This window comes from Arthrobacter sp. 05T442, assembly GCF_056395945.1.
Genome location: NZ_JBFTKM010000001.1, coordinates 56666 through 168438 on the forward strand (window position 1 = coordinate 56666; position 111773 = coordinate 168438).

The following is a 111773-nucleotide window of genomic DNA, read 5'->3' on the forward strand; positions in this document are numbered from 1 at the left end:
TTGTGCCCGGACGTGCCGGATTGTTCCCAGACGGCCCTCCCGGACAAAACGCTGGGCCAGCGCCAGCGCTGGTGTGCGGCGGTAGCTGAACCCGCACATGGAGAACACGCCCCGTCCGACAGCCGTTTCAGCGACCGTCGTCATACGCTCCGCCTCCGCCACGGAATTGGCCAGCGGTTTTTCGCACAAGACGTGTTTGCCGGCCTCGAGGGCCGCGATTGCGATCTCGGCGTGTGTGTTGCCGGGGGTGCAGATGTCGATCAGATCAATGTCATCGCGTTCGATCAGTCGGCGCCAGTCCGTCTCCGTGGACGCCCAGCCTAGCTTGGCCGCTGCCGCCCGGACGGCCTCCTCGTTGCGGCCAGCGACCGCCGTGAGCTGGGGTTCCATCGGCAGATCGAAGAACCGGGGCGCGGTCCGCCAGGCGTGGGAGTGGGCGCCGCCCATGAAGGCGTAGCCGATCATGCCGACCCGTAAAGGCTTTCCCGTGGTCATTGTGTTTCCTTTCGTTGGCCTGGGCCCGGTTACTTGCTGAAGCCTGCCGTCAGCCCGCTAAGGAGTTGGCGGCGTGCCACGACATAGATCACCAGCAGCGGGAGGGTGGCGAGCACCACAGAGGCCAGGACGGCGGGGATATTGACGCTGAATTCCCCTTGGAAGGTCCACAGGGACAAAGGCAGCACCCGGGTGGATGGGCTTTGGGTCAGGATGAGCGGGAAGAGGAAGCCGTTCCAGACTCCTAGCGCGTTGTAGACACCGACAGTCACGACCGCTGGCCGGGTCATCGGCAGCGCCAACCGCCACATCATCGCCCATTCGGAGCAGCCGTCCAAGCGCATCGACTCGAACAGTTCGTTGGGTACATCGCGCATGAAATTGGAGAGGATAAGGACCGAAATCGGGATGGCAAAGGCGATCGAGGGGAGCATGAGCGCCAGCAATGTGTCGTAGAGGTGTGCCCTGGTGATCATCCAATAGATCGGGATGATCGTGGCGTGCAGCGGAACTGCGAGTCCGAGGAGAAACAAGGTGTTGGTCCAGCCCAGGAACCTGCTCTTGCCCCTGACAATGGCATAGGCCGCCATGAATGAGACCAGGAGTGCCGGCACAACGCTGCCGAGTGTGACGATCAGGCTGTTGGTGAAGTACTTGACGAAGTCGTTTTCCAGCACGAGCTGGTAGTTATCCAATGTCGGCTCGGTTGGCGGCAGCATCGGGTTCGAGGTGAAGAAGCCGGCCTGGTTTTTCAGGCTGGTCACCACGACGTAGTAGATAGGCACGATGATGACGGCCAGCCATGTCCACCCGCCCAGGGCACCAAGGAGGTTGGGGCGAAGGCGGCCCGGCCCCTTCTGTCGGCGGCTCTTCAGCCGACGCGTCGTGCTGCCGTCCGCGTGGGTCGCGGGCCGGGTGGGAAGCTGGGTTGTGGAAGCCATCAGGCACCTTCCAATTGACTGTCGTTTCGGTTCTTTCCGCCCAGGCGCTGCAGGATCAGGGCCAGTGCGAGGCCGATCACGACGAGGATTACGCCGAGGGCGCTGGCGGCGCCCATATCGTTGGCCTTGAAGCCGGTCAGGTACATGTGAAGGGGCAGGAGGCGTGTCGCATAACCCGGTCCTCCTCCTGTGAGGACGAAGACGAGATCAAAGTAGGCCAGGGAGCCGACGACCATGAGGGTGGAGGATGTGATGATGGTGTACTTCAGTTGCGGCAGCGTGATGCTGAAGAACTGCTGCACGCGTCCCGCACCATCGATCTGTGCGGCTTCGTAGAGTGAAGCTGGAATCTGGCGAACCCCACCTTGGTAGATCAGGGTGTGGAACGGAACAAACTGCCACGCGATCACGAAGACAACCACGAAGAGCACGAGGTCCGAATTGCCCAGCCAGTCCTGGGTGAGGATGGGCAGGCCCAGGCCCGGGCCCAGACCGAAGTTGGGATCCAACAGGGCCTTGAAGGCAATTGCGACCGCCGCGGAGGAAAGCAGCAGCGGCACAAAATACAAGACCGCGAGAGCCGCACGGTATTTCTGTCCGGCGGAGGTGAAGACTCCGAGCAGCAAGCTGATGGGCGCCTGGACGACGAAGGAGAAGGCCATAATCTTCGCCGTCACCATGAGGGCATTACCCGTGATCGGATCGGTCAGAACCGTGGTCCAGCTTGAGAAGCCGTCAAGCTTGATTTCGCCAAGACCATCCCATTTCGTGAAACTTAGAAAGAGCACTCCGAGCAGCGGGATGATCGCAAAGACAAGGAAGAAGATGAGGGCTGGGGCGGCCAGCCACCCCGACGGGCCCTTTTCGAGGGCCCGTCGGGAAGACCCGGTTGAGGCAGACACTGGCTATTTTCCGATCGTTGCGTTCATGGTTGTTACAAACTGATCCGGGCTGATTTTCTTCAGGAAGATCTGGTCCAGGTTTGACAGCATCGCGTCGCCCTGGGCGGGGCTAAGCGCCTGGTCCCAGGAGAGAGTGAAGCTCGGAGCGTTCTTGGCCATGCCGTAGACATAGGTCAGGAAGTCCTTGTCCGGAGACGCTGCCAGCTTGCTCTCGATGCCGGTGGTCACCGGGACGGCGCCGGAGTCGACCAGGGCCTGGGTATCGGCGTCGGTGAACATCCCGCTCTTGACGTAGTCCAGGGCAGCCTTCTTCTGGCTGTCGGTGGCCTTGGAAGAGATGGACCAGAAGTTGGAGGGGTTGCCCACTACGTTCGCGGGGTCCCCCTTGCCACCGGAGACCGACGGGAACGTGGTGAAGCCGAGCTTGCCGCTCTTGACGAAGTCCGGAGCGTCCTTCTTCATGCCCTGATAGATCCATCCGCCCTGCAGCACCATGGCGGCCTTGCCCGTGTACAGAAGGGCCTGGTCTGCGTTGCTGTCTGCTGCGATGGACGAGAATCCGTTAATGAATCCCCCCGCGTCCACCAGGTCCTGGATCTTGGTCAAAGCGTCCGCAACTGCCGGATCTGACCACGCGTTGGGCTTGTTCGCGGCGATGTTCGCGAACACTTCCGGACCGCCGATGCGTTCGACGAGGTACTCAAGCCACATCAGATCCGGCCACTTGGACTGCCCGCCGAGGGAGAACGGTGCCACACCGGCCGCCTTGAATTTGGGTACCAGAGCCATCAGCTCCTCCCAGGTCTTTGGGGGCTGGGCGCCGATCTTGTCAAACACGTCCTTGTTGAAATACAGGACCACAGGCTGGACGTTGTTGTTGGGCAGGGCGTACGTCGTGCCGTTTATCTGGCCGTTCTTTAGGATGGACGGCAGGTAGCGGTTCTGGACATCAGGATTCTGCTTTATAAATTCGGAGAGGTCGGCCACCTGGCCGGCGTCCACGTAGGACTTCAGCACCCCGCCGCCCCAGCCGTAGATGAACGTCGGACCCTGGCCCGCGCCAACAGCAGTGCGGACCTTGGTCTTGTAGGCATCGTTCGCGAAGAAGTCGATCTTGATGGTCTCATCAGGATGCGCCGCATTCCAGGCATCCACCGACTTCTGCATCACCGGCTGGTTGCCGCCGGTCAGACCCCACATGCTGGCCGAGTCCGCGCTCACGGCCTGTCCACCCGGGCCGCTGGAGCCGCACGCCGCGAGGGAGATCGACAGAGCGGCGGCGGAGAGGGTCATCACGGCTGAACGCAGTTTTCGATTAATCATTGGCATTCCATTCATCCATCGGGCTCGACGCTGAGTGCCCGGCTCTGTGTTTGGCAGTCCCGCCCCCGTACAAGGCCGCACTGCCAGTGAACTGGTCGGCTAAAAGTAAGAACCAAAGTTTCGAAAGATTTCGCTAAAACTTGCGGTCCGTGACACAAAGCTAACGGCGCACCGGATGGGCCGTCAAGGGATTCTAGTGACGGGATTCACAAATTTATGTCGAGTGGGATTGACGAGGCCTGCTGGGACCTGCAAACTAGGGTTATCGAAATATTTCGAAAAGCTTAGGGAAACGAATGTCCACCGATGAACACCAGCAGAAGATGACGCTGGCCGCTGTCGCCCGTGAGGCTGGCGTTTCAGCGCCGACAGTCTCAAAAGTCATCAATGGACGGGATGACGTCTCGGCAGACACCCGCGCCAAAGTAATGGCCGTCCTCGCACGGACAGGGTACAAATCGCCGCTGCAGCAGCGCAGGAACCTGGCGGCGCGGCAGGCTGTGGAAGTTGTCTTCGATTCGCTGAACTCGGCGTACGCCGTTGAGGTGCTCAATGGCGTCCTGGAGTACGCGGCCGAATCCGACATTGAAGTTCTGCTGAACGTGACGAGCAAGCAGGGCGCCTCGACCCTGACGTCGGAGCAGCGTGCCCAGCGGATTATCGATGAAGGGCGTTGCGGCATGATCGTGGTGACCTCGGCGTTCGGCGCTGCCCAGCTGGATGCCTTTCATCGCCGGGGCATTCCCGTAGTGGTCATCGATCCGCTCAATCCGCCCCCGGGAGACGTAGTCAGCGTTGGAACAACCAACTGGGCAGGCGGCAAGGATGCGACATCACACCTGCTTGAGCTTGGCCATCGAAGGATTGCCTATCTCGGGGGCCCGGATGCCGCGGAATGCAATCAGGCGCGACTTCATGGGTACATGGCCGCACTGAGGGCTGAAGGCGTCCCAGTCGACGACCGGTACATCATCTCAGGCCCATTTCGGTCTGACCACGGCGCCAACGGCATGAAGACGCTGCTCCAGTTCGAACAGCGGCCGACTGCCATCTTTGCAGCCAGCGACAGCATTGCTCTGGGTGTCCTCGCTGAGGCGCGCAGGCAACATATCCGTATTCCCGAGGAAATGAGCCTGGTTGGATTTGATGGCACCTATCAGGCCGAGGAGTCAGTGCCTGCTCTCACCTCGGTCACGCAGCCATTGCAGGAGATGGGCCGGGCCGCCCTTCGATTCGTTCTTCGCCAGATGCGCGGGGAGGTGCTGGATTCCCGCAGGGTGGAGCTTGTCACACGCCTCGTAGTCCGCGAATCCACGGCTCCGCCGCAGGAGAATCCCGGCGGGGAGCAAGGCGCACCCGCCGTGCCGGCTGCAGCGGACCTCAAGCCGCTGATTGGGGCGTGAATCAACCGTCCTGGACTGATTCGTCTCCGATTCAGGCCGCAGGGCGGTCGGCCGCGTCACCCGGGCAGCGGGCGCCCCGCTCCCGCTGCCCGTCAGCCCCTGCGGGTCCGGTTCAGCGCGGCCCGCAGCCGGGCATTATCCGCCTCGAGTTCTAGCACCTTGGCCACTCCTGCCAGGTTCAGACCCTCATCCAGCAGTGCGCTGATCCGCCGCAGTACCGCCAGATCCGCATCGCTGTACTGCCGTGTGCCCCCCGCCGTGCGGTCCGGGGTGAGCAGCCCTTTCCGTTCATAGAGCCGGATGTTCTGCTGGCCAGTGCCCACCAGTTGTGCCACGACGGAGATGGCGTACACGCCAACCTCCAACTTACGGTCCGCCATGTGCCTCCTCCCGGTCCGGACCATCCACGTCCGGACCATGCGCGTCCGGACAAATCAGCCCTTGCAGTAGTTTCCCACTGGTGCTATAAAAAATCTATACCCACCAACACAGATAATCGGTTGGTGGGACATGGGAAAATTGTAGGCAGACCCGCACTGAAGGAGTGGGAAATGATGTTGATGCGTACGGACCCTTTCCGTGACTTTGACCGGCTGGCCCAGCAGGTTTTCGGAACGCCGGCCCGGCCGGCGGCCATGCCGATGGACGCGTGGCAGGAGGACGGCGAGTTTGTCGTCGCTTTCGACCTGCCGGGGGTCAACGTGGATTCAATCCAGCTCGATATTGAGCGCAACGTCCTGACCGTTCGGGCTGAACGGCGGGACCCGATGCAACCCAATGTCGAGCTGGTCGCGTCGGAACGCCCGCGCGGCGTTTTCAGCCGCCAGCTCATCCTCGGCGACACCCTGGACACGGAAAAGGTCAAGGCACACTACGCCGACGGCGTCCTGACACTCCGCATCCCGGTGGCGGAGCAAGCGAAGCCGCGCAAGATTGAAATCACCCACACACAGGACAAGATGCAGGAAATCGGAAAGTAGCTGCGTCGGGCAGCGGGTGCCTGTGCCCGCTGCCCGGCGCACCCCGTGACCTGCTCTTGCTCCGCCGGACACACGGAGTTGGACCATGAATCCGGACCCCCGCGGCTACTACGCGGCACTGCATGTCGCGCCGGACGCGACGCAACAGGAGATCAGCCGGGCCTTTCGGTCGATCATGCGCCTGCTGCATCCCGACGTCGGGGGTTCCGACGGCGGGGATGCTCGCGACGTGCGCGGCATCCTGGACGCTTACGCGGTGCTCCGGAACCCGACGAGCCGGGCGGATTACGACCGCCCGGAAAGCCATGCGCCCGCGCGGGGGAGCACCGGGCAGGAATCCCGGGACATTCCGGTGCGCCAGGCCCGCCACCGGGAGCCGCTGCTGCGTGTTTCCCCGGTCCGCTGGGAACGGGGACCATGGCGGGGCTGAGCTGAGGCGGGGCCTCCGCGCCGGGGCCTCCGGTAGAAAAGACTGCATGGGAAGGAGATCGGCCATGAACGCATGGCGCCGTTACGATTCGCACCTGATGCCGGCGTTCCACGAACGCTTCGAGGAACGGTGGGGCGAGGGTGCAGCACCGTTCCTGGACCCGGAGGCACACGAAGCCCCGCTTCCCCGGGCGCAGTGGATCAATATCGACACTGGTGCGGCGCTGGCGGTAGTCCCGATCTGGGCGGCCGATGACAGCCAGCACCGTTCGTTCGGCGTGTTTTATCTTCCGCCGGCCGGGGACATCTGGGTGCTGCGCCCGGGCTTCACGGAATACCTGGAACCCTTGGCCGGAGGGACGGAACCGCTGGCGATGCTGCGGAACGACGCCTTCAAGAAGGCCGTTGCGCATGCCAAGGAGTTCCTCTTCGGGCCCGAAACCACGGAGTTCTGAAATTCGCCGGGGTTCCGAAGTTCATCCGGGGTCCGGGTCCCCGGCCGGGTCCACGCCGGCGGAGACGGATCAGTTGTTGGCGGCAGCGTAGAGGTTCAGGCTGGCGGAGAACACGATCCAGGACAGGTAGGGCAGCATGAGCAGTCCCGCGGTCCTGCTGACAGGACCGAACCGGACCACTGCGGCGGCCGCTGCCGCGGCATGTGCGGCGATGACCAGGAACGCCAGCCAGAGGGCGGCCGCTCCAAGCATTGGGTACATGCCGAAAAACAGCGGGGCCCAGGCCAGGTTCAGGACCAGCAGCAGGCCGTACGTCCTCATGGCGTCCCTGCCCGGTCCGGTGCGTTTCCGCCACACCAGCCACGCAGCCACGGCCATGGCGGTGTAGAGCACCATCCAGACCGATCCGAAGGCCCAGCCCGGCGGGGTCCAGGACGCCTTGTCCGCCGCCGCGTACCACCCGTTGGCGTTGTTGATAATGGCCAGGGAGGCGATGAATGACACTCCCTGGGACACGGCCAGGAAACCGAGAAGTGCCGCAATCTGCCGGCCCGGACCCGGCCTGTCCGGCGGCGGGTGGAGGGCGGGCGTTTCTTCAAATTTCACGGGCACGGATCAACCTTGGTCACTGGCTCCGCATCCGTCAAACCGGCGCTCGTGGCGCACGATGCCGGGCGGGCCTAAAATCAGTCAATCACCACCAGCGCAACTACATAGGGGTTCCCGTCCATGACTGCTTCTGCCAAAGAGTTGGCCGCCATGCTTCCGCCCAAGTTCACCCTCGGCGTCGCAACCGCTGCCTTCCAGATCGAAGGTGCCCTTGACGAGGACGGGCGCGGCCCGTCCGGGTGGGATGTCTTCGCCGCCAAACCGGGCGCGATCGTGGACGGCCACAGCCCCGCCGTGGCATGCGACCATTACCACCGGATGCCCGAAGACGTGGCGCTGATGAAGGAACTGGGCGTCGATTCGTACCGGTTCTCACTGTCCTGGTCCCGCATCCAGCCGGGCGGCACCGGCCCGGTCAACCCGGCGGGACTGGACTTCTACGACCGGCTCATCGACCTGCTGCTGGCCAACGGGATTTCCCCGATGGCCACCCTTTACCACTGGGAAACGCCCCTGCCCCTGGACGAGGCAGGCGGCTGGATGAACCGGGATACGGCCTACCGGCTCGGCGAGTTCGCAGCGATTGCCGCCGCTGCCTACGGCGACCGGGTGGCCCGCTGGGTCACCGTCAACGAACCGGCTACCGTCACCACGAACGGCTATGTCCTGGGCGTCCACGCCCCGGGCGAATCCCTCATGCTCAAGGCCCTGCCGAGCGTCCACCACCAGCTGCTGGGCCACGGACTGGCGGTCCAGGCGCTGCGGGCAGCCAACGTCCCTGGCGGCGTCGGTATCACCAACGTCTATTCCCCGATGGTGCCGGCCTCCGCGAATCCCCTGGACAAGCTCAGCGCAGGGCTCATGGACGTGGCCCAGAACCGCCTGTATGCAGACCCGGTACTCCTCGGCAAGTACCCCGATGTCATCCGTGCAGCCACATTCTTCTCGTCCTTCAGCCCGTCCAGCGAGGACCTGGAGCTGATCTCCCAGCCCCTGGACTTCTACGGCATGAACTACTACATGCCCACGCGCGTGGCCTCCGGCCCCGGCGAGGGTGCCGTGCCGGAGGGCATGGCCGAGGCGATGGGCGATGACTTGAGCGGCACCCCCGGTGCACCGTTCCACATTGCTGCCTTCCCCGACACCGAGACCACTGCCTACGGCTGGCCCATCAAGCCGGACTACATGACCGTGGCGCTTGCCGAAATGGCCGAACGGTACCCGGACCTGCCGCCGGTCTACATTACGGAAGGCGGGGCGAGCTTCGAGGACCTGGAGATCCGGGACGCGGCGGCGGACCGGCTCATCATCCCGGACGAGCGCCGCGTGCAGTACCTGGCGGACCACATCGCGAGCGCCGTCGAAGCGACTTCGCCAGGCGGCGCCGCCGAGTCAATCGACCTCCGCGGCTATTACATATGGTCCCTGATGGACAATTTCGAGTGGTCCGCAGGCTACAAGCAGCAGTTCGGTCTCTTGCACGTGGACCGCGACACCATGGTCCGCACGCCGAAGGCGTCCTACTACTGGTTCCAGGAACTGCTGGCGGCCCGGAACAATGCGGCACCCCAAGCCGCCGGCGCCCCGGCCCCCGGCGCCGGAGAACCAAAGGAAGCCGCCGGCGTCGAACGCCCCCACCCGGTTGGCTGATCCCTTACGCTCCGGCTGAGGGCCGGGCTCAAAGAATATTCAGGTCCTGCAGGCCTTTCGCCATCCCGGCGCCGTCCGGCGAGTATATCCAGGGAACCGTGGAGTTGGAGTGGTCGCCGGTATCGGAATGGCCGCCGGCCAGGACGGCCTCACTCGTGGACAGCTGCCGGATGCCGATCGCGGCTACCCGGTCTCCGTGCGCCCGCGCGAAGTCCGAATAGATCTGCTCATCGTGCTGGCCGTTGTCCCCAAAGAGCAGCCAGCGCATTTTGGGGAACTCCTTGGCCAGCAGGTCCAGGTTCCGGCGCTTGTGCTCCTGCCCGCTGCGGAACCAGCGGTCGTGGGTAAGGCCCCAGTCGGTGAGCAGCAACGCGCCCGAGGGGTACAGGTTCCGGGCAATGAACCGGGCCAGGGTGGGGGCGGCGTTCCACGGTCCGGTGGACAGATAGATCACCGGGGCTTCCGGGTGCCGCACCATCAGCCGGTCCATGAGGACGGCCATGCCGGGCGTGGCCATCCGGGCACGCTCGTTGAGCACGAACGTGTTCCATAGGGCCAGGAACGGCCGCGGCAGCGCCGTGACCATGATCGTGTCGTCAATATCCGAGACGATGCCGAGTTCGGTGTCCGGGGAAATCACGAAGATCCTGGCCGAGACGGGTTCTGTCCCCTCGGCCCGCAGGACCGCGGTGTGCCAGCCCGGGGCCAGCGACACGGGCACCACCGTGTCCACCAGACCGCCGCGGTCCGCGTGCACGCGGGTCGTGTAGCCGCCGATTTCGATGTCCACGGCCGTGAATTGGATCGGGACGCTTGTGAAGGCACGCCAGCCACGGAAATTCTGGTTGCCGTTCTGGGCCGCCTGATCAGTCTTGCTGCCGGGAACGGGTCTGCTCGTGAGGACCACCCGTGCGAGCACCCGCACCCATCCCGTGGAACCGTAGCCCTGGTAGGCGATGGTCTGCGGGATGAAGTGCCAGCGGCGGGCCGCTTTGAGGCGCAGGCCGTTGACGCTGTCCGAGACCCAGTGGGCGAGGTGGAAAACCCTGTTGCCGGACAAGGGTTGCTGCTGCGGGGGTTGCTGCGAGGCCAATTCCATGCCTCCACTCTCCCACAGCGCCGCGCCCGGACGCGGACTGCGGGCAGCGAATTGGCCAGCTCAGGCGCCGCCTTACGGGCCGTCCCCAAGCAAGCTGCGCAGCGTGGCGGCGTTGCGCACGGCGTTGCCGCCGCCGTCGTTGTTGAAATAGGCAAAGACGTCCTTCCCGGCGGCCTCCCACTCGCGGATCCGGTCCGCCCACCAGCGCAGGTCCTCGTCCGGATATGAGCCGCCGTACAGGCGGCCCGGGTCCGGCCCGTGCAGCCGGACGTAGACGAACGGCGCCGTCGCGCGCAGGATACACGGGAGCCCGGCGCCGCTCATGACGCAGTACGCCGCGCCGTGCCGCTCCAGCAGGGAGAACACCTTGGGATCCTCCCAGCTGGGGTGGCGGAACTCCACGCTGACGCTGATCCACTCCGGCAGCGCGGCCAGGAAGTAGTCCAGCCGGGCGTCATCACGGGCGAAGCCGGGAGGCAGCTGGACCAGCAGCACGCCGCGTTTGTCGCCGAGCTCGTGCCAGCACCTGACAATCCGTTCCACCCAGGCCTCAGGGGCGTAAAGCTTCTTGGCGTGGGTCAGCCCGCGCGGGGCCTTGACGGACAGCAGGAACCCTGCCGGCAGGCGGCGGCGCCACCCGGCGAAGCTCGACTCCCGGGGCCAGTGGTAGAAACTCGCGTTGAGCTCCACGGTGCGGAAACGGGCCGCATAGTGTTCCAGGCGGTCCCGTGCCGGAAGCCCCTGCGGGTACAGCACGTTTTCCCAGTGGTCGTAGCTCCAGCCGCTCGTTCCAATGTGGTGGGTCCCAAGGAGGGAAGTCCCGACGTCGGGCGCCATGTCGGCCGTCCCGTCTCCTGCGCCCGCCGGTGCCGGCCTAGACTTCCCCGGCCCAGTCCTGCGCGTGCGGGGCGAACGCCTCTTCCCAGCGCTGCCGCTCGTGCTCCGGCAGCGGGCCGCGCGCGACGGCGGCCGCCGCGGCATCGAGGTTGGCGGTCTTCGATGTGCCGACGATCGCTGTGCTGACACCGGGGGCGAACGCCGAGAACCGCAGGGCCGTCCCCTGCCAGTCATCGGCTTCGGGCTCCAGGCCCATCTCCCGCAGGCGCAGCCAGTAAGTCTCGCCATACACCCCGGCCGGCCGGTCACTGTGGCGCCAGGGCGCATTGGCCAACGGGCGCTTGGCGACCACTCCCAGGCCGCTCCGGGCCGCGGCGGGGAGCACTTCACGAAGTGACCGCTGGTCCGCCAGGTTCACGGACGACTGTACGGCCCCGAACACCCCGGCCCCGGCTGCCCAGGCAAGCGCGTCGTTCTCCCCGCTGTAGCCGGGCACCCGGACCTTTCCGGCCTCCACGCAGGCCAGGAGCGCCTGGATGGCGTCGCCCTGTTGCAGCACCGCGAGGGGGCACGAATGCAGGAAAACGACGTCTAGAACGTCCGTGCCCAACTTCGCCAGGGCCTCGTCCACGCCGCCGGTCACGGCGGCAGCGCTCCAGTCCGCAGCGCCCTCGACGCCGTAGCCGACCTTCGTGGACAGCACGACGCCGCCGCGGTTCGCGGGGATCCAGCTGCCGATCCGTTCCTCGGACAACCCGTAGCCCCGGGCCGTGTCGATGAAATTGATGCCCAGTTCCAGGGCCCGGTCCAGGAGCGCATGCGCCTCGCGCTCCGTCACGCCGTCGTACCCGATGTGCCCCGCGCCGAAGCCGAGGGCCGAGACCTGCAGGGGTGAGTCTCCTGCGCGTGTCGTTCCGAAGTTCCGTTTAAGCATGGTTGGATCCTAGCCCTGCGGGCCGGGCGGCCCGCAACTCCGGGCCGGTCCTGAAAACTCGTCCGCAGCCGTGGGGTGTGGCACTGTAAGTGTCATGGCACGCATCGAGGATTACGCAATGGTCGGCGATCTGCACACCGCCGCCCTTATCAGCACCGAAGGCTCCATCGACTGGCTGTGCCTGCCCCGGTTCGACTCACCCGCGTGCTTCAGCGCGCTGCTCGACACACCCAAGGCCGGCCGCTGGCTCCTGGCGCCGGCAAGCGGCGGCGAATGCACGCGGCGGCACTACCGGCAGGACACGCTCATCCTGGAAACGGAATGGGAGACGCCCGACGGCACGGTCAGGATCATCGACTTCATGCCGCCCCGCGACTCTGTGGCGGACATCGTGCGGATCGTTGAGGGTGTCCGCGGCACAGTGCGGATGCGCGGGGAGTTGACGCTGCGGTTCGACTACGGCCACATCGTGCCGTGGGTCCGCCATGACGAGCACGGGATCCATGCGATCGCCGGACCGGACGCCGCCTACCTCGTGACCGAGGCTCCGCTGCGCGGCGAGCGTATGCATACGGTCAGCGACTTCACGGTGACCGCGGGGGAACGGGTGCCGTTCGTGCTGACGTGGAGCCCCAGCCATCTCGGCCGCCCCCGCACGGTGGATCCGGAAGCGGTCCTGGTGTCCACCGAGGCTTTCTGGAAGAACTGGTCGGTCAAGTGCAAGATCAAGGGCCCCTACCGTGACGCCGTGAAGCGGTCCCTCATCACCTTGAAGGCGCTGACCTTCGCCCCGACCGGCGGCATCGTCGCTGCGGTGACAACCTCCCTGCCGGAGGAGATCGGCGGCACCCGGAACTGGGACTACCGCTTCTGCTGGCTCCGGGACGCCACCCTCACCCTCCAAGCGCTCCTTGCCGTGGGCTATACGGAGGAAGCCGGTGCATGGCGCGACTGGCTGCTCCGGGCGGTCGCCGGAGACCCCGCGGACCTGCAGATCATGTACGGACTCCACGGCGAACGCCGGCTGCCGGAGATGGAACTTCCCTGGCTTGGGGGCTATGAAGATTCCGCCCCAGTGCGGACAGGGAACGGCGCGGCGGGGCAGCTGCAGCTCGACGTCTGGGGCGAAGTGCTCGACTGCCTGTCCCTGACGCGGAATTCCCTCCTGAAGCACACCGACGACGCCTGGGACGTCCAGGTGGCCCTGATGGAACACCTTGAGACCGCATGGCGCCGCCCGGACAACGGGCTGTGGGAAATGCGCGGCCCGCAGCGGCACTTCACGCACTCCAAGGTGATGGCCTGGGTCGCCGCAGACCGCATGGTCAAGGGCGTCAGGGACTTCGGCCTGACCGGTCCCGCAGACCGGTGGGAGGAACTGCGCGACACCATCCACGCTGAGGTCATGGCCAACGGCTTCGACGCCGAACGCAACACCTTCGTGCAGTCGTACGGGCGGCCGGAGCTGGACGCGAGCCTTCTGCTCATCCCGCGGGTGGGATTCCTGCCGCCTGATGATCCGCGCGTCATTGGAACCATCGACGCCGTCCAGGCCGAACTGACGCACGACGGATTCCTCCTCCGCTACAAGCCGGCGGAAAGCGACGACGGGCTTCCCGGCGAGGAGGGCGTCTTCCTGGCCTGCTCGTTTTGGCTGGTGGAGGCCCTGTTGGGGGCGGGCCGGCGCCACGAGGCCAGGGAACTCTTCGAGCGCCTGCTGGCGCTGCGCAACGACGTCGGGCTCCTCAGCGAAGAATGGGGCGTCGACACAGGACGGCAGCTGGGCAACACGCCGCAGGCGTTCAGCCACTTCGCGCTCGTGCTCAGCGCCCTGGGGCTGCATGAAGACGGCGTGCACCGCAGCGACACCCCGCTGACGACTTCGGCCATTGAAGAGGTGGCCGCGCCGGCGGACCCTGCACCGGCGGCCTTCGGGAACCCGTAGCACGGCCGGCGCCGGAGGTTCCGCAGAGCCCGGGGCTTTGTCGAGACAAAGCCCGTAAGTACACTTACTAATATCCCAACGTGGGGTGATGGGCAGAAGGAGTGTGCAGATGGCTGGGTATTTCGAGCTCGTGGACGCGCCCGACGGCGGATACCGCATCCGGATGATGGACGGAACGGGCAACCTGATGGCGGTTTCAGTCACGTTCGCCACCAAAAAGGCGGCCGTGGCCGGAGTCGCGCTGGCCCGGGAGATCGCCGGAACGGGCCTCATCCGGGACCGTAGTTCCGACGGCCAGGCCGCAACGATCGGTTCCGTGCCCAGGGTGATGAGACGGACCGTTGTCGGCGCAGGACGCGGGCCCTCCGTCACTGGCGGTTCGCTTGCAGCAGGACGGAGGGCCCGTGCCAACCACTGATCCTGCCGCCAACCCTCCTGCCGGCCGGCACAAAGCCGCCGTCCTCTTCGACGTCGACGGGACGTTGGTCGATTCCACCTACCTGCACACTCTCGCCTGGTGGCGGGCCTTCCGGCAGGCCGGCCACGACATTCCGATGGCCAGCATCCACCGCTCGATCGGCATGGGCGGGGACAAGATCCTTGCCGCCCTGCTGCCCTCGGGCCGGGACCTCTCCGGGGACGACGCCATCTTGTCCGCCCAGTCGGCCGTGTTCGCCACCTTCTGGTCGGCACTGCGCCCCCTCGACGGGGCCAGGGATTTGCTGGCTGAGTGCCACGGGCGGGGCCTCGCCGTGGCCCTGGCATCGTCGGCCCGGGGCCGGGACCTTGAAATTCTCAGGTCCACGATCGGGGCGGACGACTACGTTCACGCAGCCACGAGTTCCAGCGACGCCGAGGAGAGCAAGCCCGCGCCGGATATCCTCGTCGCTGCCCTGGCGGCCGTCGGCGTGCAGGCCGGCGATGCCGTCTACGTCGGCGACGCCGTCTGGGACATCTACGCCGCCGGGGCGCTTGGCATCCCGGCCATCGGACTCACGTGCGGGGGGACCAGCGAAGCGGAACTACGCGAAGCCGGCGCCGTCGAAGTCTACGAGAGCCCGCGCGCGCTGCTGGAGAATCTCAGCGACAGCGCGATCGGACGGCTCCTCACGGGAACTTCTTCCACGCCTTGAGAAAGTCCGCCTCGGATTCGGCCGCCAGCTGCTCTTCCTTGGCGTGCAGCCGTCCGTAGGTGAAACCGGCCTCCGCGCCGCCCGGCGAGCGCCTGCCGAGCTCGCTCAGTAAGGCGCGGGCAACCACACTGTCCTGGTGCAGGCCAAGGACGGTTTGAATCCGGCGCGCAGCCGAAGCTGCACGTTTGGCCCGTTTGCCGGCATTTCCCCCGAGCGTTGCGGCGAACTCGGAGGCGTAGCGCAGACGCTTGGCGGCCTTGCGGATCTCGTGCAGGCTGGTGTCCCGGGGAACGGTGCCGGCCTGCGTGTGAAGCGCCTGCACGGCGCGCCTGAGGCGCGCTTCATCCTTGGCGACCAGCTTTCTGCTGGTTTTGCGCGGGGGCCGGGACGCTTTCGCCGACAGGGCTCCAGCCGCGAGCAGCTCCGAGAGGCCGGCCAGCAGCTGGGCGTACCTTTCGCTCTCAAGGGCAGCCAGGACGCCCTCAAGTCCAGCAGCGGCGGACGCCTCGAGCTCCTCGTCGATCCGTGCAGCGGCCGGGCCGAAGACCAGGTCCTCGGGCTCGGCCGCGAGCAGCTCCTGGAGCCGGGCCTGGACCACCCCGGGATCCCGGGCTGCGCCGAGCACCCCGGAGAGCCACTTCAGCTCGGACCGCACGCCCTCGCCGGCGCCGTCCACGAACAAGGTTCGGCCAGTGGCCAGCAAAGACCTGAGGCGGCGGCCCGAAATCCGCATCTGGTGGATGGACTCCGCCTGGCCGGCACGGACGCCCGGGGCGTGGCGGCGCAGCTCGCCGAGCTGTTCCCCGAGATAGGCCAGCAGGACGGTGCCGGCGGTGGTCGCCATGCTTCACTCTACTTCGCACAGCCCGGCAATTGTGGGGAGCAGGGGGTTCCGGAATGGCAGCAGTTTGCTGTGCCACTGCTGGTCAAACGCCTATAGTCGGACGATGGAACAACGCGTATTGGGAAAGACCGGCCGGAACGTTTCAGTTGTCGGGCTCGGCACGTGGCAGCTGGGGGCGGACTGGGGCGAGGTGGACCAGTCCCAGGCGCAGGCTGTCCTGGCCGCGTCGGCCGATGCCGGCGTGACCTTCTTTGACACGGCGGACGTCTACGGCGACGGCCGCAGCGAGCAGGCGATCGGTGCCTTCCTGGCCGGGCGCCCGGACCTGGACGTCACGGTCGCCACCAAGATGGGCCGCCGGGTGGAGCAGCGCCCGGAGAACTACACCCTTGCCAATTTCCGCCAGTGGGTGGACCGTTCACGGCGGAACCTGCGCACCGACCGCCTGGACCTGGTGCAGCTGCACTGCCCGCCAACCGCCGTCTACAGCAGCGCCGAGGTCTACGACGCGCTGGACACACTCGTGGCCGAGGACGCTATCCGGAACTACGGCGTGAGTGTCGAGCGCACCGACGAGGCCCTCGAAGCGATCCGGCACCCCGGCACGGCGACCGTCCAGCTCATCCTCAATGCGTTCCGGCTGAAACCGCTGGATGAGGTGCTCCCGGCGGCCAGGGCAGCCGGCGTCGGCATCATCGCCCGGGTGCCGCTCGCCTCGGGGCTCCTGTCCGGCAAGTATTCCGGGGACACGTCCTTCGCCCCGAACGACCACCGCAACTACAACAGGACGGGTGCGGCGTTCGACGTCGGGGAGACGTTCTCCGGCGTGGACTTTGGACAGGGACTGCAGGCAGCGGCGGAGTTCGGCCGCCTCGTGCCGGAGGGAGCCACACCCGCCCAGGCCGCCATCGCCTGGATCGCCGCCCAGGACGGCGTCAGCTCCGTCATTCCCGGCGCCCGCAGCGCGGACCAGGCGCGCGCCAATGCCGCGGCCGCGCAGGTTCGAATCGATGCCGAGTTCAAGGCCGGCGTGCAGGACATCTACGACCGCTACTTCCGGCCCACGATCCACCCCCGCTGGTAGCCCAGAGAGCACGGGTTCCGGCGCCGGGCCGCTAGAGCGGCAGCAGACCGGCGAGGTCGGCGCGCAGGCCGGAGGCGGCCACCCGGCCGGCGGCGACGGCGTCGGTCCACCGCAGCTGTCCGCTGACCATCGACAGCCAGGTGTCGGCGTCGCACTCAATAACGTTCGGGGGAGTGCCGCGCGTGTGCCGCGGGCCTTCCACGCATTGCGTTACGCCAAAGGGCGGGACACGGACCTCCACCGAGTTGCCGGGTGCCCGTGCGGTGACTTCCTCCAGCGAGTAGCGCACCGCCGTCGCGAGCGTGCTGCGGGAGAGGGGGGAAGCGCCGGCGCCGGCGTCCGGCGCCGGGATGGCCGCCGCCAGCCACGCGGCCAGCGCGGCGCGGCCTTCGTCGATGGCGATGCGGCGGCGGGCGACAGCCACGGACTAGTCCAGCAGGGCCGAGACGGCGCGGCCGAGGCGGATCTTGCCCACAGGGCGGCCCCCGCCCAGGACGGGATCGACGACTTTCTCCAGCACGCTGGACACTTCCGGGATCTCGACGGCGCCGGAGGCAGCAAGGAGGGTCAGCCCGATCAGCGTGGTGGCCCGGATGTTGCCGTCAAGGATCTTGATGGCGACGGAGACGCCCTGCGGCGTGGCCATCACCAGGACGCCTTCGGCGCCGACCTTGGCCAGGATGCCGAGCTCGTCCATGACAATCGTGTTGGCCTGCCCGCGTCCCTGGACGGCCCAGGGGTAGTCCAGCATGGACGTCGCGATCGTGGCGGCGCGCGCATTGGAGTTCTTGTCCCCGGGGGCCTTGGCCAGCTTCGAGAACGCCCGTGCCAGGCCGGTCAGCGACACGGCGGCGACGGGGGCGCCGCAGCCGTCGATGCCCAGGTGGGCGATGCGTTCGCCGCAGTACTCCTCGATGACGGTGCGGACGCGCTGCTGCAACGGGTGGTTGGGCTCAAGGTAGCTGTGGGTGTCCCAGCCGTTTTCCGTGCACGCCCAGAGGAACGCGGCGTGCTTGCCGGAGCAGTTGAACGCAAGCCGGGACTTGCCCCGCTCAGTCTGGACCAGCCAGTTCCTGGCCGTCTCGTCCTCGGGCCACGCGCCCGGGCACTGCAGCTGGTCTTCCTTGACCCCGGCCGCCTTCAGCATGCCCTCCACGACGTCCATGTGGTCGAGCGAGCCGACGTGGCTGCCGCAGGCGATCGCCACCTGGGCCCCGCGCAACGGGACGCCGGACTGCATGGAGGCGAGGGCCTGCAGCGGCTTGAGGGTCGACCGGGCAAAAATCGGGGTGTTGATGTCACCCAGTTCGGTCACGACAGTGCCGTCCGCGGCCAGCACGACAGCCGAGCCGATGTGGCGGGATTCGACAAAGCCGCTGCGTTCAACGACTGCCAGTTCGACGGCGGACTCGACTGTGAAGGTGGCATGCGGGTTCAGGGGCATGTAGCAAGTCTAAGGTGCCCGGTGGGGATACCCCGGTTATTCCACGGTCACCATGACGGACTGCCAGCCGGAGGCGCCGTCGGGCACGGGATCCGCCCGCTTGTCCGTCTGCAGCTCACCGGTGCCGTCGGTGGCACGGGCCTTGATGTAGTGCGGGCCCGGGGTGGCATCCCAGTCAAGGGACCACTGCCGCCAGGTCACGACGGATGCTTCGTCGGAGAGGACCGCCTCCATCCACGGGCCGTTGTCGATCTGGACCTCGACCTTGGTGATGCCGCGGGTCTGGGCCCAGGCGGTGCCGCCGAGGGCCACCCGCCCGGCGGGCACTTTGGCGAAGGATTTGGGGACCTCGACCCTGGCCATGGTTTTGATCGGGCCGCGCTCGGACCAGCCGCGCTGCGTCCAGTACGCCTTGTTGTCGGCGAAGCGGGTGACTTCGAGATCCACCACCCATTTGGTGGCCGAGACGAAGCCGTAAAGCCCGGGAACCACCATGCGCACCGGGTAGCCGTGTTCCAGGGGAAGGGCCTCGCCGTTCATGCCGATCGCCAGCATGGCGTCCCGGTCATCCTGCAGGACCTCCAGCGGGGTGGAGGCGCTGAAGCCGTCCACCGAAGTGGAGAGGACCATGTCGGCGCCCTGCTTGGGCCGGGCCATTTTGAGCACGTCGCGGATGGGCATGCCCAGCCACTTGGCGTTGCCGGCCAGGTTTCCGCCGACGGGGTTGGAGACGCACGTCAGGGACACATGGGACTCGATCAGTTTCGCATCAAGCAGGTCCTGGAAACTGAGCCGCACTTCCTGCTCCACGAGGCCGTGGACACGCAGCTCCCACTCCTGGGCGTTGATCTCCGGCACGCTGAGGGCCGTGTCGATGCGGTAGAAATCCTTGTTCGGGGTGAGCCATGGCGTGACACCGGGAGTCCTGGACTGCACGCCAGCGGGAACAGCAGCGGCAGGCTTCGCCGGTGCCGGCAGCTTCAGGGATTCCCGGGCCTGGGCCACGTTGCTGCGGGCCGCGCTGAGCAGCCGTCCGCCCGTGGCGGTGATGACCGACGCCGCGGCGGTGATGCCCGTGGCGGCGAAGAAGGCACGGCGGCTGGTGGCCGGGCGTTCGGTCTCCTTGGCGGCGACGTCGGCGGCCATGTCCGGCCACGCCCGCATCCGCCACAGGCGCGTGATGAGCAGCCGCAACACGATGAGGCCGGCCACGGTGCCGATCAGGGACGGAATGGCATCCACGGGCTTCACGCTGGCCCGCGTCACCACGCTGGCGACGATGACGGCGCCCATGACGAGCACCCCGGCCACGCCCAGGGCCCACTTGCGGTAGGCCACCACACCCAGCACGCACGCCAGGATCAGGATCGTCAGCCCCATACCGACGAACAGTGCCGCCTTGTCGTTGGTTCCGAACGTGGTGACCGCGAAGTCCTTCATCCACGGCGGCGTGAAATCGATGAAGGTCGATCCCAGGGCGATCAGCGGTGTCGCCCGCGCTGTGAAGAACGCGCCGACCAGTTCCGCGACGGACAATACGACGGCGGCGGCGGCCACACCGGCCACCGCGGCCAGGGCGGTAGCGCCTGAGAACCGCTGCGTGGGCTTCTTGCTGGGCTTCTTCATACAGGCTGTTCGTAGCGGCACGGCCCGCGGATTGTCCTGGGAGTGGACATGCTCACCGGGCCTCGGGGGACATGTCCAGCCCTGGGCCCAAAGAAGGGGCATGCTGGCATTATGTCCAGTGGCCGCGTCCGGGACTGGGCATGTCCCGGTGGTTGCGTAGCGGTTCCAGAGTGGACATGTCCAACCTTGGGCCTAGGGAACGGGCATGTCCGGGCACAAGATTGGGCATGTCCAGCCCTGGGCCCAAGGAATGGGCATGGTGGCATCATGTCCAGTGGCCGCGTCCGGGACTGGGCATGTCCCGCTGGATTGCATGGGACTGGGCATGTCCAGCGGCAGTCACAGCTTAGGAGCCTTCGGGGTCCACCACGTACCCTTGGAGACTGTGAAGGTACTTGTCATCGGCCCCGGCGGCCGCGAACACGCCATTGTCCGATCCCTGCTTGCAGACCCCAACGTGTCCGAGGTCCATGCGGCCCCGGGCAACGCCGGCATCAGCAAGCTGGTCCCCACACACGCCATTGACGCGAACGACCCGGGCGCGGTTGCCGCACTGGCCAGCAGGCTGACGGCGGACCTCGTGGTGGTCGGCCCCGAGGCGCCCCTCGCCGCCGGAGTGGCCGACGCCGTCCGCGCCGCCGGCATCCCGGTCTTTGGACCCAGCATGGCCGCGGCGCAGCTGGAAGCATCCAAGGCCTTCGCCAAGGAAGTCATGGCCGAGGCCGGCGTGCCCACGGCAATGGCCCGGGTCGCGAGCAACGCCGAGGAAGCCGCCGACGCCCTCGATACCTTCGGCGCACCCTATGTCGTGAAGGACGACGGCCTCGCCGCGGGCAAGGGCGTCGTGGTCACCAACGACCGGGACGAGGCCCTCGCCCACGCCCAGAGCTGCTTCGACACCGGCGGCACGGTGGTGATCGAGGAGTTCCTCGATGGTCCCGAGGTCTCTGTGTTCGTGCTCTGCGACGGCCGCAACACCGTGGCACTGTCCCCGGCGCAGGACTTCAAGCGCATCTTCGACAACGACGAGGGCCCCAACACCGGCGGCATGGGTGCCTACACGCCGCTGGAATGGGCGCCCGAAGGCCTCGTCCAGGAAGTCATCGACCGCGTGGCCCAGCCCACGGTCAACCAGATGGCCCACCGCGGCACGCCGTTCGTGGGCGTGCTGTTCGTCGGCCTGGCCCTGACCTCCCGCGGCACGCGTGTCATCGAATTCAACGTCCGCTTCGGCGACCCTGAAACCCAGGCCGTCCTGGCCCGGCTCAAGACCCCCCTGGGCGGGCTGCTGATGGCAGCCGCCAAGGGCGAACTGGACAAGGTGCAGCCGCTGCGCTGGTCCAAGGACACCGCAGTCGCCGTCGTCGTCGCCGCGGAGAACTACCCCGGCACGCCCCGCACCGGGGACCGTATCCGCGGGCTCAAGAAGGTCGAGGCGCTCGAGGGCGTCCACGTCATCCACGCGGGCACGAAGCTCGACGCCGAGGGCAAGGTGGTGTCCGCCGGCGGCCGTGTCCTCGCCGTCGTCGCCCTGGGGACCGACCTGGTGGAGGCCCGCGAACGGGCGTACGACGGCGTCGAGCTGGTCCAGCTGGACGGCTGCCAGTTCCGCACCGACATCGGACGCAAGGCGGCGCGGGGCCAGATCCGTGTGGCGGCCCCCGGGACCCCTGCCGCGTCGAAAGCGAAGGCATGACCGTGACCGAATCTCCATCATCGACGCCGGAAACCGCCACCCCGAAGGGCGGGCTGGACACCGCGACCCTGGACCTGCCCGGCTGGAGGCACGTCTACTCCGGCAAGGTCCGTGACCTGTACGTTCCGGTGGATGAGTCCATCACGGCGCGCTTCGGCCGCGAATGCGTCCTGGTGGTCGCGAGTGACCGCATCAGCGCCTACGACCACGTGCTGGCCACTGAGATCCCGGACAAGGGACGCATCCTGACCCAGCTGAGCCTCTGGTGGTTCGAGCAGCTCGGGGTCGAGCACCACGTGCTCGCGTCGACGGTCGGCAGCGGCGTCCCGGCCGCCGTCGAGGGCCGGGCAATGATCTGCAAGAAACTGGACATGTTCCCGGTGGAATGCATCGCCCGCGGCTACCTCACCGGGTCCGGCCTCCTGGAGTACAGGCAGTCCCGCACTGTGTGCAGCATTCCGCTGCCGGAGGGCCTGGTGGACGGGTCCCGTCTCGCCGAGGCCATCTTCACCCCGTCGGCCAAGGCCGAGGTGGGCGAGCACGATGAAAACATCACCTACGGCGCCGTCGTGGACCTGGTGGGCGAGGACATCGCCGCCAGACTGCGCGAGCTCACCCTGGCGATCTACACGAAGGCCGAGGACATCGCCCGCGGCCGCGGCATCATCCTCGCCGACACGAAGGTGGAGTTCGGCTTTGACGCCGCCACGGGCCTCATCACGCTGGGGGACGAGGTGCTGACCCCGGACTCCTCACGTTTTTGGGATGCCGCCACCTATGAGCCAGGCAAGGCCCAGCCCTCCTATGACAAGCAGTACGTCCGTGACTGGCTGACCTCGGCCGAGTCCGGCTGGGACAAAGCGTCGGACGCGCCGCCGCCGGCGCTTCCGGCCGACGTCGTGGTGCGCACCCGCAGCCGCTACGTGGAAGCCTACGAGAAGCTCACGGGCCGGGCGTTCGCCTAGCCTGCCGGGTACCTGCCGGTGTCGTCGCGGCAGCCTATGCTTCCGCCGAGGCTGCGGCCTCGGCGCGCCGCTGCGCCAGACGGATTTCCAGCACCGCGTCCATGGCTTGCTGGACCCGGTCCGAGGCTCCCGCCGCGCTGAATTCCTTCTGGGCTTCTTCGAGGTAGACGAGCGCCTCGGCGGATTCCCCGGCGGCCTTGAGGGCCTTGCCCAGCAGCAGCGAGACCTCCCCGGCCGTATGCCGGGCGAGTGACTCCCGTTCGGCGTGGATCTCGCGCAGTTTTTGCACGGCTGCGACGATGTCCCCGGTGAGGTAGAGCCATCGGGCCCGGATGAACGCCACTTCCAGCTGGTCCGTTTTGTTGCCGCCCACGATTGAGAGCGCCAGCTCGGCGCGTTCGATCGAGGACAGGGTTTCCGGTTCCACAATCCCCGAGGAGAGCCGGACAGCCGCGGAGGCCTTGTTGAACCGGGCCCAGAGGTCGATGTCGTTGGCGGGCGAGAGCAGCCTGGCGGCACGCTCGTGATACTTGATGCCCTCGGGGTAGTCGTGGCGCATGAAGGCCACGTTGCCGATAACCCAGGCGACCTCGCCGGCGAGCTGGGACATGGAGTGGTCGTCCATCTGCTCGTTCATGGCCTGGCAGTATTCCCAGGCCTCATCGAGCCGGCCGCTCTCGGCCAAGGCGCCGATCAGTGACCGCAGCGCGCCGATGATCATGGTGGAGCCCTTGGGCAGCTGGGCGCAGAGCCTCACAGCTTCCTGCGCGTTCTCCACGGCTGCGGTCAGCTGTCCCTGTCCCTGGGACGCGGCAGCGAGCATCTGCCGGGCCCTGACGCCGAGGCCGGCCGATTCGGCGGCCATGGGGTGGTCCAGGAGGTGCTGGATCACGTCCTTGCATTCTTGCCACAGTCCCTGTTTGATCAGGCATTCGGCCTGCATGTAGGTCATGTTCCACCACGCGCTCGTGTTTTTCGCTTCCAGGGCGATCTTGGCGGCGGCGGCGGCGTGGGCGGCGGCCACCGGGTAATCCCGGAGGTCCCAGGCCTGGCGGGCGTACAGCCCTGCGAGCACGTACTCGGCGTCGCTGACGGACACGGGCTGGCTCCAGGCCTCCAAAGCCTTGGGGGCAAGCTCAAGCCGACGGGCGAGCTCCTCAATAACATCGGCGGTGGGTTCGCGGCGCCCGGTTTCCAGCAGCGAGATGTAGCTGGGGGAGTACAGGTCGCGGCCCAGCTCCGCCTGCGTCAGGCCGCGCTCAAGCCGTTCCGCCCGGAGCTTCTCCCCAAATCCGTTTCCCACGGATACCTCCTAATTCCGGACATTCTTTGTACTAAATGCTTGACAGTCTCTGTGGAAAACATTTTACAATGTATGTCAACAAGGGTAGTGCTGACTTGGTAAGGACCCCGACTCATAGTGAGGAACTCTATGTTGAAGAAGATTGCAGCCGGCGCCGTGCTTGCGGGCGCGCTGGCATTCTCCGCTGCGGCCCCGGCCGTCCTGTCCGCCGCGTCCACCACCGAGAATTCAGGCGTTGCCGCCGTCGGCAATTGGCCCGATCCCATGTCCGTGCCTCAGGCTGTAGGGAACTGGCCCGATCCGATGGTCTACTCCACCAACGTCGGCAACTGGCCTGATCCCATGTAACAGGCCCTGTTGTCACAGGCCGCAGGCCAGTGCTTCGCAGCCCCCGGACACGGTGTTCCGGGGCTGTTTTGTGCCCGGACATCGGTCCCGGGGTGACAAGGGCGCACCCCGGGCGGGCCCCGGCGCGCCAGGGATCGGGCATAAAAAGAGGGCCTTCCGAGTGGAAGGCCCTCTTTTGATTGGTCGGGATGACAGGATTTGAACCTGCGACCTCGTCGTCCCGAACGACGCGCGCTACCAAGCTGCGCCACATCCCGATCCGCTGCAAAAGCAACTTCACAAGAGTATCCGATGGGAGCCCCGGATGTGAAATCGGGGTCCGGGCCATGCGGCGGACTGCCGGGCCGGATCAGACCAGGGAGTCCTTCCAAGCTCCGTGCAACTGCGCGAAGCGTCCGCCGCCGCCGATCAGCTGCGCCGGGGTCCCGTCCTCGACGATGCGCCCGTCATGGACCACCAGGACACGGTCGGCAGTCTCCACCGTGGAGAGCCGGTGCGCGATGATCAGCGCCGTCCGCCCGGCGTCGGCCCCGCGACCACGTACGCCGCGCAGGAGTTTCGACAGCCCGGTCTGGACCAGGCGCTCGGACGGGATATCGAGCGAGGAGGTCGCCTCGTCCAGGATCAGGACGGCCGGCCGGGCCAGGAATGCCCGGGCAAAACTGATCAGCTGGCGCTGTCCCGCGGAGACGCGGCCGCCGCGCTTGTTAACGTCGGTGTCGTAGCCGTCCGGCAGTTCCGTGATGAACCCGTGGGCGCCCACCGCCTTGGCCGCGTCCTCGATCTCCCCGCGGGAGGCTTCCGGCCGGCCCAGGGCGATATTGTCCGCCACCGAGCCGCTGAACAGGAAGGCTTCCTGCGTGACCATGACGACGTTCCTGCGCAGGTCTTCGGTCGTGAGCTGGCGCAGGTCCACGCCGTCCAGCGTGAGCGACCCGGAGGAGACATCGTAGAAGCGGGCAATCAGTTTCGCCAGCGTGGACTTGCCGGCCCCGGTCTGCCCCACGAGGGCGACGGTCTGGCCGGCGGGGATGTGGAGGTCCATTTTCGGAATGATGACGGGGCCGTCGCCGTAGCGGAATTCGACGCCGGCGAAATCGACGGTTCCTTGCGCGTCGGCCAGGGCCACGGGGGACTTCGGCGGCCGGACCGTGGGCACTTCCTCCAGCAGGCCGGAGACCTTCTCGAGGGCCGCCTGGGCGCTCTGGAAGGAGTTGTAGAACATGGCCATCTGGTCCACCGGCTGGAAGAAGCGCTTGGTGGACAGAATCAGGGCCAGGAGCACGCCCACCGCCAGCCCGCCGCTGAGGACCCGGAAACCGCCCAGGAGCAGCACGACGGCGACGCAGACGTTGCCGATCAGCACCAGGCCGGGCTGGAAGATGCCGTTGAGGTTGATGGAACGGACCGTTGCGGTGCGGTAGTCCTCGGAAAGCTCGGCGTAGCGGGCGGCGTTCTCGCGCTCCTTCCGGAAGGCTTTCACGGCGCGGATGCCCGTCATGGTCTCCACGAAGTGCACGATCAGGCGGGCCGAGACGACGCGGGATTGCCGGAAGGCAATCTGGGAGTGCTTTTGGTACCAGCGGGACAGGAAATACATCGGCACGCCCGCGGCCAGGACCAGCAGTCCGCTGCGCCAGTCCAGGGCGAACACCGTGATGGCCGTGAATGCCATGAACAGCATCCCGGAGGCCAGCGAGCTCACGCCCGAGTCCAGGAGTTCGCGCAAGGCCTCCAGGTCCGAGGTCTGCCGGGCGATGATGCGGCCGGAGGTGTATCTCTCGTGGAATTCCAGGCTCAGCCGCTGGGTGTGCCGGAACACGCGGACGCGCAGGTCCAGGAGCATCGACTGGCTGAGCCGGGCGGTCGACGTGACGTACAGCGCGGTCAGGCCGGCCGTGGCGACGGCCGCCGCGAGATAGGCGGCGCCGGCGAGGACCAGCGGAAGGTTGTCGCCGGCGCGCAGGGCCGGCAGGGCGTGGTCGATCCCGAAAGCGATCAGCGCCGGGCCGGCCACGCGGGCGGCCTGGGACAGCACCACAGCGGCAATCGTCAGCCAGAAGCGCCCCCGGACAGGGCGGATCAGGGAGCCCAGGAGGGCCAGCGACCGCCGCTGGACGGCCTTGCTCTCACCCTTTGTGAGGTGGGCGTTGTCCTCATTGGCGGTGCCGAACGTTGCGCTGCTCATCGGGAAATCTCCTCGGACTGGTCCTCGAGGGCTGACAGTTCTGAATCCAGGTCCCGCGGTTCCGGATCCAGGCTGGCAATCACGTGCCGGTAATGGCTGTTCTCCGCCAGCAGCCGGGTGTGGGTCCCGACGGCGGTGATCCTGCCGCCCTCAAGAAGCGCCACCCGATCGGCAAGGGCCACAGTGGACGGCCGGTGGGCGACGATCAGCGTGGTGGTGTCCGTGAGGACCTCCCGCAACCGGGCCTCGACCCGCTCTTCGGTATTGACGTCCAGCGCCGACAGCGGGTCGTCGAGGACCAGTATCTTCGGCCGCGCGGCGATGGCACGGGCCAGGGCGATGCGCTGCCGCTGCCCGCCGGAAAGGCTGAGGCCTTCCTCGCCGATCAGGGTGTCCAGTCCCTCGGGCAGGGAGTAGGCGAAGTGCGCCTGGGCGACGTCGAGTGCTTCCTCCAGGGCCGCCTCGCGGCGCTCCGCCGAGCTGTTTTCGGGGAGGCCAAGGAGGACGTTGTCGCGCACCGAACTCGAAAACAGGGTCGTGTCCTCGAAAGCCACAGCGACCACGGTGCGCAGCTCCTCGACGCGGAATTCGCGCAGGTCCACCCCGTCGATCGTGATGGACCCGTCGGAGACGTCATAGAGCCTCGGGACAAGCTGGAGCAGGGCGCTTTTGCCGCTGCCTGTGGTGCCCACGAGGGCCATGGTCTCGCCCGGTGTGATGTCCAGGGAGATGTCTTTGAGGAGCGGCCTGTCCGGGGCGTCCTCGAAGGCGAACGTGGCATTCCGGAAGCTGAGGGCGCCCTTGAGCTCGGAGGGCCGGCGCGGGGTCTCCGGACTGGTGATGGTGTTCTCCGCGTCCATGACCTCGAAGTGCCGGTCAATGGCGGTCTTGGCAGTGAGGGCCATGGCCAGCAGCATGCCGCAGAACTCGACAGGGGCGGCGATCACGGCCGCCGTGGCGAAGAACGCCACGAGGGCACCGATGCTGAGCTCGCCGCGGGAGGCGAGGAGGACGCCGACGACCAGCGCAGTGCCGAGGGCGAGCTCGGGCAGGAGCGTGACGACGAGGCTGAAGGTGGCGAGGTGTTTGGCCTTGGCGATCTCGGTCTGCCGGAGCTCCTCGGCCTGCTCGTTGAAGTTCGCGAGGGCCTCGCGGCTGCGTCCGAAGGCCTTCAGCACCCGGATGCCATGGACCGATTCCTCGACGGTGGTGGCGAGATCGCCGGCCTGGTCCTGGCTGCGGCGGGCCACTTTGCTAAAGCGCGTCCTGAACCGGAAGCCGTAAATCATGATGGGCACGGCCGCGGCCAGGAAGATCAGGGCCAGCTGCCAGCTCATCGAGAACATCACAACGACGCCGATCACCACCGTGAGCGTCGTGACGACGAGCATGATGGCGCCGAACGCCATCCAGCGCCGGAGGAAGTTCAGGTCCGTCATGGCGCGGGAGAGCAGCTGCCCGGAGCCCCAGCGGTCATGGAACGAGACCGTGAGGTCCTGAAGGTGGCCGTACAGGGAGACGCGCATCCGGGTTTCCACGGTGGTGGCCGGGTTGATGACGAACTGGCGGCGCAGGGCCACAAGGCCGGCCTCCGCGATGCCCAGGCCGAGGACAACGAGCGAGGCTGTCCACAGCGCGTCCGTGCTTCCGCCCGGCTTGAGGGAGTCGTTAATGAGCACGCGCAGTACCTGGGGGATGGCCAGGGCCACCACGCTGGCCGTCAATGCGCAGAGCAGACCCATGACGAGCCGCGGAATGATCGGCCTGACGTGGGGGTAGAGGCGGCTGATGGATGTGAAAAACGGAGTCTGCTTGGCCATGCCTGCTTCTTAAAACGCGCGTGCGAGATCTAGAACCGCTAGATGTAGTTTCCTGTAGCAACTACCCTAGGCCATGACGTGAGCCGATTCACACCGTATCTTGCGGCCCGTGGATCTCGCCCAGTGATTACGTTCCGTAATGCACATCCGGCCGGCCGCGCCCGCCGGGGGACATGCTCAGTCTTGGGTTCGGAGGTTGGGCATGTCCCCCCGCCCGGGACTCCGCCGGGGGACATGTCCAGTCCTGGGTTCGGGGGTTGGGCATGGTGCCATTATGTCCATCGTTGCCGCCCAGGGGAGGGCATGTCCCCCGGGGACGGGGCACAGGGGGAGGGCATGCCCGCTGAAGGATGCGGGAGCGGTACAGGCTCAGGCGCGGGAAGTGAGGGTCAGCAGCACGGCCTCGGGCTTGCAGGCGATGCGGACCGGCGCGAAGCGGGAGGTACCGATACCGCCGGAGACGTTGACCGGCGTCGTGCGTCCGTTGCTTTCCCAGTCGTTGAGGCCCTTGGCCCGCCAGGTGGGGAGATCACAGTTGGCAACGAGGGCGCCGTAGCCGGGAACGCAGATCTGGCCGCCGTGGGTGTGGCCGGCCAGCAGGAGGTCGGCTCCGTCTTCAGTGAAGTGATCGAGCACGCGCTGGTAGGGCGCATGCGCGACGGCGACCCTCAGGTGCGGATCGGAGTCCCTGCCCTTCGTGCCACGGGGCCAGCCGGCGTACCGTTCCAGGCCCAGATGCGGGTCATCCACCCCGGAGAAATCAAAACGCATGCCCTTGAGCACGAGCGACTGGCAACGGTTGGTCAGATCCACCCAGCCGCCCATGCCAAAGCCGGAACGCAGCCGCGGCCAGTCCAACTCCCGGTTCTTCCGCTGCGAGGACGGGTCCAGGAAGCGCGAGGACGGGCCCAGGAGATATGCGGCAGGGTTCTTGAAGATGGGCGCGACGTAGTCGTTGGAGCCGGGCACAAACACGCCGGGGAACTCCATCAGGGGACGCAGCGCCGCCAGCAGGGGATCGATGGCCTTGGCGTGGCTGAGGTTGTCGCCGGTGTTCACCACAAGGTCCGGCGTCAGGGCCGCCAGTGACTCGAGCCACGCGGCCTTCCGGCGCTGGCCCGGCACGAAGTGGATGTCCGAGAGGTGCAGCACCCGGAACGGGCCGAATCCAGCGGGCAGAATGGGCAGCGTTTCCTCCCGGAGGACGAACTGGTTCTTCTCCCACAGTCCGTACCCGGTGACGGCGGCCCCCGCTGCGGTCCCGAGCGCGGCGGTCACGGCGAAGCCGCGCCCGATGCTACGGACGCGGCTGGCCACGGAACTTCCCTGGCTCATCGGCTACGGCTGCTTGCCGGGGGGCGTGGGGTTACCGTTGCCAGGCTGGGCGCCCTGCGTCGCCGGCGCCGTGGCGGGCGCACTTGCCGGGGCGCTTGCCGGGGCGGAATTCTGTGTTGACGGGACACTCTGGCGCGGCGGGGCGACCGGCCCGGTGACCATGTTCGACGGCGGGGCCGGGAACGGGTTGGTGCCATACGCCGGCGCGACCTGGGACATGTAGTTCGAGAACTGCGGTCCGGCGATCATGTAGCCGTCGATGCCCTTGTAGAACTTGCCGTTGATGGTCAGGTTCTGGCCGGCCCGGTGCTGGCCGTTCAGGGGATCGCCAAACCACGTGGCGGTCGCAAGGCCGGAAGTGTAGCCCGCGACCCAGGTGGAGCTGTTGTTGTCGTTGGTGCCGGTCTTGGCGGCGACGGGGAACGTGGTCCGGGTGGAGATCCGGGGCTGGATGAGCGAGCCCGATCCTCGGTTGAGGACTTCCTGCATGGCGTAGGCGACGCCGTGGGCCACCTCGGGCTTAATGGCGTCCCGGCAGCTGACGGACTGGGCCGGCAGCTGGGCGCCGGCAGGGTCGGTCACCGACTCGATGGCGATCGGATCGCAGTACTTGCCGTCATCGGCGAACGCGGCGAACGCGCTGGCCATGGTCAGCGGCGCAGTCTGGGTGGAACCGATGAGGTTACCGAGCGTGGTCATCGGGACCTTGGGATTGGGGTCTCCGTTCGACGGGTTTCCCGCATGGACGCCCAGTGAGTCCACGACTTTCTGAATGCCGCACAGGTCCAGCTGGGCCGCCGAGGCAAAGGTGATGGTGTTGATGGAGTTCGCCAGGCCGTCCAGGACGGACATGTACTTGTAGTGTTCCCCATCGGCGTTCTGCAGGTCATGGCTCTGGTTGGTGTCGTCATACCAGCCGACGGTCGGCGCAGGGCACGTGTTCTTCCAGGGGAAGTTCTGCGGGTAGCGCCGGACCGCGCCGTTGAGCAGGGTGTTCATGGTCTTGCCCTCATTGAGCCACTCCGCGAAGGTGAACGGTTTCATCGTGGAGCCCGGCTGGAACCCGCCGAGGCCGTTGAGGTCGTTGCCCTTGGAGTCCTGCACATCGACATTGAAGTTCTGGGTCTGGTCAAACTTGCCGTCGGTGGGGAACCAGACGGTGTTCTGAGCCATGGAGATGATCTTGCCGCTGCCCGGCTGGACGGACACCAGCGAGGCTCCCCACTTGTCCGGGTTCGCGCCGGCAGAGGCGTCGACCTGGGTCTGTGCCACGGCCTGGGCCTTGGGATCCAGGGTGGTCTTGATAGTCAGGCCGCCGCGGAAGATCTTACGTTCACGCTCGGCTGCGTCGGCGCCGTAGGCCGGGTTGTTCAGCAGCAGGTGCAGGACGTAGTCGCAGAAGTACGGTGCCGTCGTCGCGTAGGCGCAGCCCTGGTGCGGCTGGTTGACCTTGGTCACCACCGGCGTCGCCACGGCGGCGTCGTAGTCGGTCTGGTTGATCTTGCCCTGGGTCAGCATGGACTTGAGCACCAGATCGCGTCGGACCTTGGCGTTGTCCGGGTGGGCGATCGGGTCATAGAAGGACGGGCTGTTCACGACGCCGGCCAGCAGTGCGGCCTGGGGGAGGGTCAGGTCCTTGGCGGTGGTGCTGAAGAAGAACTTGGAAGCGGCTTCGATGCCGTAGGCGTCACGGTTGAAGAAGACGATGTTGAGGTAGCCCTCGAGGATCTGGTCCTTCGTGAATTTCTTCTCCAGGGCGATGGCGAGTTTCATCTCACGGAGCTTGTCGCCGACACCTTTGTTGACGCCGTTCAGCAGGACCTGGTCGCCCTTGCCCTCGGATTCAAGGGAGGAGTTGATGACGTTGTTGACGTACTGCTGCGTGATGGTCGACGCGCCCTGCTTCTGGCCGCGGGCGGTGCTGACCAGGGCGCGCAGGATGCCGGTGGTGTCCACACCGCCGTGCTCGTAGAACCGGTTGTCCTCGATGGCGATGATCGCGTTCTTGATGTTCGGGGACATCTGGTCCAGCGATACCCGCGTGCGGTTTTCCGCATAGAGGTTGGCGATGACGCTGCCGTCCGACGCGAGGACGGTGGTCGACTGGCTGGGCGGGTCCACCTTCAGTTCGGCCGGGAGGGTGTCAAAGAATTGAATCGACCCGCTAGCTGCGCTGCCGGAAACAGCGGCCGCGGGGACAAGGAGCCCCGCCACCAGGACGCCACAAATGGCGCTCACGCCCAGGAAAAGAAGGAGCTTTCCGAGGGTGGTGGCCGTGTCGAATAAAGGGTTCTTACCAGTCGCCATGTTTTCCACTTTACCGGCAAGGACTAGGCTTTATGTCATGACCAAATGGGAGTACGCCACGATTCCGCTCATCATCCATGCTACAAAGCAGATCCTTGACCAGTGGGGCGAGGACGGCTGGGAGCTTGTCCAGGTTGTCCCGGGCCCTGACGGAAACGGCCTGGTTGCCTATTTGAAGCGGGAGAAGCAGTAGCCATGAGCACCCCAGCGCCGGCCACCCCGGCAAGCCCCGGAAACACCGCCGGCAGCACGGCTGAGGCGGCAAACGCCGTCGACGGCGCGGGCGCGTCGTCCGCCGTCGAACAACGCCTTGCCGAGCTCGGGCTGACACTGCCGGAGGTGGCCGCACCGGTGGCTGCGTACGTACCGGCCGTGATTTCCGGCAACCACGTCTACACCTCAGGGCAACTGCCGTTCATCGACGGCAAGCTCGAGGCCACCGGCAAGGTCTCCACCGGCACGGAGGGCGCCTCGGACGAATACACGGTGTCCCCGGAAGCGGCCAAGCACTACGCAGCAGTCTGCGCTGTCAACGCGCTGGCTGCCGTCAAGAGTGTCATCGGCGACCTCGACCGCATCACCAGGATCGTCAAGGTGGTCGGATTTGTCTCTTCCGATCCCTCCTTCACCGGCCAGCCCGGGGTCATCAACGGCGCCTCAGAGCTTCTGGGCAAGGTCCTTGGCGACGCCGGCCAGCACGCGCGTTCCGCCGTTGGCGTATCAGTCCTGCCGCTCGACTCTCCTGTTGAAGTCGAACTGATCGCCGAATTCGCTTAGGGCCGGTCAGTTCCTTGCCTCACTTAGCCCGTCGCCTGTTCGTCCTTCCCCCCGATCTCGAAGGGGCAGCACGCAGTTGGCTCGAACACGGCGAGCGGACGCCTCGGGCCGTCCGTTTCGCTTCCTCTGTCGTACTCCTGCGTGACTCCCCCACAGGTCTGGAAACCTGGCTTGGATACCGGCCAGGGTCCTCGCCGCTGGGCGTGGTGGCTTTCCCCGGAGGGTCGCTGGAGCCATCCGACGACGACGCCGTCGCCTGGCTTGGCCCCTCGCCCCAGCACTGGGCCGAGCAGATGGGGACGGCCGACGTCGGGCTGGTGCGCCGCCACATTGTGGGCGCCATCCGTGAGCTGTTCGAAGAGACCGGCATCCTGCTGGCCGGCCCGGACCTGTCCACCACCGTGGAGGGCACCTCCAGTGCCGAGTGGATGCGTGCACGCGAGGCCGTGGCCGACCAGGAGAAGTCCTTCACCGATGTGCTCGCCAAGCGGGGTCTCTCGGTGCGGACGGACTTGCTTAAGCCGCTGGTGAATTGGATCAGCCCTGATTTCGCGCACCGCCGGTTCAATACGCGGTACTTCGCTGCCACCCTACCGGTCAACCAGCAGCCCACGCTCCTGGCCAGCAAGGGGGTCTGGGGGCGCTGGGTGTGCGTCCGGAAGCTCATTGAGGGCCGCGAGACCACGGTCCTGGGCGATGAGGTGGGCCAGGAGAACACCGTCGGCCGGCCCCTGGGTCAGCTCCTGGTGCCGGGCTCGGAGATCATGCTCGAGAAGATGGCCGCGGCCAACGGCTGCATCGCCTACCTCAGCTACAAACGCAAAGCCCACGTCTACCAGCCCAAGCTCGTCGAGGAGGACGGCAGACTGATGCTGGAGGTCGAGGCGGCGAAGACTGTCGCCGGCGAACCCCAGCGGGAGCGCTGACGCAGGTCCCGGCCGGTGGACATGCTCTTCGCTCACCCCGCCGCCGCGCGGGACATGCTCACTCCTGGCCCGGGCCATTGGACATAGTGGCATCATGTCCACGCCCCGCCGCCAAGATGGGACATGCCCTGTACTGGGCAGCATTGGTGGATCTTGGGCAGCACCGATGGACATGTTCCCCGCTCGCCCCGCCGCCCCGCGGGACATGCTCACTCCTGGCCCGGGCCATTGGACATGTTGGCATCATGTCCACGCCCCGCCGCGAAGATGGGACATGTCCCGGAGGGCGCTCCCGCCAGGAATGAGCATGTCCCCGGAAGGGCATCGGCAGGCTTAACCAGCGAAAGCCGGCTCCGTTTCCACGGGGTCGGCTTTCGCTTGTGCTGCGGAAAGCTTAGCGGGAGCGCTGGCGCAGTCGCTGCATGTCGAGAATGACGACGGCGCGGGCCTCCAGGCGCAGCCAGCCGCGCTGGACGAACTCGGCGAGGGCCTTGTTGACGGTTTCCCGGGAGGCGCCGACCAGCTGGGCCAGCTCTTCCTGGGTGAGTTCGTGGGCGACCAGCACGCCGTCGGTCGCCGGACGGCCGAAGCGGTCGGCCAGATCCAGCAGTGCCTTGGCCACGCGGCCGGGCACGTCGGAGAAGACGAGGTCGGAGAGCGAATCGTTGGTCCGGCGCAGGCGGCGTGCCAAGGCCTGCAGCAGCTGGGCGGACACCTCCGGGCGGGTCCGGAGCAGGGCGTTGAGGCTCTCGTTCCTGAGTCCGGCCAGTCGGGTTTCGGAAACCGCTGTCGCCGTGGCCGTGCGCGGGCTCGGATCGAAGAGCGCCATTTCACCGAAGAGCTCGCCCGGGCCCAGGATGGCGAGCAGCGATTCGCGGCCGTCCGGAGACGTGCGGCCGAGCTTCACCTTTCCGGAGACGATGAAGTACAGCTGGTCACCCTGGTCGCCTTCCCGGAATACCGAGGCTCCGCGTGAGAGATCCACCTCCGTCAGTTCGTCCGTCAGCAGACGGAACGCCTCGTCGTCGAGCGTGGCGAAAAGGGGTGCGCGGCGCAATACCTCGATATCCATGAAATCTCCTGACTAACTGTGTCGGCTGGGGCGCTTCAGCCATTGTTTCAGAATTTTGGCGCGTCTGTGACGTAGTTGGCACCGAAACGCGGGCGGGCGCCCGAAGGGAGGGCTCCAGCGGGCCCCGGACGCCCCGTACGGGCAGCCGCGTCCCGGGGTGGTCGGCAAACTGTCAGCCTGCGCCGATAGAATTGCCCCGTAACTGTCTGTGAGGAGCACCGGTGTTCGGCTTGACCATTTTGGACCTGGCGTTGATTGTGACGCTCCTGTCCTACCTGATTCACGGCCTGCGCAACGGCTTCCTGGTGACGGTCGGAGGCCTGGCCGGGTTCGCGGCGGGAGCGGTGGCGGCGTTCGTTTCAGTGCCGGTCGTCAGCGGCCTCGTGGAGGACAGTGGATGGCGGCTGACGGCGATTGTCGCCACGGCTGTCCTGCTAATGATCCTGGGGCACGGTCTCGGCACCATGATCGGGCGGAACATCCGCAAAGTGGTGCGGATCAGCCCCCTGCGCGCGGCGGACCGCGTGGCCGGCGGAGGCGTCAACGTGGTGGTGTCCGCCCTCGTCATGTCGATGTTGGCGTTCAGCATCGGGTCCCTGGGCGTTCCCCTCGTGTCCCAGCAGCTCGCCGAGTCCAAGGTGATCCGGTTCATCGACGGCATGACCCCGACGCCGGTCAAGAGTTCCATGGCACAGTTGCGGTCCGCCGTGATCGGCGAAGGTATACCGACTCTCCTTGACGGCTTCGGCCAGGGTCAGCCCGTCGCCGTTCCGGATGCCAGCACGGACACCCCCGCGCTGAACAAGGCCGCCGCTTCCGTGCTGAAGATCGCCGGAACGGCCTACCAGTGCGGCCAGAACCAGACCGGAACCGGCTTCGTTGTGTCGCCCGGCCGCGTCGTGACCAACGCCCATGTCGTCGCCGGCGTGGCGGAACCGGTGGTGGAAACACCCGGCGGGGGCGCCCTCCCCGGGCGGATCGTCTATTTCGACACCAAACATGACCTCGCCGTCCTGGCGGTGGACGGCTTGGGCACCGCGCCGCTTCAGCTCAGTTCGGACCTTCCGGCCGGCAGCCCGGCCGCGTTCGCGGGGTACCCCCACGGCGGTCCGTTCCAGTCCAAACCGGCCACCGTCCAGGACATCGCCACGGTCCTGGTCCCTGACATCTACGGGAACAATCCGGCGCCTGAAGATGTATACCGGCTCGCCGCTGACGTGCAGCCGGGCAACTCCGGAGGTCCCTTGCTGACCACCGACGGGCAAGTGGCCGGCCTGATCTTTGCCAAGGCAACCACCGAGCCCTCGCTGGGGTTCGCCATCACCATGGCCGATCTCGGCCCCGTCGCAGCCCAAGCGCCGGGTCTGGGCAGCGCCGTCTCCTCGGGGCAGTGCATCAAGAAATAGGCAACAAGCAATAGGGCCGCCAGCGCCCCCAGGGCCGCCACGGCGGCGGCCCTGGGCCCGCCGCCGCGGCAGCTACGCGGGCGCGCCCTGCCGCCGCCCCGCAGGACCCGCGGGGGACATGCTCAGTCGCTGGAAGCGTGCAGTCCGGCGAGGTACTCGACAGCGAAGCGGTAGCCCATGATCCCGGCCCCGGCGATCACGGCTTTGCTGATGTCCGACAGATAGGAGTGGTGCCGGAACGGCTCCCGGGCATGGACATTGGTGATGTGGACTTCGACAGTGGGCACCTCCACGGCGGAGATCGCGTCGCGGATGGCCACCGAGGTGTGCGTGTAGGCCCCTGCGTTAAGCACAATCCCGACCGCCTTTCCCCGTGCTGCATGGATGGCGTCCACGAGTGCTCCCTCATGGTTGGACTGGAAGCACTCGACGTCCAGGCCGTTGGCTGCACCGGCGTCTTTGGCGAGCTGTTCGACGTCGGCCAGCGTCGATGTCCCGTACTTCTCGGGCTCGCGGGTGCCGAGCAGGTTCAGGTTGGGGCCGTTGAGGACCAGGATGGTGCCGCGGCCGGCGTCGGTGGCGGGGGTGGCTTCAGTCATGCCTGCAAATCTATCGCTTACCGCCGCCCGCTGCCCGCTTCTTTACGCGGCGCTCCCGCGTCGTCGGCCCCGGGAAGTCTGGTCAGGTGACAGGGGGGTGCCTAGACTTTAAGGACCAACGTGCGGAGCTCCCGTACTGGCCAGCTCGCGCGGAAAGCCCGATCTGGGAGCGTCATCACGCGCAGCATCCTCCATTCAGGAAAGAACATCCGCCGGGCCGCCGTAGCCCTGCTAGCCCTGGCGGCGTTCTCCATCCCGGCGCCCGTCGCCGCCGCGTCCCGGGCCGACGCCGGTCACCGGCACTCGGTGATAGTCCTCCCCGGCGCCACCGGAACGGAAGGCATCGCCGCGGGGGAGGGCAGCACCTTCTTCGCGGGGGACCGGCTCAACGGGGACATCTACCGCGGAGACATCCGCGAAGGCACAGCCAAACGCTTCATCCATGCACCGGATGGCAGGGCCGCCCTCGGCATGAAGGTCGATGTCGCCGACAACCTGCTGTTCGTGGCGGGAGGCGCCACCGGCCAGGCCTACGTCTACAGCCTTGAGACGAAGAAGACCGTGAAGGCCTACCAGCTTGCCGGGGCAGGCACGAGCTTCATCAACGACGTAACCCTGACCAGCGAAGGGGCCTGGTTCACCAACTCGCAGGCCGGCGAACTCTACTTCGTCCCGGTGAACCACCACGGGAACCCGGGCGCTGCGGAGACGCTCGTCCTGAAAGGCCCAGCCGGCGGGCTTGAACAGGGGTTCAACCTTAACGGGATCGCGGCCGTGCGGGACGGGCATACCCTGATCGTCGCCCACACGGCGCGGGGCGCCCTCTACACCGTCAACCTGAAAACCGGATCCAGTGAGTTGATCGCCCTCACCGACCGCTCCGGCGGCGCCCTCACCGTGCCCAATGTGGACGGCATCCTCGTCCGGGGCGACACCCTCTGGGCAGTCCAGAACGTATCCAACCAGGTGAGCCGCATCCAGCTGGACCGTTCCCTGGTATCAGGCGTGGTCCGCGAGGTCATCACGAGTCCGCACTTCGATGTCCCGACGACGGCGGCGCTCTTTGACGACACGCTCGCCCTGGCGAACTCCAAGTTCACGTCGCCCGCTGCCACCACCTTCGAAGCCGTCCTCGTCGACGCCGGCTCGCGGCACTGAACTCGCGGCGCCGATTAAATGGACCCGCGGAAAGGCCGGGCAGTCGACTGACGGCGCTGCCCGCACGCGGGCAGCGCCGTCGCCGGCGCCTCATTCAAGGCTGCCCCTTTCCAATATGTCTACTTGCGGAGCGAGTGTGCGATCTGGGCCATGACGGTGTTGTCGGCCAGGGTTGTGGCGTCGCCGACCTCGCGGCCTTCCGCGACGTCCTTGAGCAGGCGCCGCATGATCTTGCCGGACCGGGTCTTGGGCAGTTCCGGCACCACGAGGATGGTCTTGGGCTTGGCGATCGGCCCGATCTCCTTGCTCACGTGGTTGCGGAGTTCCTGGATGATTGCGTCGCCGGAGTCCACGGCATCACCGCGCAGGATCACGAACGCGACGACCGACTGGCCCGTGGTCTCGTCCGCGGCGCCCACGACGGCGGCCTCGGCCACGGCCGGGTGGGACACCAACGCGGATTCGATCTCCGCGGTGGAGAGGCGGTGGCCGGAAATGTTCATCACGTCATCGACCCGGCCCAGCAGCCAGATGTCACCGTCCTCGTCCTTCTTCGCGCCGTCGCCTGCGAAGTACATGGTCTCGAAGCGGGACCAGTAGGTCTCCTTGAACCGCTCTGGGTCGCCCCAGATGCCGCGCAGCATGGCGGGCCACGGCTCGCGGATCACGAGGTAGCCGCCGGATCCGTTGGGGACGGACTCGCCGAGTTCGTCGACCACGTCCACGGCGATGCCGGGCAGCGGAACCTGGGCTGAGCCGGGCTTCGTGGCTGTCACCCCGGGCAACGGCGCGATCATCTGTGCCCCGGTTTCGGTTTGCCACCAGGTGTCCACGATCGGTGCAGGGGTGTCCTTCCGGCCGCCGTCGGCCCCGATGACCTCCCGGTACCACATCCACGCCTCAGGGTTGATGGGTTCGCCCACCGAGCCCAGGACGCGGAGCGAGGAGAGGTCCGACTTGGCCGGGATCTCCTTGCCCCATTTCATGAAAGTGCGGATGGCGGTGGGGGCGGTGTAGAGGATGGAAACCTTGTACTTCTCCACGATCTCCCACCAGCGGCCCTGGTGCGGGGAGTCCGGCGTCCCCTCGTACATGACCTGGGTGGCCCCGTTGATGAGCGGAGCGTAGGCGACGTAGGAGTGTCCGGTGATCCAGCCGACGTCGGCCGTGCACCAGTAGACGTCCGTCTCCGGGTGGAGGTCGAAGACCGCCTTGTGCGTGTACGCGCCCTGGGCCAGGTAGCCGCCGGTGGTGTGCAGGATGCCCTTGGGCTTGCCCGTGGTGCCGGAGGTGTAGAGGATGAAGAGCGGGTGCTCGGAGTCGTGACCGACGGCCGTGTGCTCGGCGGAGGCGCGGTCCACGGTATCCGACCACCAGTGGTCGCGGCCCTCGTGCCAGTCGACGTCCTGGCCGTTGCGCTTGACTACGACGACGTTCTGGACGGTGTGCCCGTCACCATCTCCCTCGTGCGCCAGGGCCTCATCGACGGCCGTCTTCAGGGCGCTGGGCTTGCCGCGGCGGTAGGTGCCGTCGGCGGTGACGACGAGTTTGGCCTCGGCGTCGTCAATCCGGGAGCGCAGCGCCTCGGCGGAGAAGCCGCCGAAAACCACCGAGTGGATGGCGCCGATCCGGGCACAGGCCAGCAAGGTGATGACGGCCTCGGGAATCATGGGCAGGTACACGGCCACCCGGTCGCCCTTGGCGACGCCGAGCGACTCGAAGGCGTTGGCGGCCTTCTTGACCTCCTCGGTGAGCTGCGCATAGGTGTACGTGCGGGTGTCGCCCGGTTCGCCCTCGAAGTAGATGGCGACCCGGTCCCCGTGGCCGTCCTCCACGTGGCGGTCCAAGGCGTTGTACGCGGCGTTGATTTCACCGCCGACAAACCATTTGGCGAAGGGCGGGTTGGACCAGTCCAGGGTCAGGGTGAAGTCCTTGCTCCAGCTCAGCAGCTCGCGGGCCTGTCTGGCCCAAAAGGCGGGACGGTCGGCGTCGGCCTCCGCATAGTCAGCGGCGGTGGCAACGGCGTTCGCTGCGAACTCGGGGGAGGGCGCGAACCGGCGGTTCTCGTGCGCCAGGTTTTCGAACGCATCGCCCAGGCGGGGCGAAGTTGTAGCAGGGGCAGCGGAAGGCGCCGCGCCGGAAGCCTGCGTGGTGGTGGAGCCGGGAGTCTGCTGGGACATGGTGAACCTCATCATTCATCGATCCGTGCTGCGCGGGATCGCCGGATGTCCACTGGTGCGGGCCGCAGGTGCGGCGCCGGGCAGCGGCTGATCGCGGCGGTCCGCAAAAAGCTGTTCCGCAATACACACTAATACCTGGGTCCGACGGAACGTGTGCCCCGTCACAAACGCAGCCGCGAGCGGTGCTTGTTAAGCGCCGAGTGGTGCCGGGAACGCTACTTCGGGCCTATCTGGCGGCGGACGGCCCGCACCCCGGGCCTCCCAGCCCGGCCAGGCACTGAACCCACTGATTCCACCGTTCTGGCAAGCGGAATACGGATGGGCCGGCATCGACGCCGATGCGTACAGCGCCTGGGAACAGCAATGCAGCCCGGAGGCCTACGTCCGGCGCCGCAAGAGCGCGGCTGAGTCACCGGAGCCGCGGAGCCTGCTGGCGCCGGCCACGGCCTGGCGGGGCGGGCTGGATACCGTGATCGTCCTGCCGTACGAGGGGTACTTTGCGTGGCGCGTCACGGCACGGCATCTCGCCGGCTCCGCCTCGACCGCAACGATCCGGCCAGCTGCAGCAGGGCCTTGGGAACCGCCGGGGGCCCGCTTCCTGGCGGCGGTTCATGAGAAGCCTGCCGAAAGCGTGATTTGCCGCGGCCGCGCACGGCTTGTCAGCTAGTGATCGGCCAAGCACTTGGCTAGGCTGAGATGAAGTTGTGACATCCGATGGAGGCAGGCGGGACCGCTGGCGGTCCGCGCTCTGCGTGCCGTTAGACGGCGCTGTCCAGGGCGCCGCCATGCTAAGGAGAACAGAATGAACGAGCAAGAAAACGGGCAGCTCCAGTCGCCCGCCCGCAATCAGGGCGACACGGGCCAAGCCAGGCAGGCAGGCTTCGGAGACCCGCCCCGCTTCACGGCGGACAAGAAGACCCGGAAGAAGAACGAGGCCGTCCTCGGGCCTTTCACCATCCGGGACCTAACCGTTTTCGGCTCCACGCTGATTCTCTTTGTCGCCTCGCTCATTCCGATGTTTGCGTTCGGATACAACCTCTGGAACCTGGGCAGCCTCTTCTTCCTGGGCCTGGGGATCGTGCTGCCGCTGATCGTGTCCGCCTTGTTTGTGGCACGCCGGGTCAGCCCCGGAACGCGGATCCGGATTGGGTCCTTGTCAATCGACCAGTTCGGGTCGGTCGTGGCGTCTTTCGCGGTCGCTTTCTTCTTCCTTGCCGTTGCCGGCGCGTTCGTGCCGAGTCTGCTGGTTGGGCTCATAGGCGCGCTTGGACTCTTCGCAGCCACCGTGCTGGCGCGTCTGATCCCCTACTTCGCCGGCGACTTCCTGGGCCGCGGGGAAACCCCTGCCCATGTGGTGGCCCGTGAGGCAGCCATACCGGTGCGGAAGCCCCAGGCCCCGAAGCCGCCGAAGGAGCCCAAGGAGGCCGGGGCAGCCAAGGAAACCGGTGCCGGACCGGTCGCTGGCTGGGCCAAACGCATGACGCCGGGTGGCCGGTCAGCTGCCCCGCAGGCGGCCCCGCACAGTTATGAGACCTTCGGTGCGGCATCGGGCGAGGCTGTTCCGGCCGCACCCGTCGCCGGAGCGGCCCCCGCACCGGCCGCTGCGCCCGCCGCCGCGCCGGCCCCGGTCGTGCCAGCAGCGCGCGCGAATGCTGCGCCGGAGCCTGCCTCCAGCGCCCCGGAAACCCAAGTCTCCGGCGTAGTGCCGGCGGCTGTGACGCCGGCCCCGTCTGCCGCCGAACAGACCCGGGCTGCCGGCGTCCTCGCGCCTGCCGATTCTGCGCCGACGGTTCCGGCCGCGGCGGAAGAAACCCAGGCCGCCGAAGTGCCGGTGGCCTCCACGAGCGCCCCGACCACGGTCAACCCCCAGGTCCGCCCGCAGGAGCGGATCGGTGCAACCGTCGACCCGGCCAGCCGGCCCATGGAAGACGACGTCCAGCCCGTGCACGAGGCGTTCTGGTTCGCCGTCGCGCAGCCCCGCACCGCCGTCGACGAGCACACCGGGGCCCCGGCGTTCGTCATTGAACCCGGCGGCTGGGTGTTGGCCCTCGAGGACCGCGGCAACGAGTTCCTGGTCCAGCACACCGACGGCCGGGTGGGCCTGCTGCGCGACCTCAGCAACATCGAACGCGGTTAGCCGGAGCCCCGGTGGCCAGCGAAACCGGGAGCGGCCAGCCCGGCAGCCCGCGGACCTCAGGGGAATCCCTGCTGGCGCTCAAACGCCGGGCCCGCAGAATCAACAAGGCCCTCGGGGAGCAGTATCCGTACGCGCACGCGGAGCTGGATTTCCGCAGCCCGTTCGAGCTCGTGGTGGCCACGGTGCTCTCGGCCCAGACCACGGACGTGCTGGTCAACCAGATCACGCCCCTGCTCTTTGCCCGGTATCCGGACGCGCGGAGCATGGCCGAGGCGGACCCGGCCGAGCTCGAAGCCATCATCAAGCCCACCGGCTTCTTCCGTGCCAAGGCCAGGAACCTGCTGGCGCTGTGCATCAGGCTCGTTGACGAGTACGACGGCGTGGTGCCCGGCCGGCTGCAGGACCTGGTGACGTTGCCCGGCGTCGGGCGGAAGACGGCGAACGTTGTGCTGGGCAACGCGTTCGGCATCCCGGGCATCACGGTGGACACCCATTTCGGCCGTCTGGCCAGGCGCTTCGGGTGGACGGAATCGGATGATCCGGTGCGGATCGAGTCCGACGTCGCCGAGTTGTTCGAGCCGAGGGACTGGACCATGCTCTCGCACCGCGTGGTGTTCCACGGCCGGAGGGTCTGCCACTCGCGAAAACCGGCGTGCGGCGCCTGCGCGGTGGCGAACTGGTGCCCGAGCTACGGGGCCGGGGAAACGGATCCGGAGAAGGCCAAGAAGCTGCTGAAATATGAACTGGCCCCGGGCCAGGAAGAACTGCTGGCGAAGCTCATGGCGGAAACCCACCGGGCCGCCGAAATCCGGATGGAATCGCAGAGGAAGCCTCGATGACCGTCCGCCAGGAACTGATCGACCTCGTTGCCGCCGTGGCGGAGGGCACGGCACCCCCGCCGGATCCGCGCTGGCGCGAGCTCGTCGTTGAGCCCGGTGAACGCGTCCGCCGTGCTGCCGTCCTGATGCTGTTCGGTGCGCTGGATAACGTCCCGGCGACTTCCGTCAAGCTTCTGGCCCCCGCGGATCTTGACGTCCTCCTGTTACAGCGTGCCCAGACCCTGGACGACCACCCCGGACAGGTCGCCTTCCCTGGCGGCGGCATCGATCCGGGCGAATCCGTGATCGGGGCGGCCCTACGCGAGGCGGAAGAGGAAACCGGGCTCGACCCCGCCGGCGTGGACGTGCTCGGCGTCATGCCGGAGCTTGCCCTGCCCCGCGGGAACTTCCTCGTCACCCCGGTCCTGGCCTGGTGGGCCGCCCAGTCACCCGTCCGTGTGGTTGACTACGGTGAATCGGCCCAGGTCTTCCGCGTCCCGGTGCGGGACCTGCTGGATCCGGACAACCGGGTCATGGCCACAGTGAACCGTGCCGGCCAGACATTCCAAAGCCCCGCCTTCACCGTCAACGGCGTCGTCGTGTGGGGCTTTACCGGGATGATCCTGAACCAGCTCTTTGAGCAGCTGGGCTGGGCGGTTCCGTGGGACCGCTCGCGGCTCTACGGGATCGATGCCTAAGCCGGATCGATGCCTAAGCCGGGCGTCACTGTACCGGGGGTCCCTGTAACGGCCCTGTCGGTCACGGGCCTGCGGTCAGGCAGGTAGCCGGACGCCAGCTTTGCTGTTGCCGGTGAACGCGGGTGCGGCGCCGGGCTGGCCTTACCTGCTGTGGCCGGAACGGTCCACAACCAGGCCCGTCGCGGCGTTCTCGCGCACGGCCGTGATGCCGGCCGCCGCGCCCTTGATGGTCTTGAACAGCGGCGAAACGGCCACTACCGTCCCGTCTGCCGCCGTAAGCCTGAAGAAATAAGCTTTCTCTCCCGCTTCAGCGATTTCAAAAATGCCAGCCAAACCGTTGCCTCCCCAATTTCCTTGCGTCGTTGCAAATGACCGGCAGTAACGATGGGATTTCTTACCGGCCATTCGAGACTAACCGGGGGGACGGACAGTGCACAACGCTACCGACGGGTACGTTACAGCGGGTGACTGTGCCCGCCTACTTGGCCTTGTCATAGGAGTCCACCACGGCCATGCTCACGGGAAACTCCACAGGGATCCTGCCGAACAGCAGCTCTTTGGCGGCATTCGCAGCGTCCTCAATCGCACGGATGCACTCCTCCACGGCCCCCTCCGGGCAGTGGACCATCACTTCGTCATGCAGGAAGAACACGAGTTCCCCGCCCGGGACGCCGACGGAGCGCATGGCGCGCAGCCGCCGTCGTAGTTCCGCGAGCCAGCAGGCGGCCCAGTCGGCGGCGGAGCCCTGCACCACGAAGTTCCGGGTGAACCTGCCGCGGGAGCGGGCCGCCGAATCGGCCCTGCGCTGCTCTTCCGCGGTGGTGGAGTGCTGGCTCTGCAGCCAGCGCTCCGACGGCGGCGGGCTGCTGCGGCCCAGGCGTGAGGTGACCGTCTTGCCGGCTTCGCCCTCGCGGGCCGCCTCTTCCACGAATCCTACGGCCCGCGGGTAGGTGCGCGTCAGCTGCGGCATCAGCCGGCCGGACTCGCCGGTGGTCGCACCGTAGATCGCCCCGAGCAGCGCCACCTTGGCCTTGGCCCGGTCGCCGCCGAAACCCTGCGCAGCGATGCCGGCATAGAGGTCCTTGTCCCGGGCGGCCTCCGCCATTTTGGAATCCTGGGCCAGGGCCACCAGCACCCGCGGCTCCAGCTGGGAGGCGTCCGCGACGATCAGCTTGTACCCCGGGTCAGCATGGACGGCGCCGCGGATCTGGCGCGGGATCTGGAGAGCCCCGCCTCCGCGGGAGGCCCAACGGCCCGAAACCACCCCGCCCACGACGTACTCCGGCTGGAACCGGCCGCTCTTGACCCAGGCATCCAGCCATGCCCAGCCGTTGGCAGCGTGCAACCGGGCGAGTTTCTTGTAGGCCAGGAGCGGCTCGATCGCGGGGTGGGTCGCTTCCTTCAATTCCCATTGCCGGGTGGTCTTGACCTCGATGCCGTTCCGGTGCAGGGCGCGCATGAGCTCCTGCTGGGAGTCGGGGTTCAGCGACGGGGAATTCAGCAGCCGGCGCAGCTCCGTGGTGAGCGCCTCAAGCTTGGCGGGACGGTGGCCGGGTTGCGGGCGCGGGCCGAGGTAGTCCGCCAGGATCCGTTCGTGCAGTTCCTCCTGCCACGGCACTCCGGTGTGCTGCATCTCGGCGGCGATCATGGCGCCGGCTGATTCGGCTGCCAGCAGGAGCTGCAGGCGCCGCCGGCGATTGTCGCCGAGGAGTCCGGCGCCGCCCGCGCCGCCCGCGCCGGCCCCGCCCGCGCCGGCGAGCTTCAGCGCTTCCTGCTGGGCCGCGTATTCGGCACGGAGGTCTTCGGGCGAATGACGGGGCGCGGCGCGGAGGCCCGGATCGTCGAACAGTGCGCCCTGATCCGCCGGCGGAGGCGGGGGCTGCAGGGCACGGGGCAGGGGCTGCAGGTCATCGTCCTGGGTCAGCTTTTCCGCGTTTCTGGCATACGCGGTATGGGCCGTGAACTCCGAATGGGCCAGGATAGCCCCGCAAAGAGCGAGGTCGTAGCAGCGTTCAAGCTCCACGCCGGCGCCGAGCAGCGCGGGATACCAGTCCTGGGTGCGGTGCCAGATCCAGCGCGGGCGCTGTTTTTCGAGTTCGCGCACGACGCCGGCCAGGCCGCCCGGGCTGATGATGCGCGGTTCCGGTTTGGCCGGGTTCGGGGAGCCGTCCATCGTGAGCTCCTGGAGGGCTGCCCCGTCAGCGTGGGCGGCGAGCAGCAGGTACATAGGGTCAATTCTGCCTTGCAGTTGGGCGTGGCGGGTGCCGCGTCGAACTTCCGCGGCTTGTCCACATAGGGCACGACGGCGGTTCCCCCGCGATCCGTGCGGCTGCATAGTGGCACCATGAGCAGGCACCAGGGACAGGGTTCGGGGCCAAGGCCGCCACGGGACGCCGGGGCGTGGATCCCCGCTGCATCCGGGGAGACGCTGCTGGTCACCGGGATCAACCTCCTCCGTGCCGAGGTGGAACGTATCGTCGCCGCGGCCGGGGGCCACCTGCGGGCGGTCCAGGACGTCGGAGAGGCCGCACCGTTCTGGGACCCGGCCGAGGCCGTGCTGGTGGGAAGCGACATCCGGGAGCTGCCGATGCGCAGGGGGCGCCCGGTTGTACTGGTCGGCCTGACCGGGGACGGGGACAGCCTGTGGCACCTGGCCGCCGCCATCGGTGCGGACCTGGTGGCAGTGCTGCCCGACGCCGGGTCCTGGCTGGCGGAATACCTCAGCCGGTCCCGCGCGCCTGAAGCAGTCGGCCTCGTCCTGGGCATCACCGGTGGCTGCGGCGGCGCAGGAGCCACGACGGCGGCCATCTGGATCGCCCAGGCGGCCGCCGGGCTCGGCGCGAAGGTGCTCCTGATCGATGGCGATCCCTCCGGCGGCGGGCTGGAACTGGCCTTGGCCGCCGAGGATTACCCCGGGCTGCGCTGGCCCGATCTCGCCGATGTGAGCGGGAGCATCGACCCCGTCCAGCTCACCGAGGCGCTGCCGATGGCCGGCGGATTCTCCTTCCTGTCCTGGCCGGGCAGCCGGAACCGGGCCCCCGGGGCCAGCGCCGCCACCGCGGCGGGGGTTCTCGACGCCGCCCGCCGGGGTTGCGAGCTGGTGGTCCTGGACATCGGGCGCGAGGCATTGCGGGCCTTCGCGTGGGAATGCGACCGGATCATCATCGTCGCACCCGCACAGCTGCGCGCGGCAGTCGCATCGGCCCTGCTGCTGCAGGAGCTTCCTGCCGTCGAAACCGGCCTCGTGGTCCGGGGGAGGCCATCGGGCACCCTGGACGCGCCCCGGATCGCTGAATCCGTCGGGCTGCCCCTGCTCGGGATCATGCCGGAAATCAGGGGCGTCCCCGCCGCAACGGAACTCGGGCGGCTTCTGGAAACCGGGCGGCAGCGCAGTGTCCGGCGGTTCGCCGCCGGGATCCTCGACCTGGGCGAGGAAGATCTGTGATGAGCACACATTCCGCGCTTGGGCTTCCGGACCGGGACCCCGGCACCCCGCGTTCCCGGGGATTCCGGGCGCCGGATTCGGTGGATGCGGGGCTGCTGGAGTCCGTACGGGAGTCCGTCATGGCCGACGAGGGGCCGGTGACTCCATCACGGGTTGCCGCCGCGGTCCAGGCCAGCGGGAGGCTGCTGGGCACCGCCGGTGCCCTGGCCGCCGTCGAGACCATCAGCGCGGAGCTGAACGGACTGGGCCCCCTGCAGAGGCTCGCGCGCGACCCGGCGGTAACGGACATCTTCGTCAACGGTCCGGAGTCGGTCTGGCTGGACCGAGGCCACGGCGCGGAACGGGCTCCGGTTGCCTTTTCGGGGGAGCCGCAGATCCGCGCCCTCGCGGTGCGGCTGGTGACAGCGGGCGGCCGCCGCCTGGATGATGGTTCCCCCTGTGTCGACGTCAGGCTCGACGGCGGTTACCGGGTGCACGCAGTGCTGCCGCCGATTTCTACGGCCGGGACGCTGTTGAGCATCCGCATCCGGCGGCCGAGCGTCTTCTCCCTGGACGAGCTGCGGCGGGCCGGGATGTTCGGGCCCCTTGTCCAGGCCGTGCTCGAGCAAATGGTGGAACGCCGGCTGAACTTCCTGATCAGCGGGGCTACCGGCTCGGGGAAGACGACACTCCTGTCCACGCTGCTGGGGTTATGCCACCCGGGGGAAAGGCTGGTCCTGATCGAGGACGCGGCGGAATTGAACCCCGCCCACCCGCACGTCGTCTCGCTTGAGTCCCGGCACGGGAACCTCGAGGGCGGCGGTGCGGTGGACCTCGGCGAACTGGTGCGTCAGGCCCTTCGGATGCGGCCCGATCGCCTCCTGGTGGGCGAATGCCGGGGAGCGGAAGTCCGGGAGCTCCTGTCCGCGATGAATACCGGCCACACCGGAGGAGGGGGAACGATTCACGCCAACGCCGCGGCCGCCGTGCCCGCCCGGCTGACCGCCCTGGGCGCGCTCGCAGGAATGGGCGTGGATGCCGTGCGCCTGCAGGCGGCCAGCGCCCTCGACGCCGTCGTCCACCTGGCCCGCACCGGTCACGGGCGGGAAGTCGCGAGCGTCGGCGTCATGGAGGACGGCGATAGGGGCCTGGGCGTCACCGCTGCGCTGTCCGTCGTCGAAGGTGGCGTCGGCTTCGGGCCGGCGTGGCCGCAGCTGGCGGCCCGGCTCGGCATCGATCCCTCGTGTCCGGACGGAACGTCCGCGGCAGGCAGCCAGCCCTCCGATTCCTCACGGCCGTCCCCAACGGGCGGTGACGGCCCGGCCCGGCCGCCGCTGTGACGGCAGGGGTCATCGTCCTGCTGGCGCTCGCTGTGTGCCTGGCGCTCCTGCCGTCAGGCGCCCCCGCTGGCCGGGCCCGCAAGGCACTCCCTGGCCCTCATGCGCGGAGCTCGCCGGTCCCTGCGCCGCACGCCGCCCGGAGGGTGCTCAGTGCCGTCCGGTTCGGCCGGCCATCCGGAGGCGCGGCTGACCCGGGGACTGTCCCGATGACGGAGGTGGTCCAGCAAATCGCTGCTCTGCTGAAAGGAGGACGCACCACCGCCAGGCTGTGGGATGAGTTGTGGGTGTTGTACGCCGGCGGTGCCTCGCAAGGCCGCGCCTGGGACGATGACGCCGGGACCGGCACGGGACGGGCACAGCGGCAGGGGCCCGGACGCGGTCACGGGGGCGGCCCGTCGCTGGCCCCGGAGTCCCGCATCATTCTCGCGGCCGTCCGGGCGGCAACCCTGGGGGGATCGCCGGCGGGCGGTGCTATCCGAGGGGCGGCGCTGGCAGTCGGAACCGGCAGGGACCGGGGGAAGAGCGCTGGCAGGGGCGCGGGTGCCGACGAACAGAGAGTGTGGGGCGACCTCGCCGCGTGTTTCGACATTGCCGAGGCCAGTGGCTGCCCCCTCGCAGACGTGCTGACGCGCTTCGCCGCGCAGCTTGAATCCGACGACGACGCCGAAGCCGTCCGCCAGACCGCTCTGGCCGGCCCCAGGGCCACGGTCCGTTTGCTGACATGGCTGCCGCTGTTCGGATTGGGCCTGGGCCTGCTGTTGGGCATTGATCCGTTGAAGATCCTGCTGGGGACTCCGTTCGGAGTCGCGGCGCTTGCGGCGGGTCTGATCCTGACCACAGCCGGGCGTATCTGGTCCTCACGGCTGGTTCGGGCGGCAGCAGGGGCGCCGCCGTGACCCCGGAACTGGCGGGCATAATGGTCGCAGCCAGCCTCGCCGGCGCGGCCGCCCTGGCGCTCGCCGATCGCGTCCGGGCGCGCCAAAGACTCGGACGGACGGTCCCCGCCGGGATGGGCCGGGCCGGCCTGCACCCGGCAGGGGAGGGCTCTGCACTGCACGGCCGGGGCAGGTTGCCCGGACTTCGGGACACCGCCATGATGCTGGAATTGATCGGCGCCATGCTGGACGCGGGGGCCGGGCTGGGACGATCCTTGGAGCTCGTAGCCGCTCAGGCCTCACCCGAGCTCGGCCGTCAACTTCGGCCCGTCGTGTCCGCACTCGCCATCGGCGCGGACTGGGACACCGCGTGGCGCAGTTCCGAAGTCCGGCCGCCGCAGATCCTGGCCCTCCGGGATGCCCTGTCCTTCGCCGCCCTCACGGGCGCACCATCGGCTGCGATCCTGTACGCGCAGGCGGCCAGGATCCGGCGAGAACGGTTCAGAGGCGCCGAAAAACAGGCCGCGGCACTGGGCGTGAAGCTTGTGGTGCCGTTAGGCCTGTGTTCCCTGCCGGCCTTCGTCTGCCTCGGCGTCGTGCCCGTATTGCTGGCCATGCTGCCAGCGTGAGACGGCTGCCGCGGGGGCGAAAGCGCCGACTGAAGCGTGCGGCGCATCCCCAAGGTTTACTCAAGCTGGTTGGGGTTATTGTGCCCGTAGGCATCATCGCCGTTGGAGCAATTTCGTTGGGGGCCGCGGTTTGGCAGCCCGGAGCCACTACAGAGTCGCAACTCGGCGGTGGCGTCCTGGACTAGAACTGGCCTAAGGCGCGGGTTTCTCTCATGCAACGCCGATGTTGGAGGACCGATCGATGAACCGGGTGTTTGGAGTTTGCCTCGCTGGCATCCTGGCGCTGGCGCTTCGCGGTCTCACGGTGTCAACGTCCGGCACCGCCTCGGCTGCGGCCTTGGCCTGCGAGAGCAGCACGGCGGCGCCAGTGGATCCCTATCCGGGTGCGACGGCGGTCGCGAGCAGCTTCGAATCGGGCTCCCTCTCGGGCTTCCAAGTCTTCACCGCAGGGACCGGAACCGCCGATGTCTCCCTGGGGCCGTCGCACTCACACGCGTGCGCCGCATTCCTGCACACCACCACCGACGTGGGCTCCATCGCGAAAATGTCCGTTGGCCTGGCGGCCGGGGCGACGGAGGTTTATGCGGACGGCTGGTTCAATATCGCCGCCGAAGGCATCGCAGGAAACAACGTCCCCTACTTCCGCATCTTCTCCGGAGGCACGCGGATAATCGATGTCCTCCGGCAAAACGTCACCCGCGATCTCGTTCTCCGCGTCTCGTCCCCAACGGGATACGTCTATGCGCCGCTGGTGGCGAACGTAGGGCTGCGCACCTGGCACCATTTGGTGATGCACGTTGTCCCCGGCGGTCCGTCAACCGGCGTGCAGATCTGGTGGGACGGGAAATCGATCTATGCCAACGACGCCGTCAATATCATCGCGACGACGGCGGACAAGGTGCAGCTCGGGTCCGAACATGACCAGCAGATGGGCGACATTTACGTCGACGACGTGATCATCAACAGCCGCTCCGCAGCCCCGTCACCGATACCCGGATCCCTCCCACCGCCTACCCTGGATCCTTCGAGATGGCTGAATGACCTTACTGGTGACGCCACGGGAGATCTGACGGCGTGGAAGTCCAGCGGCGATCCATGGCTCTACCGGAACGATGCGGTCGGGGACCGGGCCGCGCGGGCTGACAGGGGCCCCGTCCGGACCAGGACGACCGCCAACCTGCCCGCCGAGAACCCGACTCTGAAGACATAGTTCGCTGCCAGGGTGGGCCGAGTGTGATCGAATCGCGGTGCAGGGGCGCTGCCTCGCGGGCAGGCATGTCTTCGAATCTGTGTCCAGATCCCGGGCCAATGCTCCAATGCGGCCGGCTTGCCGACTCCTCCTCCACAACTTCGTGCCGGAGGAGTTTTCCACTTGGAGGCAATGAACCCTTACCGGCGTGGGCTGTGGCCGCGAGATTGGGAGAAGCCGGTGATTGTGCCGGAGTCTTCTGAGAGGAATGCCCATGTCCATCCATCGCAGCACTGAAACCCGTCCGGCTCCGACTGACCCACCGATCGCGGAAGTGTACGAAATCTATCCGGGTGCCCGTCAGGAGACGCCCTTGCCGACCCGCCCGGTGCCGGTGTACCCCATCCATATCCGTCCCCGCCGACGGTTCCGGGCAAGGAGGGCGGGCTCCGAGACCGGGATGGCAACGGCAGAATATGCGATCGCCACGCTCGCCGCGGTGGGGTTCGCGGGTGCCCTCGTTTTCATCATGCGCAGCGATGAGGTCCGCGGGTTCCTGCTGAACCTGATCCGTACGGCACTCGCCCTGCCATGAGCTGCGGGTGGCAGGCTTGGGGGAGTGCCCGGCCCGGGGCATTCCGCCCCATTCCGGATTTTCGCGGATGCAGTGCCGCCATGGAACGGTCTGCCGGAGCCGGCGGCGGACGCGGACAGGGCAGGGACCAGCCGTCCGGACGGCAGGACTCGCGGGATGCGCACCCTCTACCTGCTGCGGAGCACCTCCCTGGAGGGTTGTGCACGCGCCGCGCGTCATGCCGCGGTGCCGTCACTGCTGAGTTCGCTGTGGCGCTGCCCGCGGTCATGCTGCTGCTGGCCCTGCTGCTGGCAGGCTCCGCCGCCGGGGTGGCACAGCTCCGCCTCGAGGAAGCCGCCCGCGGAGGCGCCAGGGCACTGGCGCGAGGAGCGGATGGTGTTGAAGTCGCCGGGATAGTCCACCGGCTCGCCGGAGACTTCGCGGAGTCGGCCGTTGCCTCCGACGGCGAGTGGCTCAGCGTCACGGTCTCCGGCCGGATCCCTGGTGCTATCGGCGCGCTCATTCCGTGGGCCCTCACGGCGCGTACCTGGGCCCGCGGCGAAGCTCCTGAAGCCGCTGGTGTGACCTTGGTGTTCGAGGCCGCGCGCTGCCAGGCCGTGCGGCGGAGCGAGTCAACGTGACCCGGGGTGCCCGCCCGCACGGACCGCGGTACTTGCACCAGCATGGGCCGGGCCAGGGAGAGCGCGGGTCGGGGACCGTGTTGGCACTGGGTCTGGGGCTCGTCGTCATCATGGCGACGGCCTTGATGCTGCTCCTGGCGCAGGCTGCCGTGGCGGCCTCGAGGGCTGCAGCCGCGGCTGATCTCGCGGCGCTTGCGGCAGCGGATGCGGTCCGGGGAGTCACCGCGGGCGAGCCGTGCGCCGTCGCCCGGGATGTAGCCCTCCGGAACAATGCCAGAGTCCTTAGCTGTTTGGAGGGCGCCGGCGAGACCGTGCAAGTCCGCATCGAGCTCAGCACAAGATCAATTCTGGGGGCGGCGAGCGGGTTGGCCAGAGCCGGACCGCCGCCTGGACCGGACAACGGGCCCGCGCCCTGACCGCGGCTCCTGAAAGCCCTTCCGACAGTGCCGGCACACCGGGCGCACGGGCCGGTTCCGTGGTCGAGTCAGGCCCGGAGCGGACGCGCGGAAGTGCCGGTCGGAGCTGCCTCGCCAGCGGTCGGAACCCCTTCGTCGGCCGCCGCCCCGGCAGGAGCTCCCTGGTCCGCCGCCCCGGCAGGAGCTCCCTGGTCCGCCGCCGACTCGTGGAGATGTCCGGAATGCATCCGATCAGTCGAACCCTTCAGCAGCACATCGATCAGGATGACGGCCGCGTCCTTGTCCAAGGGGTTGTTCTTGTTGCCGCACTTGGGCGACTGCACGCAGGAAGGACAGCCGGACTCGCATTCACAGGCCTTGATGGCGTCGCGTGTGGCGGCGAGCCACACCCTGGCTTTGTCGTAGCCGCGTTCGGCGAAGCCGGCGCCTCCGGGATGGCCGTCGTACACGAAGATGGTGGGCACGCCGGTGTCGGCGTGGATGGCTGTGGACACCCCGCCGATGTCCCACCGGTCGCTTGATGCCACCAGGGGCAGGAGGCCGATGGCTGCGTGTTCGGCGGCGTGGAGGGCCCCGGGGAATTGAGCTTCGATGAGCCCGGCAGCGGTCAGCGATCGGTTGTCGACGACAAACCAGACGGCCTTCGTGAACAGGTCCCGGGCGCCCAGTTCCAGCGGCTCTTCCCCCAGAATCTCGTTCGAAATCAGTGCCTTGCGCTGGAAGGAGACCACCTGGGTCGTTACTTTCACATCCCCAAAATGCACGGCCACGTCACCCCACTGCGTGGTGCGCTGCGTTTCAAGCACCTCGATCTGGGTCACGTCCCGGGCCGTCGTGTAGTAGTCCGGGTTGGCCCGGCGGACCATCACGCAGTGGTCGTCCTCGTTCAAATCCTCCACGACGTAGCTCTCACCCTGATGGACGTAGACGGCACCCGTGTGGGCCTGGTAGTGCGTCTGCGGGGAATCCATGGTGCCGAGCAGGGAGCCGGTGTCGGCATCCACGATGCTTACCGGCCCGCCGCCGTCCGCGCGCAGGTTCACCATCGCCGCGGCGCTCTGCGGGTGGGTCCAGAACCATCCGGCCGGCCGCTTGCGGAGATAACCCTGTCCCACCAGCCGGTCGAGCAGTTTCTCGGCCGTTCCGCCGAAGAGCGCCAGTTCGGCGTACCCCAGGGGCAGTTCGGCGGCGGCGGCGCACAGGTGCGGTCCCAGGACGTAGGGGTTGGAAGGATCGAAGACCGTGGCTTCCACCGAGACATCGAAAATCGCCTCCGGGTGGTTCACCAGGTAGGTGTCGAGGGGGTCGTCGCTCGCCACGAAGGCGGCGATCGCATCCTGTCCGGCCCGGCCCGCGCGTCCGATTTGTTGGAACAGCGACGCGCGGGTGCCCGGCCAGCCGGCCACGAGCACGGCGTCGAGCCCGGAAATGTCGATGCCGAGCTCGAGGGCGGAGGTGCTGGAGACGCCCAGCAGCTCACCGGAGCGCAGGGACTTTTCCAGTGCCCGTCGTTCCTCCGGCAGGTAGCCCGAGCGGTAGGCGGCCACCCGTTGCGGGAGGCTTGGATCCACCTCGTCGAGGAGGCGTTTGGTGATGGAGGCAATAGTTTCCGCACCACGCCGGGATTTGATGAAGGCGATGGTCCTGATCCGGGAGGACACCAGATTGGCCAGCAGGTCCGCGGTCTCGGCGACGGCGGTCCGCCGCTCCTTGGCGCCGTTCTCGCCGCGGAGCTCGGTCAGGGCCGGCTCCCAGAACGCGACCGTGGTGGAGCCGTGCGGCGAGCAGTCCTCGGACACAGCCCGGACGGGGGCCCCGATGAGCCGGCCGAACGATGTCCCGGGTTCGGACGCGGTCGCGGACGCCGCGATGAACACGGGGCCGGAGCCGTCGGGGCTGTAGTAGGCGCAGATACGGCGCAGCCGGCGCATGAGGTTTGCCACATGGGATCCGAAGACGCCTCGGTAGCTGTGGGCCTCGTCCACGATCACGTAGCGCAGCCGGCGGAAGAACCGTGCCCACCAGGCGTGGTTGGGCAGGATCCCGAAGTGCAGCATGTCCGGGTTGGCGAGGATGAAGTTGGCGTGGTCCCGGATCCAGCGACGGGATGCCGGGTCGGTGTCGCCGTCGTAGGTTTCGGCCCGGACGGTGGGGAGCGTCAGCGCCCGGATCGCGGCCAGCTGGTCCGCGGCCAAGGCTTTGGTGGGGGACAGGTAGAGGGTCACGGCGCCGTCGTCGTGGATCTTGCCCGGATCGGCCAGGACCCGGAGTTCGGAGCGGTGGATCGCGTCGAGTGCAGGCAGCTGGTAGGCCAGTGATTTCCCGGAGGCGGTGCCTGTGGCGATGACCACGTGCTCGCCGGCGTGGGCGAGCTCGGCCGCCTGGATCTGGTGGCGGTAGGGCTCGTGGATGCCCAAAGACCCATAGGCGTTCACCAGGTCCGGGTGGGCCCAGGCCGGCCACGGGGCATGGACGGCCTGGCGCGCGGGGATGGTGCGCACATGACGCAGCTGTTCCGGGTCCGGGCCGCGGCCCAGCAACGGAATCAGGGATTCATGCGGGTTCACTCATTCATTGTTCCACCCGGGCTCAAATCGTCCGGGCAGACGGCACCAACGGCGGATCAGCTGACCGACAGATCCGCGCCTTCATTCGAGGCCGAGAGCATCAGGACGTGGCACACCGTACGCCAGCCCAGGTGCGAGTAGAGTTTCTGGCCGTCCAGTGAGGCAAGCAGCAGCCCCGAGTCGACGTCGTGCTCGAATGCCTTGGCAGCGAGTGCCTTCATGATGAAGCTGCCCAACCCGCGGCGCTGGTATGCGGGGTCCGTGACGATTTTGTCGAAGATCGCTGTGTGGCCCACCACGAAGACCTGCCCGCTCGCGGCGATTTTCTCGCCCGCGTGCACGACTGCATGGTGGACGCCGTTGTCTTTGGACGTGTCCAGTTTCAGATCGTCGTCGGAAAGCCAGGGATCCTCCGAGTCCTGGGTTTCCATGTCCACGATCATCATGGTCTGGGAGGCGGATGTGACATTGAGCCCGTGCTTTGGCGCCAGGGAGATGTACCGGGCGGCATCATTCGTGAGGATCGTGAGGATCCTGGCCGGCACTTCAGCCGTCTTCGCCGCCAGGTCCGCGAACTCGGAATCGTTAGGATCAAAGGCGAAAAATTCCCATTCACGGGTGGTATCCGCACGCAGCGCCGCAGGGAAACGACCCTCCCTGCGCGTCTCATAACCCCGGCAGCCGGCCCAACCGGCCACCCAGACTTCCAGCAGGTGGGTGGTGTCTTCAACCATGGCGTCAAGACTCATGTGATGAGCGTATTCCAGCGTCGCCGCGAGCAACAGTGGCCGGGTCGGGTAACAGTGGTTGCTTACCCAATTGTGATTCTCGCCCGAGCCCGGGCGGCGCCCGAACCCCGGCCGGCCCACCGCGCCCGGGCGCCGCCCGGGCGTCGATGACCGGGCGCCGGCGCCCGGTCCCCGACCCACCAAGTACCCTTAAATACGTGGCTTTGAACAGGATTGTGCTCTTTTACGGCTTTACCCCGCTTGCGGACCCCGACGCCGTCAGGCTCTGGCAGCGCGCGCTTTGCGAAAAACTCGGGCTGACCGGCCGTATCATCATCTCCAAGGACGGCATCAACGCCACCGTCGGGGGAGAGCTGAACGCCGTCAAGCAGTACGTCAAGACGACGCGCGAATACAAGGGCTTCCACGGCATTGACGTGAAGTGGTCGGACGGCGGCGCGGAAGACTTCCCCAGGCTGAGCGTGAAGGTGCGGGACGAAATCGTGTCCTTCGGTGCTCCGGGTGAACTGAAAGTGGACGAAAGCGGCGTCGTTGGCGGCGGAAAACACCTCAAGCCCGAGGACCTCCACCGGCTGGTGGAGGCCGGGAAAGAATCGGGCGACGAAGTGGTGTTCTTCGACGGACGCAACGGCTTCGAGGCCCGGATCGGCAAGTTCAAGGACGCAATCGTCCCCGACGTCGCCACCACGCACGACTTCATCAAGGAGCTCGACTCCGGTAAATACGATTCGCTCAAGGACAAACCGGTCGTCACCTACTGCACCGGCGGTATCCGTTGCGAGGTGCTCTCCAGCCTCATGGTGAACCGTGGATTCAAAGAGGTCTACCAGCTCGCCGGCGGCATCGTCCGCTACGGTGAGGCTTTCAAGGACCAGGGCCTGTGGGAGGGCTCGCTGTACGTGTTCGACAAGCGGATGCACCTCGAATTCAGTGAGGACGCCAAAACCATCGGTGCCTGCGTCCGGTGTGCGGCGCCTACCAGCAAGTTTGAAAACTGCTCCAACCCGAGCTGCCGCACGCTTACGCTCTACTGCGCCGAATGCGCCGCGAGCCCGGAAACCCTGCGCTGCCCGGAGGGCTGCACGGCCTGACCGCCGCCCTGACGCGCGGCCCAGCGCCGGCTGACCGCCGCCCTCAAAGCCGGACCACGCGGTACGCGAAGTTTGCTGCAGCCCGCCCCATCACCTCGACGGTCAGCACCGCGTCCGCGGACAGATGGACCACGCTCACCCTTGACGTGCCGCACCGCAGGCTCAGGTCCACCAGCGCGGCCTCGCCGTTGCGGACCGTGAATGACACCCGGTCCGTGCTCCGGCAGGCCAGGGTCAGGGCGTAGTTGCCGCCCGGCAATTGGGTGGTGGTCTCGCTTCGTGTGACGCCGGCATCTACTGTGCCGAAGCCCTTATGGAAAACCTGGCCCTGGGCCTCGGGCAGGACGTCGTCCACCCAGTCATCCAGCGCATCTCCGGACACGGGCTGGTTGGTCCGGGGATCCTGCGGCAGTGCCGCGCTCGTGGACGGAGGAGGCGACGCGGAGGGTGTTGCATCGTCCCAGTGGTCGCCGCTGTATTCGTATTCGCAGCCGGAGAGGGCGGGCCCGAGAAGGAGCACCGCTGAGAGCACGACGCCGGCTGCCGCGGCGCGCTGTCGCGGCACCGTCGTTGCCGGCACGATGGGCATATCCTGACTTTAGGCCCGCCCCAGACTAAAGGCCATATGCCCTGGCTCCGCCGCGGCGGCCTTATCTGGCGCCCTAGTGTCCGGGGCCGGCGGGGACGATCCTGAAGCCCGCTACGGCCCCGTTCCCGGGGCGCGAGCCTCCACCGTTGTACCTCATGACGCCCGCCTCCACCGGCCCCGCCTCGAGTTCCACAGTCTGCTGCGTGGCGGCCGCACAGTCGAAGGTGAGCTCGAGGTGGGCGCCGCCGTTCCTGCCGTCCTGCCTGAGGAACAGCTGCGCGTCCGGAGCGCCCACGCAGGCGACCGTCACGGTGTATGGTCCCGCGTCTGCGGCGCGTACCGAGCTGTTGAATCCCCCGGCGCTGCCGGCTCCCCCAATGGTGCCCGTGCGGCCGAGCAGCATCGTCTCAGGCACGGCGCCGAGGAGCCGCTCAAGTTCCGCGGTGTTCGTGGCCTCGCGGGCATCCAGTGTGGGGTCCCGCGTCGGGAGCGGGGCCCGGGCCGGCGCGGTCCGGGTGGCCTGGACCGTGGCGCCGGATGGGGGCGCATCGACGTCGTCCGCATACTCACACCCGGCCAGGACAGCAGCCGCGGCAGCCACAGCCAGCAGCAACGCCCAGCGGCGAACGCACTGCGTACCCCCATTTGCTGACATGCCCCGAGCCTAGTGTCGTTCCCCATCGGCGCAAGTCACAGCCCCCGGAACAGGCCGGGCCGGCCGCTAAGGAGAAGGAACCAGCTGGTAGGCGTAAATGAGCGGGGCGTCCACGCTGGAGGCGCTGACCTCCAGTTTGCCGGCCTCGGGGACCTTGATGTTCGCGGTTTCGCGGCTGCTGTTGCAGGCCGCCCCTGCTTCGGTCAGCCGTTTGCCGCCGAGGGTGACGGCGAAGAAGGCTTTGCCACCGCCGTCGCAGCTGATCGTCAGGACGTAGTTCCCTGCAGGAACGCTGGACGCGTCCTTGACGATCGGATCCCGCGTGAGGATCTTTCCCGCGTCTTCCAGGACGATTCCGCCGGCCGACGGCAGCGCCGTGGCTTTCCATGCCGGGACGTCGGCGGATTCGATGGAACCGGCGGGAGAACATGCGCTCGCGCCCAGCAGCACGGCGGCGGCAGCCGCACCGGCGAGCCTCCGCCGGAACATCCGGGAACCCGGCGGGCAGGGGGAAAGGAAAACCATGCCCCCAACTTACCGCGTTGGAGCCCGGCCCCGGGCAGCCCACAACGCCAGCCCCGGCCGGCCCCGGGCCGCCCAGCCCTGCCCAGCCCCGGGCCGGCTCTGGTCCTGCCGGCGGCAGCCCGGGGCCGGCTCTGGTCCAGCCCCGCCCGGCCCCGGGCCGCCTCTGGTCCTGCCGGCGGCGTCCCCAGCCTGTCCTTGACCTTGACGCTGCGTCAACCTTTAAGGTCGAGATGTAGGGCCCGCAGGAGCAGGTACCAACGCGAAGGGAACGAGGCATCATGGATTGGTCCGTGCAACAGATCGCGAAAATCGCAGGCACTACCAGCCGGACCTTGCGTCATTACGACGACATCGGGCTGCTCAAGCCGAGCCGCACCGGGGACAACGGTTACCGCTACTACGACCAGGCCGCACTCGTCCGGCTGCAGCGGATTCTGCTGTTGCGCACTCTGGGGCTTGGGCTGGCGGCCGTAGCCCAGGTACTCGGCCGGGAGCCGGATGCCGCGACGGCGCTGGTACGCCATCTTCAGTGGCTGGAGCAGGAACAGGACCGGCTGGCACGGCAGATCGCCTCGGTCCGGCGAACCATTAAAACGATGCAAGAAGGAGGAGAGATCATGGCAGAGAAAATGTTTGACGGCTTTGACCACACCCAGCACAAGGACGAGGTGGAAGGACGGTGGGGCGAGGACGCCTACGCGACAGGGGACGCCTGGTGGCGGGGCATGGATGCCGCCGCGAAGGAAGCATGGACGGCGCGATCCCGGCAGCTGGGTAGCGACTGGAGCGCTGCGGCTGGATCCGGCGCACCGGCAGGCGGGGCCGAGGCGCAGGAGCTGGCCAGACACCACGTCGAATGGCTCACGGGCATCCCGGGCACGCCGGCGGCATCCCCGGGCGGCGACATCAAGGGATACGTGACGGGCCTCGGCGAGATGTACGTGGCAGACCCCCGCTTCAGCGCGAACTACGGCGGGACGGCCGGGGCAGCCTTCGTCCGTGACGCCCTGCGGATCTATGCGGAGAACCACCTCTGAGCCCCCGGGACTAAACTTGTCCGGTGACTTCCTCAGCGCAGGCCCCCTCAACGCCGTTCACCGCCGGCAACACCCCCGATGCTCCGCGGAGTGACCTTCCCGGGCTGCTCGCGGCGCTGGCAAACGACCTCCAGGCGATCGGCTACACGGTCGACGGCGTCGCGGCCTTCCTGGGCGCGGCCGCGCACTCGGCTCTCAGCCGGGACCAGCTCATCCCCGCACTGATCGTCACGGAGTCTGCCACCCGGGGGGAGCCGACGACGGCGGCGCTCGCCGCCGTCGTGCGCCTGTGGCTGCTGGCCGAGCCGCAAAGCCCGGAAACTCTCGACGCCGCCCTGCCGGGCGTCCGCACGGAGGGGCTGCGGGAACTCGGACTCGTGGAGCCGGCTGCGGAAGGACGGGTCCAGGCAAAGGTGGACCTGCGGCCGTACGGGTGGGACGGAACCCCCGGGGAAGGCGCTGCCAGCGGCGGTGGGGCGGACCTCTGGGTGGCCAGCGACCTCGCGGCCCATCAGCGGCCAGGCGTCCTCCGGAACGACCACGTGCTGGGGATCGGGCAGGCCTCCACGACCCTGGTCCAGGTCACCGCCCGCCGCCATGCCACCCGCGCCCTGGACCTCGGCACCGGCTGCGGCATCCAGACCTTCCACCTCCTGCACCACGCCGATCATGTAACCGCCACGGACATCTCCGTGCGCGCCCTCGCGTTCACTCGCTTCAACCTCGTGCTGAACGCTGCGGCGCTTGAGGTGGATCCGGCCGATCTCGAAAGCCGCGTCAGCCTCCGGCTGGGCTCCCTGCTGGAACCGGTGGCGGGTGAGGAGTTCGACCTCGTGGTCTCCAACCCGCCGTTCGTCATCACGCCCCGCCGCCTCGGCGAGGGCGCCGCGGACCGGTTCACTTACCGCGATGGCGGCCTCCCGGGGGATGACATCGTCGCCACGCTGGTCCGGACCCTGCCGTCGGTCCTCGCCCCCGGCGGAACGGCCCAGCTCCTGGGCAACTGGGAAATCGCCGCCGGCACACCCTGGGCCAAACGCCCGCAAAGCTGGGCCCGTCCGGACACGGACGTGTGGATCATCCAGCGCGAGCAGGTGGGGCCGGAACAGTACGCCGAGACGTGGCTTCAGGACGCCTCCGAATCCCGCGACCGCCGGCTCTACCAGGACTCCTATGCGGCGTACCTGGACGACTTCGCGTCCCGAAACGTGGAGGGCATCGGCTTCGGCATGATCTGGCTGCGCCGGCCGGCGGCGGGCAAGGGGCCGGTGATCTCCCGCTTCGAGGAAATCACCTATCCGATCGAGCAGCCCGTCGGGCCGCACCTGGGCGCAGCCGTGGAGCGTGCCGACTGGCTGGCCGCCAACGAGGTGGAGACGGCCCACCTGCTGGTGGCCGATGACGTCACCGAGGAGCGGCACCAGCGTCCCGGGGCCGAACACCCCGGCGTGATCCTGCTGCGCCAGGGTGCCGGGCTGCGACGCACCAACCTGCTGAGCACCGAGCTGGCCGGCTTTGTCTCAGCGTGCGACGGCGACCTCTCCGCCGGGCAGATCGTCGGCGCCCTCGAAGCACTCCTGGGCGGCTACGAAGGCTTCGACGCCGAGATCTTCCGCAGCGGCCTCCTCGCCGAAGTGGGGAACCTGGTCCGCGACGGTTTCCTCCTGCCCGCCTGACGCCGGCACGCCTGACGCCGGCCGCTCAGTGCCGGGAACCGCACCCTCTTTCCCAAAGCGGGGCAGCACGTAGGCGGCCGCCGCGAGGGCCACCAGGACCCCCGCTGTGCCCGTGATGAGGAAGCTCAGGCGCACCGGAACCAGCGCTCCCATCAAACCGCCCAGGGCCAGCGCGGCGATCGAAACAGCGCGGGTCAGTCCGCCGATGATGGCCATTGCCTGGCCGCGGCCGCTCTCCGGAATCCGCAGGATCGCGATCGCGCCGAAGCAGGCGTTCAGCACGCCGCACGCCGCCCCCATCGCGGTGTAGGCCACAAACAGCAGTTCCACGGTAGGAACCAGCGCCATCATCGCCAGGAAGGCCGAGGTCAACGTCATGGACGCCAGGAGCGCCCGCAGACGTGCCGGCGGGGTTTTGATCCGGCCGGCCCCGGCGGCTCCCACAGCCATGCCGAGGCCAAACGCGGCCGCGAGCAGCCCGTACTGCGTTTCCGTGGCGCCAAGCTCCCCGCGTGCCAGGAAGACCTCGAGGACATTGGTGGCTTCGCCGGCGACGATGAAAAACAGCGCGCCGAGGACCAGGGCCCACACCAGCCTGTCCCGGCGGATCAGGCGGAGTCCGTCCAGCAGGGCAGGCTTTTCCCTGCCGGCGCGCTCGGCGGCCAAACCGCGCCGGGTGCGGATCAGCAGGGCGCCGACGCCCATCGCCAGGTAGCAGACGCTGGCGACCGTGAACACGAGGGGGGACCCGCCCCAGCCGCTGAGGAGTCCACCCGCAGCGGGACCGGCCATGCCAGCGATCATGATGGTGGCCTGCATGGTGCCCATGGCGCGGGGAGTGCGGTCCTCGCCCACGATCCGGGGCAGCAGGGCCTGCCAGGTCGGGCCGGCCACGGCCTGGGCTGCGTCCAGCAGGAACGTCATGGCAAAGAGGACGGGAAGGTGGTTCTGCACGTACTGCATGCCGAGCCCCATGACGGCCACGGCGGCGGCGCTGACCACGGACGACGCCGTCGCGAGAGTGCGGGAATCCCTCGTGTCCGCGAGCCGGCCGGCCCAGGGGGCCAGCAGCACGAGCGGCAGCGCCGAGCAGGCCAGGTAGGCGGCCACGAGCCATGGTCCGGCAGCGGCGTTCCCGCTGCCGGCGGCCGGGTTTTGCAGATGCAGCATGACACTCACCACAACAGCGCCCATGCCGGCGGTGGCCACAAACCGGGCGCCACTGGCCAGCAGGAAGTCGCGGTTGCGCCAGACGGACCGCGGTGCCCGGGAGTCACCCGGCAATTTATGAAGTGTTTGTTTCATAACAGGGAAACTACTCCGCCCGCGGATCAGGTGTCAAGCATTTCTTTCATAGTTTGGCGGTGCTCGGTAGACTGGTGGGGTGAATGCAGAAACCCCAACGGCGGAGTCCCCGGTACCGCCGGCCGCCAAGCGCCGGCCGCGTCCGGAAAAGAAAGTGGAAATCACCGACCCGAAGGCAATCCGGGCCCTGGCCCACGCCGCGCGGCTGGAAGTCATTTCCGAGCTGTATTCCACCCAGGTGAGCCGCACGGCCACCGAGCTCGCTGCCCAGACCGGCCTGACGCCCAGCGCGATGAGCTATCACCTGCGTGCCCTGCAGAAGTGGGGCATCGTGGTGCCGGCCGCCACCGCCGGCGACGCCCGTGAACGGCGCTGGCAGGCCGCCGGCACCGACTTCAGCATCAACTCCGGCGGGGGAGTGGCCAGCCCTGAGTTCGCTGTCCTGGACCTGGAACTGGATGCCTACCGCCGCCGGGTCAACGCCTACGCCAGGGTCCGGGACGGGCGGCGCCAGCGCGGCGAGCCCGCGGATGGCCCCTCCTCCGTGGTGCTGGCCAGCAACCTGCTGTACCTGACGCCGGCCCAGCGGGCGGAGCTGAACAACAGGCTCTTCGACCTCCTCAAGGATTACGAGCTCGAGGACCCGGACCACATTCCGGAGGGCACCCAGCGGATGGCGACCATGTGGTCGATGATTCCGGATGACCGCGGACCCGCCACCGCGAAAGGCCCCGCGGACACCGCGGGGAGCCCCGCCGGCACTCGCTGAAACAGGCCGTCACGACGTCGGGAGGGGCCTGTTCATGACGCGCGGAAGTCGCGTCGGGGAGCCCCGCTTTTCCACACGGATGCGCGGGATCCCGCAAAATATGGTGAACTAGGCGGGTATGGGCGCATCTGCCCGAGCCACCTTTTTCTGTAGGAGCACCGTGCCAAGCAAGGCCAAAACCGGCAAGAAACTCGTGATCGTAGAGTCTCCAGCCAAGAGCAAGACCATCGCCAAGTACCTCGGCGAGGGCTTCATTGTGGAGGCCTCCATCGGTCACATCCGGGACCTCCCGCAGCCCTCGGAACTGCCCGCGGATCTGAAGAAGACCTCGGTGGGCAAGTTCGCCGTCGATATTGAAAACGACTTCAAGCCCTATTACGTGGTGTCGCCGGACAAGAAGAAGAAGGTGACCGAGCTCAAGGCTGCGCTCAAGGATGCCGACGCCCTCTATCTCGCAACTGATGGGGACCGCGAGGGCGAGGCCATCGCGTGGCACCTGCTGGAAGTGCTCAAGCCCAAGGTCCCGGTCTACCGGATGACGTTCGGTGAAATCACCAAGGAAGCCATCCACCGCGCCATGGACAACCTGCGCGATGTGGACCAGGACCTGGTCGACGCACAGGAAACCCGCCGCGTGCTGGACCGGCTTTACGGCTATGAGATTTCCCCGGTGCTGTGGCGCAAGGTGGCGCGCGGCCTGTCCGCCGGCCGTGTGCAGTCCGTGGTGACCCGCATGGTGGTGGACCGGGAACGTGAGCGCATGGCGTTCAAGGCCGCCTCCTACTGGGACCTGACCGGCCAGTTCGGCGCAGGCTCGGCGTCCTTCAAGGCGAAACTCGCCTCCGTTGACGGCGCCAAGGTCGCCAGCGGCCGGGACTTCAACGACAGCGGCGAGCTCACCTCCCGCACCGTCATACACCTGAACGAGGAACTCGCCACGTCCCTCGCCGCGGGCCTGCAGGGCGCCGATTTCCGTGTCCGGTCCGTCGACACCAAGCCCTACACCCGCCGTCCGGCTGCGCCGTTCACCACCTCCACCCTGCAGCAGGAGGCCGGCCGCAAGCTGCGCTTCTCCTCGAAGAGCACCATGCAGGTGGCCCAGCGCCTCTACGAAAACGGCTACATCACCTATATGCGTACGGACTCGTCCGCGCTGAGCAACGAGGCCGTCACGGCTGCCCGGCGCCAGGCATCCGAGCTGTACGGCCCGGAGTACGTGCCGGCCTCACCGCGCGTCTACAGCGGCAAGGCAGCCAACGCGCAGGAGGCCCACGAGGCCGTCCGCCCCGCCGGTGACTCCTTCCGCACCCCGGCGCAGGTGGCCAAACAGCTCTCCGGCGACGAATTCCGGCTCTACGAGCTCATCTGGAAGCGCACGGTCGCCTCCCAGATGGCCGACGCCAAGGGCTCCACCGCCACGATCCGCCTCGGCGCTGTGACTGCGGGTCCGGGCGAGAGCCGCGACGCCGAATTCTCCGCCTCCGGCACCGTCATCACCTTCCCCGGCTTCCTGGCCGCCTATGAAGAGGGCAAGGACGAAAGCCGCGGGGACGATGACTCCGAGGAAGCACGCCGGCTGCCGAACGTGGCCAAGGACGACGCCCTGACCGCCTCCGAGATCGTCGCCGTCGGGCACGAGACGTCCCCGCCGCCGCGTTTCACGGAAGCCTCGCTGACGGCGGAACTGGAAAAGAAGGGCATCGGGCGCCCGTCGACCTATGCCTCCACCATCTCCACCATCCAGGACCGCGGCTACGTCCGGAAACAGGGGTCAGCACTGGTCCCCAGCTGGATCGCCTTCTCCGTGATCCGGCTGCTGGAACAGCACTTCCACGACTACGTGGACTACGAGTTCACCGCCGACATGGAAGCCGACCTGGACAAGATCGCCAACGGCCAGGCCGAGGGTCCCGCCTGGTTGAAGCACTTCTACTACGGCGAAGACTCCGCCCCGGGGCTCCTGAGCATTGTCAACAACCTCGGTGAAATCGACGCCCGGGAAATCAACTCCATCCCGATCACCGAGGGCATCACCCTGCGGGTCGGAAAGTTCGGGCCGTATCTGGAAAGCTCCGTCCCGACCATTGACCCCAAGACCGGCGAAGTCGTCGAGGCTGCGCGCGCCAACGTCCCCGAGGACCTGGCCCCGGACGAACTCACGGCGTCCAAAGCTGTCGAGCTGATGGAGACCGCGGCACCGGAGGAACGCGTGCTCGGCGCAGATCCGCACACCGGTCACACAGTGGTCGCCAAGAACGGCCGCTACGGCGCCTACGTCACTGAGATCATCCCCGAGATGACCGAGGAACAGCTCGCCAACCAGCCGGTGGAGTACTACAAGAACGGCAAGCCCAAACCGCCGAAGAAGCCCGTCAAGGCCAAACCGCGCACCGGGTCCCTGTTCGCCTCCATGAGCGTGGACAGCGTCACCCTGGACGAGGCCCTGCAGCTCATGAGCCTTCCCCGGGTCCTCGGCCAGGACGCCGAGGGCAACCCGATCACGGTCCAGAACGGCCGCTTCGGTCCGTACCTGAAGAAGGGGACGGACTCCCGGTCCATCGGTTCGGAGGAGGAAATCTTCACGATCACGCTGGAGCAGGCGCTGGAGATCTACTCGCAGCCCAAGCAGCGCGGCGCCCGTGCCGCCGTACCGCCGCTGGCCGAATTCGGACCGGATCCAGTCTCGGAGAAGAACATCGTCGTGAAGGAAGGCCGTTTTGGCCCGTACATCACCGACGGGGTCACTAACATCACCGTGCCGCGCAGCACCGCGCTGGAGGAGCTGACGCGGGAACGCGCCGTCGAACTCCTCGCGGAAAAGCGCGCCAAGGGACCGGTCAAGCGCACGACGACGGCGCGCAAGGCGCCGGCCCGCAAGGCCGCCGCCAAGTAGTTGCGGCCCAGTGCTCCGAGGTCGCCGGAAACGTGCGGAGTCGCCGGAAACTTCCGGCGACCCCGTGGCTTTCCGGCGATTTCGCGTTTGCGGACCGGCCCGGGACGTGATCGAGTAGGACCATGACTGAACAGCCCGAGCACTTGGATCCCCAGCCGCTGAACGACCTCGAGGAAAAGCTTTCCCGCGGAGAGCAGCCGGACGCCAACCCGGTGGACGTCATCCTCGCGTTCCTCAACAACGAGGTCTACATCGTCAGCTCCGAAGGCCTCGAAGGTCCCGATTCCCAGGTCGAGCCGCTGGTGCTCGCCAACTCCTCGGGCCAGCCGGTCCTGGCCGTGTTCTCGCACCCGAGCCGCGTCGCCGAGCAGTACCTGGCCGCCGCTCCCAACGTGCTGGGAACCCAGGGCGCTGCCATCCTCGGGAACCTCGGGGACGATCTCGGCATGGTGATCAACCCGGGTGCTGCGTTCGGCTTCGAGATCGATCCCGAAGGCGTCGCCAACATCCGTCGCGACTTCAAGCCCGCTGACGATGCCGACGATGTCGAAGCGGACAGCAACCCCGCCTGACGCCACGGTGTGTCAATGACGGCTGCCCGCAGAAGTCGGGCGGCCGTCGCAGTTAGGCCGGCCGCTTGCGCTGGGGCAATAATGGCAGCATGCGTCTAGGCGTCCTCGACATCGGCTCCAATACCGTCCACCTCCTGCTGGTCGACGCCCATCCCGGCGCCCGCCCGGTTCCTTTCGCGGCCCACAAACGCCCCCTCTCGCTCGTGCAGTTCCTCGACGGTGCCGGCAACATCAGCGACGCCGGACAGCGTGAGCTGATCGAATTCGTCCTCGAAGCGTGGGAATTCGCGGCCAAGCACAAGGCGGACGACCTCCTGGCTTTCTGTACCTCGGCCATCCGCGAGGCCACCAACGGCCCCGCAGTGCTGGCCCGGGTGAAGCATGAAACCACCGTCACCCTCCGGGAACTCACCGGCAGCGAGGAAGCGTCGATGACGTTCTTCGCCGTCCGGCGCTGGTACGGCTGGGGCGCCGGGCCCATCCTGAACCTCGACATTGGCGGCGGTTCCTTCGAGATGGCCTTCGGGCAGGACGAACTCCCCGAGCTCGCGATGTCCGTCCCGCTCGGTGCCAGCCGGCTGACCCGGGACTGGCTGCCGGAGGATCCGCCCTCGGCCAAAAGCGTCAAAGAGTTGCGCCGCCACATCCGCGCGACGCTCAAGCCCGCCGTGCGCAGCTTCGAGAAGCTGGGCAGGGCAAACCTTGTGGCGGGCACGTCCAAGACCTTCCGGTCCCTGGCCAGGATCGCCGGCGCAGCGCCCAGCGCCGCGGGGCCCTACGTCAAGCGGGAGCTGTTCTCCGCGGACCTGGGGTTGTGGGCGCAACGGATCTCGGCCATGGAGATCGAGGACAGGCTTCACCTGCCCGCCGTCTCTGAGGCCCGTGCGCCCCAGCTTCTGGCCGGGGCGCTGGTGGCCGAAGCGGCCCTGGAGATGTTCGAGTCCCCGAACATGGAAATCTGCCCGTGGGCGCTGCGCGAGGGACTCATCCTCCGCCGCCTGGACCAGTTGGTCTTCGACGGCCCGCTGGAGCCTGCACCCCATGTGACCCAGTCGCCTCCGCCGGAGCTGCAGTCGCCCGTCGCCGAAATCTCGAGCCGATAGGCTTCCGGTGAATGCGAGTGTCGATCCGACAGGTGCCGCATTCGTGAAGCAGCTGAGAGGCCGGCATGGTGCCGGCGGAACCGACAAGGAGGCACACAAGATGTCCCAGTACCTGCTCAGCATTTACCAGCCTGACGGACCGGCCCCGTCCCCGGAGTTCCTCGCACCGATCATGCGCGACCTTGAAGCTTTGAACCGTGAGATGAGGGCTGCCGGGGCCTGGGTCTTCGCAGCCGGGGTCGACCCGGCGCAAACCGCCACCGTGCTGCGGCCCCAGGGCGAGGAAGTCCTCATCAATGACGGGCCGTTCACCGGAGGAAACGACCATCTCGGCGGCTTCACGGTGATCGAAGCCCAGGACCGGGACATGGCGCTTGGCTGGGCGCGGAAGCTGGCACGTACCACAACCCTTCCCGTCGAAGTGCGCCCCCTCCAGCCCTAGCCGCGGGAAGCCTTAAACGAGAAACGCCGGGCGGTTACAGCAGGACTTGGGGGAACTCTGCTGCGACCGTCCGGCGCACCGCCGATCCCGGGGGACCGGCTATCATCACTCGCACCTGTTGAGGCACCTACAAAGCTAGCGGTGTTTCTTGGGCGTACCGGAAGATTTCCCTGTGCGTCGGCTGGCAGTTCGGAACGCCAACTGCCGGGCCCCCATGCGTTCGCCAGACAGGCGCCGTTAAATGACGAAGCACCGGCTCTCCGCCGCGGGAAAATGGGAAAACCCGCTGCAGATCGCCGGTGCCGGGCAGACATCCGCATGCCTGCCGCATCACTCGCACCCTCAATGAGGTACTTCCAACGTAACGGCCGAGATTGGGAGCAGACTGCGCTGAAGATGGGAACTGGCTGTGAATCGCGCCGGACTGCAATGATGGGGGCATGAGCAACCGAATCGCATTCCTGGGCTGTGGGTCAATGAACGAGGCAATCCTGGCCGGATTGATCGACGGCGGAACCGATCCCGCCGACATCGTCGCAACGGTCCGCCGCGCCGAGCGGGCCGCCGAGCTTGCCGAGCGGCATCACGGCATCACGGCGATCGCGGGCGAAGAAGAGCCGGACAACAACAAACAGGCCGCCACCGGCTCCGCCGTCGTGATTCTGGGCGTCAAGCCCGTGGGCGTTGCGGATCTGGCACGGGAGATCAGTGGTGCGCTGTCGCCGGACACGATCGTCATCAGTGTAGCCGCGGCGGTTTCGCTCGGGCAGCTTGAGGCGGCCCTGCCGGCCGGACAGCCGGTCATCCGCACCATGCCGAACACTCCGGCGCGACTGGGCCGCGGTGTCGTCTCCGTTTCGCCGGGGACCAACTGCTCCGCCCAACAGCTCCAGAAGGCGAAGGACATCCTGTCCGCCGTCGGCACGGTCGTCGAGATTCCCGAAGAGCAGGTGGACGCCCTCTCCGCGATCAGCGGCTCGGGCCCGGCGTACGCCTTCTACCTGGCTGAGGCAATGGCGGCAGCCGGCGTCGAGCTGGGCCTGGACCCGGACCTGTCGCTGCTGCTGGCCCGCGAAACTGTTGCAGGGGCCGGTTTCATGCTGGCGGAGCCTGGCGCGGATCCCGCCGGGCTGCGCAAGGCGGTCACGAGCCCCAACGGAACCACGGAACGAGCCATCGCCACGTTCGACGAGCGCGGACTGCCGTCGATCATTGCCGATGGAGCACGCGCGGCCGCTGCACGCGCGGCGGAGATCACCACACAGCTCGCCTGACCGCGGTCACAGCGGCGCTGCTGGGGACCACGGCCAGGGGGACGGCCCTGGGCGTGGCCAGGGGCACGGTTAGGGGCGGGCGGCGAACCGCTCCAGCAGGTCCACGTGCCCGGAAACAATGAGCATGTCCCGTGAGGAGACCTTGGTCTCCGGCCGGGCGTAGGTGAAGTCCTCGCCCGGGGACTTCACGCCCACAATTGTGACGCCGTACTTGGACCGGACCTTGGATTCGTCCAGCGTGAAGCCGACGGTCTCCCGCGGCGGGTACATCTTGACGATCGCGAAGTCGTCGTCGAACTCGATGAAGTCCAGCATCCGGCCGGAGACCAGGTGCGCGGCCCGGACGCCGGCGTCGGCCTCCGGGTAGATGACGTGGTTGGCGCCGATCCGGGTCAGGATCTTGCCGTGAGAGGGCGTGATGGCCTTGACCCAGAGGTGTTCGATGCCGAGGTCCACGAGGTTGACCGTGATCAGCACGGAGGATTCGATCGAGGTTCCCACGCCCACGACGGCGGAGCTGAACTCCTGCGCGCCGAGCTGGCGTAGGGCATCGATATTGGTGGCGTCGGCCTCCACGACGTGCGTCAGGACGCCGGCCCACTTCTGGACGAGGGCGCGGTCGCGTTCAATTGCGAGCACTTCGCGGCCCTGCTTGACCAGCTGCTCTGCGGTGGACGCGCCGAAGCGGCCCAGCCCGATCACCAGCACCGGTGCGTTGTGGGCGGGGCGGTTGACGGCGCCTGAGGAACTAGCCAATGATTGGTCTCTCTTCCGGGTAGTGGTAAAGCTGGCTGCGCTGGCGCAGGGCCAGCGCAGCGGCAAGGGTGACGGTCCCGACGCGCCCGGCGAACATGAGGACGGCCAGGACGTACACGCCCGACGGCGGCAGTTCAGCACTGAGGTTGGTGCTGAGGCCGACCGTGGCGAAGGCGGAGATGGTTTCAAACAGGACCCGGTCAAGGGACGCCCCGCTGATCTGCAGGAGCAGGAAGGCTGAGACCGAGACAAGCGTGGCGCCGGCAACGATCACCGAGATGGCCACGCGCATGGTGCCCTCCGGGATCGTGCGGCCGTAAATCTTCACGTCGGCGTCACCGCGGGCTTCGGCGGCGATCGCCAGGAACATCACGGCGATGGTGGTCACCTTGATGCCCCCGGCCGTGGATGCCGAGCCGCCGCCCGCGAACATGAGGGCATCGGAGAGCAGCATGGTCGTGGAGTCCATGTGGTTCTGGTCCACGAGGTTGAAGCCGCCCGAACGCAGCATGACGGACGCGAACAGCGAGTGCGTGACCTTGTCGCCCACATCCATGCCGCCGATGGTCCGCAGGTTGTTCCACTCCATCAGTCCCCAGAGCACCGCGCCGGCGGCAAGCAGGATCAGCGAGACCTGGATGGTCAGTTTGGTGTGCAGGTTCCACTTCTTCCACCGCAGACCGTTCTGCTGGAGGACCATGACCACGGGGAAGCCCAGGCTTCCGAGGAACACCCCGATCATGAGCGGGATCAGGATCCACAGATCCGTCTCATAGGGGACGATGCCGTCGGAGTGGGGTGTGAACCCGGCGTTGTTGAACGCCGAAATCGCGTAGAACACGCCATGCCAGAGGGCCTGTCCGAAGCTCTCCCCGAGGGCCAGGAAGCGCGGCACCAGGGTCACGGCCAGCGCGCCCTCGATGGTCACGGACGTGACGATGACGATCCGCAGCAGGGTGCCCACTTCGCCGAGCCGGCCGGCATTGTTCATGGCCTCCTGGGCGATCAGCTTGCCCCGGACGCCGAGCTTCTTGCTGACCATGAGGGCCAGCAACGACGCCAGCGTCAAGGTGCCGAGGCCGCCGACGAAAATGCCGAACAGGATGACGAACTGGCCGAAGAAGGACCAGTGCGCGGCGGTGGAGACCACCGTCAGGCCGGTCACGCAGACGGCCGAGACCGCGGTGAAGAGGGCCTCATGCAACGGTGTGACCTGGCCCGTGGCCGAAGCCAGCGGCAGGGAGAGCAGGGCCGTGAAGATCACGATCACCACACCGAACGTCGTCAGTGCCAGGCGCGCCGGGGAACTGTTGGCAATGTTGTCGATGAAGTCGCGCAGGCGGGTGAAGATCCAGAGGCCATCCCGCTCCGGCATTCCGGGGTGCCAGCTGGCCGGGCTCGTGGACCTCGACTGGCTTTGCGTCATGTGTGGCTTTTCCTCGGTTGAAACTGCTTCCTTCAGTAGTAAACCACTAAACCCCGCGCAATGACGGGGGAGCGCCCCATCACGCTCGGGTAGCCTGTGATTGATGACATTCCTGCCCGGACTCGCTCAGGCCGCGCTGCCGACGACGGTGGTGTGGGATCCCGCCATGACCGCCTACAACTTTGGCCACAGCCACCCGATGGCGCCGGAGCGCATGGAACTGACCGCGCGGCTGGCCGGCAGCCTGGGTTTGTTGGCCCTGGAGCACGTTACGGTGGCCGCTCCGCCGGTGGCCAGCGATGAGGAACTTCAAACGGTCCACAGCGCCGGGTTCGTTGCGGCCGTCCGCCGGGTCAGTGAAGATCCGGGCACCCCCGACGTGGCGCGAGGCCTGGGAACCGAGGACGACCCGGCCTTTGCCGGCATGCACGAGGCCAGCGCACGGCTGGCCGGCGGTTCGCTCCTGGCGGCCGCTGCGATCCTGGACGGCAGCGCGGTCCGCGCCGTGAATTTTGGTGGCGGAATGCACCACGCCGCCCGCGAACGTGCCAGCGGCTTCTGTATTTACAACGACGCCGCCCTGGCGGTCCAGCGGCTGCTCGACGGCGGCGTGCAGCGCGTTGCGTACGTCGACGTCGACGCCCATCACGGCGACGGAACGCAGAGCATTTTTTGGGACGATCCCCGGGTCCTGACCATTTCGCTGCACGAGACGGGCTTGACGCTCTTTCCCGGCACGGGGTTCGCCAACGAGATCGGCGGCCCGAACGCCCTGGGCAGTGCCGTGAACGTGGCGCTCCCGGCCGGCACCGGGGACGCCGGCTGGCTGCGGGCGTTCCATGCGGTGGTGCCGCAGCTCATCGGTGCCTTCGAACCGGAAGTCATCGTCAGCCAGCACGGCTGCGACTCCCACCGGCTGGATCCGCTTACCCACCTCAACATCAGTGTGGACGGCCAGCGTGAGGCGGCCACCGCCGTCGGCAATCTGGCAGCCCGCTACTGCGACAACCGCTGGATTTCCACGGGCGGCGGCGGCTACAACGTTGTCACTGTGGTCCCGCGGTCCTGGAGCCACCTCATCGCCATTGCGGCCGGCCGTCCCGTCCCGCTCCGCACACCGGTTCCCGAGGACTGGCGGAGCTATGTCCGGGAAAAGTACGGCGCCAAGTTCGGTGTGGAGCCCCCGTCCGTCATGGGGGACGACGTCGACCTCTGGTGGCGTTCCTGGGAAGTCGGCTTCGACCCCAACGACGACGTCGACCGCACTGTGATGGCCACCCGCAAGGAAGTCTTTCCCCTCTACGGGCTGGACCCCTGGTTCGACTAGCCGGTGCTGGTCAGGCCCCAACAAATAGTGGATGCCATCCGGCGTATATGTCGCTAGTGTGGATGCCATGGTGACAGACGACGTATTTGCCGTCATTGCTGAGGCAACCCGGCGTGACATTCTGGTATCCCTCCGCAAGGGGGACAAGGCAGTGGGGGAACTGGTCCAGGAGCTTGAGGCAAGCCAGCCCACCATTTCCAAACACCTCAAAGTCCTCCGGGAAGCGGACCTTGTGAGCATGCGTGCCCAGGGCCAGAAGCGCTACTACGCACTGAACCCGAAGCCCCTGGCCGGAATCGCCAGCTGGCTGGAGACGTTCGACGTCGGCTCCGCGGCGACCGCATCAGCCGCGCCAGGGCGCGTGCCACCGACCGTTCCCAAGGCCTCCCCGGACGGCCTTGCCGCAGCGGCCGCCGCGTCACCGGCCGCCGCCGGGTCACTGCAGGCAGCCGCGGCGCTGGCCAGCCGTCCGGCGGGCAGCCCGCTGAGCCCCGCCGTCGTCATCCCGGTGGGCACGGCCGGCGAGGACAAGATGCCGCAGCAGATCGGACGCACGGTGGGGCGCGCCGCCACCAGGGCCGCCGATCTCCTGGCGAACCTGCCCAAGTTCGGCCGCAAGAAGTAACCCAACTAGCTGGCAGCAGGGGCCGTTTTGAGCGCTGAGAACGGCCCCTGCTGCTAGTCAGTTGGGTGGTCGGGCCGGTTACGTGCCGAGGATCCGCACGTGGTCGGGGGTGAGGTCCGCGATCTTGCTGACGCCGAGCAGCGCCATGGTGCGGCGCATGTCCGATTCCAGGATCTGCAGCGCGCGGTCCACGCCCGCCCGGCCGCCGGCCATGAGCCCGTAGAGGTACGCGCGGCCGATCAGCGTGAAGTCCGCGCCCAGCGCCAGCGCCGCGATGATGTCCGCGCCGCTCATGATGCCGGTGTCCAGAATGATCGCCGCGTCGGTGTTGTCCTTGGTGAACGCCTCCTTGACCTCGGGCAGCAGGTGGAACGGGATGGGTGCCCGGTCCAGCTGGCGGCCACCGTGGTTGGACAAGATGATGCCGTCGGCGCCGTGGTCCACCACCTTGCGGGCGTCGTTCACGGTCTGGATGCCCTTGACCACGAGCTTGCCCTTCCAGGTCTCGCGCAGCCAGTCCAGGTCATCGAAGGTCAGGGTGGGGTCGAACATGGAGTTGATCAGGTCCGCGACCGTGCCCGTGTAGCGGGAGAGCGAGGCGAAGGTCAGCGGCTCGTGGGTGAGGAAGTTGAACCACCAAGCCGGGCGGTAGGAGGCATCCAGCACGGTCTTGAGGGTCAGGGCCGGCGGGATGGTCATGCCGTTGCGCACGTCCCGGAGACGGGCGCCCGCGACGGCGGTATCCACCGTGACCATCAGGATGTCGTTTCCGGCTTTTGCTGCGCGCTCGATGAGCTGGAGCGAGCGGTCGCGGTCCGTCCAGAGGTAGAGCTGGAACCAGTTCCGGCCGTCCGGGGCGGCTGCCGCCACATCCTCGATGGACGCCGTGCCCATGGTGGAAAGCGTGTACGGGATGCCGGCGGCCGCGGCGGCCCGGGAACCGGCGTACTCGCCCTCGGACTGCATCATCCGGGTGAAGCCCGTCGGGGCGATCCCCACGGGCAGGCGGGACGGTTTCCCCAGGATGTCGGTGCGCAGGTCCACACTGGAGACATCGCGCAGGATGCCGGGCCGGAACTCGATGTCCAGGAACGCCTGGCGCGCCCGCCGCAAAGTGATCTCGGCTTCGGCCGCGCCGTCGGTGTAGTCGAACGGGGCCTGCGGGGTGCGGCGTTTGGCCATATCGCGCAGGTCCCAGATGGTGCTGGCGCGGCGGAGCCTGGCTGCCCGGCTGAACTCGGGTTTCTTGAACTGCATCAGGGGCGCGAGATCCGAGTACTTGGGGACCCTGCGCCTCAGAGCGGCGGGGACAGCGCGGGGAGCGGCCGGTGCGGAAGCCACAGAAGCGGTTTCCGCTCCGGGCGTTACCTCGGGGTTGCTGGGCTGGACGGTGTGGGTCATGGCGGGCCTCCGGAACGGATCTGGGGATGTGTGGCGGGCGGACATTTCGTCTGGGGTCTAACCACACTGTAGGGGGAGCGGTCCGCCCCGGGGTAGGTTCCGGCCCGGACACGGCCCGGCGGGCCCGGGCACTGCCCGGGCACTGCCGGGGCGCGGCCCGGCGGGCAGTGCGCTCGCGAACCGCCACTTCGGCTCACCGCCGGCTGCCCCGGCGCTGTTGTGTTACGTGGATCAGCCCGGCAAGGTTGCGCTGTCGCCGACGCCGGGGCTATCGTCAAAGCCATGACTAAGCGTTGGTATGCGTATTTTTCGTTGGCTCTGGAGGGGCCCGCGTCTAACTGACACGCATCCAACTTTCCTTCAGAGCCAACAGGGCAGAGATCATTCTCTGCCCTTCGCCATTTCTCCGGCGGGTTCTGATCAGGGCCCGCTCCGCACGTGGAACAGGACCCGAACGTGAGCATCGAAGCAGCCCCCGCAACCCAGCAGTCCACCTCGAATCTGCGCGTCAGCGAATTCACTCCGCTGCCCAGCCCGCAGGACATGATCATGGAACTGCCGCTGGACACCCGCATGGCGGAGGTCATCGGACGCGGCCGGGACGAGGTCCGCGCAATCATGGACGGCGTCGACGACAGGCTCCTCGTGATCGTGGGTCCCTGCTCCATCCATGACCCCAAAGCCGGTCTGGAATACGCCCGCCGGCTGGTCAGCCAGGCCGAGAAGCACCGCGAGGACCTGCTGATCGTCATGCGGACGTACTTCGAGAAGCCGCGGACCACGGTCGGCTGGAAGGGGCTCATCAATGATCCCCGGCTCGACGGCAGCCACGACATCGCCGCGGGCCTGCGCGCCGCCCGCCGGTTCCTGCGCCAGGTCACCGCCCTCGGCCTGCCCGCCGCCACCGAGTTCCTCGAACCCATCAGCCCGCAGTACATGGCGGACCTCGTCTCCTGGGGTGCCATCGGGGCCCGCACGACGGAGAGCCAGATCCACCGGCAGCTGGCATCCGGGCTGTCCATGCCGATCGGCTTCAAGAACGGCACCGACGGCGACCTTCAGGTGGCCCTTGATGCGTGCAGCGCCGCAGCGGCGGCGCAAGCGTTCCTGGGGATCGACGACGACGGCAGGGCCGCGCTCGTGGCCACGGCCGGAAACCCGGACACCCACATCATCCTCCGCGGCGGCCGCAGGGGTCCCAACTACTCTGCACCCGACGTCGAGGCCACCTCGGCCCGACTGGCGGCCAAGCAGCTGAACCCGAGGCTTATCGTGGACGCCAGCCACGCCAACAGCGGCAAGAACCACCACCGCCAGGCCGAAGTAGCCCTCGAAATCGGCGCCCAGCTGGAGAACGGCGGGTCCGCTGCCGGCGCCATCGCCGGCATCATGCTGGAAAGCTTCCTCGTGGGCGGGGCGCAGGACCTGGACGTGGCCCGCCACGCCGCCGGCACGGACGGACTCACCTACGGCCAGAGCGTGACGGATGCGTGCATGGAATGGGACGTGACGGCGTCGGTGATCGGCCAACTGGCGGCATCGGCTCGCACGCGCCGGGCCCGCGGCTGACCGGCCCCGCCAGCGCCGGCCTGGCGGCGCCGGTTAGTCGGCACCGGCCGGTCGCGCCCCGGCCGGCGCCGGATAACCGCCATCGGCCGGTCCGCGGGCAGTGCCGCCCTGTTGCGGCGAAGAGGCCCTCGATAGACTTAAATTGCGCCAAAGACGACGCGTGAGTTCATCTCGGGAAAGGCAAGATGATGAGCGGCAGCAGCGAGTTCGACGAGCCCACGGAAGCAACGGGCAACGGAGAGAAGCCGGAAGCCCCCGAACTCCGGGGCCGGTACGTCAAAGGCAACTATGGCAAGGCCGGGACGCAGGCAGGACGCCACTCGGACGACGAGGAAGGCCAGTTCACCGAGGGTGACTATGGTGCCGCCGGCAGCGAAGGCGGCCTGCCCGAACCCTTGGGCACAAAGGCCGAGGAATCCGGGCGCTATGTGCAGGCCGACTATGGCGATGCCGGTGCAACTCCAGGGCGCAGCGCCGAGTCGGAAGTCGGCCAGTACTCCGAGGGCGACTACGGCACCGACGGGACTGTGGCGCCCGTGCGCAAAGCCGGACCGGACAAGGCGTAGCCGTCGGGCCGAGCGCAATTTCGGGATTCCTGCGGAGCGCGTGTGGTGATTCCTGCGGAAGCCTTTCACATTGGCACCATGAGCCTCTAGAGTTACTAGCACATGGTCGTTGTATGGCTCAGCATCGGCACACCGCCATGTCACCAGGTGGGGTTGCCGGTCGATTGAGCAAAGGAACAAGGAAAAAATGTCTACGGAGGCCAACTTCTCCAAGGCCCGCTTCTTGACTGTGGCTGAAGTCGCGGAAGTTATGCGGGTGTCAAAGATGACCGTGTACCGGCTCGTGCATTCCGGCGAGATGCCGGCCGTCCGCTTCGGCCGCTCCTACCGGGTGCCGGAGAACGCCGTCGAACAGTATGTCAAGGGTGCCGTTGTCGACGGTCATACGGAGACTGGTTAAGCGGTCATGGCGTCGCCTGCGGTCCGAATCGGCGGCAGCAGGTCCGCCGTAGGGCCTGCGGTCGTGGGGTGCCCCCGAGAGGCGGTACCCTGTTAAGGAACGTTTTACGTCATTGTAAGAACCTGTCAGTTGTTTCAGTCTGCTGCTTAGCCCGCGGACCCCTTCCAACAGGCAGGTACTGCATCTAGCCGGTAAGGAACTTTCGTGGGTTCAGTTATTAAGAAGCGTCGCAAGCGTATGGCCAAGAAGAAGCACCGCAAGCTGCTTCGCAAGACGCGCCACCAGCGCCGCAATAAGAAGTAGCAATACTTCGCACTGCGTGAAATGCCCGTTGCCATCCCGGCAGCGGGCATTTTTGTTGTACGCCCAGCCCGGGTCTGAGGGGGTGGGCCGGCCTGACCTCGCCCGAGACTGCGCGGAAGTTGGATTTTCGCGCCGGTTCCGGACGTGCGCTGACCGGATCCCCGCGGCGAGGGTCCGAAAACGCGGCCGGGGTCCGAATCTGTAGCGAAAAGCCCCGCAGCGCGGGTCCGAAAACGCGGCCGGGGTCCGAATCTGTAGCGAGAAAGCGCCCCGCCTAGGGCATGGGGCCGCGGAAACGGGAGAATCCCCGCCAGAGGCCGTAGATGGCCCCGCCGACCGTGGCGGCCTTGAGCCCCAGCGTGGCGGCGCGCCGTCCGGACCGGAAGTCGTACACCGGCCAGTTGTGTTCGCGGGCGTGCCTGCGCAGTTTGGAGTCCGGGTTGATCGCCACCGGATGCCCCACCATGCTCAGCAGCGGAATGTCGTTGTGCGAGTCGCTGTAGGCCCAGCACCGGTTGAGGTCCAGCCCCTGGGCGGCCGCAATTCCGCGCACGGCCACCGCCTTCGCCGGGCCGTGCAGGATCTCTCCCACGAGCCGACCGGTGTAGGACCCGTCCTGGATCTCGCCCACCGTGCCAAGGGCGCCGGTGAGGCCCAGCCGGGTTGAGATGACCGTGGCGACCTCGATCGGCGTCGCCGTCACGAGCCAGACCTTGCGTCCCACCCGGAGGTGCTGTTCGGCCAGGGCCTTGGCCCCGGGCCAGATCCGGGACTCAATCATTTCGTCGTAGACTTCTTCGCCGAGCGCCTTGATGTCTTCAACCGTGATCCCGGCGCCCAGGGACAGGGCAGAATCACGGACAGCGTGGACATCATCCATGTTTTCGCCGCGCAGGACGAACATGAGCTGTTTCCAGGCAAAGCCGGCAGCCTGGCGAAGGGTGAAGGCCCCGCGCTGGTGCATCTTGCGGGCCACATGGAAAAGGCTGGCGCCCTTCATGAGGGTGTTGTCGACGTCGAAAAAGGCGGCTTCGCCATGCTGCGATGACGCAACGGGCGTGGTGGCCACAGCGACGTACTTCTCCTCGGGCATGCCACGAGTCTAGTCAATGCCCGGCGTCCTCCGGCCCCACAGGCCTCCGATCCGGCTCCGGACGAGCCGCGCGTCGACGCCGGAGCTGTCGCCGGGCTACCGTGGATGCATGGCCAAGCCCGCGTCTTTCCCCGATGTAGTACTCATCACCAAAGCCAACTGCCACCTCTGCGCCGACGCGCGCGAGGCCGTCGGCCGTGTCACGGCTGCTCTCGGCCTTGACTGGACTGAGCAGTCCATCGACGATGATGCCGCATTGCGTGAGCGCTTCGCGGAGGAGATCCCCGTGGTGCTGGTCAACGGCGTCCAGCGGGATTTCTGGAAGATCGACGAAGAACGCCTGTCGCGGACACTGCGGCGGGCCCTCAGCCAACAGTCCTGATACGCCGCCGTCCCGGCGGCTTGGCTGCTTTGTTGCCTGAAGTGCGGGGGCTCTAGAGTGGGAAGCACAACGCGACGCAATGGAGCAGATAGTGACTTCGCTGGATTCATCCCCCGAGGCTGTGCCCGGGGGAGCAGGGACTGCCGCCAAGCAGATTCCACCCGCGGCCGTGGCCCGGCTGACCATCTACCTGCGCGCCCTGACCACATTGCTGGCCGAAGGCGTGGACCGCGTCTCCTCCGAATCGTTGGCCGAGGCGTCCGGCGTCAGCTCTTCCACGCTCCGCAAAGACCTCTCCTACGTGGGCTCGTACGGAACGCGCGGCGTGGGCTACGAAGTGCAGTACCTCAACCGGCACATCGCCGCGGCCCTGGGCCTGACGCACGACTGGAAGGTCGCCATAGTCGGGGCCGGCAACCTTGGCAAGGCCCTGGCGCGCTACGGCGGATTTGAGTCGCGGGGCTTTGATATCGTGGCGATTTTCGACGCCGACCAGATGGTGGTGGGAAGTGAAGTGGGCTGGTTGCGGGTCAGTGATGCTGCCGACCTCGAGCCCGTCCTGCAGCGGACCGGTGCCAATATGGTGGTCCTTGCGCTGCCCGCTGCGGTGGCGCAAGGCGTCTGCGACCGGGTGATCGCCGCGGGCGTGCGGAGCATCCTCAGTTTCGCCCCGGTGATGCTGCAGGTCCCGCCCGGGGTCAACCTGCGGAAGGTGGACATGGCCACTGAACTGCAGATCCTCGCCTACCACGCACAAAGGGCGCAGGACCCGGAGGATGCTGACTAGCTCCAGCCAGATCGTCCGGCCCCGCGCCCTGTGCGCTGTCGCCCTGGGGCTACTTGCCGAAGGGGTTTCCCGGCTGGCCGTACGGGTGCGTGAACGGCTCCGGTTTCCGGAAATATGGCGAGGTTGCCGGCAGGTACAGCAAAACGATTCCTGCGATGCCGGCCAGGGCCGCCACAGTTCCGATGCTCAGCGGGAAGATGCTGAACACTGAGAGTGCGGCAAAGACCGTGCCCAGGATGCGCGCCCAGTTCTTGCCCTTCCGGACGTTGATGGCCACAAGGGCGTACAGCCCGGCGCTGACCGCGGCGAACACCACGATGGTGCCGACCAGGAAACCCTTGATGGCGTTGAAGTCGATCTTGGTCCCGCTGGCAGCCATCTGCTGGTCGAACATGTTCCGGACGTCGGGGGTGTCCAACGTGGCCAACCCGATGAGCAGGGAGACCACCCATACGACCCCCGAGGCGACGATCAGCCAGAAGGCGGTGTTGACGAGCTTAGGCATGCCGCCCTGAACCTGCGCCTGGTCGGAGGGGTACTGGGCGTAGGGGGACTGCCCGTATGCGGGCTGCCCGTATTGGGGCGCCTGCTGGCCATATTGCGGGAGCTGCGGAGCGTTCTGCCCGTATTGCGGCTGGGGTGCTTGCTGCCCGTACTGCGGCGGCTGCGGAGCGTTCTGCCCGTATTGCGGCGCCTGGGGCGGCTGCTGGCCGTACTGCGGGGCGGACGGTGCCTGTCCGTACTGCGGCGCCTGGGGCGGCTGCTGCCCGTATTGCGGGGCGGACGGAGCCTGCCCGTACTGCGGCGCCTGGGGCGGCTGCTGGCCGTATTGCGGGGCGGACGGTGCCTGCCCGTACTGCGGGGCCTGGGGCGGCTGCTGGCCGTATTGCGGGGCCTGTTGGCCGTATTCCGGCTCCGGCCGTCCGCCCGGCTCGGGGGCTTCCGGAGTCGGAGGCTGGACTGGGGGGTTGCTCATTAAGCGGTCCTTTGCGTATCGGCATCTGAATAGGCCACCGGGACCAGCGATCCTGCCCTGCCCCCAGCATGGTTTAATTCCACCGTACCGCGGCCGTGCCGCCGTGCGGATCATTCCGGACAGGTATTCTCGGTCCCGGTCCGGAAGGCCATGAGGTTGCTCAGGGACAAGTGCCCTGGGGCGGCCACGGCTGGAACCCCGGGGCGGTCACGGTTGGAATTCCGGGGCGCGAGCGCGTTAAATGCGGCCCCGATGCCCGGCAAACCAGGCCTGGGAGTTGGGCAGCCACATGAGCACGGTCGCCACGAGGCTGATGACGAAGCTCGGCATGCTGCCGCCGCCCCTGCCGGCCACGGCGCTGGCGTTGACGACAGCGAGAACCAAAGAGATGCCGGCAACAATCGTGAGGGCGAAGCGGGCCCACTCCCTGCCTTCCTTCATCTTCATGGCCAGGATGATCTGGGCTGCCGCCAGCGTGAGCGCCACCAGGACCAGCAGGAGCACCAGCAGGCCCACAGCCGGGGCGAAAGCGAAGATGACAAAGGATCCGAACAGGCCTATGACTCCGCCGAGAAGGCCGAGGAGCCCGCCGATGAGCCAGATCCAGTAGGAGACTTTGAGCTCGTTCGGCATGGCGGTGGCGCTGAACATGCCAGAGAGGCCCCCGTGGGGCATTGCGTCACTGAAGCTCCTGGGGCGGTCCGCCGGCATTCCGAAGAGGACCCCGCCCGCCGGTGCCTGTTGGCCGGGCGGCTGATACCCCGGGGGACCCTGCGGGCCCGGCGGCTGATACCCCGGGGGACCCTGCGGGTTCATCCTGGGCGGCTCGGAACCGGCCGGCGGGACATGGCCTGCCGGCGCGGGACGGGCGCCACCGTACTCCGGCGGGGGTACGTCGCTGGGGTTGGTCATGAGGTTCACTCTAGACCGCGGTGCCCCTGTTCTCTAGGGAATTTGGGCCAGCTGCGGGGCGGGTCGACCGCGGCACCTGCACGCGTCCGGCGAACCCTCAAGCGCTCCGCACGGGCCCCCGAGGGAAAAAGCCAGCGCCCCGCTTCATCACGTGACGAAACGGGGCGCTGGATGCGGACGTCCGGCGTCGGCCGGTCAGTCCTGGGAGGTGCTGACTAGGCTGCCGGAGCGATGAAAGCCAGTTCCAGGTTGATGGCGACCTTGTCGCTGACGAGCACGCCGCCGGCTTCGAGGACTGCGTTCCAGGTCAAGCCGAAGTCCTTGCGGCTGATGGTGGTTTCGGCGGTGAGGCCGGCGCGGGTGTTGCCGAAGGGGTCCACGGCCACGCCGTTGAATTCGGTTTCGAGGGCGACCGGGCGGGTAACGCCCTTGATCGTCAGCTCGCCCTGCAGTTCGTAGGCGTCGCCCTTCGGAACGATGGTGCTGGAGACGAAGGAGATTTCCGGGAAGTTCTCGACGTCGAAGAAGTCCTCGCCGCGGACGTGGCCGTCGCGGTTGACGTCGCCGGAGTCGAAGCTGGCGGTCTTGATGGTGGCGTTGACCTTGGAATCGGCCACGTTCTCGGCCAGGTCCAGAGTCGCCTCGGCGTCCTTGAACTGTCCGCGGACCTTGCTGATGCCTGCGTGGCGGACGGTGAAGCCAATCTCGCTGTGCGAGTTGTCGAGCGTCCAGGTTCCGGTGGTGACGTTGGTGGGAAGTGCCATGGTGGTTCTCCTTGGGTCGGGTGGGTCGTGCCGGTGTTCGTCTGATCGTTAGTTGAAGCATCATTGGTTGAAGTCTCAACTAACCGCTTCACCCAGTATAAACATGCATTTGCATCTTTTATTCCAACTCCGGGGAACATTTCTTGAAACTCTTCAGTTCTACTTCTCGTAGAAGATTTCAAATCGCCCGACATCTTTGCGAAACTGGTACACATGCCCCAAGCCACTGTTCATTTGCTCCGCCACGGCGAGGTCCACAATCCCGACGGCGTCCTGTACGGCAGGCTGCCGGAATTCCACCTCTCCGAGCTCGGCCGGCAGATGGCCCGGGTGCTCGCGGACCACTTCAGTGAGCGCGCCGCGGAAGGGGCGAAAATCGTTCACCTCGTGGCTTCGCCGCTGACCCGTGCGCAGGAGACCGCCCGGCCCATCGCCGAGGCACTCAACCTCGACGTTGTTACCGAGGACCGGATCATTGAGGCCGCCAATTACTTTGAGGGAATGCACGTCACCAAGGCAGAGATCCTCAAGCCGAAGCACTGGCCGATGCTGCGCAACCCGTTCCGCCCCTCCTGGGGAGAGCCCTACCAGGAGCAGGCTGCCAGGGTGATCGCGGCGGTCCAGGATGCGCGCCTGCACGCCATCGAGCTCGGCGGCGACGGTGCCGAGGCCATCCTGGTCAGCCATCAGCTTCCCATCTGGGCCACCCGGCTCAGCGCCGAGGGCAAGCCGTTGTGGCACGATCCGCGCAAGCGCGAATGCACCCTGACATCGCTGACGTCCTTCGTGTTCGACGACGCCGGCAACCTCCTCCGTGTTGACTACAGTGAGCCCGCCGCCGCCCTCCTGCCCGGTGCCGCCAGCACCCCGGGAGCCTGAGCGTGCGAGGCAGCGACCGGAACGCAACTCCGTCCCGCCGCAGCATTTTGACTGCTGGCGGCGCCGCCCTGGCGGTAGTGCTCGGGCTCTCCGGCTGTGCCCAGGAGGATGCGCTCGCAAAACAGGCGAAGGCCGGGGACAACAAGAACTACGTGGCCGGTGACGGATCCGTGACCGAGTTCGCCGCCGCCGACCGCAAGAGCCCGGTGGCGGTGAAGGGGACCCTGTTCGACGGCACCGCCGTGACGCCGGAGGCCTTCCAGGGCAAAGTCACCGTCCTGAACTTCTGGTTTGCCGCCTGCGCCCCCTGCCGGGTCGAAGCGCCGTCGCTCGAGGCCCTGCACCAGGACTTCAAGAGCCAGGGCGTGCAGTTCTTCGGCGTGAACCTCCGCGACGAGAAGGCAACGGCGGACGCGTTCGAGAAGTCGTTCAACCTGACGTACCCGAGCTTCAACGACAAGGACGGCGCCGTGCTGCTGGCCGTTTCGGGCCTGGTGCCCCCGGGCGCCGTCCCCACCACGCTCGTGCTGGACAAGCAGGGCCGCGTCGCCTCCCGCGTGCTCGGCGAGATCCAGAAAGGGACCCTCAAGTCCCTCATCGACGCCGCCGTGGCCGAGTAGCGGCGGCCTGCGTGAACAGCCCCTTCGCCGAAGCAATCCTGAACGGTTCGCTGCTGCTTGCCGTGCCCGTGGCGCTGCTGGCCGGCTTCGTCTCCTTCCTTTCGCCCTGCGTGCTGCCCCTCGTGCCCGGGTATCTGGGCTACGTCACGGGGCTGACCGGCGTCGACCTGCAGAAACAGAAGCGCGGCCGCATGCTGGCCGGCATCGGACTCTTCGTCCTGGGCTTCTCTGCGGTCTTCGTCCTGCTCGGCGGGGCGTTCGGCCAGCTGGGGACCCTGATCACCGGCTCGCAGAACAAGTGGATCACCCAGCTGCTCGGGATTCTGGTGGTTGTCATGGGGGTCGTCTTCATGGGCGGCTTCGGCTGGCTCCAGCGCGACGCCAAGATCCATGCCAAACCGCCGGCAGGCCTGTGGGGCGCGCCGCTGCTGGGCATCACGTTCGGGCTGGGCTGGGCGCCGTGCATCGGCCCCACCTATTCCGCCGTCCAGCTCCTGAGCCTCTCGGGCGGTTCCTCTGCGGCCAAGGGCGCCTTCCTGGCCTTCGTCTATAGCCTTGGGCTGGGGATCCCGTTCCTTCTGATTGCCCTGGCCGTGCGCCGCGGCGTCGGAGTGATGTCCTTCTTCCGCAAACACCGCCTCGCCATCCAGCGCACCGGCGGCGGCATCCTGATTGTGCTGGGCCTGCTGATGGCCAGCGGTGTGTGGGGGGCCTGGGTTTCCGGGTTGCAGTACTGGTTCCAAACCGATGTGAAATTGCCGATCTGATGAGCGAGCGAGTGAACGTAAAGAAGAAGTCCCCGGCCGACGCCGCCAACCCCGGTGCCAAGCCGGACGCCGCCAACCCCGTTGCAACAGCCAAGGCCGAGGCCGTCCTGCCGTCGCTCGGCCCGGTGGGCATGCTCCGCTGGGCCTGGACCCAGCTGACCAGCATGCGCACCGCGCTGTTCCTGCTGCTGATGCTGGCGGTCGCCGCCGTTCCGGGATCCTTGTTCCCCCAGCGCCCCGCCAACCCCTCGATCGTGACGCAGTACATCAAGGACCACCCGGACTACGGCAAACTCCTGGACTCGCTGCAGCTCTACGACGTGTACTCCTCCGCGTGGTTCTCCGCGATCTACATCCTGCTGTTCATCTCGCTCATCGGCTGCGTGATACCCCGGGCCATTGCGCACTACAAGGCCATGCGCTCACAGCCGCCGCGCACGCCGGCACGGCTCTCGCGGCTGCCCGAGTACGGGACGCTGGTGATTCCCGCCGACGCCGGGATCCCGGCGTCGGACGCCATCACCGGCGCCGCCACGGTGCTGAAAAAGCGCGGATACCGGGTGGACATCAGGGACCGCGACGGCGCGCGGCCGTCCCTGGGCGCGGAGCGCGGGTTCCTGCGGGAAGTGGGCAACCTTCTCTTCCACACTGCGCTGATCGGCGTGCTGGTCTCGGTAGCGGCCGGCGGCCTGTTTGGCTACAGCGGCCAGCGGATCCTGGTGGAGGGCGACACCTTCGTGAACACGCTCGTCGGCTACGACCAGTTCACCCCGGGCACCAACTTCCAGAGCAGCCAGCTCCAGCCCTACTCGGTCCAGCTGGACAAGTTCGACATCACGTTCGACCGCGAATCAAAAGGCAAGTTCGGCCAGCCCATCGACTTCAAAGCCGATGTGACCACCAAGGAGACCCCGGACGCCCCCGCCAAGAAGGAAGTGCTCAAGGTCAACGATCCGCTCAGCCTGGGCGGCACCAGTGTCTACCTCACCGGCAACGGCTATGCGCCGGTCGTCACCGTCCGCGACGGTGCCGGAAACATCGCCATGCAGGGCCCCGTCGTGGCCAAGCTCCAGGGCCAGAACTACTATTCCTCCGTGGTCATCAAGGTCCCGGACGCCAAGCCCGAGCAGCTTGCCTTTGCCGGGTTTTTCCTGCCCACCGCTTTCGTCACGGACCAGGGCGTGTCTTTCAGCGCTGATCCCGAGCTCATCAACCCGCAGCTGACCTTGAACTCGTATTTCGGCGACCTCGGACTGAACGGTGGCACCGCGCAGAACGTGTTTGAGCTCGATGTGCAGAAACTGACCCCGCTCAACGCCCGCAACCTGCCCACCAAGGGCATTGTCCTGACCCCGGGCGCCAGCTACACGCTGCCCGACGGCAAGGGCTCCATCAGCTTCGACGGCGTGAAGCGGTACGTCGGCGTGGACATCCACCACAACCCGGGCCAGCTCTATGCGCTGATCTTCGCGCTCGTGGCCGTTGCCGGCCTCGTTACGTCCCTGTACGTGAACCGCCGCCGCGTCTGGATCCGGACCGGGACACATGCCGACGGCCGCACCATGGTGGAATACGGCCTGCTGGCCCGCGGCGAGGACCACCGGCTCGCCGGAGAAGCCGCCGCCCTGCGCTCCCTGCTCGTCAACGCATGGCAGCTCGGCGACGACGACCCCTCCGCCGCAGCTGCCGGCCGGGATTCCCAGTCGGCTCCCAGCGGAACGGTGCATAATGACCGGGCGGATTCTGCCGCGACGGACGCCGGTGCAGGGCAAACGTTCCTGGAACATCCCGAAGCAGACTTCATCCAGTCAACAGCCGGCTCGCACGAGCCAAAGAAGGACCAGTAATGTTCCCCATCAACGAAACCATGGGCCAGTACAGCGAGCTCTTCATGCTGCTGGCCGCCGGCACCTACACAGTGGCCTTCATCGCCTTCGCCTGGGACCTGGCCAAGAGCAGCAAGATGCTGCGCGCCGTGGACCTCAGGGCCGCGGAGCTCTCCGGGGCAGCCGCCGGCGTCCAGGCGGCCAAGGTACCTGTCGGAGCCGGCGTCGGAGCGGGCGGCGTCGGATCGGACGCGGCCGGGCCCGCCGATCGCGCCGACTCGGACGTTAGCGGCCCTGTGGGCCGCGCCGAGCGGCCGTCCTCACGCAATGCCCAGGAAGGCATCGGCCTGACCGCCGACGGCGGCATGCGCTACGGCAGCGAGCGGCGCGCGCCCGCGCGGGTCGCCGTCGCGCTGACCGTCCTCGGCGCAGCGATCCACGCAGCCGGCGTCATCACGCGGGCTTTCGGCGCAGGCCGGGTGCCGTGGGGCAACATGTATGAATTCCTCACCACCGGCGCGTTCGTGGCCGTGGCCGTCTTCCTGCTTGTCCTGATCCGCCGCGACCTGCGCTTCCTTGGCACGTTCGTGATCGGCCTGGCCATCATCATGCTCGTTGCGGCCTCCATCGCCTTCTGGACGCCCGTCGGGCACCTGGTGCCTGCGCTGCAAAGCTACTGGCTGCTCATCCACGTCTCCATCGCCGTGATGTCCTCCGCGCTGTTCACCCTGACCTTCGCGATGTCAGCGCTGCAGCTCGTGCAGTCGCACCGCCAGAAGACCATCGCGGCAGGCGGCGCCGACAAGCTCGGCTTCATGCGCCTCGTGCCGAACGCCCTGAGCCTGGAGAACCTTTCCTACCGGATCAACGCCATCGCGTTCGTGGGCTGGACCTTCACGCTCATGTTCGGTGCCATCTGGGCCGAGAAGGCGTGGGGCCGGTTCTGGGGCTGGGACACCAAGGAAGTCTGGACCTTCGTGATCTGGGTGGTCTACGCAGGCTACCTGCACGCCCGCGCCACCCGCGGCTGGACCGGAACCCGCGCGGCCTGGCTGTCGATTGTCGGCTACCTGTGCGTCGTCTTCAACTTCACCATCGTCAACCAGTTCTTCAACGGGCTGCACTCCTACTCGGGACTGTAGCCCGGGACTGTAGGCGCGGGCCCGGGACTGTAGCCCGGGACTGCAGCCCGGGACTGTAGCCCGGGACTGTAGCCCGGGACTGTAGGCGCGGCCTCGGATCTGCACGTGCGGCCTGTGGATCCGCGGCCGCGGCCTGCGGGCCGGCGCCTACAAGGTGCCTACTTGACCTCGTCGGTGCCCTGCGTGCCGGCGTCGCCGGATTCGTGGGCGTCCCCGGAACTGCCGTGCGCTTCACCGGTGCCGGCGTCGAGCTCGCGCTCCTTGGCGCCGAGTTCGTCCTTGAGCTTCTTGAGCCGTTCGGCTTCGGCCTGCTGGCGGTGCCGGATTTCGAGGTTGCGCAGGAAGTCCGGGTCGTCATCCGGGGCGACGGGATGGCCGTAGCTGGCCGGCGCCGGGCCGGTGCCTCGCGGCCGGCCGATGATGAACCACAACACGGCGCCGATCACCGGCAGGACAATCTGCACCACGATCCAAGCCGGCTTCGAAATGCCCTTCGTCAGCTGCGGGTCAGTCCGAATTGCGTCGATCAGTCCGTAGACAAATACGACGAGGACGACGATCGGGACCACCACACGGAGCATACGTTTAGTCTAGCCGTCGGGGGCGCCGACGGCGGTGGCCCCGGGGTCCCGGCGGACGCCGCAGGGAGTCGAACCCGGTACGGGAACGCTGGCTGGGTCCGGGCGGCCGCCGGACGGCTAAACTTGGAGCGTGGCTTTCCTCAAATACACCCTGATCCGGCTGGCACTCTTCGTGCCATTGTTCGCGCTGTTCGTCTACCTGCAGCTGGGATGGCTGCTGGCTGTCCTGTGCGCCGGAATGATGTCCTTCGCCATCAGCTTCCTCTTCTTCCAGAAGCAGCGGGACGCGGCCACCGCGACGCTCCACCACCGCTTCTCCGGCAAGGCCAAGCCCCTGCGCAGCGCAGGGGAAGTGGCGGACGCCGACGCCGAGGACCGCCTGGTGGACGCAAACCCGGAGATCACCGTCCGCACGGACAGCCGGCACGAGGACTCCTAGGACCCTGCGGCACGCGGCCCAGCCAGCAGGCTGAGTGCCGTCAGGCCCGCGCCGGACCCGCGTTAGAACCCGTGGCTCAGGACCAGGCCGAGGGAGAACAGGGCGGCGTAGCCGAGGTTGATCAGCCCGGTCTGCTTGAGCACCGGAATCAGGCTCTTGCGCCGCCGCCCGGCGATCATGAGCCAGGACGGCATCAGGCTGGCCGGGATCAGCAGCAGCACGATCAGCATCCAGGGCCGCCCCGGGGCCAAAACAATCACCAGCAGGATCGCGACGGCGAGCATCAGCACGTAGCTCTCACGGGCATGTTTGTCCCCGAGCCGTACGGCCAGGGTCTTCTTGCCGGCCTTCCTGTCGGTGGGGATGTCACGGACGTTGTTGGCCATGAGCAGGGCGCAGGCGATCAGTCCCGTGCCGATGGCGCCAATGATGGCGGCGAGGCTGAGCTGGCCGGCCTGGGTGTAGGTGGTCCCCAGCGTGGCCACGAGGCCGAAGAAGACAAAGACGAAGACGTCGCCCAGGCCAAGGTAGCCGTACGGATTCTTGCCGCCCGTGTAGCCCCAGGCTGCCGCGACGCAGCCGACGCCCACCAGGATCAGCCACCACGTCTCGGTGATGACCACCAGGCCCAGTCCGAAGAGCATCGCGAGCCCGAACGCACTGAACGCCGCCCACTTGACGTGTGCGGGGGTGGCGGCGCCCGATCCGACGAGCCGGAGCGGCCCCACCCTGTCCTCGTCCGTGCCGCGGATGCCGTCCGAGTAATCGTTGGCGTAGTTGACGCCGATTTGCAGCAGCAGCGCCACCAGCGCGGCCAGCACGGCGTTGAGGGGACGGAACGCGTCCATCTCGTAGGCGGCCGCGGTGCCGATCAGGACGGGCGCAATCGCGGCCGGCAGGGTGCGCAGTCGGGCGCCTTGGATCCATTGTGCGGCTGTGGCCACGGTCAGTACCTCGTGTTGGTTTGGTGTCGGTTCGTCAAAAGCCGGGTGCGGCTTGTCTATTTTCCCTGATGCAGCGAGTCCAGCAGAACTGTCATGGCCAGCCGGTCCGGTTTTCCGTTGGGTAGCATGAGCAGTCCGGCCGCCGGAAGGACGGTTTTCGGTGCCAGCTGTCCCAGCGCCGGGCCCCAGGACGCGTGGCGGCGGGCGGTGAAGGCTTCGATTCCTTCGGGGGAGTTGTCGGCGACCGCGACGTAGGCGGCCAGCGCCTGGCCCCATTCGGCCGAGGGGACGCCGGCCACGAAAGCGGCCAGCACGCCGTCGAGCTTCTCCAGCTCCGCCTGCACGTGAGCGGCGGAGACTTTCACGCCGCCGGTGATGATGACGTCGTCGGCCCGGCCGAGCACGGTGAGCCGGCCCTCAGCGTCCAGATGGCCGAGGTCATTGGTGCGGCACCAGCGGACGCCGTCCTCTTCGAGGAAGGTCTCGGCAGAGAGGTCGGGGGCGCCCAGATATCCGGCGGCGATGGTTGCGCCGCCGAGGAGGATGCGGCCGTCGTCCTGCACGCGGACCAGGACGTCTTCGAGCGGGAAGCCGTCGTAGACGCAGCCGCCGCAGGTCTCCGCCGAGCCGTACGTGCCCACCACGCGCACGCCGGCGTCCCGGGCAGCCTCCAGTAGCTCCGCAGACGCAGGTCCGCCGCCGAGCAGGATGGCGTTGAAGCGACGCAGCACGGCCAGCGTCTCGGCCGAGGGGGCGTCCAGGAGCCGCTGCAGCTGGGTCGGGACGAGCGAGGTGAAACGGATCTTGTCCGTGAGCTCGAGCGCGGCGGCGGTGAAGGCCTCCGGAGTGAACCCGCCGGTCAGGTCCATGACCCACGGGCGCGTCCCCGCGAAAAGCGAGCGGACCAGCACCTGGACGCCGGCCACATACTGCACGGGTAGTGCCAGCAGCCACTGGCCTTCGCCCTTGAGCGCAAAGGCGGTCGCCATCGAGGAGGCCGCCAGGGCATCCACGGTGAGGACGGTGGCCTTCGGTGCGCCGGTGGACCCGGAGGTCCGCACCACGACGGCCGCATCCTCAATGCCGGGCGTTTCGCGGAAGGCCAGGACCGGGTCGCCGTCCGGTCCGGCGGAGAGTTCGACGGCGGGTCCCTCGCCGTGGAGGGCAGCAGCGAGCGCCTTGAGCGCGGGTTCTATGTTCACAGCTCCGGATGTCATGGGTTCCGCCTTAGAAGTAGTACGGGAACTTGGACCAGTCGGGATCACGCTTTTCGAGGAAGGCTTCCTTGCCCTCGACGGCCTCGTCCGTCATGTAGGCCAGGCGGGTCGCTTCGCCGGCGAAGACCTGCTGGCCGGCCAGGCCGTCGTCGGCCAGGTTGAAAGCGAACTTGAGCATGCGGATGGCCTGCGGGGACTGCCGGGCGATGTCGGCGGCGTATTCCAGGGCCACGTCCTCGAGGCGTGCGTGGTCCACGGCCTCGTTCACGGCGCCCATCCGGACCATGTCCTCGGCGGAATATTCGCGGGCCAGGAAGAAGATCTCCCGCGCGGACTTCTGGCCGATCTGGCGGGCCAGCAGTGCCGAGCCGTAGCCGGCGTCGAAGCTTCCCACGGTGGCGTCCGTCTGTTTGAACTTGCCGTGCTCGCGGGAGGCGATGGTGAGGTCCGAGACCACGTGCAGCGAATGGCCGCCGCCGGCCGCCCAGCCGTTGACGACGGCGATGACCACCTTGGGCATGGTCCGCATGAGCCGCTGGACCTCCAGGATGTGCAGCCGGCCCGCGCGTGCGGGGTCGATGGTCTCCTTCGTCTCACCCTCGGCTGGGTCTTGTACTGCGTACCGGTAGCCGTCGCGGCCGCGGATCCGCTGGTCCCCGCCGGAGCAGAACGAGTGGCCGCCGTCCTTGGGGGAGGGGCCGTTGCCGGTCAGCAGGACCGTGGCGACGTCCGGGGTCATCCGGGCGTGGTCCATGGCGCGGTAGAGCTCATCGACGGTGCCGGGCCTGAAGGCGTTGCGGACCTCGGGGCGGTTGAAGGCGATGCGGACGGCGGGCAGGTCCCGGACGACTTCGCCGTCGGCGGTGCGCTCCACCTGCCGGTGGTAGGTCATGTCCTGGAAGTCGTCGAAACCGGACACGGTGCGCCACCGGGTGGGGTTAAAGACGTCGGATACCTTGGCGGGGATTTCGTTGCTCACAGTCCGAGTCTAGTAATCGGCTCAGCTGATGCAGAACTCGTTGCCCTCCGGGTCGGCCATGGTGTGCCAGGAATGCGGCCCCTGGTTTGCAGTCCAGAGGAACGTTGCGCCGCGGGCTTCCAGGGCCGCGCGCACCTCGTCCTTGTCCGCGCCGGCGAGCCTGACGTCCCAATGGACCCGGTTCTTGGCGGTTTTTTGCTCCGGGACTGTCTGGAAGAGAACGCGGCGGGCTGGCGATTTGGCGTCGAGCTCTTCGGGCGGACGGATCGCGGCGCCGGCACCCCAGACGAGTTTGCCGTTGTGCCGCAGGGTGTCCGCCTCCGTCGCGAAGCCCTGCTCGATCATGGAACGGATGAAGCCCTCGTCCTGGGGCTCGACGGCCCAGTCCAGGGTTTCGGCCCACCAGTCGGCGAGCTCGTGCGGGTTGATGCAGTCCACGGCGATCTGGATGTTCAGTGTCATGGAAAGAAAACTACGGCGCCGGGGCCCGCACCGGAAGGGGTTTAGGCCGTGCAAGGCGCCGGAGGCCCCTGCGGGGTCACGGAATCCGCGATCCGCCAGATCGATCCATCCCAAGTCATCAGGTAGTCAAGATCCCATTCGGAGCATGTCTGCCCGCCGGGTCCGTGCTGCGCGTCCTGAACGGTCCTTAGCCGGACGGATGCCTTGAGATCGGGTCCGGCGGCGGCCACGTCCTCGACGACCAGTGTTCGCCAGAAAGACGAGCCGAGGCCCTCCCTCCATGTCCCAAGCCCGCCCATCCGGTCCTGCATCTCGGGCGTGAGTATGGCGAAGGCGAGGTCGTATGCACCGCGGTTGATTGACTGGCCGTGAAAGACCAGGCTCTGGGTGATGTTGGCGGCCTGCGGGTGATCGGAATTCACCGTGACGGCTATCTCGCTGGTGGCTGCCGGTGCCGGCAGGCCACAGCTGGTCGCGGGCAGCGGAGTGGTGCGGTTCTTCCAGCTCTCGACGGCGAGGACAGCCTTGCGGGCGTCGACAGCGAAGGCCGTGCCCTCGGCACTGTAGTTGCCTTCGCTGCCGGCGCCGAAAACCCAGGCCCGTTTGGAGCTCACGATCCCCGCCACCTTGCCGTCCATGGTCAGCAGCGGGCCTCCGCTGTTTCCCGGATTGATGGCGGCGTCGGTCTGGATCAGGTTGCTGACCGTTCTTGTGCCGATTGTCTGCTCCCGGTTCAGCCCGCTGACACGTCCTGCGGTGAATGTGAGGTCGGCATCGAGTGGAAAGCCCAGCGCTGCGACGTCTTCCCCCAGTGCCGGCGGAGCGCTGACGAAGTCGAAGATATGGCCGCGGACCAGATGGGCGGTGCGCAGAAGAGCAAGGTCGGCCGTCTCATCAATACCGAGCACCTGCGCGCTCGAGATCTCCGTGCCGAGGCTGATGCTGATGGCTGCCTGGTCCTTCACGACGTGCGCGGCGGTGACGATAAGGTCGTCGGCGATGAGGAAGCCGGTACCGACGCCGCCGGCATCGCACAGCGTGACGTTGATTTTTGCCACTCCGGAGCTGACATTCGCGACGGTGCCGGCCCACCCGCCCTGCTGGCGGCTGGCGGTGGGCGCTGGTGCCGTGGCGGACGCCTCGCTGGTGCGCGGCGGGGGCGTCAGGACTGCAGACGTGGCCGTCGGGGTGTTGGGTGCCGCCGGTGCGGCCGGTGCCGCAGCGGGAGGGGACACGCAGCCGGTCAGCGCGAGAAGCGTCGACATCGCCGTAGCGGCCGGTAGTGCGAACATTCGATGGGCGTGGGCTTTCATGGCAGTCATCCCCAATACAAGGTTGCCGCTCCAGCCCACCCAAGCTATCGCGAAGTGCCCTCAAGATAGCGCATACGCCGGCGAAGAACTAGAGGGGATCCGCGTGGAATGCCGCCGAGGATCTGCCCCACTCGGTGCGAATCCCTACCCCGCTCGGTGCGAAGCCTTGCCCCGCTCGGTGCTGCGGCTAGCCGTGGACCTGCTGCAGCTGTTCCAGGATCTCCGGCGGGATGGCGTAGATGAAGACGACGGCCATGAGGTTTTTCGTGGCGTGCACGAAGTACGAGAACATCACGTTCTTCCCGGTCCACACATACACGAACACAAGCACGGCGCCCATGGCCAGGTACGGCATCAGCACCTGCAGGGTCGGTTGCTCCTGGCCGACAACGTGCAGGGCCGCGAAGAGCGCGACGGACACTGCGCAGCAGACCCACAGGTTGACGCGCCGGCTGAGTTTGCCGATCAGCAGGTGGCGGAACATGTACTCCTCCACGAAGGGCCCCACGATCACCAGCAGGGGCACCATGAGCCAGGCCGGGACTTGCTGCATGAGCGCCTGGAGGCCTGCCTGGTTGGCGGACGTCTGTACCGGCCCGCTGAGGGCCACCAGGACCGCGGTGAGGATGAGCATCGCCACCACCGCCAGCGGAACCATGAACACGGTGAACCAGGGCCGGGTGGCCAGGACCCGGAGGTCGCGGCGGGCAATGCGGCGCGCGGCGGCGAGGGCCAGCAGGCCGACTGTTCCGTAGAAAATCAGGTTCACGGCGTAGGACGCCACGGCGGGGTTCGGCGACAACTGCAGCAGCAGCGGCGCGAGCAGATCGCCCGCCACGGCAAAAAATCCGGCCACAGCCACATAGAGTCCGGCAGTGGCGAAATCGAGCCCCGAGAACCGGTAAAGCTCCGGCTGCGGCGCGGGTGGTGTACGGAGAGCTGTGCCCATGCCACCAGCCTAGCGCCGGAGCAGGGGAGCGGCAGGGCGGGCGGGTGGAGCGCCCGGGTCGGGGCCGGATGTTGCCCGCGTCACGGCGCCGCCGCGAAAGCTAGTACGATGGACGTGCCGCGCGAGGCTTCGACCCTTTGTGAGGTTCGGTACACATTGTTGCCCTTTCCGGGCCTCAACCCGAATTTCGTGTACCCGGATCCACGGTCCAGTCCCGGCCATACCCCGACCTGCAAGGAATAGTTGTGCCACAAAGTACTGCCACCGAACTTAAGAGCGCGCCGGCGCAATCCGCCGTCGTCGACTCCACTCTCAGCGCCGAGGGTTACAAAAAGACCCTGAGCGGCCGCCACGTGACCATGATTTCCATGGGCGGCGCCATCGGCGTCGGGCTCTTCATGGGTGCCGGCGGCCGGCTGGCCTCCACCGGCCCGGCGCTGATCTTCTCCTACGCCGTCGCCGGGGTCATTGCCTACCTGCTGATGCGGGCACTGGGCGAGCTCATCATGTACCGGCAGACGTCGGGCTCCTTCGTCAGCTACGCGGGGGAAATGTTCGGCAAGAAGGGGGCCTTCATCTCCGGCTGGATGTACTTCATCAACTGGGGCATGACCGGGATCGCGGAACTGATCGCGATTGGCCTGTACTTCCAGTTCTTTTTCCCCAACGTGCCGGTCGAAGCGTCCGCCATCGCGGCGCTGGCGCTGCTCGTCGCCGTGAACCTGCTCAGCGTCAAGGCCTTCGGCGAGTTTGAATTCTGGGCGTCCTGCCTCAAGGTCGGCGCCATCCTGATCTTCCTGGCCGTCGGCACCTTCATGGTGGTCACCAACGCCAAGGTGGGCACCGGGCACGCTTCCGCGGCCAACCTCTTTGCCAGCGACGGCGGGATGTTCCCGAAGGGGGCGCTCGTCATGGTCCTCGTCCTGAACGCCGTCATCTTCGCCTACAACGGCATCGAACTCGTGGGCATCACGGCCGGTGAGATGCAGAGCCCCAAGCGTGAAGTTCCCAAGGCGATCCGCGCCGTCGTGCTCCGCATCGTGGTCTTCTACGTCGGCTCCGTCCTCCTCCTGGCCATGCTGCTGCCGTCCGACCAGTACAAGGCCGGCACCTCGCCGTTCGTCACCGTGTTCGGCCAGATGGGCCTGGGCTGGGTGGGCGATGTGATGAACATGATCGTCATCACCGCGGCGCTGTCCTCGTGCAACTCGGGCCTCTACTCGATCGGGCGCGTGTTCCGCACCATGGCCAACAACGGGCACGCCCCGCAGTGGCTAACCAAAATGTCCTCCCGCCATGTGCCCTACGCCGCGATCCTCGCCATCGCCGCGTTCTACCTCGTCGGCATCCTGCTGAACATCTGGCTCGGCGGCTCGCATGCCTTCGACCTCGCGCTGAACACCGCCTCCATTGGCGTCATCTTCACGTGGGGCGCCATCTTCGCCAGCCAGATCGCGCTGCGCCACCAGAAGGGCCGCGTCTCCGAGCTCCCCATGCCGGGTTCGCCCTGGACCAGCTGGGCCGGACTGGTCGCGCTGCTGGCGATCACCGTCCTGATCGGCTTCGACACGATGACCGACAAAGCAACCGGCGAGGTCTTCCAGCTGGGCCTGTGGACCCTGGCCACCGTTCCGTTCTTCGCCCTCGTGCTGTGGCTTGGCTGGCAGAAGGTCAAGAACAACGGGCCCAAGAACGAGCTCTTCAGCTAGGAACCGCCACTGCCCCCGTCCCACTGTCCCCGTCGAGTGCTCCGTTGCCGCCCTTTTGGAACGCCATAAGGACGGCAACGGAGCAATCGATGAGGATAGGCCGGGCGCTCAGGCGTTCAGATGCCTGGCGAAGTAGTCCTCGATCCTTTGCCAGGCCTCCGGTGCGGACTGCGGATCAGGCCCGACGCCCATGACGCGAAACAGCGGGCGCAGCAGTCTCGGACCGGCCGCCACGTCATTCAGGAAAGCATGCCCGGCCGACGGGAACTCCTTGATATCGTGTTCCACCCCGAGCCGGTCAAGGACCGCCGCGAGTTTTGCCGCCGCACCGCGCAGGGTGCGGTCTTTCCCGCCGAAGTTGGCCACGATCGGGCACGCGCCCGACAACGCCTCGTCCGGGTTCTTGGGGAGCCGCCCGTAGTTCACCGCCGCGGCATCAAAGCCGTCGTTGGCCAGGAGAAGGGCAAAGCCGCCGCCCATGCAGAAACCTATGACACCGATCTTGCCCGTGGCGCGTCCTGAAGCCAGCAGCCACGACCTTGCCGTGGCCAGGTCCGTGAAAGGGCGCCCCTGGCCCGCGGCGAGCGAGCGCATGGTCGAGACGAGGCACCGTCGGGGCCCGCCGTCGCTGAACAGATCCACCGCCAGGGTCAGAAACCCCGCCGCGGCCATCCGGTCCGCATGCCGGACCGTGATCTCATCCAGGCCGAAGGCTTCGTGGATCATCACGACGGCGGGAAAGGGGCCCTCGCCCTCGGGTGTTGCCAGGTAGCCCCGGAGCGACGGCGAGCCCCCGGCAGCGATGCTGGCGGCACTGAGGTCCGCATTGCACAGATCGGCCGTGCCGGCGTCGACGCTCGGTCGACCGCTGCTGCTGCGCCCGGCGCCGGCTGGATCGTGCGGATCGGTCCTTGCCATGGCACTCCTCCAGGTCGGCGTCTTCGGGCCATTCTTACAAACCTTCCCGGTTTCGTAGGACGCCAGAGAAAAACGGGAAGAATCGGGCACAAAAAAGCGGCGTCGGACATCCCCCAAAGGAAAGTCCGGCGCCGCGAATCATGTCGGGGACTAGTCCCGCTTGACGGCGTCCTTGACGTTCTCGCCGACCTTCTTCGCGTCGGCTACGACCTGGTCCTTCTGGCCTTCGGCGCGCAGCTGGTCGTTGTCCGTGGCGTTTCCAGTGGCTTCCTTGGCCTTGCCGCCGAGGTGCTCTGCTTCGTTCTGAATCTTGTCTCCGATACCCATGGTGTAACCCACCTTTCGTTTCCGGTTGAAATTCAACGTTTATTCACACTAACACAAAGCATGCTTACTAAATCAAGGGATTCCATCGGTTGTTGCTGCCGAATGTCGCGGCCGGGCACAGCGCGGCGGCTCCGGCGGGTGAAATTTGTCCCCGCCCCCGGCTAGGCTCGAGCTCATGGAGCACAAGACGAGCCTCACGAGGCACATCCACGCGCCGGCCGACAAAGTGTGGTCGGTCATCTCGGACATTCCAGGCTCGGCCGCGACACTGTCCGGTATCGATTCGATCCAGATGCTAACGGAAGGCCCCTACGCCGAGGGCACCCGCTGGAAGGAAACCCGCACCATGATGGGACGCGCCGAAACCGTGGAGATGTGGGTCTCCCACTGTGACCCGCCGGCGGCCGGCCATGGCGGCAGCACCACGGTGAAGGCACTCGAGGGCCGCATGGACTACACGTCCCGCTTTGCCCTGGCGGAGCGGGAAGGGGGAACGGACCTCACTCTGACGTTCATCGCCGGGATGGTGCGGCCCACCCGGATAAGCAGGATCCTGCTGGCCGTGGCCGGCCCGCTCGGAATGCGCGTCACGCGCAAAGCCCTCGCCAGGGACCTGGCGGACATCGCGGCGAAGGCGGAGTCGCTCTGATGGTCCGGCGAACGCCGGCCCCGAAGGCGTCCAAGGTCACCCCTCCGCGCCTGACGCCCGTCCAGCCGGCTGAGCTGCGGGACGATCCCTCGCCGGATTTCCAGCGTGGGGAGCGGTACGACGGCGTCCGGTACAGCCGCGCGTCCGCGGACGGGCTGGAGCTCAGCGGCACGGATTTCGCGGAGTGCGAATTCACCGGGATCTCCTTCAACGAGACCCAGCTGCGCGGCGCCACCTTCCGTGACTGCATCCTGACCGAGGTCTACGCCCCGGTGTTCACGGCGGCCCGGACCAGCCTGCGGGACGTGGAAATCGGCAATCCCCGGTGGGGCTCCGCGGAACTCTACGAAAGCGGCTGGCAATCGGTGCGGATCGACGGCGGCAAACTCGACTACGTGAACCTCCGCGGGTCCAAGCTGACGGACGTGCAGATCAGCGACTGCATCATCAATGAACTGGACCTCGGCTCCTGCACCGCGACGCGGGTTGCACTGAAGAACTGCACCGTCGGAACCTTGGATTTCAGTGGCGCCCGGCTGAAGGATTTCGATATCCGCGGCTCGGACTTCCGGACGATCAACGGACTGGGGAGCCTGGCCGGACTGGTGATCGATGACTACCAGCTCACGCTGCTGGCGCCGTTGCTGGCCGGCCACCTCGGTGTAGTGGTGGCGTAATCCTTCCCGGTCCGGTTGACCCCCTTGCCTCGCCGTGTAATCTTTATAGAACGAACGGTCGGTAAATTGCCGCCGGCACGTCGAAGCCGGCGGCAGCTGTTCGAGGACAATTCTTTTTCGATGACAGATTTTCGATGACAGAGACGTTTATCGCGTGAAGGGTGTACCCATGGCATCAGCAGTTGCAGGACCGCAGGCATTTCTCGTGGGCGGTGCACGCACTGCAGTGGGGCGCTACGGCGGAGCCCTCTCCGCCGTGCGCCCCGATGACCTCGCCGCCCTCGTGGTCCGCGAAGCCGTAGCCCGCGCCGGCCTGGACCCGGACAGCATCGACGAAGTGATCCTCGGCAACGCCAACGGCGCCGGCGAGGAAAACCGCAACGTGGCCCGCATGGCCACCCTCCTGGCCGGTCTTCCCCTCCACATCCCCGGCATCACCGTGAACCGGCTCTGCGCCTCCGGATTGAGCGCCATCATCATGGCCAGCCAGATGATCAAGTCCGGCGCCGCGGACGTCGTGATCGCCGGCGGCGTCGAATCCATGAGCAGGGCCCCCTGGGTGCAGGAAAAACCCCGCACCGCCTTCGCCAAGCCCGGTGAAATCTTTGACACCTCCATCGGCTGGCGCTTCGTCAACCCGCTGTTCAAGAAGGGCGGACTCTCCCGGGACGGCAAGATGACGTATTCGATGCCTGAAACGGCTGAGGAAGTCGGCCGGGTGGACGGCATCTCCCGGGAGGATGCTGACGCTTTCGCGGTCCGATCGCACGAGCGTGCCCTTGCCGCCATCGCCGCGGGCCGCTTCGCCGCGGAGATCGTTCCCGTCACCGTCAAGTCCCGCAAGGGCGAGACCGTCGTCGACACCGACGAAGGCCCCCGTGCCGGCACCACCATGGACGTGCTCGCCGGGCTGCGCCCCGTCGTCGCCGGCGGCTCGATTGTGACGGCCGGCAACTCCTCTACCCTCAACGACGGCGCCTCCGCCATCATCGTTGCCTCCGAAGCCGCGATCAAGAGGCTCGGGCTCACCCCGCGTGCCCGCATCATCGACGGGGCCTCCGCCGGCTGCGAGCCGGAGATCATGGGCATCGGCCCCGTCCCGGCCACGCAGAAGGTGCTGGCCCGGACCGGGCTCAGCGCCGGTGACCTCGGCGCCGTCGAACTCAACGAAGCGTTTGCCACCCAGTCGCTCGCGAGCATGCGCCGGCTGGGCCTGGACCCCGAGATTGTCAACCGCGACGGCGGCGCGATCTCCCTGGGCCACCCGCTGGGCTCGTCCGGTTCACGGATCGCCATCACGCTGCTGGGCCGGATGGAACGCGAGGACGCCGCGATCGGCCTCGCCACCATGTGCATCGGCGTCGGCCAGGGCACGGCCATGCTGCTGGAGCGCGTCTAATGGCAGCCGCGGAGACGGCCCTCAATCCGGGCCACTTCAGCACGCTCCTGATCGAGGAACGCGGAGACCGCCTGGTGGTGCTGCTCAACCGCCCCGACGTCCGCAACGCGATCGACCAGCAGATGGTCGATGAGCTCCATGCGGTCTGTGCCCATCTGGAGCAGAGGCCCAAGGTGTTGATCATCGCCGGCACCGACGGCGTCTTTGCCTCAGGCGCGGACATCGCCCAATTGCGCGAACGCCGCCGCGACGACGCCCTGCAGGGCATCAACTCCACCATCTTTGTCCGGATTGCCAAGTTGCCCATGCCTGTCATCGCGGCCCTGGACGGGTTCTGCCTCGGCGGGGGCGCTGAACTGGCCTACGCCGCGGATTTCCGGATCGGCACGCCTGCCGTGCGGATCGGCAACCCCGAGACCGGGCTGGGCATCCTCGCCGCAGCCGGTGCCAGCTGGCGGCTCAAGGAGCTCGTGGGGGAGCCCGTGGCGAAGGAAATCCTGCTCGCGGGCGTGGTGCTGCGCGCCGAGCGGGCCCTGGCCGTCAACCTCATCACCGAGATCCACGAGGCCCCCGAGCTCATGGCTGCCGCCCACCGGCTCGCAGACCGGATCGCCTCGCAGGATCCCCTCGCGGTCCGCATCACCAAATCCGTGTTCCACGCCCCGGCCGAGGCGCACCCCCTCATTGACCAGCTGGCGCAGGGGATCCTCTTCGAATCCCAGGCCAAGTTTGACCGCATGCAGGCTTTTTTGGATAGGAAATCAGCCAAAAAATCAGACCGGAAGAAGAAATAGACATGGGCAATTCCGCACTCCCCGCCAACCTTCCCGCTGCCGTCGGAGTTCTTGGCGGCGGGCGCATGGGCGCCGGCATCGCCCACGCCTTCCTGATCAAGGGAGGCAACGTCCTCGTCGTGGAGCGCGACGAGGAAGCGGCCGAGGCGGCCCGCGAACGCGTCGAGTCCGCCGCCGCCAAAAGCATTGAACGCGGCGCCACCGACGCCAACCTGGACGAGATGGTCTCCCGGCTCTCGGTCACGGTCGACTACGACGACTTCGCGGACCGCCAGCTCGTCATTGAAGCCGTCCCCGAGGACTGGGACCTCAAGGTCACTGCTCTCCGGGGGATCGAGGACCGGCTCGCTGCCGGCGCCTACCTCGCGTCCAACACCTCGTCGCTGTCCGTCAACGGCCTGGCCCGTGAGCTGAAGCGGCCGCAGAACTTCCTCGGCCTGCACTTCTTCAACCCCGTGCCCGCCTCGACCCTCATCGAGGTGGTCCTCGGCGACCAGACCGCCGAGCCGCTGGCCCAGGCCGCCCGCGGCTGGGTTGCAGCGCTCGGCAAGACCGCCGTCGTCGTCAATGACGCTCCCGGCTTTGCCTCCTCACGGCTGGGCGTCGCGATCGCCCTCGAAGCCATGCGCATGGTGGAAGAAGGCGTCGCCTCCGCGGAGGACATCGACAACGCCATGGTGCTCGGCTACAAGCACCCCACCGGCCCGCTGCGGACCACGGACATCGTCGGCCTCGACGTCCGACTCGGCATCGCCGAATACCTGCAATCGACGCTGGGGGAGCGCTTTGCCCCGCCGCAGATCCTGCGTGACAAAGTGGCGCGCGGGGAACTCGGCCGCAAGAGCGGCAAGGGCTTCTTCGACTGGGCGGACTGATCGCCGCCCGGGCTTCAGGATTGCTGCCCGGGCCTCAGGATTACGCCCGGGCTTAGGATGGGTCCCGTGACTTCCCCTGACAGGCCCGCCATTGCACCGATCACCCTCACGGGCAAGTACGTCGTCCTGGAGCCCTTGAGCCACACGCACCACGCCGGGCTCGTGGAGGCCGTCCGGGACGGGGAACTGTGGAGGCTCTGGTACACCGGGGTGCCCGCGCCGGAGGAGATGGGCGCCGAGATCGACCGGCGGCTGGAGCTCCAGGAGCGCCGCTCCATGCTGCCCTTCACGGCCCGCCTGATCGATGCCGCCACGGGCGGGCCCGGCAAGGTGATCGGCATGACCACGTACATGAATATCGACGCCGAGACGCCCCGCGTGGAGATCGGCTCGACTTGGAACGCCGCGTCCGCGCAAGGCAGCGGCACCAACCCGGACTCGAAGCTCCTGCTGCTGCGGCACGCGTTCGAGACGCTCGGCTGCCCCGCCGTCGAGTTCCGGACGCACTGGCTCAACCACCAGTCCCGCGAGGCGATCGCCAGGCTGGGCGCCAAGCAGGACGGCGTCTTGCGCAGCCACACCCGCACCAGCGACGGAGCCCTCCGGGACACGGTGGTGTACTCGATCCTCGAGCACGAATGGCCGATGGTACGCAACGGACTGGAGGCCAGGCTGGCCAGGGCGCGCTAGCGGGACCCGGCCAGCCGTGGTGCCCCGGCTACGGGACCTGCGCCGCCGTCAGCGCCGCCACGTAGCCGCCGGAATAGCCGACCGCGGTGGGATGGAACGTGTCAGCTGAGCTCATGCTGCAATTGACGCCGGCGATGCACTGCCCCGCCGGAGCCACGATCCACGGATCCGCGGAACCGATACCGTGGCCCGAGAACCGCTCCGCGACGCTGACGTACCGGACCCGGTTCACCAGCGCCGAGTAGGCGATCGTCGCGTTGAGCAGGTCAGCCGCCGAATTCATCGACCGGGCCGCCAGGGCCTGCTGCGTGGTGAGCCCGGCGCTGACCGTGAAGAGCCGGGGGTACCCGGTCAGCACGATCCTGGCGTTCGGAGCCTTGTTCTTGACATCCTTCAGCATCATGTTGATTTTGCCCGGCAGATCGCGGAGCTTCACCACGAGCGAGTCGTAGAGTGCGGCACTGCAGGCTGGCGAACTGACAGAGACGGTGCATGACTGGGCCACCTGGCCGGTATTGATGTCGTTGCCTCCCACGGTGATTGTGACCACCGTGGCTGCCGCCAGTTCGGACCCATAGAGAGTCTTCACGGTGGCGGAGACGTCCGTTGTTTGGGCACCGAAGCAGCCCAGATTGAGCGTGGCGCCCAGGACGGTGCCGTAGGCCGCCCGCGTTTGCAGGCATCTGAACGGAAGGGGGGCCGGGGGTGCGACATAGCCGCCGTCGTCATATTTGCTGCCGCCGCCGGTGCCTGCGGCATAGGAGTCGCCCAGGGCGATGTAGACGGGTGCGGGCGCGGGCGCTGCTGAAGCGGGAGCGGCCGCGAAACCCGCGACGAGTGCAATGGTGGCCAGGCTGCCTGCCAGCCTTCCGAACCAGCGTCTGGTTGACACAGTGTTGTCCATGATGGATTTCCTTTGGTCGGTGCTGCGGGAGAATCTAACGGGCTCACCGACAGGTGGCGGCCAGCGGAGCCTCCCCGGAACCCGGCTGGCGGACAGACTGTGCGGAGGGCCAAGGCGCCCGTCCAGGGGCAGTCATGCGGTCACCGTACGCGCGGGCTGCACCGCCGGACACCGTGGGCCCTACCCGTTAATTCAGGAAGAGCCACGCTTTGCCTACCTTGCATGTGGCTGCCGGCTACCCGGATCCTGTGGTTAGCTGGCCGGGTGGATGAGTCTGGGAGGCCCGCGGGCTGGGACGGGGCGGTCAACGCATGGCATGTCGCCGGCGCGGTCTACCGCATGGGACGCCGCGAATGGCTCACCGAGACGGGCTGGCAGCAGGCATACGACGGCGGTGTCCGGTCCGTCATTGACCTCCGCAACCAGGAGGAAATTCGGCGGCGCGAAAGCGACCCGCCGGTGCGTGCGGAAGCGATGGCGGCCTTCGACGTCGTGCGCGCCCCCACGGAGGACCCTGCCAACAGCGAGTTCCGCACGCTCTGCGGACCGTACCTGAACGACCCGGCGTCCTACGCCGACAACGCCAGGCTCTTCCCGGAACTGCTGGCCGGCGTCTTCAAGGCAGTCGCCGCTGCGCACGGCGGCGTCGTGATCCACTGCTCCGCAGGGCGGGACCGCAGCGGCATGATTGCGGCCATGCTCCAGGACCTGGCCGGGGACAGCGACGAGGCCATTGTGCGGGGCTACCAGCGTTCAATGCGGGGCATCAACGAGCACCACCGCAGGTCCGCGATCCCGCATCCGCACGAGCGGTACCTGCCGGACGAGGTCCTGATGCCCATGCTGGAAAGCCGTGGCCACAGCCTGCTGCGCTTCGTCCGCAACGTGAAAACCGGCGATTTCTTACGCCACAATGGCATAACGGACCGGGAGCTGACGGCCATTCTGGCCAAACTGGGGCGCTAGAGTAACCGGGTGAAGACTCCGAAGATTCAGCTGGCAGTGCGGGCCGCCGCGGCCGTTGCCATCGCGCTTGCCGGTTCGTTCTGTGCGGTTCCAGCGCTGGCGGAAGCCGGGGCGGACCCGTCGCCGGCGCCTTCTTCATCGCCGGCGCCCTCGGCCTCGGCGCCGGCGTCGTCCTCTTCATCGCCCTCACCCGAAAGCCCCGCGCCAGCGGCGACCGCTTCGGCGGCTGCCGCGGCGGCGTCCGCGGCGCCTGCCGCGTCCGTGGCCCCGGCGGCTGCCGTGTCATCCCCGCCGGCGCCCGTCATCAGCGACGCCGGTCTCGCCGAGGCTGTCCGGCGGGACCTCGGCATGAGTCTCGAAGAATTCAATGCAGCGGGTGCGGTCGCCAGGCGCGCCGCCGACGCCGCGCCCTCCTTGCGCGGGCTTCCCGGCTATGTCGGGATCAGGCTGGAGGGCGGCAAGATCGTCGTCGAGGGCAGCGGCGCCGAGCTGACGGCACGGATCGATGAATTGAATCAGGCGGCCCCGGCCGATTTCGTGCTCGCTGCGCCCGCCGCGGCGCCGGGGGCGGCGCCGGCTGCGTCAGCTCCCTCTTCCCCGGAGCGCGTGGCCGCGAACATCGATCAGCTGTTCCAGGCCTACGTCCGGGAGGTGGGGCTGGCCGGACTGCAGGCGGTGGCCTACACGGACGGGCACTTCGTGATCCGCACCGGGGGGACGAACACTCCCGAATCAGGCCTTCCAGCGGTCGTGGACCCCCACCTCCCTTCGACCCCGTCCGGAACCCCGTCCGGAACCCCGTCCGGAACCGCGTCCGCGACGCCGGCGGCTGTTCCGGGCAAGGTCTCACCGGCGGAATTCGTGGCCCGCTACGCGAATGTGCAGCTGCAAAAAGGTGCCGCGATAAAGACGGAGGAGGACTTCTTCGGCGGCCAGGGTTTCATCATTGATAATTCCACCATTTGCTCGGCTGGATTCGGGGCGTTCAGCGCGGCCGGGCAGCCTCTCGTGCTCACAGCCGGGCACTGCGCTGGCGACGGACTGGCCAAGGCGGCAGACATCGAGCCCGCAAGTTCGGCGACGGCCGGCGGGTCGACGACGCCGCTGCCGCGCCCGCTCCTTTCCCTCGGATCGTTTGGGTTCAGCCAGTTCGGCGGTCCGGGCAACTCCAAGGCCGCAGCGGATGGAACAAATGTCGGCACGGATATTGCCGTCCTGCAATCCCTCAGGCAGGGTCTTGGCGTCCAGCCCGCCGCCACCAAGTGGGATAACCCGGGTAATCCGGCCCCGACCGCAGTGAAGATCGTCGGGACCGTCGCGCCCTTGCAGGGCCAGCACGTGTGCCGGTCCGGCCGCACCAGCGGCTGGAAGTGCGGCACCGTCGACTCCGTGGGCATCTGGGTCATCCCGGGCCCGAAATCGCTGCCCCCGAACTATGACAACGACCTCCGGGCGGTTCACGCGTTCGACTCGACGTCGGTCACCTCCAGCGGGGGCGACTCCGGCGGCCCCTGGATCAGCGGAAACTTCGCTGTCGGTACCCACACCGGCGCCGAGAGCGTGGATGGCCAACAGGTTCGCGCCATCGCCGCGACGCTTGAAGATTCCATGTCCAAGATCCCCGGCGGCGTGCAGCTCCAGCTCTTCCTGAACAAGCCAGAACTGGTGGCGCCCGCGAATTCGGGGACGGTAGTGGCCGGAGAGGTCATCACAGGACACGTTCCCGCGGCCCCTGCCTCGGACGTGGCACCGAATTCCAAGGTGCGCATCACGGCCGGGACGCAGGAACTGGAAGTGCCGGTGGATGCTGCCGGGAACTGGACGTTCCGGGCCCCGCTTCCGGCTGGGCGGCTGGCCTTCTCGGCGGAGACAGTCAACGGCTTCAGCCATTCCGGATCGGAGTCCTTCACCACCACCGTCGCGCCGGTTTCCCTGCCGGCCCCCGGCATAACGACCCCCACGGGCGCAGCCCTTCCGGCATTGACCAGCATCGCGGGCACCGGCATGCCCGGCGCCACCGTCGTGCTGTCCGGCGATGTCGCCGGCTCGGGGGCTGTCGGACTCGACGGCCGCTGGGAAATCCCCCTGGCCGGCCCGGCCGTCTTTGGAAAAGTGGCGGCGACTGCCATCCTGACGTCCCCGGGCAGTGCGGACGGTCCTTCGGCCGCCGCAACGTTTACGGTCATTCCGCTCGCCCCTGCCGGAACCAGCATCCAGGACGGCCAGCACCTGCGCCAGGATTCGCTCCCCGAGGCCATTTCAGGGACCGGCGTTGACGGCGCAGATGTGGCCGTGCTTATCGATGGGGTCCGGGTGGCGGCGGCGCAGACGGGCGGCGGGTCCGGCATCGGGGGCAAGACCGTGGTTCGTTCGTTGGCCCCACAGGTCCTGGTGGCCGGCGGGCGCTGGAGCGTGCCGTTCCCTGCCGGGCTGGCCATAGGTCCGCACACCTTGTCTGTCTCGCAGTCGGTTGACGGGATTGCGTCCTCTTCGGCTGTGTCTTCGTTCACGATCGATGTGCCGGCAACCATCCCGGCAGCCGCATCCCCTGCCGCCGCAGCAGTCGCTCCGGCCGCCGCATTGCCGACAGCCCCGGGGGCCATGCCCGCTGCTGCGGGGGCTCCGGGCCAGCCTGGCAGTTCCCCGCTGTTGGCCAGCACGGGAGCAGGCGGCCTGCTTCCCGCCGCCGGCCTCGGGGGAGGGGCGCTGCTGTTTGGCGGCGCGCTGCTGGTCCTGCGGCGCCGTGGGCGGTCGGTGTAGCAGCACTCCGGCCCCGAGCTCGCCGGAACGCTGCCAGTTCGCCGGAAGGCTCCGGCGAACTGGCAGCGTTCCGGCGACCCCGGTGGCTCCGCCGGGGAGTTTCCGGCGACCCCGCAGGTTTCCCGCGACTCCGGTGGGGCCGACCCGCAGATATACCGCGACTCCGGTGGCACCGCCTGGCACCGCCCCGGCTCAGGCCTTGCGGTCCAGCAGCAGGTTGGTGATCCGCAGCGTGCACAACCGCTGGCCGGCGTCGTTGGTGATGAGGACCTCGTGGGTCGTGACCGTCCCGCCAAGATGGATGGGGGTCGCCGTGATGGTGATGAGGCCCTCCCTCGCCGACTTGTGATGCGTGGCCGAGACGTCCACGCCGACGGCCGTTTTGCCCAGCGTGCTGGCGTGGATGACGGCCGCCCAGGAACCCACGGCCTCGCCGACGGCCAGTGACGCACCCCCGTGCAGCAGCCCGAACGACTGCCGGTTCCCCTCCACCGGCATGGTCGCCACGACACGTTCCACGGATTCCTCGACGATTTTCACGCCCATCTTCTCGTCGAGCTCGCCGAGGGTGATCTTCCACAGCTCCGTGCTGCCGGGCTCGGGCGTCATTGCGTCTCCTTTGTGGCCTCCGCCGATGGCGGGGCCGGTCAGTGCCGCCGCAGCTAGTGTGCGGAAGGCCTCATTCATGTACTGTAGACATATTACCGAACGGACGGTCAGTAATGCTCTGGCCGTGTTGATCTTGCCCCGCGTTGGAAGGACCCGTCAACGATGACCACCACTGCCGTACCCACAGTAGACACTGTAGAGATCGTCCCCAGCTTCGTCCGGGGCTCCTGGTGGACTCCCGATGCCGCCACCGCGGCCGGCGCGGCACCCGTCCTCGATGCCAGCACCGGCGAGCTCCTGGCCAAGGTGAGCACCGAGGGGCTGGACCTTGCCGCCGTCGTCGATTACGGCCGCACCACCGGGCAGGAAGAACTCGGCAAGCTGACCTTCCACCAGCGCGCGCTCAAGCTCAAGGAACTGGCACAGTACCTCAACGGCCGCCGCGAGGAGTTTTACGCTCTTTCGGCGCAGACCGGCGCCACCAAGATCGACTCGATGATCGACATTGACGGCGGCATCGGCGTGCTCTTCACCTTCGGGTCCAAGGGCCGCCGCGAGCTTCCCAACTCCCAGGTGGTGGTGGACGGCCCCATGGAGGTGCTGTCCAAGGACGGCTCGTTCGCCGGCGAGCACATCTACACCCGCATCCCCGGCGTCGCCGTCCAGATCAACGCCTTCAACTTCCCGGTCTGGGGCATGCTGGAGAAGCTCGCCCCGGCCTTCATCGCCGGGGTGCCGACCATCGTCAAGCCAGCAACGCCCACCGGCTACGTGGCCGCCGCCGTCGTCAAGGCGATCGACGAATCCGGCATCCTGCCCAAGGGCTCGCTGCAGCTCATTTCAGGCTCGGTCCGCACCCTGCTGGACCACCTGGACTACCGGGACCTCGTGGCCTTCACCGGCTCCGCCTCCACCGCCAACACGCTGAAGTCCCACCCGAACGTGGTGAAGGGCGGGGTGCGCTTCACCTCCGAAACCGACTCCCTCAACGCCGCCATCCTGGGCCCGGACGCCGTCATGGGCACTCCGGAATTCGACGCCTTCATCAAGTCCCTTGTCACCGAGATGACCGCCAAGGCCGGCCAGAAGTGCACCTCGATCCGCCGTGCGATCGTCCCGCAGCAGCTGGTCGCCGACGTCGTGGCCGCCGTCGGGGACCGGATCAAGGAGCGCGTCGTGCTGGGCGACCCCCGCGCCGAGGGCGTCACGATGGGCGCCCTGGCCTCGCGGGAACAGCTCGCCGATGTGCGCGCCGCCGTCCAGGCCATGCTCGACGCCGGCGGCGAGCTCGCGTACGGCACCCTCGATTCGCCGAAGGTCACCAGTGCGGACGGGACAGTGGGGGTCGTCGATGAGGGCGCCTTCATGTCGCCCGTGCTGCTCAGCTGGGCCGATCCGGAAGCCGAGGAGGTCCACTCGCTGGAAGCGTTCGGCCCGGTTTCCTCGGTGATCGGCTACACGGACCTGGCCGACGCCGTCCGCCTCGCCGCCCGCGGTGGCGGTTCGCTCGTCGCCTCGGTCTGCACCAACGATCCGGCCGTGGCGCGTGAACTGGTCACCGGCATCGCAGCCCACCACGGCCGCGTCCTCATGCTCAACCGCGAGGACGCCCGTAGCTCCACCGGTCACGGCTCACCCGTCCCGCACCTGGTCCACGGCGGACCCGGGCGTGCCGGCGGTGGCGAGGAACTGGGCGGCATCCGCTCTGTCATGCACCACATGCAGCGCACCGCGATCCAGGGCTCGCCCAACATGCTGACCGCCGTCACGGGCGTGTGGCACACGGGTGCGGACCGCAACTTCACCCTCGACACCGAAGGCCAGCACCCGTTCCGGAAGCACCTGAGCACGCTGCACATCGGCGACGCCATCCGTTCGGAGCTGCGCGAAGTGTCCCTCGAGGAGATCACGAAGTTCGCGAACTCCACCGGCGACACCTTCTACGCCCACACCAACCAGGAGGCCGCGGCCGCCAACCCGTTCTTCCCGGGTATCGTGGCGCACGGCTACCTGCTCCTGGCCTGGGGCGCCGGCCTCTTCGTGGAACCCGCTCCGGGTCCTGTGCTGGCCAACTACGGGCTGGAGAACCTGCGGTTCATCACCCCCGTTGCGGCCGGCGACTCCATCCGGGTCACGCTGACGGCCAAGAAGATCACCCCGCGCGAGACCGACGAGTACGGCGAGGTGGCCTGGGATGCCGTCCTGACCAACCAGAACGACGAAATCGTGGCCACCTACGACGTCCTGACCCTCGTCGAAAAGTAACCCCACTGGACGCTCCCGCACGTTGTGCAGTTCCGGTCCGGACGCTCCCGCACGTTGTGCAGTTCAGGTCCGGACGCTCCCGCACGTTGTGCAGTTCCGGTCCGGACGCTCCCGCTCGTGGTGCAGTTCCGGTCCGGACGCTCCCGCTCGTGGTGCAGTTCCGGTCCGGACGCTCCCGCTCGTGGTGCAGTTCCGGTCCGGACGCTCCCGCWCGTGGTGCAGTTCCGGTCCGGACGCTCCCGCACGTGGTGCGGGAGCGTCGGTTGTTGGGCCGCACGTGGTGCGGGAGCGTCGGTTGTTGGGCCGCCGGTAGTGCGGGAGCGTCGGTTGTTGGGCCGCCGGTAGTGCGGGAGCGTCGGTTGTTGGGCCGCCGGTAGTGCGGGAGCGTCGGTTGTTGGGCCGCCGGTGGTGCGGGAGCGTCGGTTGTTGGGCCGCCGGTGGTGCGGGAGCGTCGGTTGTTGGGCCGCCGGTGGTGCGGGAGCGTCGGTTGTTGGGCCGCCGGTAGTGCGGGAGCGTCCGTGCCCGGGGGAGCAATTGGCGGGCTCTTTCCGGTCCGCTCCGGCGTAAAATTTGCAACGTAGGAGGTGGCAAAATGACCCTAGTACTCAACAAAGCCACAACCGTC

The 111773-nt window shown here is 67.6% G+C and carries 109 protein-coding genes, 1 tRNA gene and 1 pseudogene (2 of these 111 running past the window's edge); 62 read left to right on the forward strand and 49 right to left on the reverse strand.

Features of this window, described 5'->3' with window-relative positions; translation table 11 throughout:
- The 4 genes in view from AC1DES_RS00250 to AC1DES_RS00265 are tightly spaced (at most 29 nt apart) and all read right to left on the reverse strand, a layout consistent with a single transcriptional unit that may run on beyond the window.
- A protein-coding gene (locus tag AC1DES_RS00250) for a Gfo/Idh/MocA family protein (protein ID WP_476893696.1) crosses the window boundary here: on the reverse strand, window positions 1–495 show its 5' end (the start). The gene continues 684 nt to the left of window position 1, outside the view; only the first 495 of its 1179 coding nucleotides appear in the window; it begins with the start codon at window positions 493–495; its stop codon lies off the left edge, out of view.
- Between the two features lie 29 nt (window positions 496–524).
- Complete coding sequence (locus tag AC1DES_RS00255; RefSeq protein ID WP_476893697.1) at window positions 525–1436, reverse strand: carbohydrate ABC transporter permease; 912 nt, start codon at window positions 1434–1436, stop codon at window positions 525–527.
- Window positions 1436–2338: a carbohydrate ABC transporter permease gene (locus AC1DES_RS00260; RefSeq protein ID WP_476893698.1), complete on the reverse strand. Its 903-nt coding sequence runs from the start codon at window positions 2336–2338 to the stop codon at window positions 1436–1438. Before AC1DES_RS00260 ends, AC1DES_RS00255 begins: the two co-directional genes overlap by 1 nt.
- A 3-nt stretch (window positions 2339–2341) precedes the next feature.
- The gene (locus AC1DES_RS00265) at window positions 2342–3661 is read right to left on the reverse strand and encodes an extracellular solute-binding protein (protein ID WP_476893699.1); all 1320 of its coding nucleotides are present in this window, start codon (window positions 3659–3661) and stop codon (window positions 2342–2344) included.
- 323 nt (window positions 3662–3984) lie between these two features.
- Between AC1DES_RS00265 and AC1DES_RS00270 the strand changes: the two genes are divergently transcribed.
- Window positions 3985–5064 (forward strand): LacI family DNA-binding transcriptional regulator, encoded by a 1080-nt coding sequence (locus AC1DES_RS00270; protein ID WP_476893700.1) that lies wholly within the window; start codon window positions 3985–3987, stop codon window positions 5062–5064.
- A gap of 92 nt (window positions 5065–5156) precedes the next feature.
- On the opposite strand, the gene AC1DES_RS00275 is transcribed toward AC1DES_RS00270, so the two are convergent.
- Complete coding sequence (locus tag AC1DES_RS00275; protein ID WP_476893701.1) at window positions 5157–5444, reverse strand: MerR family transcriptional regulator; 288 nt, start codon at window positions 5442–5444, stop codon at window positions 5157–5159.
- A 174-nt stretch (window positions 5445–5618) separates the two neighbouring features.
- Here AC1DES_RS00275 and AC1DES_RS00280 point away from each other — a divergent pair, with 174 nt between their 5' ends.
- The 3 genes from AC1DES_RS00280 (at window position 5619) to AC1DES_RS00290 (ending at window position 6928) form a co-directional block, all read left to right on the forward strand.
- Window positions 5619–6044, forward strand: a complete 426-nt coding sequence (locus tag AC1DES_RS00280; RefSeq protein ID WP_476894201.1) for an Hsp20/alpha crystallin family protein — start codon at window positions 5619–5621, stop codon at window positions 6042–6044.
- Window positions 6045–6129: 85 nt separating this feature from the next.
- Complete coding sequence (locus AC1DES_RS00285) at window positions 6130–6474, forward strand: J domain-containing protein (protein ID WP_476893702.1); 345 nt, start codon at window positions 6130–6132, stop codon at window positions 6472–6474.
- Between the two features lie 64 nt (window positions 6475–6538).
- The gene (locus AC1DES_RS00290) at window positions 6539–6928 is read left to right on the forward strand and encodes a hypothetical protein (RefSeq protein ID WP_476893703.1); all 390 of its coding nucleotides are present in this window, start codon (window positions 6539–6541) and stop codon (window positions 6926–6928) included.
- A gap of 69 nt (window positions 6929–6997) precedes the next feature.
- Here the strand turns inward: AC1DES_RS00290 and AC1DES_RS00295 are convergent, their stop codons facing one another.
- Window positions 6998–7534: a TspO/MBR family protein gene (locus AC1DES_RS00295; RefSeq protein WP_476893704.1), complete on the reverse strand. Its 537-nt coding sequence runs from the start codon at window positions 7532–7534 to the stop codon at window positions 6998–7000.
- A 123-nt stretch (window positions 7535–7657) separates the two neighbouring features.
- Between AC1DES_RS00295 and AC1DES_RS00300 the strand changes: the two genes are divergently transcribed.
- On the forward strand, window positions 7658–9187 hold the full coding sequence (locus tag AC1DES_RS00300; RefSeq protein ID WP_476893705.1) for a GH1 family beta-glucosidase: 1530 nt from the start codon (window positions 7658–7660) through the stop codon (window positions 9185–9187).
- Window positions 9188–9215: 28 nt separating this feature from the next.
- Here AC1DES_RS00300 and AC1DES_RS00305 read toward each other — a convergent pair whose 3' ends face one another.
- The 3 genes from AC1DES_RS00305 to AC1DES_RS00315 form a co-directional block, all read right to left on the reverse strand.
- Window positions 9216–10286: an App1 family protein gene (locus tag AC1DES_RS00305; protein ID WP_476893706.1), complete on the reverse strand. Its 1071-nt coding sequence runs from the start codon at window positions 10284–10286 to the stop codon at window positions 9216–9218.
- Window positions 10287–10358: 72 nt separating this feature from the next.
- Window positions 10359–11123 (reverse strand): DUF72 domain-containing protein, encoded by a 765-nt coding sequence (locus AC1DES_RS00310; RefSeq protein ID WP_476893707.1) that lies wholly within the window; start codon window positions 11121–11123, stop codon window positions 10359–10361.
- A 37-nt stretch (window positions 11124–11160) separates the two neighbouring features.
- Window positions 11161–12057: an aldo/keto reductase gene (locus tag AC1DES_RS00315; protein WP_476893708.1), complete on the reverse strand. Its 897-nt coding sequence runs from the start codon at window positions 12055–12057 to the stop codon at window positions 11161–11163.
- A 94-nt stretch (window positions 12058–12151) separates the two neighbouring features.
- Between AC1DES_RS00315 and AC1DES_RS00320 the strand changes: the two genes are divergently transcribed.
- From AC1DES_RS00320 to AC1DES_RS00330, 3 genes are all read left to right on the forward strand, one after another.
- Window positions 12152–14002: a glycoside hydrolase family 15 protein gene (locus AC1DES_RS00320; RefSeq protein ID WP_476893709.1), complete on the forward strand. Its 1851-nt coding sequence runs from the start codon at window positions 12152–12154 to the stop codon at window positions 14000–14002.
- 109 nt (window positions 14003–14111) lie between these two features.
- Window positions 14112–14420 (forward strand): DUF1508 domain-containing protein, encoded by a 309-nt coding sequence (locus AC1DES_RS00325; protein WP_476893710.1) that lies wholly within the window; start codon window positions 14112–14114, stop codon window positions 14418–14420.
- Window positions 14407–15135, forward strand: a complete 729-nt coding sequence (locus AC1DES_RS00330) for an HAD family hydrolase (protein WP_476893711.1) — start codon at window positions 14407–14409, stop codon at window positions 15133–15135. Before AC1DES_RS00325 ends, AC1DES_RS00330 begins: the two co-directional genes overlap by 14 nt.
- On the opposite strand, the gene AC1DES_RS00335 is transcribed toward AC1DES_RS00330, so the two are convergent.
- Window positions 15110–15979: a CHAD domain-containing protein gene (locus AC1DES_RS00335; RefSeq protein ID WP_476893712.1), complete on the reverse strand. Its 870-nt coding sequence runs from the start codon at window positions 15977–15979 to the stop codon at window positions 15110–15112. The two genes, AC1DES_RS00330 and AC1DES_RS00335, sit on opposite strands and share 26 nt — an antisense overlap.
- A gap of 103 nt (window positions 15980–16082) precedes the next feature.
- Here AC1DES_RS00335 and AC1DES_RS00340 point away from each other — a divergent pair, with 103 nt between their 5' ends.
- Window positions 16083–17063 (forward strand): aldo/keto reductase, encoded by a 981-nt coding sequence (locus AC1DES_RS00340; RefSeq protein ID WP_476893713.1) that lies wholly within the window; start codon window positions 16083–16085, stop codon window positions 17061–17063.
- 31 nt (window positions 17064–17094) lie between these two features.
- On the opposite strand, the gene AC1DES_RS00345 is transcribed toward AC1DES_RS00340, so the two are convergent.
- The 3 genes from AC1DES_RS00345 to AC1DES_RS00355 are packed head-to-tail and all read right to left on the reverse strand — an operon-like array spanning window position 17095 to window position 20133.
- Window positions 17095–17487: a sterol carrier family protein gene (locus AC1DES_RS00345; protein ID WP_476893714.1), complete on the reverse strand. Its 393-nt coding sequence runs from the start codon at window positions 17485–17487 to the stop codon at window positions 17095–17097.
- Window positions 17488–17490: 3 nt separating this feature from the next.
- On the reverse strand, window positions 17491–18507 hold the full coding sequence (locus tag AC1DES_RS00350) for an asparaginase (RefSeq protein WP_476893715.1): 1017 nt from the start codon (window positions 18505–18507) through the stop codon (window positions 17491–17493).
- A gap of 36 nt (window positions 18508–18543) precedes the next feature.
- A complete protein-coding gene (locus AC1DES_RS00355; protein ID WP_476893716.1) occupies window positions 18544–20133 on the reverse strand; it encodes a molybdopterin-dependent oxidoreductase in 1590 nt (529 codons plus the stop codon).
- A 385-nt stretch (window positions 20134–20518) separates the two neighbouring features.
- Here AC1DES_RS00355 and purD point away from each other — a divergent pair, with 385 nt between their 5' ends.
- Complete coding sequence (purD, locus tag AC1DES_RS00360; RefSeq protein WP_476893717.1) at window positions 20519–21829, forward strand: phosphoribosylamine--glycine ligase; 1311 nt, start codon at window positions 20519–20521, stop codon at window positions 21827–21829.
- Window positions 21826–22794 carry a phosphoribosylaminoimidazolesuccinocarboxamide synthase gene (locus AC1DES_RS00365; protein WP_476893718.1) on the forward strand — a complete coding sequence of 323 codons (969 nt, stop codon included), beginning with the start codon at window positions 21826–21828 and terminating at the stop codon, window positions 22792–22794. Before purD ends, AC1DES_RS00365 begins: the two co-directional genes overlap by 4 nt.
- Window positions 22795–22828: 34 nt before the next feature.
- Here AC1DES_RS00365 and AC1DES_RS00370 read toward each other — a convergent pair whose 3' ends face one another.
- A complete protein-coding gene (locus AC1DES_RS00370; protein WP_476893719.1) occupies window positions 22829–24097 on the reverse strand; it encodes a helix-turn-helix domain-containing protein in 1269 nt (422 codons plus the stop codon).
- 129 nt (window positions 24098–24226) lie between these two features.
- On the opposite strand from AC1DES_RS00370, the gene AC1DES_RS00375 reads away from it, so the two are divergent.
- Window positions 24227–24445 (forward strand): hypothetical protein, encoded by a 219-nt coding sequence (locus AC1DES_RS00375; protein WP_476893720.1) that lies wholly within the window; start codon window positions 24227–24229, stop codon window positions 24443–24445.
- Window positions 24446–24625: 180 nt separating this feature from the next.
- Here AC1DES_RS00375 and AC1DES_RS00380 read toward each other — a convergent pair.
- The 5 genes from AC1DES_RS00380 to AC1DES_RS00400 all read right to left on the reverse strand — a co-directional run bounded on the left by AC1DES_RS00380 (window position 24626) and on the right by AC1DES_RS00400 (window position 32095).
- Window positions 24626–24702: transfer RNA gene (locus AC1DES_RS00380), tRNA-Pro, on the reverse strand.
- A gap of 92 nt (window positions 24703–24794) precedes the next feature.
- Window positions 24795–26633 (reverse strand): ABC transporter ATP-binding protein, encoded by a 1839-nt coding sequence (locus tag AC1DES_RS00385; RefSeq protein ID WP_476893721.1) that lies wholly within the window; start codon window positions 26631–26633, stop codon window positions 24795–24797.
- Window positions 26630–28453, reverse strand: a complete 1824-nt coding sequence (locus tag AC1DES_RS00390; RefSeq protein ID WP_476893722.1) for an ABC transporter ATP-binding protein — start codon at window positions 28451–28453, stop codon at window positions 26630–26632. Before AC1DES_RS00390 ends, AC1DES_RS00385 begins: the two co-directional genes overlap by 4 nt.
- A 369-nt stretch (window positions 28454–28822) precedes the next feature.
- Window positions 28823–29788 carry a metallophosphoesterase gene (locus AC1DES_RS00395; protein ID WP_476893723.1) on the reverse strand — a complete coding sequence of 322 codons (966 nt, stop codon included), beginning with the start codon at window positions 29786–29788 and terminating at the stop codon, window positions 28823–28825.
- 3 nt (window positions 29789–29791) lie between these two features.
- Window positions 29792–32095, reverse strand: coding sequence for a transglycosylase domain-containing protein (locus AC1DES_RS00400; RefSeq protein WP_476893724.1), 2304 nt, complete (start codon window positions 32093–32095; stop codon window positions 29792–29794).
- Window positions 32096–32132: 37 nt separating this feature from the next.
- Between AC1DES_RS00400 and AC1DES_RS00405 the strand changes: the two genes are divergently transcribed.
- From AC1DES_RS00405 to AC1DES_RS00415, 3 genes are read left to right on the forward strand one after another with little or no spacing between them, the layout of a single operon-like run.
- The gene (locus tag AC1DES_RS00405) at window positions 32133–32288 is read left to right on the forward strand and encodes a DUF4177 domain-containing protein (RefSeq protein WP_009359196.1); all 156 of its coding nucleotides are present in this window, start codon (window positions 32133–32135) and stop codon (window positions 32286–32288) included.
- A 2-nt stretch (window positions 32289–32290) separates the two neighbouring features.
- A complete protein-coding gene (locus AC1DES_RS00410) occupies window positions 32291–32872 on the forward strand; it encodes a RidA family protein (RefSeq protein ID WP_476893725.1) in 582 nt (193 codons plus the stop codon).
- A gap of 14 nt (window positions 32873–32886) precedes the next feature.
- A complete protein-coding gene (locus AC1DES_RS00415; protein WP_476893726.1) occupies window positions 32887–33798 on the forward strand; it encodes an NUDIX hydrolase in 912 nt (303 codons plus the stop codon).
- A gap of 394 nt (window positions 33799–34192) precedes the next feature.
- Here the strand turns inward: AC1DES_RS00415 and AC1DES_RS00420 are convergent, their stop codons facing one another.
- On the reverse strand, window positions 34193–34870 hold the full coding sequence (locus tag AC1DES_RS00420) for a Crp/Fnr family transcriptional regulator (protein WP_214961308.1): 678 nt from the start codon (window positions 34868–34870) through the stop codon (window positions 34193–34195).
- A gap of 221 nt (window positions 34871–35091) precedes the next feature.
- On the opposite strand from AC1DES_RS00420, the gene AC1DES_RS00425 reads away from it, so the two are divergent.
- Window positions 35092–36276 carry a MarP family serine protease gene (locus AC1DES_RS00425; protein ID WP_476893727.1) on the forward strand — a complete coding sequence of 395 codons (1185 nt, stop codon included), beginning with the start codon at window positions 35092–35094 and terminating at the stop codon, window positions 36274–36276.
- Between the two features lie 122 nt (window positions 36277–36398).
- Here the strand turns inward: AC1DES_RS00425 and aroQ are convergent, their stop codons facing one another.
- A complete protein-coding gene (gene aroQ, locus AC1DES_RS00430) occupies window positions 36399–36875 on the reverse strand; it encodes a type II 3-dehydroquinate dehydratase (protein WP_476893728.1) in 477 nt (158 codons plus the stop codon).
- 120 nt (window positions 36876–36995) lie between these two features.
- Here aroQ and AC1DES_RS00435 point away from each other — a divergent pair, with 120 nt between their 5' ends.
- Window positions 36996–38033, forward strand: a complete 1038-nt coding sequence (locus AC1DES_RS00435; RefSeq protein ID WP_476893729.1) for an SMP-30/gluconolactonase/LRE family protein — start codon at window positions 36996–36998, stop codon at window positions 38031–38033.
- Window positions 38034–38152: 119 nt separating this feature from the next.
- Here the strand turns inward: AC1DES_RS00435 and acs are convergent, their stop codons facing one another.
- Complete coding sequence (gene acs, locus AC1DES_RS00440) at window positions 38153–40213, reverse strand: acetate--CoA ligase (protein WP_476894202.1); 2061 nt, start codon at window positions 40211–40213, stop codon at window positions 38153–38155.
- Window positions 40214–41015: 802 nt separating this feature from the next.
- On the opposite strand from acs, the gene AC1DES_RS00445 reads away from it, so the two are divergent.
- Genes AC1DES_RS00445 through AC1DES_RS00455 form a run of 3 tightly spaced genes read left to right on the forward strand, consistent with a single transcriptional unit; the run spans window position 41016 to window position 43866 of the window.
- A complete protein-coding gene (locus AC1DES_RS00445; protein ID WP_476893730.1) occupies window positions 41016–42350 on the forward strand; it encodes a hypothetical protein in 1335 nt (444 codons plus the stop codon).
- 11 nt (window positions 42351–42361) lie between these two features.
- Window positions 42362–43189: an endonuclease III gene (gene nth / locus AC1DES_RS00450; RefSeq protein WP_476893731.1), complete on the forward strand. Its 828-nt coding sequence runs from the start codon at window positions 42362–42364 to the stop codon at window positions 43187–43189.
- Window positions 43186–43866 carry an NUDIX hydrolase gene (locus AC1DES_RS00455; protein ID WP_476893732.1) on the forward strand — a complete coding sequence of 227 codons (681 nt, stop codon included), beginning with the start codon at window positions 43186–43188 and terminating at the stop codon, window positions 43864–43866. The genes nth and AC1DES_RS00455 overlap by 4 nt, the downstream gene beginning before the upstream one ends.
- 141 nt (window positions 43867–44007) lie before the next feature.
- Here the strand turns inward: AC1DES_RS00455 and AC1DES_RS00460 are convergent, their stop codons facing one another.
- Both AC1DES_RS00460 and AC1DES_RS00465 read right to left on the reverse strand, forming a co-directional pair.
- The gene (locus AC1DES_RS00460) at window positions 44008–44271 is read right to left on the reverse strand and encodes a YegP family protein (protein ID WP_476893733.1); all 264 of its coding nucleotides are present in this window, start codon (window positions 44269–44271) and stop codon (window positions 44008–44010) included.
- A gap of 73 nt (window positions 44272–44344) precedes the next feature.
- A complete protein-coding gene (locus AC1DES_RS00465) occupies window positions 44345–46093 on the reverse strand; it encodes a bifunctional 3'-5' exonuclease/DNA polymerase (protein WP_476893734.1) in 1749 nt (582 codons plus the stop codon).
- Between the two features lie 117 nt (window positions 46094–46210).
- Between AC1DES_RS00465 and ssd the strand changes: the two genes are divergently transcribed.
- The 8 genes from ssd to AC1DES_RS00505 all read left to right on the forward strand — a co-directional run bounded on the left by ssd (window position 46211) and on the right by AC1DES_RS00505 (window position 52954).
- Window positions 46211–47311 carry a septum site-determining protein Ssd gene (gene ssd, locus AC1DES_RS00470; RefSeq protein ID WP_476893735.1) on the forward strand — a complete coding sequence of 367 codons (1101 nt, stop codon included), beginning with the start codon at window positions 46211–46213 and terminating at the stop codon, window positions 47309–47311.
- Window positions 47311–48630: a TadA family conjugal transfer-associated ATPase gene (locus AC1DES_RS00475; RefSeq protein ID WP_476893736.1), complete on the forward strand. Its 1320-nt coding sequence runs from the start codon at window positions 47311–47313 to the stop codon at window positions 48628–48630. Before ssd ends, AC1DES_RS00475 begins: the two co-directional genes overlap by 1 nt.
- Before the next feature lie 206 nt (window positions 48631–48836).
- Window positions 48837–49526: a type II secretion system F family protein gene (locus AC1DES_RS00480; protein ID WP_476893737.1), complete on the forward strand. Its 690-nt coding sequence runs from the start codon at window positions 48837–48839 to the stop codon at window positions 49524–49526.
- Window positions 49523–50134 (forward strand): type II secretion system F family protein, encoded by a 612-nt coding sequence (locus AC1DES_RS00485; RefSeq protein WP_476893738.1) that lies wholly within the window; start codon window positions 49523–49525, stop codon window positions 50132–50134. Before AC1DES_RS00480 ends, AC1DES_RS00485 begins: the two co-directional genes overlap by 4 nt.
- A 241-nt stretch (window positions 50135–50375) precedes the next feature.
- Entirely contained in the window at window positions 50376–51344 is a 969-nt protein-coding gene (locus tag AC1DES_RS00490; RefSeq protein WP_476893739.1) for a hypothetical protein, read from the forward strand.
- Between the two features lie 253 nt (window positions 51345–51597).
- Window positions 51598–51918 (forward strand): DUF4244 domain-containing protein, encoded by a 321-nt coding sequence (locus tag AC1DES_RS00495; RefSeq protein WP_476893740.1) that lies wholly within the window; start codon window positions 51598–51600, stop codon window positions 51916–51918.
- A 197-nt stretch (window positions 51919–52115) separates the two neighbouring features.
- Window positions 52116–52538 (forward strand): TadE family type IV pilus minor pilin, encoded by a 423-nt coding sequence (locus tag AC1DES_RS00500; protein ID WP_476894203.1) that lies wholly within the window; start codon window positions 52116–52118, stop codon window positions 52536–52538.
- Window positions 52539–52648: 110 nt separating this feature from the next.
- Window positions 52649–52954: an Rv3654c family TadE-like protein gene (locus AC1DES_RS00505; RefSeq protein ID WP_476894204.1), complete on the forward strand. Its 306-nt coding sequence runs from the start codon at window positions 52649–52651 to the stop codon at window positions 52952–52954.
- Between the two features lie 68 nt (window positions 52955–53022).
- On the opposite strand, the gene AC1DES_RS00510 is transcribed toward AC1DES_RS00505, so the two are convergent.
- Both AC1DES_RS00510 and AC1DES_RS00515 read right to left on the reverse strand, forming a co-directional pair.
- Entirely contained in the window at window positions 53023–55521 is a 2499-nt protein-coding gene (locus AC1DES_RS00510) for a DEAD/DEAH box helicase (RefSeq protein WP_476893741.1), read from the reverse strand.
- A 56-nt stretch (window positions 55522–55577) separates the two neighbouring features.
- Complete coding sequence (locus AC1DES_RS00515; RefSeq protein ID WP_476893742.1) at window positions 55578–56270, reverse strand: GNAT family N-acetyltransferase; 693 nt, start codon at window positions 56268–56270, stop codon at window positions 55578–55580.
- A gap of 197 nt (window positions 56271–56467) precedes the next feature.
- Here AC1DES_RS00515 and trhO point away from each other — a divergent pair, with 197 nt between their 5' ends.
- Window positions 56468–57361 (forward strand): oxygen-dependent tRNA uridine(34) hydroxylase TrhO, encoded by an 894-nt coding sequence (trhO, locus tag AC1DES_RS00520; RefSeq protein WP_476893743.1) that lies wholly within the window; start codon window positions 56468–56470, stop codon window positions 57359–57361.
- Window positions 57362–57404: 43 nt separating this feature from the next.
- Here trhO and AC1DES_RS00525 read toward each other — a convergent pair whose 3' ends face one another.
- The 3 genes from AC1DES_RS00525 to AC1DES_RS00535 form a co-directional block, all read right to left on the reverse strand.
- Window positions 57405–57950 carry a hypothetical protein gene (locus AC1DES_RS00525; protein ID WP_476893744.1) on the reverse strand — a complete coding sequence of 182 codons (546 nt, stop codon included), beginning with the start codon at window positions 57948–57950 and terminating at the stop codon, window positions 57405–57407.
- 73 nt (window positions 57951–58023) lie between these two features.
- Window positions 58024–58605, reverse strand: a complete 582-nt coding sequence (locus AC1DES_RS00530) for a hypothetical protein (protein WP_476893745.1) — start codon at window positions 58603–58605, stop codon at window positions 58024–58026.
- Window positions 58606–58671: 66 nt separating this feature from the next.
- Window positions 58672–59130, reverse strand: a complete 459-nt coding sequence (locus AC1DES_RS00535; protein ID WP_476893746.1) for a hypothetical protein — start codon at window positions 59128–59130, stop codon at window positions 58672–58674.
- 278 nt (window positions 59131–59408) lie between these two features.
- On the opposite strand from AC1DES_RS00535, the gene AC1DES_RS00540 reads away from it, so the two are divergent.
- Both AC1DES_RS00540 and AC1DES_RS00545 read left to right on the forward strand, forming a co-directional pair.
- Window positions 59409–60167: a MerR family transcriptional regulator gene (locus tag AC1DES_RS00540; RefSeq protein WP_476893747.1), complete on the forward strand. Its 759-nt coding sequence runs from the start codon at window positions 59409–59411 to the stop codon at window positions 60165–60167.
- A gap of 23 nt (window positions 60168–60190) precedes the next feature.
- A complete protein-coding gene (locus AC1DES_RS00545) occupies window positions 60191–61843 on the forward strand; it encodes a DUF7059 domain-containing protein (protein WP_476893748.1) in 1653 nt (550 codons plus the stop codon).
- A gap of 81 nt (window positions 61844–61924) precedes the next feature.
- On the opposite strand, the pseudogene AC1DES_RS00550 reads toward AC1DES_RS00545, so the two are convergent.
- Window positions 61925–63148 (reverse strand): annotated as a pseudogene (locus AC1DES_RS00550) (MFS transporter); the annotation flags it as partial.
- Window positions 63149–63227: 79 nt separating this feature from the next.
- On the opposite strand from AC1DES_RS00550, the gene AC1DES_RS00555 reads away from it, so the two are divergent.
- From AC1DES_RS00555 to proC, 6 genes are all read left to right on the forward strand, one after another.
- Complete coding sequence (locus tag AC1DES_RS00555) at window positions 63228–63917, forward strand: ArsR/SmtB family transcription factor (RefSeq protein ID WP_476893749.1); 690 nt, start codon at window positions 63228–63230, stop codon at window positions 63915–63917.
- A gap of 160 nt (window positions 63918–64077) precedes the next feature.
- On the forward strand, window positions 64078–66810 hold the full coding sequence (topA, locus tag AC1DES_RS00560) for a type I DNA topoisomerase (RefSeq protein ID WP_476893750.1): 2733 nt from the start codon (window positions 64078–64080) through the stop codon (window positions 66808–66810).
- Between the two features lie 122 nt (window positions 66811–66932).
- The gene (locus AC1DES_RS00565) at window positions 66933–67382 is read left to right on the forward strand and encodes an SseB family protein (RefSeq protein ID WP_476893751.1); all 450 of its coding nucleotides are present in this window, start codon (window positions 66933–66935) and stop codon (window positions 67380–67382) included.
- A gap of 89 nt (window positions 67383–67471) precedes the next feature.
- On the forward strand, window positions 67472–68485 hold the full coding sequence (locus tag AC1DES_RS00570; RefSeq protein WP_476893752.1) for a Ppx/GppA phosphatase family protein: 1014 nt from the start codon (window positions 67472–67474) through the stop codon (window positions 68483–68485).
- Window positions 68486–68528: 43 nt separating this feature from the next.
- Window positions 68529–68927, forward strand: a complete 399-nt coding sequence (locus tag AC1DES_RS00575; RefSeq protein ID WP_476893753.1) for a YciI family protein — start codon at window positions 68529–68531, stop codon at window positions 68925–68927.
- 440 nt (window positions 68928–69367) lie between these two features.
- A complete protein-coding gene (proC, locus tag AC1DES_RS00580) occupies window positions 69368–70201 on the forward strand; it encodes a pyrroline-5-carboxylate reductase (protein WP_476893754.1) in 834 nt (277 codons plus the stop codon).
- Between the two features lie 69 nt (window positions 70202–70270).
- On the opposite strand, the gene AC1DES_RS00585 is transcribed toward proC, so the two are convergent.
- Together AC1DES_RS00585 and AC1DES_RS00590 are read right to left on the reverse strand one after the other, a co-directional pair.
- On the reverse strand, window positions 70271–70909 hold the full coding sequence (locus AC1DES_RS00585) for a potassium channel family protein (RefSeq protein WP_476894205.1): 639 nt from the start codon (window positions 70907–70909) through the stop codon (window positions 70271–70273).
- Between the two features lie 40 nt (window positions 70910–70949).
- Window positions 70950–72383: a TrkH family potassium uptake protein gene (locus AC1DES_RS00590; protein ID WP_476893755.1), complete on the reverse strand. Its 1434-nt coding sequence runs from the start codon at window positions 72381–72383 to the stop codon at window positions 70950–70952.
- 103 nt (window positions 72384–72486) lie between these two features.
- Between AC1DES_RS00590 and AC1DES_RS00595 the strand changes: the two genes are divergently transcribed.
- Complete coding sequence (locus AC1DES_RS00595) at window positions 72487–73710, forward strand: acetoin utilization protein AcuC (RefSeq protein ID WP_476893756.1); 1224 nt, start codon at window positions 72487–72489, stop codon at window positions 73708–73710.
- Window positions 73711–73777: 67 nt separating this feature from the next.
- Window positions 73778–74335, forward strand: a complete 558-nt coding sequence (locus AC1DES_RS00600) for an ArsR/SmtB family transcription factor (RefSeq protein WP_476893757.1) — start codon at window positions 73778–73780, stop codon at window positions 74333–74335.
- Window positions 74336–74413: 78 nt separating this feature from the next.
- On the opposite strand, the gene AC1DES_RS00605 is transcribed toward AC1DES_RS00600, so the two are convergent.
- On the reverse strand, window positions 74414–75736 hold the full coding sequence (locus AC1DES_RS00605) for an alpha-hydroxy acid oxidase (RefSeq protein WP_476893758.1): 1323 nt from the start codon (window positions 75734–75736) through the stop codon (window positions 74414–74416).
- A gap of 456 nt (window positions 75737–76192) precedes the next feature.
- Between AC1DES_RS00605 and AC1DES_RS00610 the strand changes: the two genes are divergently transcribed.
- The 4 genes from AC1DES_RS00610 (at window position 76193) to AC1DES_RS00625 (ending at window position 78574) form a co-directional block, all read left to right on the forward strand.
- The gene (locus AC1DES_RS00610) at window positions 76193–77305 is read left to right on the forward strand and encodes a 3-deoxy-7-phosphoheptulonate synthase (protein ID WP_476893759.1); all 1113 of its coding nucleotides are present in this window, start codon (window positions 76193–76195) and stop codon (window positions 77303–77305) included.
- 185 nt (window positions 77306–77490) lie between these two features.
- Entirely contained in the window at window positions 77491–77871 is a 381-nt protein-coding gene (locus tag AC1DES_RS00615; protein WP_476893760.1) for a hypothetical protein, read from the forward strand.
- Between the two features lie 187 nt (window positions 77872–78058).
- Window positions 78059–78271 (forward strand): helix-turn-helix domain-containing protein, encoded by a 213-nt coding sequence (locus AC1DES_RS00620; RefSeq protein ID WP_476893761.1) that lies wholly within the window; start codon window positions 78059–78061, stop codon window positions 78269–78271.
- 204 nt (window positions 78272–78475) lie between these two features.
- Window positions 78476–78574 carry a 30S ribosomal protein bS22 gene (locus AC1DES_RS00625; RefSeq protein ID WP_003792170.1) on the forward strand — a complete coding sequence of 33 codons (99 nt, stop codon included), beginning with the start codon at window positions 78476–78478 and terminating at the stop codon, window positions 78572–78574.
- A 274-nt stretch (window positions 78575–78848) separates the two neighbouring features.
- Here AC1DES_RS00625 and AC1DES_RS00630 read toward each other — a convergent pair whose 3' ends face one another.
- Window positions 78849–79667, reverse strand: coding sequence for an HAD family hydrolase (locus AC1DES_RS00630; RefSeq protein WP_476893762.1), 819 nt, complete (start codon window positions 79665–79667; stop codon window positions 78849–78851).
- A gap of 109 nt (window positions 79668–79776) precedes the next feature.
- Between AC1DES_RS00630 and AC1DES_RS00635 the strand changes: the two genes are divergently transcribed.
- Window positions 79777–80049 carry a glutaredoxin family protein gene (locus tag AC1DES_RS00635; protein WP_476893763.1) on the forward strand — a complete coding sequence of 91 codons (273 nt, stop codon included), beginning with the start codon at window positions 79777–79779 and terminating at the stop codon, window positions 80047–80049.
- A gap of 91 nt (window positions 80050–80140) precedes the next feature.
- Window positions 80141–80836 carry a redox-sensing transcriptional repressor Rex gene (locus tag AC1DES_RS00640; RefSeq protein WP_476893764.1) on the forward strand — a complete coding sequence of 232 codons (696 nt, stop codon included), beginning with the start codon at window positions 80141–80143 and terminating at the stop codon, window positions 80834–80836.
- Window positions 80837–80885: 49 nt separating this feature from the next.
- On the opposite strand, the gene AC1DES_RS00645 is transcribed toward AC1DES_RS00640, so the two are convergent.
- The 3 genes from AC1DES_RS00645 to AC1DES_RS00655 all read right to left on the reverse strand — a co-directional run bounded on the left by AC1DES_RS00645 (window position 80886) and on the right by AC1DES_RS00655 (window position 83488).
- Entirely contained in the window at window positions 80886–81812 is a 927-nt protein-coding gene (locus tag AC1DES_RS00645) for a hypothetical protein (RefSeq protein WP_476893765.1), read from the reverse strand.
- A gap of 237 nt (window positions 81813–82049) precedes the next feature.
- Window positions 82050–82487: a hypothetical protein gene (locus AC1DES_RS00650; protein ID WP_476893766.1), complete on the reverse strand. Its 438-nt coding sequence runs from the start codon at window positions 82485–82487 to the stop codon at window positions 82050–82052.
- Between the two features lie 452 nt (window positions 82488–82939).
- Window positions 82940–83488 carry a YceI family protein gene (locus AC1DES_RS00655; protein ID WP_476893767.1) on the reverse strand — a complete coding sequence of 183 codons (549 nt, stop codon included), beginning with the start codon at window positions 83486–83488 and terminating at the stop codon, window positions 82940–82942.
- A gap of 213 nt (window positions 83489–83701) precedes the next feature.
- Between AC1DES_RS00655 and AC1DES_RS00660 the strand changes: the two genes are divergently transcribed.
- The 5 genes from AC1DES_RS00660 to ccsB are packed head-to-tail and all read left to right on the forward strand — an operon-like array spanning window position 83702 to window position 88722.
- A complete protein-coding gene (locus tag AC1DES_RS00660) occupies window positions 83702–84367 on the forward strand; it encodes a histidine phosphatase family protein (RefSeq protein ID WP_476893768.1) in 666 nt (221 codons plus the stop codon).
- Window positions 84368–84369: 2 nt separating this feature from the next.
- On the forward strand, window positions 84370–84987 hold the full coding sequence (locus tag AC1DES_RS00665; RefSeq protein ID WP_476893769.1) for a TlpA family protein disulfide reductase: 618 nt from the start codon (window positions 84370–84372) through the stop codon (window positions 84985–84987).
- A gap of 11 nt (window positions 84988–84998) precedes the next feature.
- Complete coding sequence (locus AC1DES_RS00670; protein WP_476893770.1) at window positions 84999–85754, forward strand: cytochrome c biogenesis CcdA family protein; 756 nt, start codon at window positions 84999–85001, stop codon at window positions 85752–85754.
- Window positions 85754–87601: a cytochrome c biogenesis protein ResB gene (gene resB, locus AC1DES_RS00675; RefSeq protein WP_476893771.1), complete on the forward strand. Its 1848-nt coding sequence runs from the start codon at window positions 85754–85756 to the stop codon at window positions 87599–87601. The genes AC1DES_RS00670 and resB overlap by 1 nt, the downstream gene beginning before the upstream one ends.
- A complete protein-coding gene (gene ccsB, locus AC1DES_RS00680; protein WP_476893772.1) occupies window positions 87601–88722 on the forward strand; it encodes a c-type cytochrome biogenesis protein CcsB in 1122 nt (373 codons plus the stop codon). The genes resB and ccsB overlap by 1 nt, the downstream gene beginning before the upstream one ends.
- A gap of 158 nt (window positions 88723–88880) precedes the next feature.
- On the opposite strand, the gene AC1DES_RS00685 is transcribed toward ccsB, so the two are convergent.
- Window positions 88881–89303, reverse strand: coding sequence for a PLD nuclease N-terminal domain-containing protein (locus tag AC1DES_RS00685; protein WP_476893773.1), 423 nt, complete (start codon window positions 89301–89303; stop codon window positions 88881–88883).
- A 130-nt stretch (window positions 89304–89433) separates the two neighbouring features.
- On the opposite strand from AC1DES_RS00685, the gene AC1DES_RS00690 reads away from it, so the two are divergent.
- Entirely contained in the window at window positions 89434–89742 is a 309-nt protein-coding gene (locus tag AC1DES_RS00690; protein WP_476893774.1) for a DUF4229 domain-containing protein, read from the forward strand.
- Between the two features lie 62 nt (window positions 89743–89804).
- Here the strand turns inward: AC1DES_RS00690 and AC1DES_RS00695 are convergent, their stop codons facing one another.
- From AC1DES_RS00695 to AC1DES_RS00720, 6 genes are all read right to left on the reverse strand, one after another.
- The gene (locus AC1DES_RS00695) at window positions 89805–90686 is read right to left on the reverse strand and encodes a 1,4-dihydroxy-2-naphthoate polyprenyltransferase (protein ID WP_476893775.1); all 882 of its coding nucleotides are present in this window, start codon (window positions 90684–90686) and stop codon (window positions 89805–89807) included.
- 56 nt (window positions 90687–90742) lie between these two features.
- Window positions 90743–91903 carry an AMP-binding protein gene (locus AC1DES_RS00700; RefSeq protein WP_476893776.1) on the reverse strand — a complete coding sequence of 387 codons (1161 nt, stop codon included), beginning with the start codon at window positions 91901–91903 and terminating at the stop codon, window positions 90743–90745.
- Between the two features lie 10 nt (window positions 91904–91913).
- Window positions 91914–92882 (reverse strand): 1,4-dihydroxy-2-naphthoyl-CoA synthase, encoded by a 969-nt coding sequence (locus AC1DES_RS00705; protein ID WP_476893777.1) that lies wholly within the window; start codon window positions 92880–92882, stop codon window positions 91914–91916.
- A 21-nt stretch (window positions 92883–92903) separates the two neighbouring features.
- Window positions 92904–93344: a VOC family protein gene (locus AC1DES_RS00710; RefSeq protein WP_476893778.1), complete on the reverse strand. Its 441-nt coding sequence runs from the start codon at window positions 93342–93344 to the stop codon at window positions 92904–92906.
- Window positions 93345–93385: 41 nt separating this feature from the next.
- On the reverse strand, window positions 93386–94666 hold the full coding sequence (locus tag AC1DES_RS00715; RefSeq protein ID WP_476893779.1) for a S1C family serine protease: 1281 nt from the start codon (window positions 94664–94666) through the stop codon (window positions 93386–93388).
- 178 nt (window positions 94667–94844) lie between these two features.
- A complete protein-coding gene (locus AC1DES_RS00720) occupies window positions 94845–95606 on the reverse strand; it encodes a lysostaphin resistance A-like protein (RefSeq protein WP_476893780.1) in 762 nt (253 codons plus the stop codon).
- 245 nt (window positions 95607–95851) lie between these two features.
- Between AC1DES_RS00720 and AC1DES_RS00725 the strand changes: the two genes are divergently transcribed.
- Window positions 95852–97315 (forward strand): amino acid permease, encoded by a 1464-nt coding sequence (locus tag AC1DES_RS00725; protein ID WP_476893781.1) that lies wholly within the window; start codon window positions 95852–95854, stop codon window positions 97313–97315.
- Window positions 97316–97423: 108 nt separating this feature from the next.
- Here AC1DES_RS00725 and AC1DES_RS00730 read toward each other — a convergent pair whose 3' ends face one another.
- A complete protein-coding gene (locus AC1DES_RS00730; RefSeq protein ID WP_476894206.1) occupies window positions 97424–98149 on the reverse strand; it encodes a dienelactone hydrolase family protein in 726 nt (241 codons plus the stop codon).
- Window positions 98150–98383: 234 nt separating this feature from the next.
- The gene (locus AC1DES_RS00735; protein WP_476893782.1) at window positions 98384–98560 is read right to left on the reverse strand and encodes a CsbD family protein; all 177 of its coding nucleotides are present in this window, start codon (window positions 98558–98560) and stop codon (window positions 98384–98386) included.
- Between the two features lie 175 nt (window positions 98561–98735).
- On the opposite strand from AC1DES_RS00735, the gene AC1DES_RS00740 reads away from it, so the two are divergent.
- The 6 genes from AC1DES_RS00740 to AC1DES_RS00765 all read left to right on the forward strand — a co-directional run bounded on the left by AC1DES_RS00740 (window position 98736) and on the right by AC1DES_RS00765 (window position 103644).
- Window positions 98736–99209: an SRPBCC family protein gene (locus AC1DES_RS00740; RefSeq protein ID WP_476893783.1), complete on the forward strand. Its 474-nt coding sequence runs from the start codon at window positions 98736–98738 to the stop codon at window positions 99207–99209.
- The gene (locus AC1DES_RS00745; RefSeq protein WP_476893784.1) at window positions 99209–99886 is read left to right on the forward strand and encodes a pentapeptide repeat-containing protein; all 678 of its coding nucleotides are present in this window, start codon (window positions 99209–99211) and stop codon (window positions 99884–99886) included. Before AC1DES_RS00740 ends, AC1DES_RS00745 begins: the two co-directional genes overlap by 1 nt.
- Window positions 99887–100055: 169 nt before the next feature.
- Window positions 100056–101285, forward strand: coding sequence for a thiolase family protein (locus AC1DES_RS00750; protein WP_476893785.1), 1230 nt, complete (start codon window positions 100056–100058; stop codon window positions 101283–101285).
- Entirely contained in the window at window positions 101285–102079 is a 795-nt protein-coding gene (locus AC1DES_RS00755; RefSeq protein WP_476893786.1) for an enoyl-CoA hydratase/isomerase family protein, read from the forward strand. Before AC1DES_RS00750 ends, AC1DES_RS00755 begins: the two co-directional genes overlap by 1 nt.
- 2 nt (window positions 102080–102081) lie before the next feature.
- A complete protein-coding gene (locus AC1DES_RS00760) occupies window positions 102082–102954 on the forward strand; it encodes a 3-hydroxyacyl-CoA dehydrogenase family protein (RefSeq protein WP_476893787.1) in 873 nt (290 codons plus the stop codon).
- A gap of 57 nt (window positions 102955–103011) precedes the next feature.
- On the forward strand, window positions 103012–103644 hold the full coding sequence (locus AC1DES_RS00765; protein ID WP_476893788.1) for a GNAT family N-acetyltransferase: 633 nt from the start codon (window positions 103012–103014) through the stop codon (window positions 103642–103644).
- A gap of 28 nt (window positions 103645–103672) precedes the next feature.
- Here AC1DES_RS00765 and AC1DES_RS00770 read toward each other — a convergent pair whose 3' ends face one another.
- Entirely contained in the window at window positions 103673–104548 is an 876-nt protein-coding gene (locus tag AC1DES_RS00770; protein ID WP_476893789.1) for an SGNH/GDSL hydrolase family protein, read from the reverse strand.
- A 264-nt stretch (window positions 104549–104812) separates the two neighbouring features.
- On the opposite strand from AC1DES_RS00770, the gene AC1DES_RS00775 reads away from it, so the two are divergent.
- Window positions 104813–105514 carry a tyrosine-protein phosphatase gene (locus AC1DES_RS00775; protein ID WP_476893790.1) on the forward strand — a complete coding sequence of 234 codons (702 nt, stop codon included), beginning with the start codon at window positions 104813–104815 and terminating at the stop codon, window positions 105512–105514.
- Between the two features lie 26 nt (window positions 105515–105540).
- Here the strand turns inward: AC1DES_RS00775 and AC1DES_RS00780 are convergent, their stop codons facing one another.
- Window positions 105541–105864: a hypothetical protein gene (locus AC1DES_RS00780; RefSeq protein WP_476893791.1), complete on the reverse strand. Its 324-nt coding sequence runs from the start codon at window positions 105862–105864 to the stop codon at window positions 105541–105543.
- Between AC1DES_RS00780 and AC1DES_RS00785 the strand changes: the two genes are divergently transcribed.
- On the forward strand, window positions 105863–108274 hold the full coding sequence (locus tag AC1DES_RS00785) for a S1 family peptidase (protein ID WP_476893792.1): 2412 nt from the start codon (window positions 105863–105865) through the stop codon (window positions 108272–108274). The two genes, AC1DES_RS00780 and AC1DES_RS00785, sit on opposite strands and share 2 nt — an antisense overlap.
- 192 nt (window positions 108275–108466) lie before the next feature.
- On the opposite strand, the gene AC1DES_RS00790 is transcribed toward AC1DES_RS00785, so the two are convergent.
- Window positions 108467–108883: a PaaI family thioesterase gene (locus AC1DES_RS00790; RefSeq protein WP_476893793.1), complete on the reverse strand. Its 417-nt coding sequence runs from the start codon at window positions 108881–108883 to the stop codon at window positions 108467–108469.
- A 162-nt stretch (window positions 108884–109045) separates the two neighbouring features.
- Between AC1DES_RS00790 and paaZ the strand changes: the two genes are divergently transcribed.
- Together paaZ and AC1DES_RS00800 are read left to right on the forward strand one after the other, a co-directional pair.
- Window positions 109046–111148, forward strand: a complete 2103-nt coding sequence (gene paaZ / locus AC1DES_RS00795) for a phenylacetic acid degradation bifunctional protein PaaZ (protein WP_476893794.1) — start codon at window positions 109046–109048, stop codon at window positions 111146–111148.
- A gap of 592 nt (window positions 111149–111740) precedes the next feature.
- On the forward strand, window positions 111741–111773 hold the start of the coding sequence (locus AC1DES_RS00800) for a VOC family protein (RefSeq protein ID WP_476893795.1). It continues 375 nt past the right edge of the window; 33 of the gene's 408 nt are visible here — the first part of the coding sequence; the start codon lies at window positions 111741–111743; its stop codon lies beyond the right edge, outside the window.

Bases quoted from the DNA above. Each gene is read 5' to 3' on its own strand.
- AC1DES_RS00635 (WP_476893763.1), top strand. From the start codon at position 79,777: ATGGCCAAGCCCGCGTCTTTCCCCGATGTAGTACTCATCACCAAAGCC.
- paaZ (WP_476893794.1), top strand. From the start codon at position 109,046: ATGACCACCACTGCCGTACCCACAGTAGACACTGTAGAGATCGTCCCC.
- AC1DES_RS00595 (WP_476893756.1), top strand. From the start codon at position 72,487: ATGACATTCCTGCCCGGACTCGCTCAGGCCGCGCTGCCGACGACGGTG.
- AC1DES_RS00570 (WP_476893752.1), top strand. From the start codon at position 67,472: ATGCGTCTAGGCGTCCTCGACATCGGCTCCAATACCGTCCACCTCCTG.
- AC1DES_RS00745 (WP_476893784.1), top strand. From the start codon at position 99,209: ATGGTCCGGCGAACGCCGGCCCCGAAGGCGTCCAAGGTCACCCCTCCG.
- AC1DES_RS00530 (WP_476893745.1), bottom strand. From the start codon at position 58,605: ATGTCAGCAAATGGGGGTACGCAGTGCGTTCGCCGCTGGGCGTTGCTG.
- AC1DES_RS00310 (WP_476893707.1), bottom strand. From the start codon at position 11,123: ATGGCGCCCGACGTCGGGACTTCCCTCCTTGGGACCCACCACATTGGA.
- AC1DES_RS00535 (WP_476893746.1), bottom strand. From the start codon at position 59,130: ATGGTTTTCCTTTCCCCCTGCCCGCCGGGTTCCCGGATGTTCCGGCGG.
- AC1DES_RS00785 (WP_476893792.1), top strand. From the start codon at position 105,863: ATGAGTCTCGAAGAATTCAATGCAGCGGGTGCGGTCGCCAGGCGCGCC.
- AC1DES_RS00735 (WP_476893782.1), bottom strand. From the start codon at position 98,560: ATGGGTATCGGAGACAAGATTCAGAACGAAGCAGAGCACCTCGGCGGC.
- AC1DES_RS00645 (WP_476893765.1), bottom strand. From the start codon at position 81,812: ATGAGCAACCCCCCAGTCCAGCCTCCGACTCCGGAAGCCCCCGAGCCG.
- AC1DES_RS00385 (WP_476893721.1), bottom strand. From the start codon at position 26,633: ATGAGCAGCGCAACGTTCGGCACCGCCAATGAGGACAACGCCCACCTC.
- AC1DES_RS00465 (WP_476893734.1), bottom strand. From the start codon at position 46,093: ATGTACCTGCTGCTCGCCGCCCACGCTGACGGGGCAGCCCTCCAGGAG.
- AC1DES_RS00615 (WP_476893760.1), top strand. From the start codon at position 77,491: ATGATGAGCGGCAGCAGCGAGTTCGACGAGCCCACGGAAGCAACGGGC.
- AC1DES_RS00305 (WP_476893706.1), bottom strand. From the start codon at position 10,286: ATGGAATTGGCCTCGCAGCAACCCCCGCAGCAGCAACCCTTGTCCGGC.
- ssd (WP_476893735.1), top strand. From the start codon at position 46,211: ATGAGCAGGCACCAGGGACAGGGTTCGGGGCCAAGGCCGCCACGGGAC.
- AC1DES_RS00365 (WP_476893718.1), top strand. From the start codon at position 21,826: ATGACCGTGACCGAATCTCCATCATCGACGCCGGAAACCGCCACCCCG.
- AC1DES_RS00405 (WP_009359196.1), top strand. From the start codon at position 32,133: ATGACCAAATGGGAGTACGCCACGATTCCGCTCATCATCCATGCTACA.
- AC1DES_RS00340 (WP_476893713.1), top strand. From the start codon at position 16,083: ATGGAACAACGCGTATTGGGAAAGACCGGCCGGAACGTTTCAGTTGTC.
- AC1DES_RS00565 (WP_476893751.1), top strand. From the start codon at position 66,933: ATGACTGAACAGCCCGAGCACTTGGATCCCCAGCCGCTGAACGACCTC.
- AC1DES_RS00335 (WP_476893712.1), bottom strand. From the start codon at position 15,979: ATGGCGACCACCGCCGGCACCGTCCTGCTGGCCTATCTCGGGGAACAG.
- AC1DES_RS00350 (WP_476893715.1), bottom strand. From the start codon at position 18,507: ATGCCCCTGAACCCGCATGCCACCTTCACAGTCGAGTCCGCCGTCGAA.
- AC1DES_RS00760 (WP_476893787.1), top strand. From the start codon at position 102,082: ATGGGCAATTCCGCACTCCCCGCCAACCTTCCCGCTGCCGTCGGAGTT.
- AC1DES_RS00300 (WP_476893705.1), top strand. From the start codon at position 7,658: ATGACTGCTTCTGCCAAAGAGTTGGCCGCCATGCTTCCGCCCAAGTTC.
- aroQ (WP_476893728.1), bottom strand. From the start codon at position 36,875: ATGACTGAAGCCACCCCCGCCACCGACGCCGGCCGCGGCACCATCCTG.
- AC1DES_RS00660 (WP_476893768.1), top strand. From the start codon at position 83,702: ATGCCCCAAGCCACTGTTCATTTGCTCCGCCACGGCGAGGTCCACAAT.
- AC1DES_RS00740 (WP_476893783.1), top strand. From the start codon at position 98,736: ATGGAGCACAAGACGAGCCTCACGAGGCACATCCACGCGCCGGCCGAC.
- AC1DES_RS00395 (WP_476893723.1), bottom strand. From the start codon at position 29,788: ATGAGCCAGGGAAGTTCCGTGGCCAGCCGCGTCCGTAGCATCGGGCGC.
- AC1DES_RS00715 (WP_476893779.1), bottom strand. From the start codon at position 94,666: ATGACTGCCATGAAAGCCCACGCCCATCGAATGTTCGCACTACCGGCC.
- AC1DES_RS00605 (WP_476893758.1), bottom strand. From the start codon at position 75,736: ATGACCCACACCGTCCAGCCCAGCAACCCCGAGGTAACGCCCGGAGCG.
- AC1DES_RS00490 (WP_476893739.1), top strand. From the start codon at position 50,376: ATGAACCGGGTGTTTGGAGTTTGCCTCGCTGGCATCCTGGCGCTGGCG.
- AC1DES_RS00265 (WP_476893699.1), bottom strand. From the start codon at position 3,661: ATGATTAATCGAAAACTGCGTTCAGCCGTGATGACCCTCTCCGCCGCC.
- AC1DES_RS00375 (WP_476893720.1), top strand. From the start codon at position 24,227: ATGTTGAAGAAGATTGCAGCCGGCGCCGTGCTTGCGGGCGCGCTGGCA.
- AC1DES_RS00280 (WP_476894201.1), top strand. From the start codon at position 5,619: ATGTTGATGCGTACGGACCCTTTCCGTGACTTTGACCGGCTGGCCCAG.
- AC1DES_RS00255 (WP_476893697.1), bottom strand. From the start codon at position 1,436: ATGGCTTCCACAACCCAGCTTCCCACCCGGCCCGCGACCCACGCGGAC.
- AC1DES_RS00475 (WP_476893736.1), top strand. From the start codon at position 47,311: ATGAGCACACATTCCGCGCTTGGGCTTCCGGACCGGGACCCCGGCACC.
- AC1DES_RS00685 (WP_476893773.1), bottom strand. From the start codon at position 89,303: ATGCTCCGTGTGGTGGTCCCGATCGTCGTCCTCGTCGTATTTGTCTAC.
- AC1DES_RS00720 (WP_476893780.1), bottom strand. From the start codon at position 95,606: ATGGGCACAGCTCTCCGTACACCACCCGCGCCGCAGCCGGAGCTTTAC.
- AC1DES_RS00525 (WP_476893744.1), bottom strand. From the start codon at position 57,950: ATGCCCATCGTGCCGGCAACGACGGTGCCGCGACAGCGCGCCGCGGCA.
- AC1DES_RS00540 (WP_476893747.1), top strand. From the start codon at position 59,409: ATGGATTGGTCCGTGCAACAGATCGCGAAAATCGCAGGCACTACCAGC.
- AC1DES_RS00325 (WP_476893710.1), top strand. From the start codon at position 14,112: ATGGCTGGGTATTTCGAGCTCGTGGACGCGCCCGACGGCGGATACCGC.
- AC1DES_RS00790 (WP_476893793.1), bottom strand. From the start codon at position 108,883: ATGACGCCCGAGCCCGGCAGCACGGAGCTGTGGAAGATCACCCTCGGC.
- AC1DES_RS00285 (WP_476893702.1), top strand. From the start codon at position 6,130: ATGAATCCGGACCCCCGCGGCTACTACGCGGCACTGCATGTCGCGCCG.
- AC1DES_RS00275 (WP_476893701.1), bottom strand. From the start codon at position 5,444: ATGGCGGACCGTAAGTTGGAGGTTGGCGTGTACGCCATCTCCGTCGTG.
- AC1DES_RS00755 (WP_476893786.1), top strand. From the start codon at position 101,285: ATGGCAGCCGCGGAGACGGCCCTCAATCCGGGCCACTTCAGCACGCTC.
- AC1DES_RS00495 (WP_476893740.1), top strand. From the start codon at position 51,598: ATGTCCATCCATCGCAGCACTGAAACCCGTCCGGCTCCGACTGACCCA.
- AC1DES_RS00460 (WP_476893733.1), bottom strand. From the start codon at position 44,271: ATGGCCGGTAAGAAATCCCATCGTTACTGCCGGTCATTTGCAACGACG.
- AC1DES_RS00410 (WP_476893725.1), top strand. From the start codon at position 32,291: ATGAGCACCCCAGCGCCGGCCACCCCGGCAAGCCCCGGAAACACCGCC.
- AC1DES_RS00780 (WP_476893791.1), bottom strand. From the start codon at position 105,864: ATGCCGAGGTCCCGCCGGACAGCCTCGGCGAGACCGGCGTCGCTGATG.
- AC1DES_RS00505 (WP_476894204.1), top strand. From the start codon at position 52,649: ATGGCGACGGCCTTGATGCTGCTCCTGGCGCAGGCTGCCGTGGCGGCC.
- AC1DES_RS00445 (WP_476893730.1), top strand. From the start codon at position 41,016: ATGAACGAGCAAGAAAACGGGCAGCTCCAGTCGCCCGCCCGCAATCAG.
- AC1DES_RS00270 (WP_476893700.1), top strand. From the start codon at position 3,985: ATGACGCTGGCCGCTGTCGCCCGTGAGGCTGGCGTTTCAGCGCCGACA.
- AC1DES_RS00765 (WP_476893788.1), top strand. From the start codon at position 103,012: ATGGGTCCCGTGACTTCCCCTGACAGGCCCGCCATTGCACCGATCACC.
- AC1DES_RS00515 (WP_476893742.1), bottom strand. From the start codon at position 56,270: ATGAGTCTTGACGCCATGGTTGAAGACACCACCCACCTGCTGGAAGTC.
- proC (WP_476893754.1), top strand. From the start codon at position 69,368: ATGAGCAACCGAATCGCATTCCTGGGCTGTGGGTCAATGAACGAGGCA.
- AC1DES_RS00655 (WP_476893767.1), bottom strand. From the start codon at position 83,488: ATGGCACTTCCCACCAACGTCACCACCGGAACCTGGACGCTCGACAAC.
- AC1DES_RS00750 (WP_476893785.1), top strand. From the start codon at position 100,056: ATGGCATCAGCAGTTGCAGGACCGCAGGCATTTCTCGTGGGCGGTGCA.
- AC1DES_RS00600 (WP_476893757.1), top strand. From the start codon at position 73,778: ATGGTGACAGACGACGTATTTGCCGTCATTGCTGAGGCAACCCGGCGT.
- AC1DES_RS00620 (WP_476893761.1), top strand. From the start codon at position 78,059: ATGTCTACGGAGGCCAACTTCTCCAAGGCCCGCTTCTTGACTGTGGCT.
- acs (WP_476894202.1), bottom strand. From the start codon at position 40,213: ATGTCCCAGCAGACTCCCGGCTCCACCACCACGCAGGCTTCCGGCGCG.
- AC1DES_RS00355 (WP_476893716.1), bottom strand. From the start codon at position 20,133: ATGAAGAAGCCCAGCAAGAAGCCCACGCAGCGGTTCTCAGGCGCTACC.
- AC1DES_RS00650 (WP_476893766.1), bottom strand. From the start codon at position 82,487: ATGCCCCACGGGGGCCTCTCTGGCATGTTCAGCGCCACCGCCATGCCG.
- AC1DES_RS00710 (WP_476893778.1), bottom strand. From the start codon at position 93,344: ATGACACTGAACATCCAGATCGCCGTGGACTGCATCAACCCGCACGAG.
- AC1DES_RS00390 (WP_476893722.1), bottom strand. From the start codon at position 28,453: ATGGCCAAGCAGACTCCGTTTTTCACATCCATCAGCCGCCTCTACCCC.
- AC1DES_RS00420 (WP_214961308.1), bottom strand. From the start codon at position 34,870: ATGGATATCGAGGTATTGCGCCGCGCACCCCTTTTCGCCACGCTCGAC.
- AC1DES_RS00770 (WP_476893789.1), bottom strand. From the start codon at position 104,548: ATGGACAACACTGTGTCAACCAGACGCTGGTTCGGAAGGCTGGCAGGC.
- AC1DES_RS00700 (WP_476893776.1), bottom strand. From the start codon at position 91,903: ATGACATCCGGAGCTGTGAACATAGAACCCGCGCTCAAGGCGCTCGCT.
- resB (WP_476893771.1), top strand. From the start codon at position 85,754: ATGAGCGAGCGAGTGAACGTAAAGAAGAAGTCCCCGGCCGACGCCGCC.
- AC1DES_RS00630 (WP_476893762.1), bottom strand. From the start codon at position 79,667: ATGCCCGAGGAGAAGTACGTCGCTGTGGCCACCACGCCCGTTGCGTCA.
- AC1DES_RS00590 (WP_476893755.1), bottom strand. From the start codon at position 72,383: ATGACGCAAAGCCAGTCGAGGTCCACGAGCCCGGCCAGCTGGCACCCC.
- AC1DES_RS00400 (WP_476893724.1), bottom strand. From the start codon at position 32,095: ATGGCGACTGGTAAGAACCCTTTATTCGACACGGCCACCACCCTCGGA.
- AC1DES_RS00480 (WP_476893737.1), top strand. From the start codon at position 48,837: ATGACGGAGGTGGTCCAGCAAATCGCTGCTCTGCTGAAAGGAGGACGC.
- AC1DES_RS00290 (WP_476893703.1), top strand. From the start codon at position 6,539: ATGAACGCATGGCGCCGTTACGATTCGCACCTGATGCCGGCGTTCCAC.
- AC1DES_RS00315 (WP_476893708.1), bottom strand. From the start codon at position 12,057: ATGCTTAAACGGAACTTCGGAACGACACGCGCAGGAGACTCACCCCTG.
- ccsB (WP_476893772.1), top strand. From the start codon at position 87,601: ATGTTCCCCATCAACGAAACCATGGGCCAGTACAGCGAGCTCTTCATG.
- AC1DES_RS00320 (WP_476893709.1), top strand. From the start codon at position 12,152: ATGGCACGCATCGAGGATTACGCAATGGTCGGCGATCTGCACACCGCC.
- AC1DES_RS00455 (WP_476893732.1), top strand. From the start codon at position 43,186: ATGACCGTCCGCCAGGAACTGATCGACCTCGTTGCCGCCGTGGCGGAG.